Below are 115,343 nucleotides of genomic sequence, written 5' to 3'. Positions count from 1 at the left end.
GGGTGAATTGATTCGGTTCGTGGCTGCCCATGAGGTAGGTCACACACTTGGATTCCCCCACAATATGGGGTCATCTCCAGCTTATACCGTAGATCAGTTGAGAGACAAAGCATTTACCGACTCTCATGGTGTAGCGCCTTCCATTATGGATTATGCAAGGTTCAATTATGTGGCTCAACCGGAGGATGGCATCACCAACTTCTTCCCGCGTATTGGTGAGTACGATATGTGGGTGACACAATATGGTTACAAGCCAATAGCGAATGTAAGTTCACCGGATGATGAGGAAGACATTCTAAACGCATGGATTCTGGAGAAAGCAGACAACCCACTTTACAGATTCGGACAACTCAATGGAGTGGACCCAACTTCACAAACAGAAGATATTGGTCACGATGCAATGATTGCAAGCGAACTCGGCATTCGAAACCTAAAGCGAATTGTCGATAAATTGATGGAATGGACGAAAGAAGAAGGTAAAGACTATGAAGAACTGGAAGAGCTGTATGGTCAGGTAGTGAATCAATTTAATCGCTATACCGGTCATGTGGTAACTAATGTGGGTGGTGTTTACCAATACTATAAAACAGCAGATCAGGACGGTGCAGTATACACCCATGTTGAAAAAGACAAACAAGAACGAGCGGTGAAATTCCTGAATGAGCAATTGTTCTCAACGCCAAACTGGCTGGTAGATGCAGAGATTTTAAGCAGAATCCAGCAAGATGGACTTGTAGATCGAATGAGAGGTATTCAAACCCGAATTCTTGGTCGCCTTACCAGGGAAGAGATGCTCATGCGAATGATAGAGAATGAAGCATTAAATGGTAATGACGCTTATACAGTCACAGGCCTATTCACAGACATGAGACAAGGTATTTGGGGTGAATTGTACAATGGACGAACCATTGATACCTATCGAAGAAACCTACAAAAAGAACATGTTGCGCGGCTTGGTGAGCTGATGAATCTGGAAAAAGATGAATTTGCAAACTCCGATATTCCATCCATTGCTATGGCTACTTTGAATAGACTGGAAAGGGATGTGAGAAGCGGACTATCCAGACAAAATGATGCCACTTCTCGTTATCACTTACAAGATATTCAGAAACGCATTGATTCGATTTTGAATCCTAAGTAAATAAATTTTTTAACCGCAGAGAAAAACAGAGAACATCCTCTAAATGCTCTGCGGTTTTTTCTTTGAGCTTCTTGGGGGTAAATTTCACTGTATGAAATGAGCATGATTGCGATATACACTAAGAATATTGCCCATGTAATCCCCTGTCTGCCGACAAGCAGGCATGTATGCCATTGAAAATTAAAAACCAGACACATGAAAAAGCTACTCATTATTACCTTCCTTTTTGCTTTTGTGATTGTTTCTTACTCGCAAAACCAAACAATCTTTATTCTTGTCCGCCATGCAGAGAAGGCAATCGACGGAACAAACAATCCTCCACTTAGTGAAGCCGGCCTTCAGAGAGCCAATGATTTAGCCGCCCTTCTGGCTAACCAGAAAATCGATGCACTTTATAGCACTCCGTTTATAAGGACAGAAGCCACGCTCATACCAATAGGGAGAGATAAGGGCATGGAAGTAAAAAATTATGACCCCTATGCAGGAGCAAGTTGGCTTTCAGAAGCCCTGAAAAAACATAAAGGGGGAACCATTGTGATCTCTGGCCACTCTAATACCATTCCGGGTTTAGCGAATGCTCTTCTCGGAGAAGAAACATTTCAGCAGTTTGACGATAACGATTATTCAAACCTGATCATTATTGTGACAAATGAAGTGGGGAAAGGGAAGTTGGTGAGGTTGAAGTTTTGACACTCTCCTAATCTCCCTCAAGGGAGGAATTGTCCCCTTGAGGGGACCACCGGGGTGTTAATACAGCTCATACTTACAAAAATCACACTCCAACTTTCCGTTGTAAAGCGTGATGCGTTCTGAATCTTTCAGCCCGATTTGTTTTAGGGCCTTTTTGTTGGAGCTGATTAACCAGGCATCATAGCCGGCAAAATTTTGCTTAAAAGCATCTCCCATTGTTTTGTAGAATTCCAGAATATCATCTCCGATTCGTTCACCATAAGGTGGGTTGGTAATGATCATGCCGTGATCGTTGATGGGCTTGAAATCCCGAAAGTCCATGGTCTTGATCTTCACTTCCCTTCTCAAGCCAATCTTTCCTAAAGCTTTTCTCGCAAGGGTTACCGCACTATCATCAATGTCAATACCTGTGATATCCATACTTGGCTTTCGCATTTTATTCTGCTCTTCCGTCATCACATTGTTAAATAGGATTGGGCTGTATTCCGGCCAGGTGCGGAATCCGAAATCTTTCCTTTTCAGATTAGGAGCCATGTTCATGGCAATCATAGCTGCCTCTGTAAGGATCGTACCACTCCCACACATGGGGTCAACCAATGGTGTCTTCTTGTCCCAGCCAGACAGAATTACCATGCCAGCTGCCAGCACCTCATTCATCGGGGCTCTGTGTCCATCCTCCCGATATCCTCGTTGATTCAAGGCAGCTCCTGAGCTGTCCATAGAAACCGTAAAGAAATCATTCGCGCAATGAACATTGAAAAGCACGTCCGGTTTCTCCGTATCAATATTTGGTCTTCTTCTGTATTTATTTCGAAATTGATCAACGATGGCATCCTTGGATTTATAGCCCACATATTTCGAGTGGGTAAAAAGCTCTGAGAACACCACCGTGTCTATGGCAAATGTTTGATCCACATCCAGAAAGTTGGACCAGTCAAACCCCATCATCTTATCATAGAGCTGCTTTTCAGTTTTCGCCTGAAAAGAATGTATCGGCACCAGAATTTTCAGCGCCGTTCTCAGCGCAAGGTTCGCACGATATAAAAAAGCAGGATTGCCCTCACACTTTACCCCTCGGGTGATCTTCTCGATTTTCTCGCCTCCCAGTTCTCTGATTTCATTCGCGAGAATATCTTCAAATCCGAAAAGTGTCTTGATGGTTAGTTTCATGCCGCAAAGATGCAGCCATTTTCCTTTCTAGTTTGCCTCTTTGGTCGCCGTATAACTAAAGTAATTTTTCATCCAGGTTTGACCACCATCATAGGATCGATCCATTTTCCATTTGTACTGGTCTTCAGAAATATCATAGAAAGTAATTTTCTCCAGGTATTCCCCTCGTTGATCCCTTCCTTTTCCATCAAAATAAAAATTGCCATCCCGATATTCTCCGGTCATACTCGTGCTAATGGCCAGGTTGCTTTCCACCCACATCATACGCCATTGTTTTGTCTGTTCATCATACGTTCGAATAGTTGTTCCATAGCAAATCAGCTTGCCATTCGGATCCTTATAGTAGAAATCGTCCTTGTGAGCGGTTTCATTGAAGAGGTATGAACATTTTGTAAAAAACTCCTGCTCGACAAAAGAACCATCCGGAGTGAGTGATTTTGCCTCGTACGTCCAGTCTCCAATCAGAAAATCCATTTTACTGAATTCATCGGATTGTGCCTGTGTGGAAATACAAATAATAAAAAGGAGATAGGTGAGTGTTGGTTTCATAGGTTTTTGAGTGTAGAACAAGGCTGAATGCTCAAACTCTTATTTTAGATGTCATTCTAAACCATGAGCACTTATTTAAAAGACGATAGATCCTTCACTTCGCCTGCCTTGCTGACAGGCAGGTTCAGGATGACACGATGTTATAAACACACAAATCTAAAATTTATCTGTCATGCTGAATTTATTTCAGCATCTATATCAAATAGACCCTGAAACAAGTTCAGGGTGACTATTATAATAATATTCAGGCTGTCATTCTGGGGTACGAAGCATCTCTTGTATAAAACGGTTATTTTTGAATTTCTCTCAATATTTTTTTGATGAACTCGATTATTGAATTTATAAATGAGCTTTTTGGAATTCGTTCTGAAACCTCAGCTCCAATCTTGATTACAATTCTTGTATTCATCACAGGTCAAATATTTATCTGGCTCCAATCACTAATAAAAGGGCTCTACAAAAGATCAATAATTAGGAGGAGATTTGTTAACGTCATAGACTCATCAATTTCAGCCACTAAAAGCCAAGTAAAAGATTTTAAAAAATTGATGTCAAAAATGCAAATTGAGGATCTAAGTGCAATAACCCATAATAGACGTCAATTCTATCAAAATATCATATTATCAGAAATTGGTTTTGGTAACTCATATTCAGGTTTCTTTGATGGAATTGAAAACTTTTCTAAAATCTGCCGCAAAAAAGTTCGAATAAAAGCACTGGACAAATGCTGGGGAGTTATGAATTCAATTGACTACTGGATTAATGAAGATTTTAAACAGATAGATAAATTCAGCTCAGAATATAATTATGCAAATGATCTAAGAGTTGAATCATCAAATAAATTGAACCATTTGATTGATATTATTTTTCAAACCCAATCATTCAAGCCTAACACTCGCATTGCCTCCTACATGATTGAGTTAAAGGGCATTGATGATAAGTTTAGAGAAGAAAAAAATTGGAATCCTAAGGCAGAGAATGATAATTTTATTAGGCCGATTCAAAGGCTAAATGAAAAGTATCCTTCTGTTCATAAGAACCTTCCCGAAATGAATTCGCTAATTCATAAGACCATAACACATTATGATAGAATGGTATTCCTAGTTAATAACGTCCGAAAACAGTACGAAATAAATGCGAGAGACTTCAGGAAATTTTACCGAATATTAAAGAAGTGCCTTGAAATCCTATAAAAAAACCCTCCCCGCCCCGATAACTATCGGGACGAAGAGGGTCTATCACTGCCTAATTATTAGAAACAAATTACCTGGCCCTATTCAAGTTATTTAAAATCTTTTGTGAAAGTATTTGCTGGCTTGGGTGAAACGAGTACAAAACATCATCATACGAAAGTGCAAACTCACTGGATCGTCCGGTCACGTATCTTCTTTTCATTTCGTCGTACCATAGGTAAATTTTCATAGCGCAATTCTTTTTAAGTGATTACACTATTCAAACGGTAAGCTTGATTTTTACCCTACCTCAAATAGTTACAAGTTGTAAGTGATCAGCTGTTAGTAAAGAAATAAATTGCTAATCAGGTGGCAAATCTATTTTTGGAGGAATATGGTTTAAAGAAACAGTTGAGAACCCCTGCAATTTATTTATTGCTGATATCCTCTTTAAAAGGAACTTTCTAATTCCTATGTAATATTGATGTTTAGACTCATCAAGCTTGGCAGGCCCTACAATAGTTATTAGGCTGCTTAGATCCGAAAAGTATCCCGAAAATACCTTTGCCATCTTAAGTTGAATTCTCTCATTTTCGGTTTCCACAATCTCTTCTAAAATAAGCCTGAGAATCGGATCAATCTTTCTGTATTCTTCTGCAAAGATCTCATGAAATCGATCTTGTCCTTCCCTTAGTTTTCTTCGAAAGTACCCAAATGCTTCACGTCCTTTATATGAATTGCCTTTAACATTAAATACAATAGTATCAGATTGCCCATCCAGCATCTCGATTAATTTAAGATAGTTTGTAAAGTCAGAATCATCCTTTGCAATTTGATTGGCCTCTCTCTGAGCATCAAAGGCCATATATAAAAGCAGTGCGCTAATCAGTCCGATTACAGGAGCAGTAGCCCCACCAATAATATCACCTATTTCACCGTAACCCATTAGATTAAAAATCGGATGAATGGCACCTTGAACAACAAACACAGGAAAAACTATAGTTAGCAGTATCGCTACAATAAATATTAACCCTAGTCTCTTTTTAAAAAAATTATTTATCCGTTTCATGAAATAAAAATAAAAAACCCTTCCCGATTACTCGAGAAGGGCATAATCTATATCCAGGGTAAAATCAGTCTTGAAGTTAAAGCTCGAAGCTCATAACTCAGAGCTCGTAACTCTACTACTTCTTATCCTCTTCTACCTCTTCGAATTCTACGTCAGACACATCGTCAGCAGACTCGCCGCTATCAGAAGCTCCGGCATCTGTACCTGCTGCGCCAGCGTCAGCACCACCGGCTTCTTGCTGCGCCTGGTACATCTCCTGCGAAGCATTCTGCCAAGCGTTGTTCAACTCTTCCATCGCTGCATCAATCGCTGCAAGGTCTTGCTTACCGTGCGCTTCTTTCAGCTTGGTCAATCCTCCCTCGATAGCTGTCTTATTGCCTTCAGAAAGCTTATCACCAAACTCTTTCAACTGCTTCTCGGTCTGGAAGATCAGTGAGTCAGCCTGGTTGATTTTCTCAACTTTCTCTTTGGCTTGCTTATCCGCTTCAGCATTTGCCTCTGCTTCCTGCTTCATCTTGTTGATTTCCTCATCAGTCAATCCGGATGATGCCTCGATTCGGATGTTCTGCTCTTTACCAGTGCCTTTGTCTTTCGCACTCACATTCAAGATACCGTTCGCATCAATATCGAATGTTACCTCGATCTGAGGAACACCTCTTGGTGCCGGCGGAATGCCATCCAGGTGGAACTTACCAAGCGACTTGTTGTCTTTCGCCATTGGTCGCTCACCCTGAGTAATGTGAATCTCTACAGACGGCTGATTGTCAGCTGCAGTCGAGAATGTCTCAGACTTCTTCGTTGGGATCGTTGTGTTTGCTTCAATCAATTTCGTAGCTACTCCACCCATGGTTTCAATACCTAGTGACAATGGAGTCACGTCAAGAAGCAATACATCTTTCACTTCTCCAGTGAGTACACCACCTTGGATTGCAGCGCCAATCGCTACCACTTCATCCGGGTTCACACCTTTTGAAGGCTTCTTACCGAAGAATTTCTCAACTTCCTGCTGGATGATTGGAATTCGTGTAGAACCACCAACCAAAATCACTTCATCAATATCAGAAGTAGATAGTCCAGCATCTTTAAGTGCTGCCTCTACCGGCTTCATAGATCGTTTGATCAAGTCATCAGCAAGCTGCTCAAACTTAGATCGAGTTAATTTTCTAACAAGGTGCTTTGGCACACCATCCACTGGCATGATATACGGAAGGTTCACTTCAGTTTCAGAAGAACTTGAAAGCTCAATCTTGGCTTTCTCTGCCGCTTCTTTCAATCGCTGAAGTGCCATAGGATCTTTTCTCAGATCAATGCCTTCATCATTTTTAAATTCTTCTGCCAGCCAGTTGATGATTACTCCATCGAAATCATCACCTCCAAGGTGCACATCACCGTTGGTAGACTTCACTTCAAATACACCGTCACCAAGCTCAAGGATTGAAATATCGAATGTACCACCACCAAGGTCATACACCGCGATTTTCATGTCTTTGTCTTTCTTATCAAGACCGTAAGCTAAGGCTGCTGCAGTCGGCTCGTTGATGATTCGTTTCACCTCAAGACCCGCAATCTGTCCGGCTTCTTTAGTTGCCTGACGCTCTGCATCGTTGAAATACGCAGGAACAGTAATGACTGCCTCTTTCACTTCCTGTCCTAAGAAGTCTTCGGCAGTAGATTTCATTTTCTGCAAAATCATCGCAGAAATTTCCTGCGGTGTATACTTTCTGTCACCAATTTTCACTCGCACTGTGTCGTTACTTCCTGACTCCAGGCCGTAAGACACATTCTTCATTTCTTCTTTTACCTCAGAGTACTTCTTTCCCATGAATCGCTTCACGGAGCTCACCGTATTCTGTGGGTTGGTGATCGCCTGTCTTTTGGCCGCATCACCTACTTTTCTTTCTCCCTTTCCATCTTCGAGGAATGCCACGATCGATGGTGTCGTTCTTCTTCCTTCACTGTTCTGGATCACCACCGGCTCATTACCCTCCATCACAGAGACGCAAGAGTTGGTAGTTCCTAAGTCGATACCTATGATTTTTCCCATGTCTATGATTTATTTCTTATTCGTTAATTCTCGTTTCGTTTTCTATTAATCAATGGATGTGCCAAAGGAAAAATCGTGACACATTGACAGGCGGCACAGCCGCTTTTGATAAACAACCTGAAAAAATGATAGTGAAATTGAGTTTTTTTGGAGAGAACTGGCAGCTTTTCACATCTGCTGATATTCGGGCTGTCCGGCTTACGATGTGCCGCCTTCCATCCCGTCTAAGTGGACTGGCATGCACTTCGATTTGATGTTGTATCTTACTATAACGTCATTCCTGATGTAGCGTAGCGGAATTCAGAAATCTAAACATTCAAGAATCTTTATCGCTCCTATCATCATACCGCTGTTTGATCACCCGCACAATTAGCAGTAAAACAAACACCACAATCATCGCAATAATCAGGGTGTTTTTCACTTCTGTATGACTCAATGATGTCTCTCCGGAATCAATGACCTGGTAGATCAAAAATCCAACCATGAGGTAGAGGACATATCGAAAAGATTTTCTCATGATGTGAAAGTAAGAAACACTAACCACTTGTTTTCAGTTATCTCTTCATAACTCATATTTGAGTTGTCTCATCGACTAACATGAAATTGAAAAATCCATTTTTCAGACTCTCTCATAGAGAGCAAAAAATCCATGCGATAATATGGATTATAATTTTCATTGCCATTAATATTCCTGAGTGGGCTATTGTTCTAGGTCCATTCCACAGTGATGACTATTCACTTTTCATACCCAGTCTTTATGGAATAGTATTGAAGACTTACCTATTCTACGGAAGTGCTTTCAAATTCATAGATCAAAGAATCAAAAATTTTGAAAAACGTTTGGGAATGACCATTCAATTATTTGTAGGCATTACCCTGATTGAATTTCTGCTGGATACCGGATACTACACACTGCATTATTGGAAAATGGATTTGACAACCTTCACCGAAATATTAATGGGTCAGTCACTATTAAACTTTGTCTTCTTTTACCTACCATCCCTCATGTTTGGCTTTACCAGGGCGATTTACATTCAAGAGCCTAAAACAAGTGAGTCTGAATTGATGATTGAGGACAAAGGAAAAAAAGTAAATATTCCCATGAGCAAACTCACTCATGTTGAGAGTAAGCAAGACCACTGTATTCTTTATGCGGGAGATAGGTTCATGATTCATCAAAGTCTTGAAGAGATACAATCGGAGCTGCCGGATTCATTCAAAAGGTGCCATGAATCCTTCATCGTCAATACTCAACTCATCGATAAGCAATTAGGAAAAGAATTGGTAGTCGGTGGGTTTATTATTCCCATTGATTCCAGATATAGAGAAAATCTGAAATTAACAACAAAACAAGATATGCTCCATCCTATTGCCTAATTTTGCGCCTCAATTAGATCAATATGACGCTGGAGCAGGAAATAGGTAGACGCAGAACGTTTGGAATCATCGCCCACCCCGATGCAGGTAAAACAACACTGACAGAAAAATTGCTCCTTTTTGGAGGAGCCATTCAAACCGCAGGAGCAGTAAAATCCAATAAGATCGATATAGGTACGCGCTCAGACTGGATGGATATTGAAAAACAAAGAGGTATTTCAGTCGCTACCTCTGTAATGGGTTTTGAATACAAAGACCTGAAGATCAATATTCTGGATACTCCTGGTCACAAAGACTTTGCAGAAGATACCTATCGAACCCTAACCGCCGTGGACAGTGTAATCATGGTGATCGACTGTGTGAAAGGTGTGGAGGAGCAGACAGAAAAGCTCATGGAAGTGTGTCGTATGCGAAACACACCAGTGATCTGCTTCATCAATAAGCTGGATCGTGAAGGGCAAGACGCTTTCACCCTTTTGGACGAAATAGAGGAAAAACTTGACATCAAAGTTCGTCCGATGAGCTGGCCGATAGGGATGGGCAAAACCTTGCGTGGCGTTTACAATATCTACGAAAACAATGTGAATCTATACGAACCCAACAAGCAGAAACGTGTAGACGATGTGGTGAACATCAAAGGGGTAGATGATCCGGAACTTGACAAACGACTACCTGAATCACTAGTCAAAGAACTTCGAGAAGAGATTGAGCTGGTCAATGGTGTGTATGACGAGTTTGACGAGAAGACCTATCTAAGTGGAGAGGTAGCTCCGGTTTTTTTTGGCAGTGCAGTAAACAACTTCGGTGTTAGAGAATTGCTTGATTGCTTTACTCAAATTGCACCACCACCAAAACCACGAGAAACAGAAGAGCGTGAAATAACTCCTTCAGAAAAGAAATTCTCCGGATTCATTTTCAAGATTCACGCCAACATGGATCCAAAGCACCGAAACCGAATCGCATTTGTACGTGTGTGCTCCGGAAAATTCCAACGAGGAAGCAACTACTATCATGTACGTCAGGACAAGCAAATCCGCTTCTCAAATGCTACCGCCTTTATGGCACAGCAAAAAGAAACCGTGGAAGAAGCCTTTCCAGGAGATATTGTGGGGTTATACGACACAGGAAACCTAAAGATCGGCGATACGCTGAGTGAGGGGGAAAAAGGCCTGTACAAAGGCATTCCATCCTTCTCACCAGAGATGTTCCGAGAGGTTATCAATATGGATGCGATGAAATCCAAGCAGCTGGACAAGGGGTTAAATCAATTGATGGATGAGGGTCTTGCTCAGCTTTTTACTTTCGAATTGGGATCGAGAAAAGTGGTCGGCACAGTAGGTGCACTACAATTTGAAGTGCTGCAACATAGGCTACTTAATGAGTACAGCGCAAACGCAAAATTTGAACCGGTTAATATCTATAAAGCTTGCTGGATCAGCTCAAAGGATCCGGCCAAGTTGGATGCCTTCATCAAAGACAAGCAACGCCACATAGCCAAGGACAAGGAAGGTAAATTGGTCTTCATGGCAGAATCTAAAGCCTGGTTGCAAATGGTGCAGGAGAACTTTCCTGATATTGAGTTCCACTTTATTAGTGAATTCTAAAAAGTCAGCTTCTCCACCACCCACAAATTAGCTAGATTGCTAATTGAACCTAATCACTTGGATGCATGATCCGTCCCATTTTAGCAGGGCTTGTTCTTGCTCTAGGAACCCAAATTTCTAGTGCTCAGAACCAGGAGCTTGATAGCCTGTATCAATTATTAAACAAACCATTATCCGACTCCTTAAAAGGTTATGTGCTTGACGAGCTTTCTTATCAATGGTTTTATAACAACCTGGACAGCTCGCTTTTCTATGCCAATAAATCTGTTGACATCTTTAAAAAGATCAAGGATAATAAGGGACTCGCAAGAGCCTATACAGATGCAGCTGTGGCATACCATTATAAAAATGAATGGGAAAGTGCTGAGTCAAATTATTTAAAAGCAAAAGCTGCTCATGAAGCATCCGGGAATCAACTTGGAGTCGCCGGTAGCCTGAATAATCTGGGTGTGCTTTTTATGGATAGAGGGGACTTCAAAAGTGCGGCTGATCAATATTTAACTTCTCTAAAAATAAAGGAAGACCTGGGTGATTCAGTAGGTATGGCTTCAGGCAATGCGAACCTTGGATTGATATTTAGAAAGCAGGGAAATTACGATAATGCCATCAAGTACTACTCGATTGCATTAAACATCCTCCTAAGATTAGGAGCTGAAGGTAACCTTCCGACCATTTACATCAACATGGGGTCGCTTTTCAATTTTAAGGATGATTATGAGACAGGTTTGAAATACAATAAACTAGGACTAGCGGCATCTGAAAAATTGAAATCAAGTAGATACATTGGTGAAAGCTTTGTGAATATCAGTGATTCATTTCTTGGAATGAATGAATTGGACAGTAGCCTGTCCTACATCGGTAAAGCCATTAAAATTTTTAGATCCAATGACGATAAAGTGAACCTATCAAGAGCCTTAAATTCTGGTGCCAGCCTTCACTTGAAAAAGGGGGATTATCAGACAGCACTTAGTTTTTCAAAAGAAGTGCAGAAGTTAAATAGTGCCGGAAATCTGGACTTGAAGGTAAAAAACGCCCTCAACCTATCAAAAGGATACGCAGGAATAGGACAAATGACTGCCGCTTACAATTCCTTAATGGACGCATATACTGCAAAAGATTCTTTGCTAAATGAGTCTCTAAATGAAAAAATCATTGAACTCACCACTCAATATGAAAGCGAAAAGAACGAACGCAAAATTCTGGAATTAGAGCGCAATCAAATAGAAGCCGACTTAAACCTGTCACAATCAAGAAATCAACGGAATGTACTTATTCTAGCTGCTTCACTTATTCTCGGAATATCCGTTCTTCTATTTATTCTTTATCGAGTCAAATCCAGATCAGAAGCAACAATCTCCAAATCATTAGAAGAAAAGGAAACACTGCTGAAAGAAATCCATCACCGAGTGAAAAATAACCTACAAGTGGTCTCTAGCTTGTTGAGTATGCAATCAAGGTTTATCGAAGATGAGCACGCGCTGGGGGCAGTGAATGAAGGGCAATCCAGGGTAGAATCCATGGCACTCATTCATCAAAAGCTTTATCAGGAAAGCAACCTTTCCGGTGTTAAAGTTAGGGAATATATTGAAGACCTGGCAGAAGTACTAAAATCATCCTACAGTATCCATGACAATATAGAATTTGAGTATGATGTAGAGGACTTGACCATAGATGTGGACACCATTATCCCAATAGGACTGATTTTAAATGAATTAATCTGCAACTCACTAAAACACGCATTCCCAAACAATGCTAAGGGGATGATCTCGATAAAACTGAAAGAAGAAAATAATCAACTTCAGTTGGAGGTTCGAGACAATGGAATTGGATCAGCCGGAAAACGTTCAGAAAAAACCTTCGGGATGGTTTTAATAGACTCCCTGGCCATGAAATTGAAAGCCACCCTCGAAACCAACTCCAATCAAGGGACATCCACTATTTTAAATATCAATAAGTATAAATTAGTGTAATGTACAAGCGGATTTTGATAGTGGAGGACGAGCCTCTCATCGCCAAAGACCTTAGCTATATTCTTGAGGATATCGGCATACAAGATATTACACTGGCTCTCAGCTATGATGATGCAGTGAAAAGCTGTAAGGACGAATCCTATGATCTCATACTGTTGGACGTCAACCTCTCAGACGAAAAAGATGGAATTGACCTGGCCCATTTCATCAATACTGAAATCCATGTGCCTTTCTTTTTCATTACCTCATACTACAATTCCAGCACAGTTGCCCGGGCAAAAGTGACTCAACCACTAGCTTATTTATTGAAGCCGTTCAACAAACATGACATCCAAATCAATGTGGAAATGGCGCTCTACAAGTCTGAACACGCTAATGAAAATGAAACCATTTTTCTAAGAGAAAAAACCGGGACGATCCAGTTGGAGCTTACCAATATCAGATACCTCGAAGCTCAAAGTAACTATACAAAGATTGTCACGTCAGATACCGAGATTCTCGCCAGCCAAACACTCAAAGCTCTATTAGGTAAACTTCCGGATTCTGAATTTGTACGAACACATAAATCCTTTGCTGCACGCATAGATCATATAACTATGATTAAAGGGGGTTATGCTTATTTAAATGATATTAAAGTTCCAATTGGACGATCTTTTAAAGAGGAGTTTCAGCAAAGAATAAAGATCATCTAAATGCCGTTCACTCAAAATTCTGGTAGTTCACCATCATTATAATGAATCTAAGATCGAATGAGATAATTTGAAGAATAGTCTCAAAAAGTTCTTAGTAATGAAACACCTAATCATCTCGATTTTTACGGTCATTCTTATCACATTGACCCACACATCAATTGCTCAATCCGTCGGGATTGGAACCGAAAATCCCAACTCCAACGCCATCTTAGAACTGGTAGCTCCCACAAATGAGCAGGGATTACTGGTGCCGAGGATGACCACCGCACAACGGACATCTTCTACATTTACTAGCAACCTCTCATCCACCGAAAACGGATTATTGGTTTATGATTCGAATGAAAATAAATTCTTCTTCTGGATCAATAATCAATGGGTTGAGTTGGCTACTGGTAACCTAAACGGGCTACCGGATCAGGTAGGTCAAAATGGAAAATACCTAACCACAGATGGTTCTACCGCCTTATGGGGCGATATGGATTTCTCAACACTCACCAACGTTCCTACAGGGCTTTCCGATGGAGATGATGTGAACGACGCAGATGCAGATGCTACCAATGAATTCCAGGATTTAAGTCTGACAACAAATACACTAGAGCTAAGCAACAGTACTGCCACGGTTGATCTTTCGGGCTATTTAGACAATACAGATGCGCAAAATCTGGATTTCACTTCGGGCATTATCTCTTTGTCAGGTGATCCAGATGCAACATTGATAGATCTTAGTAGTTATGATACTGACTTCTCCGACGATTTTGATGGGATCTTTTCCAGCCTTTCAGGTATTCCCACAGGGCTTTCTGATGGGGATGATGTCGATGACGCAGATGCAGATGCTACCAATGAACTTCAAGACATCAGTACTACCGGTGCGGCTGGTAACATCTCCCTTTCTAGCGGGTCAACACTCAATTTAAACGTAGATGATGCAGATGCTGATCCTAACAATGAAGATCAGACAGTCTCCGCAGGAACCGGTATCTCTGTCAACCAGGTTGGTGATGATTTTGAAGTGACAAACACAGCTCCCGATCAAACTGTATCCATCACCGATGGGGGAAGTGGTAATATCACTGTGGGAGGTACTTACCCCAATCTGACCATCGATGTACCTAGTCTCGACGATGCGGATGCCGATGCTACCAATGAACTTCAAGACATCAGCACTACCGGAGCGGCTGGTAACATCTCCCTTTCTAGCGGATCAACACTCAATTTAAACGTCGATGATGCGGATGCTGATCCTAACAATGAAGATCAGACAGTCTCCGCAGGAACCGGTATCTCTGTCAACCAGGTTGGTGATGATTTTGAAGTGACAAACACAGCTCCCGATCAAACTGTATCTATCACCGACGGGGGAAGTGGCAACATCACTGTGGGAGGTACTTACCCCAGTTTGACTATCGATGTACCTAGTCTCGACGATGCGGATGCCGATGCTACCAATGAACTTCAAGACATCAGCACTACCGGAGCGGCTGGTAACATCTCCCTTTCTAGCGGATCAACACTCAATTTAAACGTCGATGATGCGGATGCTGATGCAACTAATGAAATTGAGCTGCCGGCTCAGACAGGTCAAAGTGGAAATTACCTTACTACTGATGGATCAAGTCCGAGTTGGTCATCAATCGCTGAAAGTCAATGGACCACAAACGGCACCAGCATTAACTATACAACTGGAAATGTGAATATCGGAGCGGGTACCATACCATCCTCCCGATTGCAGCTTTCTACCAACAATGCCAGTAGTACTACTCCACAGTTGACTATTCAGGAGTCGGATGCCTCATCAGATGCCTCACTCTATTTCAACCGATCGGGTACCAATTTGACAATGGGAATTGATGCAACAGACGGAAGTTTCAAAATGAGTGGAGCCAACGCACTTGGGAGCAACGACCGCTTCATCATGGATTCACAGGGAACTTTAGGTATCGGAGTAACTCCCAATGCCCAGTTTCATGTCCAAACCAATACGGTTGAAGGCACTACTGCACGGCTGACTAATACAGCCTCAAGTGCTACCTCTAAAATCGGTATCCTCAATGAGCTGGACAATCAGGGAACCGCCACTAAAACAGGAATATGGAATGACATTGACGGAACGACCGGTGAGACCGGAAACGTGAAAGGAATCTATAACATCATTAGCCCGACTGATGGCACCACTTATGGATCTCACACACAAATCAATGCTTTAGGGACTGGCATAAGGTATGGCTCATTTTCAGATGTAAGAGGTGCATCTGGAAACAGCTCTAGAATCTATGGATTCAGAGCTAATATGGATCATGATGGGACAGGTGATAGCTATGCTTTTTATGGCCAAAGTGCTGGAACTACATCCGGAAACAGATACGGAGTTTTTATTGACAGTGAGGACTTCAATTATTTCACCGGACACATTGGAATCGGTGATCAAAATCCAGATGTGGAGCTAACCATTAAATCTTTCGATATTAATTCCACTAATCCCCTTATCCGGATGACTTCAGGAGCTGCGTCAAGTGATGCTGCAATCAGTTTTGAAACTGGTGGTCTTGGGCAGGATTTTTTCGTGGGTGTGGATGCAACAGATAACGCATTCAAAATAAGTGATGCTGGAGGCTTTGGAGCGAATGATAGATTGACAATTTCTTCCTCCGGAGACATTGGAATTGGTCAACCATCCCCAAGTGCAAGATTAGATGTAGTGGGTACAACTGAACTAAACGGTGCGCTCACGGTCTCCACTGGAGGGGCCAACATCACAGGAAACACATTGGTAACAGGCACAACTACTTTGAATGGATTCCTCAACGTGACAGATGGTGTGCAAATCACAAACGAGTATTCTTATTTTTCAGCCAAAATACGGTTTGAATCTTATCATCCGTCAGAGTTTAAACAGATTCGTTTCAGCACCACTACCTCGCAACTCGTAGCTAATAATTTCACAAATCAGGAAGTTTATTTTGCCGGTGGAAGTAGCGCTTTGGGTTATGCCTCTACCCCTGTAAAATTGCCTGATGGAGCAATTGTTACTGATCTGGAAGCATATGTTTTAGACAATGATGCTACGGCTGGAAATTTTGTGCGCGTGAATCTGTACAGAAGTCAAATTGGTGTGGCGAATTCGAACCAAAATATGGCACAAATAGAAACAACGACTGAAAGCGCCAGTGTTCAAACATTGACCGATAGCACAATTTTCAACGGGACGATAGATAACAGTACATACTCCTATAGACTTTTATTTTCAGGACGAGAGGGCTCTCAGGAAATCCAGTTGCACGGAGTAAGGATTACTTATACAGTTAATCGGGTAGACTAAATCTAAAACAGATAATCAATGAAAAGATTTAGCATAATACTGCTACTCATTCTGATGGATTTGGCTGCACTAAATGCACAAAATCTGCTAACCAACGACAACAGCCTAGTAGCGATTGATGCCAATGTTCCTTTCACCATCCAGGGGAGCGTCATGAACAGTGGTACGATCCTCAATGAAGGTGCTTTGAGACTATTAGGAGACTGGGACAATAGCGGTGACTATAACTCAGTCTCCGGCACCTTCTCACTCCTTGGTGAAAATCAAATTTTTACACCGGGTGATTCAGAGTACGCTCACCTGGCGATAAACTCAACTGGTGTTGCAGTTACATCGGGTTTAGTGATCACGAAAAGTCTTGAGCTCATTAATGGAATTGTTTCATTAACCCCCGATGCTACTTTATTACTCAATAACGAAGCGTCCATTACTGGTGGAAATTCGTCTTCATACATTGATGGGGCATTATTTATTTCTCCACGCGAAAGCTTCGACTTTCCAGTAGGGAGTGAGACCGAATATCTGCCAGTAACTCTTTCTTCCATTGAATCTGAAGACTCCATTGGGGTGCAGGCCTTTAGTTCCGAAATCGAAAGTACAATTTCATCTGAGTTGGATTCATTTTCACCCAACAGGCATTGGGTATTGATGGGCAATGATGGTTTTTCAGTGGAAAGCATTTCGCTTCCCATTAAAAATGAAACATTCATAGAAACAGAAGACGAGGCGGTAGTTGCCTTTACTGCAGACTTAAACGATCCATTGAAAATCATGGGTGTGCCACTGGTCTCTGGCGACCTTAACGAAGGGATCATTACTTCTTCAGGGCGAATAATTGCAGGGTACTATGTGCTCGCTGATCAGAGTGTAGGAGGACCCCCTATCACAGTCATTAACGTGGTGACCTCTCTACAAGATGGAAAGCATGACTTCTTAAGAATCGAAAACATTGAATTCTATGAAAACAACTTGGTGGAGATATATGACCGACAAGGGGTAAAAGTCTTCAAAATGACTGGTTACAATAATCAGGATCGGGTATTTCGTGGAAAAGCAAATGTCGGATCAAGAGGAATGCTGGAAACGGGGAGTTACTATTTCACCATTCAGCTAACGGGAAGCAAAAGAGAAGCCGGTTTCGTCTACGTAAAAAATTGAGCCATGAAAAGAATATTTTACATACTATGCATGGGAGTGGCTCTGACCACCTTTTCACAACAAGACCCACTTTACAGCCAGTATCAATTTAATCAACTTATGATCAACCCTGCCTATGCAGGCATCTATGAACGATTCTCCGTTGGAGCAATCAGTCGGTTTCAATGGGCAGGTATTGATGGTGCTCCTCAAACGAACACGATTACCGCCAATTCCTCTCTGGCTGAGGGGAAAATTGGTCTTGGGGCAGTCGTCTTGAATGATCGTTTTGGAGTGAGTAGCAATTACGAGATCCAGTTGGCCACTTCATACAACATTCAGTTCAGCAAAGAAGCTAAACTGGCGATGGGTATTCAAGGTGGATGGATTCAATATACCTACGATTTTTCCAACGTCAACATGGACTTTATGGATGACCCTGAAATTGTCAATAACCATGACAACTTCTCAAAGCCTAATTTCGGGGTAGGTTTCATGCTGATGCACACCAACTATTTTGTGGGGGCATCCGTGCCCAGAATCCTCAATGTTTCAGTAACAGATGGGGCTAATCAATCAGACAGATATAAAAGACACTATTACCTAACAGGAGGGTTCGTTTTTGATGTGAACAGAATCCCGGTAAAAGGAACAGCGCTTATTCGGTCCATGGCCGGAGAAACATACTCTGTTGATCTAACTGCCAGTGCTTTCTTAGATGAAGTCATGTGGGCTGGTGTTTCTATCAGAGACCTTAAACATTTTGGAATTCTGGGTATCTTCCAACTCGGAGAAAACCTGAAATTAGGTTACTCATTTGAACTTCCCACAAACAATCTGATCTATGGAAACTATGGCACTCATGAGGTATCTGTATCTTATAATATCAGGTATGGTTATGGACGTCAGGAACCTATATTCTTTTGAATGTTAGCTGTACTTCATCCGATCTGCTAATTTTGCGGACCGAATGAGTAAGCCGACAGTAAAATACGAAGACAATCACCTCCTCATCGTGGAGAAGCCTGCCGGGTGGTTGGTGCAAGGGGATGAGACCGGAGATGAAACACTCACCGACTGGGCGACCGAATACATTAGAAAAAAATACGACAAGCCAGGAAACGTCTTTTGTCAGCCGTGCCATCGACTGGATCGCCCGGTGGGAGGATTGGTGGTATTTGCCCGTACCTCAAAGGGTCTGGAAAGAATGAATAAGCTTTTCCGAGATCAGGAAATTACTAAAACGTATTTAGCCGTTGTAGATGGTGCACCTAAAAATCCTGAACATGAGCTTGTCCACTGGCTGGACAAAGATGGAGGTAAAAACAAGGCGCATGTTAGAAAACCCGGAAAAGGAAATGCAAAAAAGGCAGTGTTAAGCTACTCGATGCTCGCGTCCCTGGGTAAGGTATCATTATTGGAAGTAAAACCTCAAACAGGACGTCCTCATCAGATCAGGATCCAAATGAGGGAGAATGGAACGTCTATCCGGGGAGATATTAAGTATGGATTTAATAAACCCAACCCTGACAAAAGCATTGATTTGCATGCGTACAAACTGGAGTTTGTCCATCCGGTAAAAAACGAACCAATTAAAGTGATCTCTAAACCTGTATGGTTGGATTTTGACGCCTTTATAAAAGAACTGAAATGAGTTGGATTCAAAAATTAAAAGATAAGTGGGGCTTGGAAAGCAACTGGCAATTTGTTGTGATCATGCTCGTATTCGCCTTTACAGGGACAACAGTTGTATTAATTAAAAAGCCATTAATCAATCTGCTATTCGAAGATGGGGTGCGACCACTTTGGTTCCAGATCGCCTACTGGGTGTTGATTCTTCCGGTCTACAACGTTATCCTTCTTTTCTACGGCTTCCTTTTTCGACAGTTCGACTTCTTCTGGAAGTATGAACAAAAAATGCTGAAGCGTTTCGGAATCAAAGTCAATGCTGACAAAGAATGAAGCTATATCGAAACTAAATGATCTAGGAGCAGCTGGTCAGCCGTTTTCTTTTTATTGTGATTTTTTGGGAGAGAAGTGGTGTATCGAAAGTGGTAATCAAGGAAGCCAATTTTACCTACACATTGAGAATAAAGATCAATGTACAACTCAGGCCACAGTCGACAGTCGACAGATTAGCTTTAAAAAATATCCCGTAAAATATTCAGTATTTAAATCGGCCTTCGATCAAGTCATCCACCAAATCAACATTGGTAATTCTTTTCTCACAAATCTCACTTTCGAAACTCATATTGAAACGAATCTAAATCTGGAAGAAATCTTTCGGCATTCACAGGCAAAATATAAACTTCTGGTTCCAGACCAATTTGTGGTTTTCTCACCTGAGACCTTTGTCAAAATCAAGGATGATCACATCTTCTCCTACCCAATGAAGGGCACCATTGATGCCTCCATTCCAAATGCAGAGCAAATCATTCTGACCGACACAAAAGAAACGGCCGAGCATGTGACCATTGTGGATTTGATTCGGAACGACCTGAGCCAGGTTGCGGAAAAAGTAGAAGTGACGAAGTTTCGCTACATCGATCTATTGGAAACAAACGATAAGAAGCTTTTGCAAGTCAGCTCAGAAATAAAGGGTCACTTAGGGTCCAGCTGGAAAAGTAATCTTGGCGAGATTCTTTCAAAGCTTTTGCCAGCAGGTTCTATCTCAGGTGCCCCCAAACAGGAAACGGTAAAAATCATTCAAGGGACCGAATCCTATAATCGCGGATTTTATACAGGCATCTGCGGCCATTTTGATGGGGAATCGCTGGAAACAGGTGTGATGATCCGATTCATCAAAAAAGAAAACAATCAACTTATTTTTTGCAGTGGTGGTGGTATCACCTCCTTCAGCGAAGCACAAAAAGAATATCAGGAAATGATGGATAAGGTGTATTTGGCTATTTAATAAAACGTCACTGCGAGTGAGGCTAAGCAGTCTCAATAATAAGATTGCTTCGCTCCTACGTCACTCGCAATGACGTTAAACTATATAATATACTATCTTCCTTCTACCCAAGAGCCACCAGCAGCTTCAACTTTGTCAGCAATACTCCGTGCCTTGATCTGTTGTGCTTCCAGTCTCGTCTTTAGATCTTCCCATTGTTCTTTGATGATTCGCATGGTTTCTTCATGGGTTTCTGTCGGGCCATAGGTAGAAGTGGAAATGCCTCGCCATAATGCAAAGACCCGATCACCAAGTGTTGGCCTATTACGTTCACCTATTTGATTCTTCGCAGGATTTCCATTCAATTCCGAATCCAGGACGTTCAGACTTTCCTGAAGGGAAGTGACTTCAGACATGATATCCGACGAAACATTGGCATGTGCTGCCGCACTAAACAATTTCTCGGCCATCTTCCTTGTCTGCGAAAGTTCGTATCCCAACACATTCACATCTCTATTTAGATCCTCATAGGATCTCCAAAAGGCAATGACTTCCGCCATCGGGCTTCCTTCCAGGGTTCCCTCATCATATAATGGTTCAACCTCAACATTCACCGGTCCTGCTATTTGGCTGAATTCACCTCGCTCAAACTTGTGTAATGTCGCGGTATATGTCCCTGGCGCGCACAGTAAACCATTCATATCACCAACTTCTGAATTGAGAGTTAATGCCTCAGTTGCACCCACTTTCAGATTCCATGTCACGCGATGAAAGCCCTTCGTGTTACCATCGGCTTTCTCACGATTAATCACATTTCCAGCTTGATCTTTGATTTCTATATAGACAAATGGGTCCGTTTCACGGGTCTCATCATTTAAGGCATCCCAACCCGGAAATGAAATATTTCCGGCATTTCCTTTCTCCTTATCCTGACGCTTCTGCTCAAGACTCTTCAAATCATTTTTTAAATAATAGGTAAAAGTTGCCCCGAATTCCGGATTAGGAGCTACATAAAGCTGAGAACCTTGTGACCCTCGCTTATCATCAAAACTCAGAATAGGACGCTCCATATACCACCATGATTTTCTTGGTTCAAAAAGAGTCGCATCTTCGCTCATCTGATTTTGATTCACATTTCGTAGTGCCGAGTAGTCATCTAGGATGTAAAATCCCCTTCCAAATGAAGCAGCAACCAAATCATTTTCTCTTCGCTGAATCGCTAAATCCCTGAAGGAAATGGTAGGAATACCTCCTTCGAATTCTGTCCAGCTTTGTCCACCATCAATGGTGAAATACACACCAAACTCTGTGGCCGCAAACATGAGGTCTTTATTTACATGATCCTGTACAATTCTCCATACCAGATTCTTGCTTCCTAGTCCATTTTCAATTCGTGACCAGGTTCTTCCTTTATCTGTACTTTTCACCAGATACGGGCTATAGTCCCCTTCTTTATGATTATCCAGGGCGACATACAGTGTGTTCTCATCAAAAAGATCAGCTTTGACATCATTTACATAACATCTGGATGGAACACCCATCACACTCACTTCTACTTTTCTCCAGGATTGGCCCTCGTTCTCTGTCACCTGAATCAATCCGTCATCTGTACCAATGAAAATGACTTGCTCATTCTGAGGGGAGACGGCAATCGAAGTGATGGTATTGAAATTAGACATGGCTCCCACATCCCATGGTGAATCCCAGCTTTGGGTTCTACCCATAATTGGGAGTGTCAATCGCTCCTGATCTCGGGTGAGATCCCCGGAAAGAGCTGTCCAGCTATCCCCACGATTCGTGGACTTCCATAAACGCTGAGATCCGTGATAAATAGTAGCCGGATCATGCGGCGATACCAAAATCGGGGCGTCCCAATTATACCGCTCAAAATCCTCATCCGGTCCAGGCTGAGGCATCACATCCGTTACTTCGCCGGTCTTCAGATCAATTCGTGAGAGTGTCCCCTGCTGACGTTGACCGTACACGATATTCGGGTTCCCCGGCTCAGTAGCTGGTTGATGTCCATCCCAGTTTAGAACGACCTTCCAATCTGCATTTCGAATGCCATGAAGGTTATCTGTGCGCGAAGGGCCACCTTGTGTACTATTATCCTGTGTGCCACCATAAACATTATAAAAAGGTTCAGCATCATCGACAGCTACCTTATAAAACTGCGTGATTGGCAGGTTTTCCATGTATCTCCAGGTTGCACCCAGATCAAAGCTTTCATACACCCCACCATCGGTTCCCACTATAAGGTAATTCGGATCAGACATCTTGAAAGCCACTGCGTGGTTATCACCATGCTTAGCCGTTTCATCCATGTTTTCGAAGGTCTTCCCACCATCCTCAGATTTCATCAGCGTATTGTTCATCATATACAGCCGATCGAACTTATGAGGTGAGGCATAAATTTCCTGATAGTAGTGCGGGCCTGTAGCACCGGCGACAGCATCTGACATTTTTGTCCAGCTACCACCTCGATTGTCAGAGCGCCATACTCCTCCTTTAGTACGATTCAGTTCTATTGCTGCGTAAAGTACGTCAGGGTTGAGAGGTGAAATAGCTAAGCCCGTTTTTCCCCACTTACCTTCTGGCAAGCCTGTTTTCAGCTGAGTCCAGGTTTCACCCGCATCTTCACTCAAATACAATCTTGATTTTTCACCTCCTCCCATCCAGGTTGCAATGGTTCTGTGGTGTTCCCATGTGACAGCATATACTCGGTTAGGATCGCGAGGATCAATCACCATATCCGTCACTCCGGTGTATTGATCATCTCCCAGTGTTTTCTTCCAGATTTTACCACCATCAGTAGATTTGAAAAATCCACGATCACCACCGGGACTCCAAAGCGGACCCTGTGACGCGACGTAAATCACATCCGAATCATCCGGATGTACAATGATTTTAGAAATGTGTTCAGAGTTTTTCAATCCCATGTTGGTCCAGGACTCACCTCCATCCATACTGCGATAAATACCATCACCAAATCCGGCATGTCTTCCCCCAACATTCTCTCCGGTACCTACCCAGACCGTATAAGGATTATTCGGATCTAAAGTCACGCAACCAATGGAATAGACTGGTTGATCATCGAAAAGTGGCTTAAATGTCGTTCCGGCATTAGTAGTCTTCCAGACTCCACCCGAACCAACAGCTACATACCACACATTTTCGTTTGTGGGGTCAATGGCCAGATCGGCGATACGACCGGACATAAAAGCCGGACCGATATTTCTGAATTTAAGGTTTGAAAAAAGTTCAGAATCGAGCGGTTTGGTATTTGAACTGTTTGACTTTCTTCGCTGAGCATCAGCGGTGAATAGAACTCCAGCCAAAAATGACAAGAGTATTAGTGAGGTTAAACGCTTCATGATTAAAGTAAAAGGTTAAGGTTTCCTTTAAAGATAGGCAAAATAGGAAGAGCTTCCTTTAGTGGATTTATTAACGGTTACAGGGTTTTTAGAATGGTTTGTGGCTAAAGAATCTCGTCCTATGGATACATTCCTCCGATGTATCCGATTGGGGCTCAGGGCTTTTGTTAGTAACTTTGCGCTTTCAAACAAAAACATTCTCTTGTTTAGGGGTGTTTGCTTGAAAAAGAAACATACACGCATGATTATCAGATACAAATTTGAGAACAAGTTAGATAGGGAGTTTGCAGCTGCACTAAGGACCAGGGTAAATGCATACTTTCAAGATAACCAAATCAAAAGAAATGCAAACAGTCAAATGATCATTAAGACCATTTCTGTTTTAGCCATGTACCTGGTGCCATATTTTCTTTTGATATTAAGTGGCTTTACAAACCTTTGGTTACTAATGGGGCTGTGGATGTTCATGGGAATAGGCAAAGCGTTCATCGGTACTACCATCATGCATGACTCCATCCATGGTTCTTATTTTAAGAATCAGACCATGAATAACCTGATGACTTTCTCAGCTACCATTGTGGGAGTAGATAAGCTCATCTGGCATATACAGCACAACGTACTGCACCACACCTATACAAATCTGGAACATGCTGATGAGGATATTTTACCTCGATTTGTGTTTAGATACAATACCAATCAGCCACATAAGTGGTTTCACAAGTTCCAACATATCTATGCGCCGATTTTTTACTGCGTCCCATTGTTAGAGTGGATCACTACCAAAGACTTTATTAAGGTGTTCGACTACAGACGAGATAGATTGATCAAGAAAAAGGATTTTCCGATGGAACTAACCAAAGTGATCCTGAGGAAAGTATTTTACTGGGTAGTATTTCTAGTGCTTCCGGTAATGCTTATTCCGGTTCCTGCATGGATCACCATCCTTATGATATTTGCCTCACACTGTATCACAGGGATCATGCTCGCTATGATTTTCCAGACTGCTCATGTGGTAGAGCCGGCGGAATTCTTTGATGAAGAAGATGAGCATGTAAAACACAGTTGGGTAGCTCATCAGTTGAAAACAACGTGTAACTATGGTATGGACGACAAAGTGCTTTCATGGTTTTTAGGAGGTCTGAACTTCCAGATCGAGCACCACTTATTCCCTGAAATTTGCCATGTGCACTACCCGGCGGTATCAAAGCTGGTGCAGAAGACGGTTAAAGAATTCAATTTGCCTTATTATGCTTTCCCTTCTTTTGGGGCCGCAGTGGCTAGCCACTTCAAGCACATGAAAGAAATGGGAAGTGCAAAAGATTTGAAGGTGCAGGTTGCATAGTTTAAACCACAGAGGTCACAGAGAATTCACAAAGAACACTAAGTGAAAATCGCTATTAAAAGGGATTCCACGAAAGGGATTTATCTCTTCTTCTAGCTCAATAGAATTTAAAACATAGACTCCCTACGGGAGTGACAGTGTGTTTTAATTATACTAATTAAGCATTACAAAGGCACCCCAATAATAGGGCTCAGGGAATGACTCTCTGAGCTTTTTTTGTGCTGCAAAAAAGGCATCCTCTTTCTTCTCTCCTCCCATCCAATTTTGGTAAAAGGAGGTCATCAATTGTTTGGTGGCTTCATCACTTACCTTCCACAAACTCATGATGACGGATTCTGCTCCGGCAACCTGGAAAGCACGCTGAAGGCCATAGACTCCCTCACCGGACTTCACCTCGCCAAGACCGGTTTCACAGGCACTCAGCACTACCAGGTCCGTATTCTTCAAATTAAGTGTGATTACTTCATAAGCTGTAAGCACGCCATTATTTGTGCTTTTAACCTCTACTGATTGATCGGATTCCTCCATGGTTTGTTCTGCATTGGCTAGCATCAAACCTGACCTTAAAAGAGGATTTTCCTTCGCCTGGCTCACATCCACACCAAATACCTTATCTCCTGAAGCCTGACTTTCAGGTAAGAAAAAACCATGAGTTGCAATATGAAGTAAAGAAGGTGAATTGATGGATTTGAAATTCTCCTCTGTCGCTTGTTTTTGCATAAAGGTTTTTGTGCTGAAGCCTTTGCCTTTAGTGATCCCGCTGATTACTTCCAGCTCAGCTTTTGTTCCGGGCAGTGGACTTAATAAACCCTTACTCCCAAAGTCAGGATAACCAATCAAAGACACATTTTTTGAAGAAAAACCAGCGCTCTTTTTCTTTACCAAATCACGCGTGCTTGTATATAGCTGAAGATTAAAATTATCAGAAACATAGCTGCCATCCGGACGTTTCAATGCTCCAATATTCATCTGAAAATAAATACCATCGAGAGAAAGGTGAATGTTATTAAATCCTGAAAGGGCCTCATCCACCGGCTTCCAGTATTTATCGTATGAAATCCAATCCTGCATTTTGGCCTTCACCATATTTAAATAGGCTTTTGCGTATTTTCCATCAAGGTCCTGACCACCCTCAATTTCAACCACTCTTGGATGTATCGATTTAAGATCTGCGATTAAAAAAGCATAGTTCTTTTCTTGCTTAAAACTTCGATCAAACACCGGGTAACCAACAATCTCTATCGCAGCATCCCCCGACCCGAGTTTTGACTTCACTTCCGCTACCGTAGTGTTTGGAAGTTTATTGGCTTGTGCGAAACTTGCGGATCTTCTGTTTAGCTCCTTCTCCAGTTGATTGGCCTCTTCTTCAGCTGCACTAAGATCTATTTTCAGATCACGAATCTGTTCCTTTGAATAAGAATAATAGAGAAGTAGTTTTTCCTTGGAATCCACCCAATCCGTGTAAAGCTGTTTAAGGCTTTCATCATTGCTGTTCAGAATTTCTTCACGGACTTTACTGGAAGCACTAAGCAAGATACCCTTCGTTTTCAGGTGCAGGTTATACATATCGGTGAGGAGGGATGGATCTTCTTTTCCCCGCTCCACAGCAAAAGCGTAAAACTTCAAAATGGATGGGCGAACCTTGGCCCAATATTGACTTTTCTCGTATTCGCTCATTGCCCCAAAGTACTTTTCAACCAAATCCAGGTTGGTGCTTAAGGACTTTTCAAAGTTTGTTTTGGCCTGAGCATAATCTCCTTTCTCCCAGGCTATCACCGCCAGGTCCTCTAAAGAGCTCAGGTAATCCGGATGAAACTCATTGAAAAGGTCTAAGTAAGAATTACTTACTTCTCCTATAATTCTTTCAGCCTCTATCAAGCTTCCGTTTGTGAGATGGTACCTTCCCAGATTATGCTTTGTTTTGATGTAAGCTGGGTGGGACTCAGAATATTTACTCCTGAATATATCAAGCGAATGATCCAGAAGGCCCGGCACTTCACTTGGTTTACCTTGTTCCATCAAAACCGCGGCGAGGTAATTCTTTACATTTCCGACATCCGTTTGGTTTTTGGCCATTCTTTTTTCCTTGAGCTCAATAATGTCTCTGAAAACCGTCTCTGCCTCAGCATAGGATCCCGCACTGTATTGAATAAGGCCCTTATTTATTTCAAAGCTCACATTATCCCGGCCTTTCTCCCGCAATGCACCATCTGCATATTGTGTCGCAAGGTCTATGGTTTCCAGTGCTTTATCATATTGCCCAATTTCATTGTAGAGCAGTGCTTTGTTATTAAGGATTATGGCATGTGAAAGCGAACCTGTCCGATCGTTTCTCCGGATCACTTCTTCTGCTTTATTGAAATAATCCTCAGCCTCAGTATATCGTCCCTGAGCCTGTGAAATCGTTGCATGATTGCAATACAGTGAAGCCAAAGCTGCTGTATTCACTCCAATTATTTCTTTGAAATACCGTGTGGTTTCTTCAATAAATTTTTCTGACAACTTGTAGTCACCTTCAGCATGTATTAGTATGGAAACATTAGCGATGGTCTTACCTAATGCATATTTATCTGCAATAGTCATCGTATCCATATTCACCAATTCCTCTATGGTGAAAACATTATCAAAAGAGGGTACATCATCCATCATCAACCTGAGTGCCTCATTGAAGTTTCTGGTAGCGATAAAGGGATCTACATAGATGGTGATCTCGGCTTTCCTGTTAAGGTCAAAAACCTGTTCATAAATTTCAAGCTGTAGGGCTCCCGTTTCCTCACTTTCATAATTCTTGGCCAATGTCACCAAAAGATTTTCCTTGCTATCTCTATTCGCGAAGAAGGAGGCCCTATTCCCCTGGGAAAAGATGTAATTGTAAAAGGAAGTATCTTTATCAAGTTGCTCCTGCCTGATCTTCTCAAACTGATCCTTCTTTAGTTCATCCGGATCAATTTTTTCTTCAACCGCTTTTTTCACCCGATCTTTGAGTTTACCGAAGTTGATCTGAGCAACAGATTGGAAAGAAAGAAGTAGTAGAAATAAGACTGGGATAACTCGACGCATAGCTAGGATTATTTTTAGATAAAGTTAGAGTTTTAAGCTAAGACGAAAAAGATGCAGCTGATTGAAAGCATTCAAATGAAAGATGGTCAATACGTGAATTTGCCTTTGCATCAGGCTAGAATGGATCGTGCATTCGAACGATTTGCTCCTTCCATTGAATCCCACGATTTAGGGCATATTCTCCCAAATATTCAGCTTGATGGAACCTACAAAGTGCGATTGGTTTATGATCTGGATACAGAAGACGCTGAATATGATATCGAGTATGCAGAATATCTTCCGCGCAACATAAAATCGCTGGAAGTAGTCCATTCCAAACCATTTGACTATTCCATGAAATATGCTGACCGCTCACATATCAATAAGCTAGTCAAGCAATCAAAGGCTGATGACATCATCATAGCCATTGATGGGAAAATCACAGATGGCTCCTATTTCAATGTGGTCTTTTGGAACGGCACTGATTGGCTTACTCCAAACAGCTATTTGTTAAACGGTGTGCAAAGACAACAACTTTTGAACGAGGGGAAAATAAAGGAAGCCTCCATCAGTGTTGAGGACTTGGTTTATTTTAAAAAAGTGAGTTTGATCAATGCTATGTTGAATTTGGGCGAATTAGAATTGGATGTCGCTACGATTTCGCTTCCCAAAACCTCCGGTTGATTTTAAAAACCTCTTTTCTTCTCTCCTTAGAAAAAAGATTCTTCACCACTCCATGATACACTTCCAGTGAATCTCCCGATAGTGCAATTACAATCATTGAGAGGGTAAAATCAGCTTTATAATTAAAAACCAATAGCAGATAGATCATGATAGTGGCAAGCCCGGCAACTTCTATTAATTGAAAAATTTTCGTGATTCCATCATACCATCTTGGCATAGCTCCATATATGATTTTGAATAGAAACACATTGAACAAACAAAAAAAGATCGCAAGAGCTATTTGAGCATTTTCTGACATTTGATCGATGTGATCATCATCGAGAATTTGAGAGGTTATGTTTGCATGAACTACTCCTCCAAACATGTCATTCTTTGCTTTTCCGACATAGTTCTCATTCATGGGGGTGAAATAGTAATCCTCCGTTGTTTCGGTATCTCCGATGTACTTACCCAGAAAACACATGATGACTATTTTGTCTTCAAATAGGTCCTCGGTAAAATTCTCATCAAAAACATCATATACATCCAGTGCGAAGTACTTCATTCCATATTGGGCCGAAGAAAAGCTGATGATATTTCCTTTATAATTGACCACCTCCACATCGTTTCCACGAGCTAAAAACTTCTCAGTCATTGATGAATCATATGCATATGCAAGCCGAACGGGGAAGGAGTATCGAATTTCACCATCCACTTTTTCATATGGCGTAAACTCACGACACATCTTCAAATCTTCCTGTGTTCGCGCACCGGTAATCATATTTACGTACCCCAATGCCGACTCCTGAACAATGTGATCTTCCGGCTTAATGGTGGTTTCAAATTCACCTCTTTCCTCATTGTAATTGATTAGCTTTTCCCCGATGATGATATTAGGCGTTTCAGATAAGACACGAGTAAGCGCGCTATCTTCGGCCCACTCCTTAGGTGCATCCAACATGACATCCAGCCCAATAACCTTTGGGTTGTACTTGTTGATAATCTCAATTTGACGTGCAATGCCTTCCCTGGGTATTTCGCCGATATTTACGATTACAATTCGCTCATCGGCAATGGGGTCATCCTGTAGTTGAGAGAACACAATATCTGTCAGTTCAAAATCGGAGAACATCTCACCTATTGGGTCAAAAGCATCAAAAACTTTGAGAAAAGTGAGGGATGCAAATGCACCCATTACCCCAAAGATGAAAAGTGAGCAGAGGATGGTGTCGAGAAGGAATCGTTTCATTTGCTAAAAATAACCGATTCGATTCTTCGACAACATCCCCTTTTTGGGGTATTCTCAAAAGGACAACCCAAACTTTATCGCCGGAAAAGCATCTTTAAAATCATTGGTAAAGATGATTTCAGGTGTGAAACTAATTTTTGATTCGTTCTTTTGGGTATAGATAGAGAATTTATAGGTACCTCCCCGATAAAACTCTCCATCTCGATGAATCAATGCCCCAAATGCTAATCCAAGTTCATACTTTGGTAAAAATTGATGCGAGACAAAACCGGATAAGAATCCATTCACATCAAGGTTAAAGTCGTCTTCAGCCTCTTCCCTGAAGAAATAGTGCTGCGTGTATAGTGCACCAAATTGCAACCGTGGATTTCCTAACCGATCCGGCATGTTAAACGCCATTTTAAAGCCTATATCAGGAACCCAACGATCACGATAGAAACCTAATCCAACCCCTGCACTAAGCTCAATATTGTCTAGTCCTTGGTTATTCCCTTCAATCTGACTGATGCTGGCTTTCCCATATTTTATTTCTCCCGTTCCATTATAGAGATTACGTCGACCTTTATCCTCGAACTTCATCTCAATTTGAGACCAGACTGACTCAATCTCTAACGCTTTTATTTCCTCCAATTCCGCCAGTTGATTCACCGAAAAACCTATCGTCAGTTGCTCATATTGCATTCGAAATTCAATTCGGTCAGCATTTTTCTGAACAACTTCATCTCCGCCGATGACATAAATATCGTTGGGTCTTTCCAGCTTGGATACCTCGACCTTAGCCACTTCTTCCTCACCTTCTTCAACCGTTCGATAGGTGACCACCAGTCCACCATCCAATTCTGTATTATTGACTGCTGTTTCCATAATGTTCACAGTCGACTTCCAGAGATCATCGGTGAGATACTCCTTCTTTCTACTCATTCTGTTGAATGAAAAAACGACTTCACTGTTTGTGTCTGTTTTAAGAACCAATGTATCTGGGTAATTGATACTAAGCGGCTCAATTGAACCTTGTGTATATCCTTCAACTATTCCAATACATAGAAAAATGAGGACGAGGTATTTATTGATTTTTATCTTTTTCATAGAGCTTAATCTTTAATGCTTGATAATTGACATTTAATTCATCGGGAGATTTCTGCCATTGAGCTCTTATGGTCATCGTTCTTCCATTTTCAACGTTGGACTGCTCGAGACTGGCCTGTATTGTTGAAATATCTTCTGCCGCAAACAGCGACCTGTTCTTTTCTTTTTTAAGCTGAATCGCAACTGGTTCCAACTCTAATTTTATCGCTGGTAAACTTGCCAGATGTAAAGGATCAATACCTTTCTTTTTTAGTGCTTTCGGTTCTTCATAATGAGACACTTTATCAACGGTAACTAGTCGATTTGCTTGTTCCTGTACGACAGCCGGAACTTGAACCTCTTCTTCTAAGGCCGTTGATTGCTCTGTGAGAGCTAGATTCTCTGATCGCTCGGTTGACTGATTAAGAATGAAAGTCAAACCTAAAACCAGACAGGCAGCAGCTACCCACCAAATGGCTAGTGGTTTACGATCATCCAATCGTCTATCCAGCTTTGACCAGGTCACCTCATCATCGAATTCAAAGCCTAGATCCAGGCTTGAAATCTGATCCAATTTCTTTGACAATTCTTTATGAGCCATAGCTTTCATTTTTTATTTCTAACATTTCACGAAGTAGTTTCTTCGCTTTAAACAATTGGGATTTAGAAGTGCCGATTGAAACCCCCAGCCTATCACTAATTTCCTGGTGAGAGTACCCTTCCACCTCATATAGGTTAAAAACCGTACGATAGCCAACTGGAATAGACCTTATCACTTTCAGAAGGTCTGCCGTTTGGAGCTGATCAAGTGGTGAAACATCAACCTCTTTATCTAAACCCTCATTAATGGCTAGTAGCTGAATTTCTTTGTTCTTCCTCAGCTTCATCAAAGCTTCATTCACCATGATTCTCTTCACCCAGCCAAAAAATGCACTTTCATTCTCGTAATTGAATTGTTTGAAATTCTTAAATACTTTGTAAAAACCTTCTAGCAATACGTCCTCAGCATCTTCGGTGCTTTTCATATAGCGAATGCAAACGCCCATCATGGGTGTACAGAGTCGCTTGTAAAGCTGCTTCTGAGCCTTTCGGTCTCCGGATTTGCTCTTTTCGATTAGGTCTTTGGTATTCAAGAGTAGCATTTGGTAGTAGAATGCGGAATGCGGCTGGTTGGTTGTCTGAGTACAAAAAAGAAACCAATTTTTATTGCAACCTGGAATTGGAAGGGAATCTATTACGATAAATGCTCATATGATTCCTATTTAGGGTTAAAGCTTGTTAAACAAAAAAGCCATCCAGAATAATCCGGATGGCTTTCAATTAAAATTTTCAGTATCTGTTATTCAGCAAATATTTTCTCTACTAAAACATTCACTTTATTGTTCATCACTTCTACAACCCCTCCTTCTACAAGGATATGAACTTCATCCTTTTTCTCAGGTTTGTAGCAAATATCTCCTTTACCTAGCGTAGAAACCATCGCTGCGTGGTTATTCAATATCTGGAATGAACCATCGCTTCCTGGGAAAGAGGCACTAACCACTTCTCCTTCGAATACTTTCTCGTCCGGTGTTACTATTTCTAAAAACATAGCTCTTTAAGCGTTAGCCTCAGCCATCAATTTCTCACCTTTCTCGATTGCCTGCTCGATGGTGCCTACAAGGTTGAATGCTGCTTCCGGTAGGTGATCAAGCTCACCATCCATGATCATGTTAAACCCTTTGATGGTATCCTTGATATCTACAAGCACTCCCTGAAGACCTGTAAACTGCTCTGCAACGTGGAATGGCTGAGATAGGAATCGTTGTACCCTTCTAGCTCTGTGCACCACTTCCTTATCTTCATCAGAAAGCTCGTCCATACCAAGGATGGCGATGATATCCTGAAGTTCTTTGTATCGCTGAAGGATCTCTTTCACTCGCTGCGCACAATCATAGTGCTCAGCACCCAAAATATCTGCACTCAAAATTCGAGAAGTTGAATCCAATGGATCCACTGCCGGATAGATACCTAGCTCAGCTATCTTTCTTGAAAGTACCGTTGTTGCATCCAGGTGAGAGAATGTTGTAGCCGGTGCAGGGTCAGTCAAGTCATCCGCAGGTACGTAAACAGCCTGTACAGATGTAATTGATCCTCGCTTGGTTGAAGTAATTCTCTCCTGCATCAGTCCCATCTCAGTTGCAAGCGTTGGCTGATAACCCACAGCTGACGGCATACGACCAAGAAGTGCGGAAACCTCAGAACCAGCCTGTGTAAATCGGAAAATATTATCTACGAAGAAAAGAATGTCTTTACCTTTTCCTTCACCGTCTCCATCTCTGAAGTGCTCAGCAACGGTCAAACCAGAAAGTGCTACACGTGCACGTGCACCTGGTGGCTCATTCATCTGTCCGAATACAAATGTCGCCTTTGAATCTTTTAGTTTGTTTTTATCAACTTTAGATAAATCCCATCCGCCTTCTTCCATTGATTTTCTGAATTCATCGCCGTAATCAATAATTCCAGCTTCAATCATCTCACGAAGAAGATCATTTCCTTCCCTTGTTCTTTCACCCACACCTGCAAATACAGACAAACCACCGTGTCCTTTTGCGATGTTGTTGATCAACTCCTGAATCAATACGGTTTTACCAACACCCGCACCACCAAACAAACCAATCTTACCTCCTTTGGCATACGGCTCGATGAGGTCGATTACTTTAATACCGGTGAAAAGTACTTCAGTTGAAGTAGATAGATCCTCAAATGGGGGAGCTGATCTGTGTATTGGAAGACCATTAGAATTATCAACCTCTTCCATTCCATCAATTGCGCCTCCAACTACATTAAAAAGTCGTCCCTTGATCGCCTCACCTGTAGGCATTTTAATCGGAGCTTTGAGGTCAATTACTTCAGTTCCTCTCTTCAAGCCATCAGTTCCTTCCATCGCGATGGTTCGCACTGATTCTTCTCCCAGGTGCTGCTGCACCTCCAAAATTACTTCTGTGCCGTCCGGACGAGTCACTTTTAGTGCGTCCATGATGTTTGGAAGTTTTGATCCTTCAGCACTGAAGCTAACGTCTACTACCGGACCAATAACCTGGGTAACCTTACCTGTATTTGCCATTATTCTTGTGGTTATATTAATGGGGTTGTTTGAAATTTGGTGCGAAATTAAGGGAAATTTCTAAGAAATTAAGACTATTACTCACGCAAATTATCAAGCAAGATAGACGACTTACTTTTATAGTTAGATGAGCCTCTATTAAGCTTCTCTAATCGGTTCCTAGCCTCATTTGCATTACCAATTCTTATAAGTGCAAGGCTTTGATACCATAGAAAGTCATCCTCAAACTGAGTATCTTCAAAGGGGACAGAATTCAGGATTTCAAGAGCCTGCTCGTTTTCATTAATCATCAGGTAAGAAACTCCCAAGTAAAGACTAACAACTAACTGATTATTATCTAGCGAATATTGTAGAACATCAATGGCTTCCTGATACTCACCCCTATTATAAGAGGTTAAATCAGGCTTCTGTTCGTCTGATCTATTAGTAACAACATCCGGATAAGGCTCAAGGTAATTTTCAACTAACTGATTTAATGTTGGGGTTGGCACAAATAGATAGTAGGAAGCAAAAGAAATGATCATCAAGATAGAAGCGGCTATCCAAATAGGTGACCAAGATTTGTTTTCTTTTTTGGTATTTATAACAGATCTCACCACTTGTCCAAATGCTTGTGTATCCGAATCAACAATTTGCATGATCCTTCGACTATGTTCCACAAATTCTTCCAATTCCTTATTATTGGACAATCGGCTTTCAAATTCCAATTGCTCTGATTCACTCATCAGTCCTCTGAGATACTTAAGTATTTTTTCTTCTTCTATCATACTTACTAATTACTCAATAGTTCTTGATATTGTGAGTCAGACTTTACCATCTTAACCAATTCATTCTTACATCTGAATTTTCTTTTTCTTGCGAGACCATCATTTTCATATCTCATTTTAATAACAATCTCTTTCATACTCATACCATTAAAAAAGTAGTTTAGAATCTCCTGACACTCTTTAGATAATCTACTAAAATGTTTTTTATAGATTACTTGTACTTCTGCATCTTCTATAATGGAGTTCGATTGTTTTTCATCACGTTCTGAGATTGTTCCTTCTATAGAAAAATCAGAATACACCAAACGTCCTTTTGTCCTTAATCTGTTCAGCCACAACTTTTTTGCTATAGAAAATATAAAAGTGGATAGTTTACAATCGAGACTAAATGATGTCTCTTTAAATTTTTGATAAACAACAACCAAAGTGTCCTGAAAAACATCCTCTGCATCTCGTTCACTTCCTGAATTTCTTCTTATCCAATTAGATATTACGGGGTAGCATTCATCATAAATTCTTTCAATATACTTTCGGTTCCAGTTCTGTTGATCAATCACGAATTAACATTTTCGAAATCGAAAATAACAAAGGGGCTCAATATTGAGCCCCTTTTATTCCCTTTCTGAAAGAAATATCCTTCATACTTTATAATTAAAACGTAATTATCCACCTATACCTGGGCCACTGTTTCCAGTCCCTGATGAACAGAACTCAGCTCCTGATATATTAAGATTTACTGTAGCTGCAGAAGTTAAATTCGATCTTACAGAAAGAGTTGTGTGATAGGTACCGGTAGGGTACTGTCCGGACCACCCACCTGGGTAATCAGGGTTGAATAGAGGATTGCTTGATGTCCAATTATCATTGTAATCATCGCATCCACCAGCTGGCAACCACAAAAGATCACCTCCATCCAAGGTAATACTTGGGCCATTAGAAGTGATGCTGGCATCATTACCAACCGTCCATGTATAGCTAGTTGCTCCACACACTTCATTGGTATTGAATGTTATATTGATATCTGTTACAGATATATTAATCTCATTTACCCATGGTGTTGTTGTCCATAACATATTGGTCACATTATAACAGTCAGATGGCCCTGGATTAACAGGAATAGGTCTTTGTGAATAACTAACAGTCATCATAAACATCAGCACAAAAAACAGTGAATTCGATTTTCTCATTTTCTTAATGTTTTGTTTAAAATTTATTTGAGTGTTTATTGCATTAGCAATCCATTTGTTCCAGCGTAATGAAAAAAAATATTTTAATCTTTTATTTTTTTATTGGATTAAACTCTCTCCTACAAAGTCAAAGCAATGAAAATTCTACGGAAACGGCATTGCAAAACAACAACCCTGACCGTGCTATCCAGTTAATCTCACTGCAGATAAAGGAAGGTGAGATTGATTCAGCAATTTTTAATTATTTAAAAGTTGCTAACCATTTTGTTAAAAGAAGGAATATCGAGGAGTCGCTGAAAGTTCTAACGGTTGTTGACAGCTTAATCACCTCATTTGGTATTAAATCAGACACCATAAGCTACTTATTGAATATGACTAAAGGAGCACGACTTGTAGCAGACTATAATCCTGAATCCATAGCCTTCTTAAAAGAAGCATTAAAAACCTACTTTAAAAATAATTATTCGGACAGTGTACAGTTGGCGAGAATATATGGGAATATTGGAAATAGCTACTTCATTACTTATCGGTATGATAGTAGCAAAAACTATTATGTAAAGTTAGCTCGACTAATGAATAATAAGAAGGTCGAAGAAAAATTGGGCATTCCGTGCTATTGGTCACTTGGTTTAAGCTACAATTCCATGGGTCTTGTAGACAGTTCAATATACAGCTATAATAAAGCCCTTACCCTAGTAGGAGAGGTAAATGCAAACAATGCATACACTCATATATCCATCAACACTAACAAATCTTCTGAGTTAAGAAAGATCTACAGAATAGAAGAGGCATTTGATGAAATATCTAAAAATGATTCCATTATCAAGTCATTTAACCTTGATCTTAATGACCAGCAAATCCTTAATTCGATGTTTGAGATGGCACTAGTAAAAAGAGATTTAGGAAAATTAAATGACGCCTTAATGCTTCTGAGGGAGATTAAGGCAATAGAATCTCAAAAATACGATAGGAACCATATAACGAGTGCATACAACCATTATTCAATATCAGAGACATTTTACCAGATAGGTCAGTATGATTCCGCATTATTCCACTTACTTTCTGCCTACCACATAACTGAAAATCAAGAAACCGACTTTTCAAATTACATGATTTTGCTTGATCGTAAGCTTGGAGACATAAAATCTGAACTATCGAACTTTTCTGAATCACTAAGAGCGTACAAAAAGGCATATTTAAGACTTAGAAACCATAAAAACGTAAATAGATTCAGTCAAGCAGCTGTCGAACTAGAAATAGCTAATGTTTTTTTTAGGATGAATAGTTATGACTCCTCAAAACTCTATATCCAGAAGTCTTTAGAAAATAATTGTATGGGAAGATGTGATTATGGTAAATACCCTCTGCCGAGTGAAAATGTCTACTCAATTCCTTTGATTCTAAAAACCCTTGTTTTGAGATTGCAACTGGAAATACAAAGAAATCCAGATAGTCAAGAAACACTCGAATTATGTGAGGTTTTTATGAAATGGCGAGACCGATTCGACCTAGAGGTTATAAATGATAATGATTTGCTTCAATTAATCAATCTGCAAGAAGAATTAATCAGCCTACTATTACATTCAAATTTGGACAATGAATCAATTTTCCCACTTGTCTTTAAACTCCAAGAAATCAATCAAAATAAAAAACTTATCAGAGAACTCGAATTCAGAAATACTAAAAAATCAATACTCAATGCAGACCTTAAACATCGGATTAATAGCTTGGACCAATCAATTGGTCACCTATCAAACTCCCTAAGAAATGATTCTAGTTCAGAAGACCAAATAACATCGGAATTAAATAAGCTAAAGAGAGACAAAATTACTTTCCTGGACCAGCTCAAAATACAGAATCCTAATTATTTCAATATTAGATATGGTCCAACAAATGAAATACTTTCAACAGCCAAATCCACTATCGGTGAAGATCAGATTTTAATCAGGTATATATGGGTGGGAGAAAAGATATGGATTACTTTTCTAACGCAAAATGATTACGGTATTATTCCTGTTGATTGGGAAAATGCTGAGTCTGATTTGAGCTCATTTCTTTCGATGATAAGTCAACCAGATCACACAACTGATGAGGTTCAGAAATATCAAGATTTGGCTTTTAAAATCCATCAGAAACTTCTACTCCCAATGTCACAGCATATCGAAAGTAAGAATCTCATAATTTATCCTGATAAAGCTTTACACTACCTACCATTTGAAGCACTTGTGATTGATAAGAATAACAGTGCATCAACCTATACAGATTTAAATTACTTAATAAAAAATCACTCTGTAATATATGAAAATGCGGTAACTAGAAAGTTTCTAACAAAAAAAAACAAACCTTCCAAGACTGATGTTTTGGTTTTTAGTCCGGAATACGAAAACTTTCCACTTCCTTGGGCTAGCGAAGAGATAAAACAGATCAATAAATCAATAGGAACTACATCATATGTTTCCAAGAAAGCCACTATTGTTAACTTCCTTGATAAAGCTCCAAAGCATTCTCAAGTTCACTTTTTGGGACACGGTTTCATGAACGCTCAAGATCCTCTTGAATCTTATCTTCTTTTTTCTAAATCCCCCAATGAAGATAGACTTAGTGTGAGAGATATCTACAAACTGAAAACATCCAATAGTCTACTCGTCCTAAGTGCTTGCGAAACCGGAGTGGGAGAATATATAAATGGAGAAGGTGTGGTCAGTTTAACGAGAGCATTTTTCTACGCTGGTGTTGAATGTATTGTGATGTCATTGTGGAAGATAAACGATATGAGTACAACTCTCCTCATGGGTGGTTTCTACAAGCAAATTAGTAATGGGAAAAGAATTGATGAATCATTAAGAATCTCAAAACTTGAGCTGATAAAACGTAACAATGGCCAATTTGCTCATCCATACTATTGGGCTGGATTCATAGTAAAAGGGAATTCTGAAAAATTATCAAAAAGAAATAATAAAGCATTGATAACGGCATCAATTATATCTTTTATTTTCATCTTCCTCTTGTACAGAAGGTATCATCCATTCAGGTAAATTCGGAAAGTTGTCCCCTTGTTCATTTCAGACTGTTTCACGAAAATCTTCCCTTGATGATATTGCTCGATTATCCGTTTTGCAAGTGTAAGGCCCAGTCCCCACCCACGCTTTTTTGATGTGTATCCTGGACGAAAAACACGATTGATTTTTGATTTGGGGATTCCTTTTCCTGTATCCTTCACATCTACGGCAATCCTTCCTTCATTCGCGCGTAAAATATTGATGTTAATAGATCCTTTTCCATCCATCGCATCTGCTGCATTCTTGCACAGGTTTTCAATCACCCAGGCAAAAAGAGATTGATGAATTCTGGCTTCAATTTCCCTATTCGGAAATGCTGTCACTGTCAGTTGAATTTTAGTCGATAGTCGCTTTTGTAAATAAATGACGATTTCGTCAATTGTATCCACAATATTCAGCCTCGTCAATTGTGGTTCACTTCCAATACTGGAAAACCGATCGGTTATGACCTGTAGCCGATCTACATCCTTATCAAACTCCAGTAAGGCCTCATTTTGATCCGGATAAAGGCCTTTGAAATACTCTGACCATGCCATCAACGAAGACAATGGCGTTCCAAGCTGGTGAGCGGTTTCCTTAGCAAGACCTACCCATACGTGATCCTGTTCCACTCGTCTTAAATAATTGAGGATCATAAAGGTGATTACACCAAATAGCGCAATCACTGAAAGCTGTATATATGGATAATATTTTAGCTGTCTTAGAAGAAAGGAATTTTCATAGTAAATAAACTTGGTTCCGTATTCATTTCCAGCATCATCTGTAAGCGTCACTTCGATGGGCTCACGCTCTTCCTTCATTCTTGTCATCTCATTCATGAGATAAGCTTTTTTCTCCTCGCCCTGCAACCTGTCAGCATCCGGAAGGTTTCTATGAAATTCAGGAGCCCCATTGATATCTGTAAGGATGACCGGTATCGTATGGTTTGCAGAAACCACCTCATCAAAGATCATGAGGAAGTTGTCACTGGCAGTAGCCAAAAATTCTAATGAGCTGGCATAGATTTCAATCTGCCGCTGCTCCCGCTCACGAATTTGCTCAACCAGGCTATTGGTATACCAAATGGAGCCTAAACTGATTACAACAGCAAACCCCACTACGATCCACTTAAGGTGGGGCCGTAGTGGGGCCAGTGTGTTGCCAGTAGCTTCTTGAAATTTTTTCTTCAATCCGGATTCCTTTGTTTAAAAATAACGAGGAATCTGCGATCTATTTTAATTCTTCTGCATGAGCCACTTGGCAAGGATCTTATAATTCACCTTCGCTCCATGCATGAGTATACCTATTCGGTAAATTCTCCCCGCCAACCAAAGAGTGAAAAGGAATCCACCGATCAGCAGTACCATACTCAATGCAATCTCCCAGGCAGGAACTCCAAAACCAATTCTACCCATCATGACAATAGGCGAAGTAAAAGGAATGATCGATAGCCAGAAACTAATTGTACCGTGAGGATCAGGGAATACAAACATCATTAATCCCATCAAAGCAACAATGATTGGCATCATGATCGGCATCATGAATTGCTGGGCATCTGCAGGGGTATCTACAGCAGAACCTACAGCAGCAAACAATGCTCCGTACAATAAATAGCCACCCAAGAAGAAAAAGACGAACAGCAACACAATCTTGGTGATTGGAATATCATTGATAATGCTCATCATTTCCTGAACCTTGGCATTGGCTTGAACGGACGAAGCACCACCGTTTGCTTCCTGCATCATTTGTGCCGTTTCCGCAGGATCTAAGCTCAATCCAAAGGCAGCCATTCCTGCAAATACAATCACACTTATCAAGACCATCCAAATAAGGAATTGAAAGATTCCAACAGAAGCAACGCCAACCACTTTTCCTATCATCATGTGAAATGGTCGAACAGTCGACACAATTACCTCAACGATTTTGCTATTCTTTTCTTCAATCACACCCTGCATCACCTGGGCACCATATGCAAAAAGGAAGATGTAAATCAAAAAGCCCATCACGTATCCAATTCCAAACGTCACTCCTGAATCACTCTTTTTTTCGTCTCCTGTCTCGCTCAAATTGAATGATTCTATTTGGACTGAGGTTTTTAATTCATCAAGCTGTTCTTCAGTAAGTCCTGACCTGGTTAGCTTGACATCTCTTATTTGTGCTTCAATTTTGTTTTCGAATCCATCCACCAGATTGACCCCCGGAGAAGTGTGAGCGTAGAACTTTACACCTTCAGGTTTATCAATATCAAATTTCGGAATATAAATAAGTGCAAAGTCATCAGATTTGCTAAATCTGGCTTTGGCTGAATCCAGAGGGCCATCAACCAGCTGGTAATCATAGCTCTCGGTATCCTCAAACTTCAAAAGTGAGCTTTCATCAAGCACGTGAATGACTTCAAGCTCTTTGTTTTTCTCATTTTGAATTGCCAAATAGATCATACCTCCTATAATGGCTGGAAATAGAATTGGTACTAATATCGTTGCGAGCAGGAAGGACTTCTTCTTTACCCTGCTCATAAACTCTCGCTGAATTACTAATAATATCTTATTCATTTCTCGTGATTTTAGGTGATTTAGGCTTCTACTAATTCAGGATTTCCCTTTACTAGGGAGATGAAAATGTCATTCATACTTGGAATGCGCTCAACAAATGAATGAATCTCAATCTGACTGATCAAAGCCTTCAGAAGTTCATTCGGGTTACCATCAGCGGAATATTGAATCAGGGAGCGCATGAGCCCACGACCGATTTCCTCTGTGTTTAACACCTTAAAGCCTTCTCCGTCTTTAATCTTACCTTCTTTATATTCAACATAATAGGTGCCATCTCTGAACTGCTCTTTGATCTCAACCTTAGAGCCGTCAAGAATTTTTTCTGATTTGTTGATCATAGCCACATGATCACATAGCTGCTCTACTGATTCCATTCGGTGAGTGGAGAATATGATTGTGGCTCCTTTCTCACGCAGCTCCAAAATTTCATCTTTAATCAGGTTGGCATTGACCGGATCGAATCCGGAAAATGGCTCATCAAGGATAATTAGCTTAGGTTCATGCATCACAGTAGCGATGAACTGGATTTTCTGAGCCATACCTTTCGAAAGATCCTCAACCTTTTTTCCCCACCAATCTAAAATATCAAGCTTCTGACACCAAGCCTTTCCTCTTTTGGAAGACTCTTTCATGGACAACCCACGAAGCTGACCAAGGTAAACAAGCTGTTCACCCACTTTCATCTTTTTATAGAGTCCACGCTCTTCCGGCAAATATCCGATTTCACGGATGTGCTCCAGATTTAGTGGCGCCCCATTGAATAAAATAGCCCCCTGATCGGCTTCAATGATTTGATTGATGATTCGGATGAGTGTGGTTTTACCTGCACCATTCGGACCCAGGAGGCCAAAGATGGTTTTTTCCGGGATTTCCATGGTCACACCAGACAAGGCCTGATGCGCGCTGTAGGATTTACTTACGTTTTCTACTTTTAATAAACTCACAGTGATTTCGGTTTTATGATCATTAGTGCACGAAAGTATCAAAAAATTACAGAGTGCTGCTTTTTTTTCTACCGACTGGAAATTGCGACTAATTTAGTGGCTCAAAAGGCACCTAACCGGCAGTAATGATTTTAAGACGTTTGTATTCCTTCTGGGCCATTTTTTCCATGGTCTTTTTCTTCGCCCTGCTTATCATTCCATTACTTATGATGGTGCCATTCAAGTCCATCCATAAAACCGCGCTAAAAATCAACTGTTTATGGGCGTGGTGTTTTTTGAAGATGGCATTTATTCCAGTAAGAAAAGACTGGAGGTTTGAGTTAGCAAAAGATCAGCAATACATTCTGTGTGCTAATCATTTCTCTTATTTAGACATTCCGATCCTGGGTCTCTTTCCACAGTCTTTCAAGTTTGTGGGGAAAAGTTCACTCGCTAGAATTCCCATTTTCGGATACATGTATCGTGCTCTTCATATAACCGTGAACAGATCCAGCTATAGAAGCCGGGCACAAAGTCTTGTGAAGGCGAGGGAAGCAATCAGTGACGGATTCAATTTAGGTTTCTTCCCCGAAGGAGGTATTCGATTAGAGCATTACCCGAACATGGTGGGTTTTAAAGATGGAGCGTTTAAGCTAGCGGCAGAAAATAACCTGCCAATAATACCCGTAACCTTACCAGACAATTACCTGATACTGCCGGATGATGACTTGCTAAACATTCGAAGAAGACAGTGTCGAATTATCTACCATGAACCCATATGGCCACAAGGACAATTAGACGAACATGTCAAGCAACTAAGGGAGGGTGTTTTTCGTGTGATTCAAACTGAACTGATCAGATACAAGGAATGAGGCCTAAATTTGACAACACATGAAAATAACGAATGAAATAGTAAGGAAGACCGCCAATCTGGCCAAACTTCAATTTGATGAAGTTCAGGAGCGTGCAATGGTGGCTGACTTGCAAAAAATGGTAGATTGGGTGGACAAACTGCAGGAGGTGGATACGGATGGGGTAGAGCCGCTGACCGGTATGACCTTCGAGACCGACCAGTTTAGAGATGACACAGTAAAAAATCACCTTCCTTCGGAAAAGACATTTAAAAACGCACCCAAGCATGACTCAAGCTATTTCAGGGTGCCTAAAGTGATCAATCAATAGTGAATCAATTGTCAAAAAAACTCATCACAGGAGTGTTTATCTCTTGCGTTATCACAATGCTTGTGTGCTATCAGGCCGGTTATAACCATTCAATCAACTGGGAAGTAACCACTATAGGTGAAGTGATCGAATTTCCGGCATGGGCACTGGAAACGGACCTAATAACCCATGAAATAACCGGAGAGAAATTCCTACTGAGTGAGACCTACTCCGGGAGTGAAATAGGAAGAAATATTGAAACTGACCAGGCCCTAATTGCTGCAATGTGGCTCGCCTTGTGCTTATTAATGGTCGCCTCAACATATTTAAAGCGATATGCTTTTTTTGTAGCAGCGGCACTTTTTGCTTTGTTTCTAAACAGACTTAATCTATTTGAGATCGGTCTCTTTGGAATCCAGCATCGGATGGTAATCCTGATTCCATTTGTTGCATTCCTTACTCCACTGGTCACTTTCCATGAATACAAAAAAAACACTCCTTTTCTCGTTCGGTTGGGATTAATGATTGCTTTGAGTGTTGGGCTACTTTTTGGAGTTGGAGAAACAGCACTCTTTACAGACCACATCATTACCCATTCTCTTTTTGGTTTTACTATTTGTGGGTTGATCTTTCTATTCATTATTTCGGAAGAAATCATCTTTAGCATTCTTTATGTGGTAACCTCCAGTAAAGGGGGGAAGAGTAACCACATCCATTTCACTATTCTCTCATTGGTTTATCTGGGTAACCTGATCCTTTACTATCTGAATAAATCAGGGCTTTTCGAAAACAGCTTTTTCCTTTTTGACCCATTCATACTGCTCGCAATATCCTGTCTTCTGATACTCTGGAGCATAAAATTTAAGGCCTCATTTCTGTCAAAAAGCCTGGATAGTCTAACGCTATTCCTGATCACCATGAGTTTAGGAATCATCACCCTTCTTTTTCTGACTCATCAGATGATCCGAGGCAATGATTCTGTGTATCAGGCCTTCCATTATTTCATATTATACTTCCATATCGGATTCGGTACTCTTTTCTTTCTCTACATCGTTGGAAATTTCATAGACCCTATGATCAAAGGCTTTGAGGTATATAAGATTGCCCATAGGGAACGGAATTTCCCATATGCAAGTGCACGATTGGGTGGTTTTTTTGCAGTATTGGCTTTCTATTTTCTGGCTAGCCAGGAGCCCTACAACCTGCTAAGGTCCGGATACTATAATTACCTGGCTCAAGAAGCAAAAACAGAAGGCAATGTACTTCTTTCCAAAGAATACACCTTGCAGGCCAGCTATCTTGGATATAACACCCACATGTCCAATTACAACCTTGGATGGTATGAGATGAACAAGGGAGCCGAGTTTGCGGCTAAAACCTACTTTCATAATGCAGCTCAGCGCTTTCCATCACCTTATGCGTGGGTCAACTATGGTAATCTGGACATTGAAGTAAACCCTAATAAAGTACAGGCAATATATGAGGAAGCTTTGAGGAATCGTTCCAGCGGAGAAATGGAAAACAATCTTGGGGTCTTGTATATGCAAAAAGATGATTTTGAAAAATCTCTTGAATACTTTCAAAATGCATCACCTTCAAATCAATGGAACAACGCACCCCTGGTAAACAAATGGAACGTTTTCAAAAGGCTTGAAATTGTAGACTCATCTTCCATATCTGATGACTACAAGCGTGGTAATTATGGAGTGAAAAGTAATATTCTTACTACACAGACAGACAATACTCTATTAAGTTTTCAATTCAGTGGAATTGCCAAGGCGGGTCACTTACATCGACAAGCTTATTTATTAAATGCTTTGCATCTTTTTGATCATGACTCACTTCAAGTACTGGTAAGAAGGGAGTTAGAAAGCTCTTCCGATGCGGCTTTCAATTCAAAACTTAGAAAGGCGCTGGCTCTTCACCTTTATAAAAAAGGTGAGGTAAATGAGGCCTTTCTGACACTTGATTACTTACAAGCCAATGCTCATCAGTACTTCAAGGGTGAATATTTAGATGCGATGGGAAAACTCGCCCTCGATCAGGGAGCATATAAATTATCGAAGGAATTCTTTGAAAAAGCGATAGAAGTGAAACACAACCGATCACTTTTTGGAAAAATGGAAGCGATGGCCAGAATGGGTATGAAGGATGATATTCCAAATACTTTACTGAAAAGCCTGAAAAAGAATCCGGAGCTAACATCACAAGCTAATCAGATTCTATCACGACTTGAAGATTACTCAGTTCCTGATAAAAAGCAAAGGGAAATTCCACAATTGAAGGCCATGAGCGATTCATCGCTTGTGAAGTTGGGGAGGCTCAATGCTTTTAATGAAGAGCAGGTACTGGCAGTAGTAAAAGAGTTGAAAAGCAGGGGAGCATCTGGTGCTTATGAATTATTGGTTGATGCTACCGAAATTAATCCATACAGCACTCGTCTACTTAAAGAATATGCCTTATTCGCACTCGACTGGAATCTGACAGATTATGCAGATCATACATTGAGCCAACTAGAGAATCTTCTTACTTCTGATGAATTAATTGAATTCAGGAGACTTTACGAAATAAAGAAGAAAGAAATGGAGAAAACTGAATGGTAATACGCTCACATTAGCAATAGAAAATACAAGTTCAGACATAAAAAAAGCCTCCAGAGATTTCAAGAGGCTTGATTTGATAACTTGCTTCTATTCTTAGTTCGCAAATTTGAACAGAATATTCTGGATCATCTTCTGACGTACTGGCTTACCACGTTGCTTACCAGGCTTCCATTTCGGAGAGTTTTTCAAAACTCTTACTGCTTCTTCATCACATCCAGCTCCAATTCCTTTCACCACATGAATATCAGTAAGTGAACCATCTTTCTCCACTACAAATTGAACGAATACTCGCCCTTCTATACCCATTCGCTGGGCTTGTCTTGGATACTTTAGTTCTTTACCGAGGTACTCGTAAAAAGCCTCAATTCCACCAGGAAATGTTGCGGATTCTTCCACAATAGTGAAAATCTCATCCACAGCTTCTTCCTCAGGAGCTTCTTCGAATACGATTTCTTCAACAACAGTTTCCTCTGTTACCTCAACGTCCAATTCAACTTCGATCTCTTCCTCAATTTCTTCCTCATCAGGAACCTCAATGATCTCAGGTATTTGAACTTTTGGTGGTGGTGGAGGTGGTTGCTCCGTTGGTGGAATATCGATGATATCTTCAAAATCATCATCTACATTGCCCAGGTCCATCAGACCTGAATCGTCATAGGTCTTCCATTCGAAAGCTACTATCACAATTAATAAACTTAAAGCCATTCCAATATTCAGGAACATTCCTGACTGTCTCGAAAGGTCTATTTTCGGATTCTTTTTAGGTTCCATATTCCTTCTTTTGTGAAGTTGAACATCAAATATATGTCCTTCAATTTTTATATACCAAAAGGACGAGGGTATTTACTAATATCAAACAAAAAACATTCCAAAATTTCTTAACCCCCTACTTCTGCCTTATAATCTTCGGCAGAAATCAGGTGATCTCCTTTGTCTGAAATCTTGATCTTTATCATCCAGCCATCTCCATAGGGATCAGAATTGACCACCTCAGGGTTGGACTCCAGGTCGCCATTGACTTCTATTACCTCACCGGAAACAGGCATAAATAGATCTGAAACTGTTTTAACTGCTTCTACCGTTCCGAAAACCTCTCCGGCATCAAGTGATTCGCCTTCGGTTTCTATTTCTACATAAACGATATCCCCCAATTCACCCTGGGCGAAATCGGTGACACCAACAGTAGCGATATCACCTTCTATTTTAACCCATTCGTGATCTTTGGTATAGTGTAAATCTGATGGAATGTTCATCTGCTTTTTTGAATTTTATATCGGGCGTCAAAAATAAGGTTTTGAAATGAACTGCGCTACTGTGCGAGCCCAAATCTTAGCTGAATTCCAAAGGCGGTTGTCGCACGCTTATAGGAGCTTAAAACTTTTGGGTCTGTCACATTACGTTCCATGTAGAAAGTAAAGTCTAGCTGATTGTTGATTTTATACGTGATTGTCGGTCGGATTTGCCAGGTAAGGTTTCCATTCGTGATGGTTGCCCGATCATCAATTTTTCGTTGTACAGTCTTGCTATCGCGCACCGAAGCAGCAACTCTCATGGTCAAATCATTTTCCAGGGTAAGTGTACGTCCCTGCCACCTCCATGGGAGTTTAAAACCTACCTTTGAATATCCAATGTCTAATGTAACATCATTATTGGTGGTTTCTGTCACCTGAGCGTTGGACATATTAAGGGACAGGTTTCTACTTTTTCTGAATTCCAGACGGGTAGAAATGTTATTCTTCGTTCGAATATTGAACCCAATCAGAGGAACAAACTGCTCGGATATCATCACTTGATTAATGATATAAACAGGCACAAGCCTTCCGGTACTGTCGTCTGCTTGAGCCAATGGATAATCCAAGATATCGTTTTGCAACCCTATAAAATCTTCTCCGTAGTTGAGCGAGTTCGTAAAGCTTGAGACACTGTAAGTTGAATTATAGCCATGAGAAATCGTAAATGATGAAAACAGTTCGGATAGTGCTGGAATATTTATCAAGCCTGTGTAGTCTACCCGCCAATTTGGAAGTGGTGTTTTGGGAAAAGGCGATAAACTATTGCTGTTTATATTCTTACCTGAATATGCCGCAATAAAGGATGGTATTAGCACATCTTGAGAAAATGGATTATAACGAATAGTATCATTTGGATCCGATAAATCAATATTTGGATTTTCTCTGTCTAATCTTTGTCTGACTATGTCTATGTTTCGTTCAAACTGAGCAAATGCTTCGGAAAAGTTATCATTTCCATCTTTTTGAAAGGCTGTTTTTATGGAAAGGAAAGAGACGGAATAGCTTCCGCTCCTTGATGGAGTCAATGTTTCAAAACCACCTTCACCATCAAACCTAAATATCTCCTGATATTGATTGTTTAGTCCTCTGTTCCAGGTTAGTTGAATTCTAAGATCCTTCAGGGGCTCAAGGTCAGCCTGAATATCTATATCTGTTCCATACGATTGTCTAAAAGGAGAGGTTAGCGATTCATTTTTTACCAGCCAATCATTGCGAACGGCTTTTTGTTTGATTCCTGAATCCTGGCTTCCAAGAATAAACGCTACCCCCGGAGCATGAAAGCTACTATCCATTCCAAGAAGAAAAGGAGATCGATTGAATCCAGACAATGAGGTACCCTCGTTAATGGTATAGCTTCCATTAATTGATTGTAGCATCATCAGGAACCTAAGCGCTTGATTACCTGGACTTATTGATTCTCCTTTAGGGGGTGGAGTGTTAGCATTTTTAAGAAAGGTAACCTTGTTGTAAACCTTATTCATATCAATCCTACTGGTCAATCCTATTGTCCTTTGATTATTAATGAAATTTCCAAAATATAAGTCTATCACTTCTCCATCAGAATTCTCCTGAAAGCGACCACCTCCCTGATCAATTGCTCCGGCTGTCCAACCATAGCCTACTGAATATCTTGCATCTGAAGTTAGCCAGTCGGTAAATGGAAACTTATCAAGTGGTAAGGAATAGTTCAACTGGATACTTTGATTAAAGTTCTTCATTCGCCCTAATGAAAAGATTTGATCCCAGATGTATTTTCTTTCAGACTTAGTATCAATATCGCCTTCTATGATTTCACTTGGTTCATCGATCACGGCATTTGCAGTAGCACTGTAAGTCAGACCAAGACCCTTTGTGATATCCCACCGCAATCCATAATTTCTTGCGAAAGAAAAAGTCCTCTCATAGAGTGGTTCAATACCATCAGTAGTTAAGTCATCACTATAAAACTGTGTAAGTGTAAAATCCCTTCTAAGCTGTGTGGAAAAAGAAAAATTGGACGGAATGGGAGAAAAGTTAAAATCCTTAATCAGTTGCAAATACGGTGAGGTTAACTTTTCCGACTTGCCAAAGGGCTCAATACTCCAGGAGGAGGGTGAAAAATTGTATGTTAACCCTCCACTTATGGTTTTATTGAGCAACGTCTTTGTGTTTACATTGGTGGTAAGCCTATCTGAATAAGCATAACTAAAAGTGAAATTTTCAATATCATAAATTCTACTAGGAGACTCAGGATTTACCTTTTCCTTTCTCACATTAGTAAAATTTATACTTCTCCGAGTTGTGCGATCCTGTACTATTCTTTTATAACGCTCACGTTCTGCAGCATTATCAAACGACTGCAATGAAGCCTCCAGTGGCACGTCCGGATCCAAGGGATCAAACTTTGGAGTAACTACTTCCTTATCATAACTAACAAGCATAGGTACAACCAGACCTGTTTTATCAGGTCGCATAAACTTTTCAAGATTGAGGTTAGCAGTAATATCATATTGCTTAATCTCTTCAGTTGATCTGGCTGATACTTTATCTTGAATACCACCAAAACCAATAGACCTGTATTGGGTTGAGGCATCTATTCGGCCCAGGTCCGCCAGTTTAGTGCTCAGACTTGCATTTGCTGCCCACCCATCGGATGATCCAAAATCTCCGATTGTAGCCCTTAATTCATTTGCCCAGATACATATCGATTTTGCTGAAGCAGTTTCGTCATCAGGATTTCTAACGCCAATCATGAGCATCTGGACGTCACTAATATCAGGCCTTCCCTTAATTCGGTAAGTATACTTTCCTGAAGCTGATTGTCCGGAATAAATACTGGACATTGCAACATTATTGATATTCCTTCTTGTTTTGAGGTCAATAAGTTCACTGATTGAAAAATCAATCTCATTTTCTAGTGGCCAAACTTGTCTTCGAATATCATCTAAGCTACCTGAAACATTATCCAGGGTGATCACCAAAGGAACTTCAATCTCATAATAATTCTGATCCCAATCAGTTCCTAACCTTAAAAAAGCTGTGACTTCCTCATCTAAAACCATATCATCATTTAGAGTTTCAGCATGTAGGAACATTTTGAGTCTATCGTAATTTATGAGGTTGTATGAAACTCTTTTATAGACTGCACGAGCGTCATTGTTTTCAAGATCTTCAACACATATTTGAAGAGACTGCTCATTAAAGCGTACGTTTTGTGAGGTTGTATTATCAATGTCACGATCAACTCCAGGAGGTAAAACATAGCGTACACCCCCGGTAGTGGATGTGCTGTTTTCTTCAATGTTTACTACAGACACTGTAAAGTCTGAATCTTGTGTGTCGGGTAATTCATTCAGGCCAGGTGTATTCAAAGTCCTATCAAATTTTCTCCACTGACTGCCAACTAACCTCATTTGAGCAAAACGCAAGACAACCGGCCTACTAAATCCAGTCATATACATACGTATATACTTAATGTTTCTGAATGTTGGGCTTTGTACCTGCCCGCTTGGGTTACGAACAGGAATTCTAAACAAATACCAGTTTGATTCACCGTTGCCACTGGCTATTTGATCAACCACATAATCACGGATATTCTGACCGCTAAGATCTAAATTACCATCACCAGATGTACCGTTTCTTGGGGCGAGATCAATTTGATATTCAAAATATTCTTCAACATCGGAAATGGTATTATCCTGATTTAAATCTTCGTTATCAGGTAAGGTAGTTGATGCTGGGATAAACTGGCCGCCACCTGACGCAATAGGTGAATTGTTCTCCATACCATTCCAACTTTTATAACGTTCCACAACCGTTGCATCCCGCTGATCATAAAAACCATCAAGGATATACCTAAAATCGTCAGCTGATATATCCTCTATGCCACCGGGAGGGTTAATGTTTGGAATAAGTGCTTCATCATCACCCGAAAGACCATCAAGACCAACATCCTGATTGTCTCTTGCACCGGGAGAGTTCTCGAAGAAATTTATCAAATATTGATCCTGTGTGATTTGACCCCAGGTGGTAATATCTCCAATTTCACCATCCACCGGAAGTCCATTTTCAAACGCATGCTTATCATCCGGAGCTATGTCTTCAGAAACGCTACCCAGATTAATGAAAAGCTGACCTCCATCATCATCAAGCAAAGCATTTCCATTAATAATTCCATCTTTAACCACACCATTTTCTCCAGAAATGAACGGATCCAATAGCCAAAACTCCAGATATTCAATATTTGTTTTGTCAAAATTCACTTCGTTTGTGATCGCTCGGGTGATACCGGCCCAATGACTCTCAACCTCTGCTCTCTGCGCTACGGGATCACTTGCGAAATTGAAATCATAATTGTATTGTCCCCGCTCGGTCGGGAAATATGCCAAATCAAATATGGGTTCATTGAAATTAACCAAGGTTTGATCCCTCTGTCTGAAAATCTCCTGAGGAAGGACCGCTCTTTCATAATGATTTTCTAAATCGGTATCAGAGATATTGGATGGCCGGGCATTTCCACCCGCACGGTAGAAAATACTATTATCAACAGAGTACCAGGCAATCTTGGCCTTCCGAAAATTATAATCAAGATTTCTGCTCGATGCTTCCGGAAAAGGTGCTGGTGTCGATGAGAGCTTCCAGGCTTGCCAGCCCATTATATTGATTGGGGTAATAGCGCTTTCAAAATCGTCTATGTATGAGGTACCGACACCTCCAACTATATTACTTGTACCTGGTATTAAATGGGCAAACTCAGCATTAATAGTTACAGTAGATGGTTCCTTTGTGCTAACGAGTGGAATCGCATCCACCATTTTGGTTAAAAACCGGGACTCATCCTGATAATTAATATCAAAACCATATTTTGTATTTTTAGATGGTTCGTTTCCAATTGCGAACCTGGAAATCCCGCCAGGTCTCTCATTTAGGTGCAGAATCGTCCCACCTAAATTGAGATTTTCATTAAAACGATAATCTAATCGTGCACCTGTCAGGGTTCTTGTTTGAAAATTGAAAAGATCAGCTTGCTCATAATCAACTTTTATCGTCTTGCCAGAACTACACCATGTATCTCTTACAGTAATTCTTCCAATTTGATAGTTTACATCGTAATCCTCACCCTCATTCAACAGGGTATTGCCTGCTCGCACAACCACAGATCCATCTGCAACATTTATTCCTCTTAATGAAAACTCACATGAAGACCCCCCAGTGACCTTCCCAGAAATTAAAAATTTATCCTTGGTTGCATTTAACTCAGCTTCTGCTTTTGGCTCCTCATATAGCTCATTGAAAACGTATTTTTCTTCCAGGCTCCCTTCGCTCCCAAGAAAATAAGACTCTAAGGTTGAACCGAAAGGTTCTAGGACAGGAAAAATAACACTACCAGTTTCTGTGTTGATTGTTTTTCCGGGGATAAAGTCAAAATTACCATCCGGTAATCTATCCCCGTTAAGGTTCAACTGATCCAGTTTTAACAGTTCGATCAATGGCTCATTCTTCAGGTTTTGGCCTTCATGCAAGGAAGGGTTATCCTGACCCGTATTATCGTCTCTGTAAATTACTCTTAACTGAAATCCTTCCTGACTAATTTGAGCTGCATTTAAATTGTATATGTTCTTCATCATCAAATCCCAGGTTGGGACATCTGTATTTATTTTGTTAGGACGCAACAATTTGAGATAGATAACTTCATTATCAGATCTGTTTTGATAATCCTCTGTTAGCTCTCCGACTTTGTAAGGTGAACCATCATACGTGTACTCATAAGAAACAGCCAGTATTTCATCACTCTGCAAGCTTCTATTCAATGTTATATATCCAAGCTCTCTATTTATCTCGAATTCAGAGTCTGCTAGTTTTCTCGCTGTTGTGGCTTTGACATAATCTGTCCCATTAACAAAACTTGGAAAATTTGAATTGATGAATTGATCAACACCGTCGGCTGATTGAACAACCAGCCTTTCATAAAGCTCATTGGCCCTATTTCGGGCGGGTCCACCTCGTCCGTTTCCAAGAACAGAAGGTCTATAAACAACCTCACCTTCTCCCAAATCCATAAAACCAACAATATTTCGTGTTGTCTCTGTATCATTATTTCGATTGAGAATGTAAACTTCAACCCGAGTAATATTCAGTCCTGAAACAATTTCAGGCAAAGTAGACATCCATTTTTCATAATTGTCCCTAAAGAAGTGACCTAGAAAAAAGTGTCGATTTTCCTCGTAATCTGAGGCCCAGACATCAAAAGGTCGACTCTCCGTTCCACCTTCGATCACCAGACTTTCTTGCCTACTACGCTGCTGAGATAAAATGGTAGTCACATATAGCTTACCAAATTGCAGCTCTGTCTTGATTCCGAAAAGAGATTGCGCCCCAGACATCAGGGAGTTGGTCACTGGCATACTTACATTACCAATTTCGATCTTCTTGATAATTTCTTCCTCATACCCCGTGTAAACAACCCTCAGGTTATTCTGAAAATCGAAGGTGTTGTTGTTGTCAAAGTTGGCCGTGATCTCCAATTTTTCACCGACCTTACCAACGACGTTCATACTGATCTGCTGATCGAAATTGAATGCGCCATTTCGCTGTTGACGCAAGGGGATGGCAGGGTTATCGATCCGCTGGAAGCGTGCCCCAAAATCCAGATTCACAAATCCATTTGGCTGGATATCTACGTAGCTGCCTCCAAAAATCCGGTCAAATATCGGGCTGATGTAAAGTCGTGGGATTAAGCTCCTACCGCTAACGGCACTTTCCCCGTCCAATCCTGCCGATCGCTCTTTGAAATATTCTCTGTTAAGCTGCGAATTATTGTACCGGTTAAACTCATTGAAGGTCATGAAGGAGGCCGGACGAAAATCCAGGGAGCCAATATTTTCATACACTGAGTAAGTAACACCGGCATCTTCAGCGGTGGTATCAGGATTGAATTGCACCTGCATATCCACCTGAGATGGGTCCCTTAAAAAAAGGGGCGATCTGGAGCTTCTGAACGAAAAGGGGTCTCCGAATCGATAACTTGGCTGATATGTGGGTTTTTGACTCGGCTCGTAAGGACCTACCGTATCACTTTTTACGGTATCCTGCTCCTGAAAGAAACCTGCATTCACTTGCGACCCACAGCCCAAAATCAGAAACGCAAAAAGGAATCGTATATGAAGATTTACTTTCAAAAAAAGGCGCTTAGGTAATTAGATTAGGTTATGACCGCTTCAGTGCTTGCTTGATCAATTCTTCAAGTTTAATCTCCTCTCCGTATTCTTTCAAAATCTTATCGACAGTTTTTTCGGCTGACGACTTATTTATTCCTAAAGTAGTCAAGGCTGATAACGCCTCAGAACGCAGTGTATTATCAAATCGAGGCTGAATTTCTACTGATTTATCCAGTAATCCCTCTTTTTTCATCTTATCCTTCAACTCAAGGATGATGCGTTGTGCTGTTTTTCCTCCGATTCCCTTTACCGACTGTATGGTTTTTACATCCTCCTGAACAATAGCAGCCTGCAGCTCCTTCGCATCAAGGGAAGAAAGAATCATTAGCGCAGTGCTAGGCCCAACACCATTAATAGACAATAAATCCAGAAAACGCTTCTTTTCCGAATTTTCATAGAATCCAAAAAGAGTGTGCGAATCCTCTTTGACATGCAAGTAGGTCTGGATCAGAATGTCTTCTTTATCCTTGACTTGTGAGTAGGTGATCAGGCTAATTTTTACTTCATAGCCCACACCACCAACGTCTACAACGAGATGGGTAGGATCTTTGAAGGCCAACCGGCCCTTTAAATAAGTAATCATAGGCCTTCTCTGTTTTCCACACCGGCATCTACTACGGCGATGGCCACCATATTGTAGATTTCCTTCACTGAACTACCGAGTTGCAATACCTGAACAGATTTTTTCATCCCCATTAGAATTGGACCAATCACTTCTGCTCCCCCCACTTCCATGAGCGTTTTATAAGCAATGTTACCAGATTGAAGATCTGGAAAGATTAACGTGTTTACGTTATGCCCCTTGAGGTCACTAAATGGATACATTTCGTCCCGCAGATTCCGATTCAATGCCACATTGGCTTGAAGCTCCCCATCGATGATCATGTCCGGCCACTTCTTTTTTGCCATTTTGATTGCTTTTGCCATTTTTTCAGGCACCTCTCCTTTTGCGGAACCAAAGTTTGAGAAGGAAAGCCCTGCAATCTTAGGCTCATAATCAAAGAAACGAACCGCACGATGCGTAAGACCAATGATTTCTACCAGCTCTTCTGCCGTCGGATTCATATTGACAGTGGTGTCAGCGAAGAAGTAATTTCCCCGAGAGGTATTCATAATGTACATACCAGCTACGCGATTGACGCCTTCTTCCATTCCTACGATCTGCAATGCAGGCAGTACCGTTTTGGGGTAGTCGTTTGATAAGCCCGAAATAAGGACATCTGCCTCACCCTTTTCTACCATCATCATCCCAAAATAGGTACGACTAAGCATCGCCTTTCGAGCCAGGTGCATGGTCATCCCTTTTCGCCGACGAATCAAGGTATATTCCTCAGCAAACTCCTCCACACGATCCATGTGTTCATATGGATCAATGATATCACAGTCTTTGATCGCCTCCAGCTCATGCTCCTCTATCAACTCCTTGATGATATTTTGCTTACCCATTAATATCGGAGTACCAATTCCTGAATCCAGAGTCATTTGAGCTGCTTTCAGGATATTGACATGATCTGCTTCCGCAAATACCACTTTTTTCGGATTTTGTCTGGCACGATAAACAAACCTGGATATCAATCGCTGATCCAAGCCCACTCTTTCAAGTAATTCTTCTTCATACTTTGCCCAATCTTTGATTTGAATTCGGGCTACTCCTGTATCCATTGCTGCTTTAGCAACCGCCGGAGAAATGGTAGTAATCAACCGGGGATCCATCGGTTTTGGAATAAGGTATTCGCTTCCAAACTTGATGCTCGCTTTACCATAGGCTTTCAAGACAATGTCAGGGACTTGATCTTTGGCTAGTTCAGCAATGGCTTTTACAGCGGCCAATTTCATTTCTTCATTGATGGCAGTAGACCTTACATCCAATGCGCCACGGAAGATATATGGAAATCCAAGTACATTGTTCACCTGGTTTGGATGATCAGAACGCCCAGTGGCCATCACTACATCCTTTCGTGTCTTCATCGCCAGATCATAGGCAATCTCCGGGTTGGGATTTGCCAAAGCAAAAACGATTGGATTATCTGCCATTGACTTTAGCATCCTGGGAGTCACTACATCGGCGATTGAGAGTCCCAAAAACATGTCTGCTCCTTTCATGGCTTCATCCAAGGTGCTGACTTTTCGTTTCGTAACGTATTGTGATTTTATCTCATCCAACCCTTTTCTGCTCTCATTCAGAATCCCTTTGCTATCAGCCATCAGGATATTTTCTTTTTTGGCGCCAAGGGCTACATATAGGTCCGTACACGCAATAGCCGCTGCACCTGCTCCACTGACCACAATCTTTAGATCTTCAATTTTCTTGCCTACCACCTCCAATGCATTGAGGAGTGCTGCGCTGGAAATTATAGCTGTCCCATGCTGATCATCATGCATGATCGGGATATTCATCTGCTCACGAAGCGTCTGCTCAATCTTGAAGCTTTCAGGAGCTTTTATATCCTCCAGGTTGATTCCACCGAAGGTCGGCTCCAGAGACCTGACGATTTCAATGAATTTATCAGGGTCCTCTTCATTGATCTCAATGTCAAAAACATCTATACCAGCAAATTTTTTGAATAGAACGCCTTTCCCTTCCATCACTGGCTTGGAAGCTGCAGGCCCGATATTTCCCAGCCCAAGAACAGCTGTTCCATTGGAAATCACACCGACCAAATTGCCTTTGGCTGTGTATTTATAGACATCTTCCGGATTTTCAGCAATTTTTTTACAGGGCTCTGCTACACCCGGTGAGTATGCTAACGCCAGGTCATGTTGCGAACTCACCGACTTGGTAGAATTCACTTCAATTTTTCCGGCAGGTTTATTTGAATGATATTCTAATGCCTCCTTAGGCCTAATCTTCGTTGTACTCATCCTTTGTTGGTTAAAGTTGGATCGAATTTAATCCGATCTTCAAAGGTCACCAACTATAGATGAATAAGCAATTATTCGAAAAGATTAAGAAGCATCTTCCTGATTCGGAGTAATATCTCCCTTCGTTTTGAATGTGGACAATATCGCTTCTAACTCACGAACCAGGTTCTTCTTCCTGGTGCCGGGGGAGTCTACATAACCCTCCACGTAATAAACCAGTCCTACTTCTTCATCCACTATGGTATAACTGACAAATGGTCCTCCTCGCGAATTATCGCTTATCTTCCAAAGCCCGCGAGCTTCCACGGCAAAGTGGCCGTTGAAATTCACACGCTCAGTAAATACCGGAATGATGTCCTGGCGTTTGATGTGAACTTCAGGATTTTCTCCATCATAAAGGTTTCTTTGAGTGATTTTATCTCTGAATTCACCAATTTCGTTGAAAATACCACGGTCGGTATAGGGTTCGTAATAGATGAAGATGCTCTGCTCTGTCTCCGCATCCATTTTTCTCAGCCAAACGAAGTTTTTCAGGTCTCGTGCTTTCTCCCATCCATAAGGAATGGTTAATTCCACATTGTGAGTATCCTTGATTCGTTGAGTCAACTGCTTTTTGGGACTATTAAAGAGCTTGTCTTTTATCGTTTCCCTGGCTGAAGCTTCAAAAAACTCGCGGATTTGTGATCGATTGTAACTGATTTTTTTCTCTAACTGATCTTCCGTAGCAGAGAACAGGAACATGACTGTTTGACCTTTTGCAAATACATCTCTCTGTGTACGCATAAATATAGATGTATCACGCTTAATCTGATTCAGAGACTGATCTGTAAAAAATCTTTGTAATACTCGACTATCTGCAGTCTTGCTATCCAATGTCATCACAAACACCATATTCTTAGCTGACTTAAGGACAGAGTTTAGTCTTCGTGGATTGACCTTACTTACATTAAACAATGACTCATCCTGCGGTAAGCCCAACATTGGAGCCATGAATGTTTTTCTGAGCTCCTCACCGAGCCCTAATGAGTCGGCCCACTGAGTCGAATCTGCGACAAGGATAATTTCATCAGCTTCTCCCCTCGCAGTTGGAAGCATGTCTTTTCGATTTTTTTCTCTTGCGCTTTCACTACACCCAAATGCAATAGCTAGTAAAATAAGTATGTATTTATGCATAGAATTTACGTTTCCAATTAGTCGAACTTATAAGCAAAAACTATTCCGACTAACCCAAACTTAGAGCTTTCACATAAAAGATGGTAGATTAATTTGGAATCACTAATGATTGACCCGGCTTAATTGTATTTGAACTCAACTTATTAGCCAGCTTCAGTTTCTCAATGCTGGTGTTGTTACTTCTGCTGATACTCCACAAAGAATCTCCATACTTTACCGTGTACATCTTACCTGAGGAGGTGATGGAGGAAGCCTGACTAGTTGTGGGTTTAGGTTGGGGATTTGAAGCTGTATACAGGTTTTTTGTATCAGAATTATACGTCGGTAATACCCAAATACTGAGTCGCTGACCGACTCTGATTAGATTGCCCCGAATACCATTCCACGATCTGATATCCGAAACCCTTACCCCATATTGTTGCGCAATTGTCCCGAGTACATCACCACTTCTTACACGATAATACAAGCGCTCCCTTCCGTATGTGCTTCCAGGCGTGTTTCTAGCTAAATAATCCAGATGCTCTTTCCCTACTTTGGATGCAGTATCATATAGGTGGTTTCTATTGGCTACAATTTCTTCTTTCCATTCTACAGGAACTCTTAACGCAAAGTTTTTAGTGCCCTCAGGCAATGCTCCTCTTTTAATCTGAGGGTTCCACATCAACATATCATCTAAACATAAGTCCAGCTGATTGCAAAAAGTCTCGACATGGAAATACTGAGAAATCATGATCGTATCCATTTCAGGATGGAATAATTCCGGCTGTGGATCAAAACCATGTTCTTCCAAGTGGTTGAATAGATATGTTATCGCCACAAACTGTGGTACATATGATCGTGTTTCCCGTGGAAGATAGCGGTAGATGTCCCAAAATTCCCGCTTATAACCACTTCTTCGAATCGCTTTTCTCACATTACCCGGACCGCAATTGTATGCGGCAAGGGCAAGCTCCCAGCTGTCGAACATTCTGTATAAATCCTTTAAGTGGCGAGCCGCAGCATCGGTTGCCTCTTCTGGGTCCATTCGATCATCTACATACCAATCGCTATGCAATCCATACATTTTCCCTGTAGACGAAATGAATTGCCATAAGCCTACCGCATTTGCCCTTGAAATGGCATTTGGACGGAGGCCTGACTCCACGATAGCTAAATACTTCAACTCATCCGGCATATTATGCCTGGCTAAAGTTTCCGAAAAGAGCGGAAAATAAAGCTCCTTTTTTCTGATAATATCTTTGGTGTATTCCCTGTCCTTAATCGCGAAATAGTCTATAAAAGCCATTACACGTTCATTGAAGGCCAGTGGCACCTCATTTTCGATGCATGACATTCGGTCTGCAATCTCATCGTATGTATTGTCCGGGATTACCTCGGTAAGCTGAAATTCTTGTCCTTCCCCTACCAATGAAATGAATAAAAGTCCCAGGAGGAACCATTTTCGTGTCATATCCTATCTATTTTGATCTTTGAAAGTAATGATTTGATTTGAAATATCAAGCAAATTTTTCTCATTAAAGCATTTTGTCATTAATTGAACACCGATTGGTAACCCCTGATTGTCAACGCCAAAAGGGATAGATATTGCAGGTATTCCAGCAACATTTGCCTGTACCGTAAATAAATCTTCCAGATACATTTCCAACGGATCGTCTTTCAATTCTCCAAGTTTAAATGCCGTGGTGGGAGTGGTAGGCGAAAGCACAAAGTCATACTCATCCAATAGTTGATTTGTCTCTTTTTGAATCAGCCGACGCACTTTCTGAGCCTTGGTGTAATAGGCATCATAGTAGCTTGCACTTAGTGCAAAAGTTCCTGTCATTATCCTTCGTTTCACTTCTTCTCCAAAACCCTCTGATCTGGATAATTTATACATCTCCTCCAAATTCTCACTTTTCGCCCTTTTCCCGTATCGGGCACCATCATACCTGGAAAGATTGGAGCTCGCTTCAGCAGCTGTCAGCACATAATAGGTTGGTAAAATGTAATCAAGCATAGAAAAATGAGCCTCTTCAACCTGATGTTCACTGGTTCTCAGTGTCTCAACTAATTCTAATATTGACGCCTTGATTTCGCTATTTAACCCCTCATGATCCAGGGTCTCGCTTAAGTAAGCGATTTTATATTTTCTTTCAGTTTTGAAATTGGCGAAATCAGGAACGACTTGCTGAGATACGGTACTATCAAACTCGTCAGCACCAGACATGACCTCCAAAATCAAAGCTGCATCCTCCACACTTTTCGAGATGATCCCAACCGTATCAAAAGAGCTGGCATATGCTGCCAGTCCATACCTCGAGATGCGAGAGTAGGTGGGTTTCAGTCCTACTACCCCACAAAATGCCGCCGGCTGGCGTACTGAGCCTCCCGTATCTGATCCGATAGAACCCTGACACATATCCGCTGCTACTGCCGCAGCTGAACCTCCTGAAGAACCTCCGGGCACTCTGGTCTCATCTATTGGGTTTTTAGCTGGTCCAAAAGCAGAATTTTCATTGGATGAACCCATCGCAAACTCATCACAGTTTTGGTGACCTATGATGATCGCATCTTCGTCAAGCAATCGCTGGATGCAGGTAGCGGTGTATTGTGATTCAAAACCATTTAAGATCTGACTCGCGCATTGTAATGGATGATCTTTGTATGCATAAACATCCTTGATGCCTACGATCATGCCTGCTAGCTTTCCGGCTGAATTGTTCTTGAGTTTTTGATCAATAATTTCAGCCTGCTGTTGTGCTTCGTCACTATAAACAGAAAGGAAGGCATTGAGCCTTCCATTGTTGTTCTTAATTTGAGTCAGATGATAATCTACCAGTTGGGACACAGTGAGTTTCCCAGCTTTAATCTCTGCTTGAATTTCAGAGAGGGATTGAAAAGTCTTCAAGGTTTAAGCCTTTTTATCTTCGCTAGAACCTTCGTTTATTTCGTTCTTGATTTCTTTAGTAGCATCCTTAAATTCTCTGATTCCTTTTCCCATGCCACGTGCTATCTCAGGTATTTTCTTAGCCCCGAAAAAAATGATAATGAACAGAGCGATAATGATCATTTCTGTCCATCCTGGCATTGCAAATAATAATGATGTATGCATTGCTTTTAAATTTTAGATTACAAAGATAAGTATTTAACGAAGGAGCATTCAGAAATATTCGTACAATTATTTTATTTCATCGCCAGCCAGTTTTCCGGATTTAGCTTGGTAAACCCTTTATATATCTGAAACTCAAGCTCTGATTTACCATCCCGATCGGTATACACCTCCCCAATTACATCATTCTCCTTCACCCTTTGTCCGCTTTTCACATTTACTGTTTTCAATCTGGCATAGATTGTAATGTAATCCCCGTGGCGAATCATGACAATGTTATTTTTTCCTGCCACAGGCGCCACCATGGTCACTTCCCCATCAAAAACAGCTTTTACTTTACTCCCCTTCTCTGTTTGAATATCTACACCATCATTGATGATTGTCACCCTTTTCAAAACCGGATGTTGCTGCTTTCCAAATGGAGTTGTTATGAAACCCGGCACAGGCCATTCGAGCCGATTCTTTTTTGATTCGAATAATCGTGTTACCTCCGCAGCACTGGCAGCCTCAGCGGTTGAAACAGTTGAGGATTTTCTTGCTTCATCTTCAATGATCTTGGCAATCAAAGTATTCAATCGCTTATTTGCTTCTTTTCTGTCCTCTACTTCCTTTCTAAGCTCACGTTCCTTCTTGGTAAGTTGAGCCACCAATTCTGATTGCTTTTGCTTTGATCTTGCCAGCTTTCTGCTTTCCCTAACCTGCTGATTTAGTAAAGTTTGCTGTTCAGCACGCTTCGCTTCTACCTTACTTCGCTGCTCGTTTAATTCTTTCGTCACTACTTCTATTTGTTCGGCTTGCAAACGACGCGCGTCAGCATACTGCTCCAGATACTTTAGGCGTTGAAGGAGTTGGTTGAAATCGCTTGCAGAAAAAAGAAACATCAAGCGGCTGTTGCCCCGATTGGCTTTATAGGATGAATAAATCTGTGCTGCATACTCCTCCTTTAGATGCTTTAAATCATCCTGAAGAGAGGAAACAACGATTCGAAGAACATTGATTTCACCATCAAGTATGCGGATTTCCGATCCAATGGATCTTATCAAAGACTCTCGTGCGTTGATTTGTTGGTTTAGTGCTTGTAGTTGACCTAATGTAGCTTTCTTCTCACTTGCTGTTTCATTAATAATCCGCTCTGCTTCAGCAATTTTTCTGAGGTTCTCCTTTTTCTCCTGTTCAAGCTGACTTTTAGTCTGTGCAGCAGCATCAAAGGCCAATAGGCTGATAAGAAGCAAAAAAAATACGGGAAGAAAGCTATTTCTTTTCATACTTGCTTGGAACAGCATATGGAAAGCTGAGTGGTGCGTCTTCGATGACCATTTTATTATAAGAAATACTGATCTCCGTATTGGGTTTTTTGTCAGCCACATAGTCAATTACTGCTGAGATTTCGTTTGGAAAGACCTGATCGTCTACCAATATAAAATCGCTGTAATTTACTGAAATCGTATTTTTTGTACCTTCATCATAGACCTGAACTTTCTCAAGCTTCATACTTTTTGCCCCGATAAAGTTTTGAAAGGAATAAACCCCTTTGGAGGCGGTGTAAAAAAAGTAGTTATCCGTTTTTTCCACTCGCTGCTTTTTATACGGTTCTATGAGGTTGCCCAAAATAACAGACTGGATCATCTGAAAATTGAAATCAAAATCATATTCCTCTGAAAGCTCCTCGAATGTATATTCGTAATAGTGCTTTTTAAGCTTATCTAATACAAAAATGTTTTCGGTATTGATCAAGACACGAGCTCCTTCAACACCAAACTTGGATAGCGAAATCCATATGATTGAATCCTTTTTAATTTGAAAATTAGCCGTTGCTGCCACTTGATTATCCCCATCATCGAACTTGAATTTTGCCCTGGCAGAGAAATAGTCAAACCTAGGATCAACAACCTCAAGCTTATCTTTTTTCTTGCCAAAGATGGCTCCCATCTTTCTGTTGCAGGAGGTAAGCACCACTATGCTAATCAAACACATTAAAAATAGCTTATTCATAAAGCTTTCGGTCTGCAATTTTCTTCTCAATTAAATCTGACGCATTTCCCAGCTCCCGAGCCCTTTCCCATTGTTTAAGGGCTTCATCTACCTCTCCTAACTGGAATAGCACATCTCCATAATGTTCAATCACTGTGCCATCTTCATCCAATGAGGCAGCTTTTTCGAGAAATTTCCGAGACTCTTTAAAATTCCCAATGGTATAAAGTACCCAACCATGAGTATCCAAATAAGTTGGGTTATTTGGATGCATCTCAACCAGCTGCGTAGACATTTTCAGCGCCTTATCCAGATTCTTGTTTTCAAGTGATAGAAAATAGCTGTAATTATTTAGGACGTGATCATTATTCGGGCTGTTCTCTAATGCCTTATCATACGCACGAAAAGATTTTTCCAGCTCTTTCAAGCCATTGTAGGCATCTCCGAGCTGACCATAAAAAACAGTCAGTAAGTTAGGGTCCACTGTATATTTTCTTCCTTGTTCTAACATTCTGACTGACTTTTTGTAATCATTGGTAACTAAATAGCCAGTACCTGCGAAATAATACAATAAGGCCTGATTTGGAAAGTATTCAAGTGCTCGTTCTGCATGTTTTGTCACACTATCATATTGACTCAGATCAGCTTCAATATTCAATATATTTTGCCATACGGAATAATTTGCCGGGCTCAAGTTTACCGCTTGCAAATAGTATCTGACGGCCTTCTCACTCTGTCCATCCTGATAAAGTAAGTCTCCAACAAAAGCCTGGGCCTTAAATTCATCCTCATGCTTACCTGCAAGCATAACCGCAATCTCGGTCAGTTTACTTTTCTCCTCCGGCGAGGGATCCATAACCAGATAATTGGAGAGTATTTGAAATTTGGATTGGAAATCAATGGAGCTGGTCTCAAAGGCCATGGCTAATAGTTCCAGTGATCTCTCTCGTTTTCCTTTCATCCATGCCAGCTCACTTTTCATCAGTGTAATCCTGGATGAAGAAGTCTCGGTTGCTTCGTAATTGGCAATCGCTTTTTCAGCCTGATCCAGCTTTCGGTTCTGAATCAGGAAATTGATCAACTCCGCTTTGTAGGAAGACTCATGAGGGTATGCATCGATGAGTTTTTCATATTCTTCAATCACCTCATCCACTTTTCCCTCTTTCATGTAGATGCGCTGCTTCTCACGAGTGATTTCCTCCTTCACTCCCAATTGCTTCTCAATCTGATCGAAGACCTTAAACATATCATCTCGACGGCCAGTTAATTGGTATAACTCTGCTAATTCATATAACGCATTTTCCTCTGACGGAAATCGCTCAACTAGCTCCTCATAGGTTTTTGCCGCATCGATGTAGAAACCAATTGACTGATAAATACGAGCAAGACCAAGACGGTAATATTTGTTTTCCGGAGCAAGCTCAATAGCCTTCAAGCCGAAAGGAAGTGCTTTTTGACCTTCATCGCTTTTTGCAAGGACCTCAGCAATTTTAAAGTGTATGGCGGCACTTTCGGTATTCATTTCCAGGGCAACATGGAAATTTTCCAATGCTTTGGCGTAATTCTCAAGGATCAACTGCTTTTCAGCTTCCACAATGACACCTTCCAGTTTCAATGAATCCTCCTGCGTCTGAGGAGTCACCACATCCTTCTTTCCTTTTTGAGAAAAGGAGGCAATAGATACCAATAAGGTTACTGAAAATAAGAGTATCCGCATCTGCTTTACCATTCGCTGTAATCACCCAAACTCACTGATTTTGGTTGACCTTTCAAGTTAACGAAGTTTCCAATCATTGAGTTGGTTAAATCAACGTCCACCAGGGTCGTGTTATTTTGAATGAGTGATTCACTCAACCTGGAGTTACTGATTTTGCAATTATTTCCAATAGAAACATTAGGCCCGATGGTGGAGTTCGAAATCTCTGTCCCATCTCCAACATAAACGGGTTCTATCACTTCACAATTCTGAAGAATAGCCTTTGAAGAGATGAGGTTTTCACCTTTTAAAAATCCAAGATATTCAGCGTTAGACTGCACCGTTATTTCTTTGTTTCCACAATCGAGCCAGTCATTTACTGTGCCAATTGTGAAGTTGGTTCCTTTATTCTTTAGGTTTTCTAGCGCCATAGTTAGCTGAAATTCTCCACCTCCACGGATATTGTTCGTGATCAGATAATCAATTTCATCCCTCAAATCTTCGCCTCGTTTGAAGTAGTAAATTCCAATGATCGCCTGATCTGAAACGAAATCCTTTGGTTTTTCAATGAAATCGGTGATGATTCCGTTTTCGTTTGTTTTTACAACACCAAAAGCGCTCGGATCCTCTATTTGTTTTGTCCATATAATACCATCATCCTCCGGATTCAGTTGAAAATCCGCCCTAAACAACGTATCAGAAAATGCTACAGTTACTTTTCCCTCGAGGATATCATTAGCGCAAGCAATCGCATGAGCCGTTCCTTCAGCCGTTTCCTGCACATAAAAAAAGGCCTCTGCTCCTACATTTTTAGTGATTTCTACCAGTTTATCCTTGATCTCCTCATCAAAATCTCCAATCACAAAACCTATCTTCTCGATCTTCTCAGGTGTCACCTTTGCAATATCCTCCACCAATCGCTGGACAATCGGCTTGCCCGCAATTGGAATTAAAGGTTTAGGTGTTGTTAACGTGTGAGGCCTCAGGCGCTTTCCCTTCCCGGCCATCGGGATAATTAAGTTCATAAAAGCGTATTGATATTTAGCTAGTTAGCTCTAAGTCGCTGAAATGCTTTTCGTTCTAAAATGATCGGCAAAGTTAGAAAGATTAATACGATCAGTACGGACTTTAAAAATGATTGTTCGGTTAACCCATCGACAGCAATTCCCACTCCCGCTAAAACAACATAACTGATGACCTTAATCACCTGATATGGCACAGGGTAATGCTTCATTCCCCACAAATAAGAAATCACAACCATTAAAAAATAGGAGCCAAAAGTAGCTACTGCACTCCCCATGTAACCAAACACCGGAATGAGCGACCAATTGAGTACGAACGTAGCAAATGCCCCAATTAAGCTGATGTAAGCTCCATAAAGGGTTTTATCCGTCAGCTTGTACCAAAGTGAAAGGTTGTAAAATACACCCAGAAACAGTCCTCCTCCCAACAGCCAGGGTACCGCATCAAGTGCCATCAGGTAGCTGTCTTGTCTTAGAAAAATTGTAGCATAATAGGGCATAAACACACAAAGTACGAGCCAGCTAAAAGAGGTGAATAACACGAACCAGGTCATAACTTGGCTAAATACCTGAGGAGAATTCTTCTCTTTAGCCTGAGCAAAAAAGAAAGGCTCAAAAGCATACCTGAAGGCCTGAACAGCCAGTGTCATAAATACTGCAAGCTTGTAGCAAGCTCCAAAAATCCCCAAGATTTCCAGATTAGTGTATCCTTCATAAAAACCTTCCGGCAGTCTGTATTTCAAGATCGCTCTACTCAGCATTTCATTCGTTACACCTGCAAACCCTATAATCAACACCGGCCAGGCATATTTCATCATCCGCTTCCATTCAACCGGATTGAATGTGATTTGTACCTTGAGCCAGTCTGGTATAAAGAACAGCAGGTAAAGCCCGTTGGCAATTAGGTTAGATAAAAACACATAACCCACACCCAAACCCGGATTGTAAACATTTCGGATGAAACTATTTGGATTGCTCTCCAAAATCATTGGGCATAGGAGAATGAAAAATAAATTAAGCAGGATGTTAACTCCAATATTTGAAAGCTTGAAAACCGCAAACCTTGTTGCTTTTCCATTTTGTCTCAGCCGAGCAAAAGGAATTGCCACCATAGCATCTATCGCTAAAATAGCTGCCAGCCATTGAATGAAATGGGCTTTATCAGGATATTGTAGTGTCTGAGCAATCGCGTCTGAAAAGATCCAGATCAACCCTGAAAACAATAATGATGAAATCAGGATGCTGGTAAATGCCAGGTTGAAATAGTTGTAGCCTTTTTCTTGAGAAGAGAAGCGAAAATAGGCCGTTTCAAGTCCATAAATGAAAAGAATATTGAGGAACGCCACATAAGCATAAAGCTCGGTAACTATACCGTATTCTGCCGGTATGAATACTGAAGTGTAAAGCGGAACCAGCAAATAGTTCAGCATCCTGCCGAGCACACTGCTCAGCCCATAAATAGCTGTCTGACTGGCTAGCTTCCTAAGTATTGACAAGGATTATTCGCCTTTAAAGTCGGCTTTTCGTTTTTCAAGGAATGCAGCAACCCCTTCTTTAAAATCCTCGGTACCAAAGCAACCTGCAAAGGCATTGGCCTCTGTCTGATATCCTTCCACTCCCGTTTCAAAATATGCATTCACCGAGTCAATCACCAATCCAATAGCAAGTGGTGCCTTTAAGGCAATTTTGGACAGAATGTCAACTGCTTTTGCATGGGCGGCATCTTTATCGATCTCCACATAATTGGCCAGCCCCATTTGCTCAGCTCTCTCTGCCGAGATCATATCTGCGCTCATCAAAAATTCAAACGCTCTTCCTTTTCCAATCAGTTGAGTCAATCGCTGGGTACCTCCATATCCCGGAATCAGGCCTAAATTCACTTCAGGCTGACCAAACTTAGCAGATGAAGTAGCTACACGCATATGGGCGGCCATTGCCAATTCACAACCTCCTCCGAGTGCAAAACCATTCACGACAGCTACAACTGGCGTATGACAGTTTTCGATTTCCTGGAAAATCTCCTGACCCTCTTCAGCAAACTTGCGGGCATGCATCTCGCTTAGCCCTGTAAACTCACTGATATCAGCTCCAGCTACAAAGGCCTTTTCTCCAGCACCAGTGAGAATGACCCCTCTAATCTCTTTTGGATTGTCCTGCACATATTGAAATACATCTTTCAATTCGAGCATCGTGGCTCGATTGAGTGCATTCATTTTACTCTCTCTATTGATGGTAATGGTGAGAATACCATCAACTAAGTCTAATGCTAGATTTTCGTATGATTCCATTTGGTTGATCGGTTTTTCGAGACGGAAAGAAAAAGGAAAAATGCCTTAATCAAAAACAATTGTGTCTTTCAAATTAGTAATCATGGTATCCACTAATTCCTTCAATCCAAAGTTATGTTGCCACCCCCAGTTGTTTCTTGCTACACTATCATCAATGCTCCCCGGCCAGCTATCAGCTATTTTTTGCCGGAAATCCGGTTTATATGAAATATCAAAATTCGGGTAATGTTGCTTAATTGCATTCGCTATCTCTTGGGGGGTAAAGCTCATTGCAGCCACATTATACGAACTTCTTATTTTCACATCTTTTGCGTCTGCTTCCATCAGGTCAATAGTGGCTTTTACTGCATCATCCATATACATCATAGGCAGCATGGTGTTTTCAGATAAAAAGCACTCATATTCTTCCCCAGCTATCGCCTTATGAAAAATATCAACAGCATAATCCGTAGTGCCTCCACCTGGCATAGCCTTATATCCTATTAGCCCTGGATATCTGAGACTCCTCACATCTACGTCATACTTTTCAAAATAATACTCACACCATCTCTCCCCGGCCAATTTTGAAATACCATAAACGGTATTTGGGTTCATCACGGTATTCTGAGGAGTGTTTTCCTTTGGCGTATCAGGACCAAAGACCGCAATTGAACTTGGCCAATAAATTTTGTTTAGACGATCACGGCCTGCCTCGAGTACCAGCAAAAGACTCTCCATATTTAGCTTCCATGCAAAATGCGGATTTTGCTCTCCCTTTGCTGAAAGAACGGCTGCCAAATGATACGCCTCTTTAATGTTGTATCTTCCAAGAATGGCGTGAAAAGCATCCTTATCCATGATATCGAGCTTTTCATAGGGGCCATCAGCGATCAAATCAACAGGCTCATCTCTTATATCAGAGGCTATTACATTTTCCGTTCCTTTTAACTCTCTCAGTCTTTGCGTGAGCTCTGTTCCAAGTTGTCCACACGCACCAATAATTAGGATCTTGTCCATTAGGCAAATAGTTGTTTACATTTTCAGGGAATGCAAATTTACACGCCATCAGAAAACTGGCTTCCATTAAATTTGCCACAATGAAGTTTGAGGAATACCTGAGGGGAAAAAAAATTGATCCGGACAAGTTCAAAGCCGGTGAGCAGGAGCAATATGTTAAGTTAAAACGAATTTTTGATCAGGTACATCCAAACAGCTTCACGCAACAAAAACTTTTTTTAATAAATAAAATTCGCAGAACCTATCAACTGAAAGAAAAGCTGGAAGTGAAAAAGCCAGATGCTGCTAAGGTGATGCGACCGAAAATAAAACCATTAAAACCCAAAACAAGCTGACATGTACAAATCACTGAAGCCGCGACTAGAGAAAGAAATCGAAGAGATCAAAGATGCCGGACTATATAAAAGAGAGCGAATCATTGCTTCTCCTCAAGCAGCAGATATCGTGTTGGAGGATGGATCGAAAGTAATCAACTTTTGTGCAAATAATTACCTCGGACTCTCCTCTCACCCAAAGGTTGTTGAGGCAGCAAAAGCCACCATCGATACACATGGTTTTGGCATGTCCTCAGTTCGATTTATCTGCGGAACACAAGACATTCACAAGGAACTTGAGCGAAAAATCTCCGAGTTTTTGGGTATGGAAGACACCATCCTTTATGCAGCTGCATTTGATGCGAATGGCGGTGTGTTCGAACCTCTATTGGGACCAGAAGATGCGATCATCTCAGATTCCCTTAATCATGCATCGATCATTGATGGAGTCAGGCTATGTAAAGCTCAGCGTTACCGATACAAAAACAACGACATGGCTGATCTGGAAGAGCAGCTGAAAGCGGCCTCCGGTGCTAAAGTGAAAATCATTGTCACTGATGGAGTCTTCTCTATGGACGGTACCATAGCGCAGCTTGATAAAATCTGTGACCTGGCCGATAAATATGACGCGCTTGTAATGACTGACGAGTGCCACTCGACCGGATTTATTGGTAAAACCGGACGAGGTGTACACGAATACAGAAATTGCATGGACCGAGTAGATATTATCACAGGAACACTGGGTAAAGCACTCGGAGGTGCGTCCGGCGGATTTACTGCAGCCAAAAAAGAGATTGTAGACATTTTACGTCAGCGATCACGGCCCTATTTATTTTCAAACACCTTGGCACCATCGATTGTGGGTGCATCGATCGCAGTAATCGATATGCTGAGCGAGACAACAGAGCTTCGAGATAAACTGGAGGACAATACCAAATATTTTAGAGAGCAGATGACACAGGCAGGTTTTGACATTAAGCCGGGTGAACATCCAATTGTACCTGTCATGCTTTACGATGCGAAGCTTTCACAACAAATGGCAGATAAGCTGTTGGAAAGAGGGATTTATGTGATTGGATTCTACTATCCGGTGGTACCAAAGGAGCAAGCACGAATCCGGGTACAAGTTTCAGCTGTACATGATCGTGAACACCTGGATAAGGCGATACAAGCATTTACTGAGGTAGGTAAGGAATTGGGGGTCATATGAGAAAACTATTCTTCCTAGCTGGCCTTTTGTTTTTATGTGTCCAGTTAAATGGACAAACATTTGATTATGGTGTTAAAGCCGGAATCAATTATTCAAAACATCTATCAGAAGAGAAAATTGAAATTTCAACAAGTAGGCGACCATTATTCACTTTTGGATTCCAATCGAGATTGAATTTCAACTCGAACATCGGATCAAAACTGGAGTTTGTTTTTTCGCAAGCAGGGACAAACTATAAAGGAATTGGAGGGTATGTAACCTTAAATAGGGTTGCAGTTCCTCTCCTTGTTCAGCTAAAAATTCACGAAAAACTATTTATTGGAGTAGGTGGTGAGTTTAGTGAAATTCATTGGGTTAACTCAAACCTAGGGTTTGATAAAAGTCTTTATGAGAAAAACGACTATGGATTGCTATTTGGTTTGGAATATGAATTAGAAAACAATCTCAGCATTGATTTGCGATACTACCACGGATTACTATATCACAATGAAATTGTGCTTTATGATGAAAATGCCAACGAAATTGGAAGCGTCAATAATGACAAAGTGAGTTTGTTTTCTCTTACAATCAATTATTACTTAAAAAGAAATTAAGCCACCTCTTCTTTTACCTCCACACGAGGCTCTTCTTTCTTCACTTTTTCTTTCTCCTTCTCTTTCTTCAGCTCTTTCGGTTCGTTGAGGTATTTATTGATTTGTCTTCTAAGTTCCTGGGCAGAGATATTATGGAAGACTTCACCGTTTTGCATGGCTGAAATTTGCCCTGTTTCCTCAGAAACTACGATGATAAAGGTTTCAGTATTTTCTGACATCCCAAGTCCTGCTCTGTGTCTAAGTCCATACTGTGCAGGCACATCACGTTCAGTGACAGGCAAAATACAACGAGCTGCTACAATCCGATCTTTGTGGATTATCACCGCACCATCATGCAATGGGCTGTATTTATTAAAAATGGCTAGTAAGAGTCTTTTGGAAAGCAGGCTATCCATTTCATCACCTGATTCGGCGTAGAATTTGAGCGGAGAGTCCTCGGAAAGCACAATAAGCGCTCCAGTATTGGATCCGGCAAGAGATTTTACTGCTTCAACGATTGGTGTAATATTAGCTCTCCGGGCCTTTCCATTTTGGGTCCAGAAGCGAAGGGTTTTTAGCAAATTTCGCTCTTCGAAAATATTTGTACGCCCAACAAGCAATAGAAATTTTCTTATTTCCTGCTGAAAGAGAATGATTACTGCCAACACTCCAACGCCCATAAACTGCCCGAGAATGGTACTCAACAATTCCATCTGAAGGGCATTGACCACCAGGTAAATCAGATAGATGGAGAGGAAGCCAACGAACACTTTAATCGCTACACTGCCCTTCATCAACTTGTACACCTGAGCCAATAGAAATGTAACCAGAAGTATATCCAGGATATCTTTCCAGCCTATATCTAAAAACCCTATTTGAAATGCTAAAATCAACTCAGTTCATTTACAAGTTTTATCGCCTCTACAGCTTCTTTTACATCATGTACGCGCAAAATTTGTGCGCCTTTTAACAAAGCTACGGTATTTAACACCGTTGTGCCATTCAAAGCTTCCTCAGCGGTCGAATTAAGTGTTCGGTAGATCATGGACTTGCGTGAAATGCCAACCAGCACTGGCCGATCAAGGTGGTGAAAATGATCCAGTTTGTTTAACAGATCAAAACTTTGTTCGGCGGTTTTTGCAAATCCAAACCCCGGGTCTATTATGACATCCCTTATGCCTAACCGGTTGCAATCATGAAGCACCGATGAAAAATATTTCACCACCTCATGAAGCAGGTCGTCATACTTAGTCAACTCCTTCATGTTCTGTGGAGTTCCACGCATGTGCATCGCAATGTATGGAACACCCATATCAGCCACTGTAGAAAGCATAGATTCATCAAGGTGACCGGCTGAAATATCATTGACCATTGATGCTCCGGTCTCCACCGCTTTCCTTGCTACCTCTGATCGAAACGTATCGATGGAGATATTGGCTTCAGGAAATCGATCGATGATGGTTTTGATCGGATCAATGACTCTGCTTATCTCTTCCTCTACTGAAATATCAGTAGCTCCCGGTCTTGAAGAATACCCACCAATATCCAAAAAAGTAGCTCCTTCTTCCAGCATTTTTTCGGTAGTCTGAAGGATTGCATCCATGTCAATTTTTCTACTTCCACTAAAAAATGAATCAGGGGTGACATTGATAATTCCCATCACTTTGGGTGATGAAAGATCAATCATTTCTCCTCGAATATTGATGCTATGTTTGGGGCTCAATGGATTAGTTTTGTTGTTTTAAGTCTACAGACGACAGTCGATAGCCGACAGTCACTACAAATCTAATCTGTGGACTAAGTACTGACGACTGTTGACTATGAAAATTGAAACTGAACAGCAATACAAGGAAATCATTTCGGCGTGCAAGGAGATTTTTGAAAAGAAAACCAAGGATTACGGTACAGCATGGCGAATACTAAGACTTCCATCCATTACGGATCAAATTTTTATTAAAGCACAACGCATCCGTTCTATCCAGGAAAAGGGAGAGAACAAAGTAGGTGAGGATATTAGCAATGAGTTTATTGGGATCATCAACTATTGTATTATTGCTATCATCCAAATGAAACTGAATGGAACCGAAGGCATGGAAATCCCATTCGAAAAGCTGGAGCCTATGTATGATAAGGTTGCTGACGACACGAGAAATTTACTTTCAGCTAAAAATCACGACTATGGGGAGGCCTGGCGTGACATGCGGGTGAGCTCCATGACAGATATTATCCTGATGAAACTGATGCGTGTGAAACAAATCGAAGATAATGCAGGTAAAACATTGATCTCAGAAGGCATTGATGCCAATTATCAGGACATGATCAATTATTCGGTTTTTTGTTTGATCAAATTGAAAGAAGAGCAATCATGAAAATCATCAAAGAATTTGCACGATATGCCGTTGGGGCATTGTTCATTTTTTCCGGAATCATCAAAGTAAATGACCCTGTAGGAACGGCTATCAAGCTGGAAGAATATTTTCAGGTCTTTGCAGCTGATATCGCACCGTTCTTTGAGTGGTTTGTTCCGGCAGCCTTATTTCTAAGTGTGGTTCTGAGTGTACTTGAGGTAGTTCTAGGTGTGGCGCTGATCATTGGCTACCGCATACGAATCACCGCATGGGTTCTACTGGCCATGATTGTATTTTTTACATTCCTCACATTCTATTCCGCCTATTTCAACAAAGTGACTGATTGTGGATGCTTTGGGGATGCAATAAAGTTGACACCATGGCAATCGTTCTATAAAGACATCATTCTTTTAGTCTTAATCGGAGTGATCTTCTGGAAGAGGGATGATTACCAACCATGGCTTAGCCCTCAATTCGGAGCGATAAAGGTTATAGGTGTTACTGTCTTCATGACCATCATTGCCATTTATGCAATTCAGCATTTGCCATTCATTGATTTCAGAGCCTATAAAGTAGGCAATCACCTCCCATCGCTAATGAAAAACTCTGAGCCATTGAAATACCTATACATCATGGAAAAAGATGGTGAAACGTATGAATTTGAAACGTATCCTTCTGAGGGAGGCTATGAATATATTGATGCTAAACTGATGAATCCAGAAGCTGCCGCCAAAATCACTGACCTGAATGTGTGGCAGGGGGACGATGACTATACCAGTGAATTGATGAATGGAACCAAACTCGTGATCATCATTCATCAGGTTGAAAAAACTTCGCTAGATGAGATTGATCGGTTAAGGAATCTCACCATTCAAAATCCACGTTTTCAAACATGGGTACTGACTTCTTCAGGTTACGAGAAGTTTGAAGCTTTCCGACATCAGCATCAACTGGCAGCACCCTATTTCTTTGCTGATGCAACCGTACTTAAAACGATGGTTCGTTCTAATCCCGGTGTATTGCTTTTGAAAGAAGGAACGGTGCTCGCCAAGTGGCATTACAATGACACGCCACTTGCTGATGATGTTATTGAAGTATTGAATCATTAGATCAAACTTTTGAGGTCTGATCATCAAATCCGTCCAATGAAAAACCTCAAAGGCCTAAATAAGATTTTTCTGATTGGCTTACCGGGTGCCGGCAAAACCACGATGGGATTGGATCTGGCTGTTGATTTGGGGTTACAGTTCGTTGACTTGGATCAGGATATTGAGAAAGCCAATAAACAATCAGTGAGAGAAATTTTTGAAGAAAAAGGAGAAGCCCATTTTCGTCAATTGGAAAAACTTCATCTGGACAAAGTTTTGGATGAATTAGATGAATTTGTGATGGCGACCGGAGGAGGAACGCCTTGCTTTTTCAACAACCTGGAAACGATGAAAAGGGCTGGAGTTACCATATTCATCAATACTCCGATACAGCAAATCAACGAGCGATTAGAAAAAGACACCTCTCGTCCGTTGATGAAAACAGCTACACTCGAGGAGCTATTGGCCAAAAGAAAAGAATGGTACAGTCAAGCCGACCATACCATTCAGGAATACAAAGAACTGATTAAGCTTTTCTAGAAGTTCAGTCCGAATGTGACTGAAACAGTAGTATTTTGAACATCAGATGTCGCAACCGGCTGATCACTCGCAATGAAATACGGAACTGCCTGCTTTTGGTACATGCTGGAAACCACAGCAAAATCCACGAAGTAATCGACGGTGCGATAACCAAAACCAAAGGTCACGTTAGTTCGATCCTGCAGGGAAGAATCCTGAACCGGGTCGGGGAAGAATGCATATCCGGCACGTAATCGGAAACTATCAAAGCGATATTCACCACCAACACGTACATTCATCACTGGTTCATAAATGTTTTCAATATCATCATTATCCTGAGCCGTAGAAAAATCATTGGAATTGAGGCTTGCTCTGCTATAATCAATGAACTCGAGATCGCCGGATAAAAAGCCGTTTTTACCGACAAATAGAGCGGCCCCTACACCAACTTTTGAAGGTGTTCTTAATCGGTATTTGTTTACAAAAAGTGCACTTTGGTAGGGATCGATTGTGCCCAAATCATAGGTAGTTGTCTCCCCATCGACAGTTTCTGTATAAGAAGTTCCTGCCTCCCACTCCGCATCCAAATCCAGGTAGCTTTCTTCATCAATAGTCATGAAAGATGGCGAAGTGTAGCTCGCTCCCACAGTCAAGAAAGGCACAGGTCTGAAAATAGCGCCAACATTGAAGTTTATTCCTCTACCTCGTGCAGTAAGTTCATCATCTATAAAAATGGCATTTAATGAGTCCATTCCATCAATGAAATCAAACTCCTCATACGCCCGTTCACGCTTATAATTCAGAAGCTGCACACCCATGCCTCCTCCGAAATAGAAAATATCATCATAGTTTCCACCCCACGCAATATTCATCTGATAATGAGAGCCACGTTCAGCAATATTTTCCCGCTGTATTGGATATCCACCCACGAAAGAACCATAACCGTCGGTAATTGGCGTAATCAAAAACTGATCATAGGCGGCATATCCGAGTTCACTCAGCTCGTCAAGACTTGAGTTTCCAGCCTCTTGAAGAATATTGTCAATAATCGAATTGTAATCATTCGCTCCTTCATATGTCCGATTCAAGTGATAAGAGTTATTTCGACTCAAAGAGATCGCAAGAGATCCTCCTTTGAACTTATCATCAGTAAACCGACCTTTTCCAAAATTGATCACTGTCCCGATATTGGCAAAGTTGAAATTATTCCTAAATGTCTCCTCAGATCCTTGAGATTCAAAACCACTCCCTCTTACAATCCCAAACTCAGTGTCTGCATTGATGAAATCCAGAGAAGGAGTCACCACAAAAACACTTTTGTTAAAGAAGCCCAACCCTGCAGGGTTAGAAACCGCAGAGCTGATGTCTCCTCCCAGCGCAATCTGTGCTCCTGCAATCGACTGCATTCTGGCCGTACTTCCCAGGCTATAGTTTGTATTGCTAAAGCGATAGGCATCCTCGAAATACTGCGCATTGGATATAACTGAATATCCCAAAAAAGAAAATACGAGTAAGATTAAATGCTTTTTCATTTACGTCAATCCATTAATTAATTTCCGCCTCTTCTACCAGAGCTAGATCTTCCGGAAGAAGATCTTGACCCGGAGGATCTACTGGAAGAAGACCCTCTTGATCTACTTACTGAACCAGAGCTTCTGGAGGGACTGGAAGACCTGACAGAAGAACTTCTACTCCTACTTGATGCCGGTGGAGAATACGAACGGGTATTCGTTCTGCCACTAGGTCGCGCATAATTTGAATTCGTATTTGAACGACCAGAGTTATCAAACACGCTAGAACGTGAATTCGTTGTTCTGGAATTTACTGAACTGGATCCACGAGAAACTCCGGGATTGTATCGGCTGCTTCTAGATCTATTTAAATAATCAGCTTGCTGTCTGCTATAGCTTCTACTGTCATCCGATGCAATGGCTGATCCACGTCCTGAAGAAGATCGACTTTCTCGTGAGGATACAGACCCTCTGGATGGACGAGCGCCTCTTACCACATCTCTTCCTCTGCGACTGCCATTATCCACTATGTAAACAGGCCTTCTGTAATATGGAGGACACCATGCAGAACCATAGAATCCACCTCCCCAGCCCCAGCCATTCCAGGCCCAACTGTTCCAGCCCCAGCCGGCGTTCCAACCCCAGGCCGGTCCCCACATGTTGTAGTACCATGGATCCCAGAATGGATCATACCACGGATTTCCCCAGGCATTGCCATATGAAACAGACCAAAAACTTCCTCCCCAGCTATTTAAACCAAAACCAAATCTCCACCCGGGATTATTCCATCTGTTCCAGTTATTCCAATTGTCATTATAGTAGTTATTAATAATAACAGGCTGATTGTTAGGATTGTCATAATCCTCATAACTAGTCACTTGAGGATCACTATAATTAGGGTTTCGGTCAGTCCCATGTACATAGGCACTTTGTGAATTCTGAGATATGTAGTCTTCCTGCTTTTTCTCTGGCTCATAGTAATCAAGTGATTCCTGACTCACATCCATAGTAGGATTGGCTTCCTGGAATTGACGACCTAAAAAGCTGCTCGCCTCCACTTCTTCAGCAGGTGGCTCATAAAACAGCGACTCGTCAGACTCAGTTTGAGTTTCATAAGAAGGATAAGACATATCCACCTTCTTTTTCTTCTGCTTCTTGCGATCTTCTTTGGTATAGTATAGATCGTCGTATTCCTGACCGAAAGCCCCGATCAATAAAATACTGAAGATGGTGGCTAAAAAGATTTTTACATACTGTCTCATAACTCCTCCTTTTTTTATTTAACGATCTCCAGGGCTTCTCTGTTCTACTCCTCCGCTATATTTGCGTCCCCTAGAAAATCTTGTTTACTAAAGGAGCAAACTCCATACCAAAAGAAATAAAAGTACATGGCAAAAGCGATCCCTTCACGTTCTGAAGACTACTCACTCTGGTATAATGAATTGGTAAAAAAGGCCGGATTAGCAGAAAATTCTCCGGTTAGAGGCTGTATGGTCATCAAACCTTATGGTTTTGCCATCTGGGAAAAAATGCAGCAAACGCTGGATCGGATGTTTAAGGATACCGGACACGAAAATGCTTATTTCCCGCTTTTGATCCCCAAATCATTTTTAAGCAAAGAGGCTGACCATGTGGAAGGTTTTGCTAAGGAGTGTGCTGTCGTAACTCATTATCGACTTAAAAATGACGAGGATGGCAGAGGAGTCGTGGTGGATCCTGAAGCACGGCTGGAAGAAGAGCTTATCATCCGTCCTACTTCCGAAACAGTGATTTGGGACTCGTACAAAAACTGGATCCAATCTTACAGAGACCTTCCAATTCTTGTAAATCAATGGGCCAATGTGATGCGCTGGGAAATGCGTACTCGTTTATTCCTGAGAACTGCAGAATTCCTTTGGCAGGAAGGACATACTGCTCACGCAACTAAACAGGAGGCCATTGACGAAACCCACCAGATGCTGAATGTATATGCCACATTTGCCGAGGAATTTATGGCCATGCCGGTAATCAAAGGCGTGAAAACAGAAAGCGAGCGATTCGCCGGAGCAGTGGATACCTATTGTATCGAAGCAATGATGCAGGACGGTAAAGCACTACAGGCCGGAACTTCACACTTCCTGGGTCAAAATTTCGCTAAGGCCTTTGACGTGAAGTTTGCTACGAAGGAAGGGAAAGAAGAATTGGTTTGGGGAACTTCATGGGGAGTAAGTACTCGATTGATGGGCGCCTTGATCATGGCACACTCAGATGATGACGGCTTAGTCCTTCCACCAAAGCTTGCTCCAATTCAGGTGGTCATTGTTCCCATTTATTTCAAGGATGAAGATCTAGAAAAAATCAAGGAAGTTGTAGAGCCAATCCTTGCTGACCTGAAAGCAAAAGGCATTTCTGTCAAATTTGATACAAGAGATACGCACAAGCCGGGATGGAAATTCGCTGAATATGAATTGAAAGGGGTGCCAGTCCGAATGGCCATAGGACCGAAAGATCTGGAAAAAGGAACAGTGGAGATTGCCCGGAGGGACACCAAAGAAAAATCTTTCCATCCGATTGATGGAGCTGTGGACCATGTGGCTCAGCTACTTGAGGATATCCAGGAAAATATTTACACCAAAGCAAAGAATTTCCGTGAGGAAAATACCAGAGAAGCAGATACTTACGATGAATTTAAGAAGTTAGTAGAGGAAGGATTTGTCTACGCCCATTGGGATGGCACTGCTGAAACGGAGGAGAAGATTAAAGAGGAGACCAAAGCAACGATTCGCTGTATTCCCCTGGATCAGAAAAAGGAAGATGGAAAGTGTATCTTTACCGGAAAGCCTTCAAAGGGCAAGGTGTTATTTGCTAAAGCATATTGATGGAGTGGTTGATCATTATCGGATTAATGTTATTAGGCACGTTTTTAATCGTTGCTGAAATCATTTTTGTTCCAGGCACCACCGTGGTGGGAATTCTAGGTTTCATATTTTCAGCCTATTGTATCTATCTGGGGTATGATTACTTCGGTCCTACAACCGGAACATTGATATTGATAGGAGGTTTAATCCTAAATGTCGTTGCATTGGTTATCGCTTTTAAGGGTCGCTCATGGGAGCGATTCTCACTGAAAGGCACGATGACCGGAAAATATAATGACGACTATAAATTTGATATTAAAGTAGGTGATAAAGGAACCACGATCTCATCACTAAAGCCCATCGGAAAAGCCATCTTCAAGGATCACGAAATAGAAGTGAGATCCAATGGTGGTTATGTCGATGAAAATATAGAAATTGAGGTCTTGAGAATTGAGTCATCAAGAATTTTTGTACAACCTGTAAAAAACTAAAATCATGGGTAGCAGTGTAATGCTCATTTTACTTGTAGTAGGTGGGATTATTCTCTTTTTTATATTCCTCTACTTTGTTCCGGTCAACCTCTGGATCACAGCTATTTTCTCCGGGGTTCGCGTAGGTCTTTTGGAGTTGGTATTTATGCGAATCAGAAAGGTGCCACCGTCGATTGTGGTAAATTCTCTGATCACCGCAACAAAGGCGGGACTTACTATTCAGGAAACTGCCGATAGCCCTCCAAGACCGCTGAAAACACAAGAACTGGAAACACACTACCTGGCAGGTGGTAACGTACCGCAAGTAATCAAAGCATTGATCTCTGCTGACAAAGCAAACATTAGCCTGACATTTAAACAGGCTACTGCCATTGACCTGGCAGGACGAGATGTATTTGAAGCGGTTCAAATATCAGTAAATCCCAAAGTAATCAATACTCCTTCGGTTGCGGCGGTTGCAGCTGATGGTATTCAGCTTGTGGCAAAAGCACGAGTGACCGTTCGGGCCAACATCCAGCAGCTTGTTGGAGGTGCCGGAGAGGACACCATCCTTGCACGTGTAGGGGAAGGTATCGTTACTTCCATTGGTTCTGCTGCCACTCACAAAGAAGTGTTGGAGAATCCTGACAAGATATCGAAGCTCGTTCTCCAGAGAGGTTTGGATGCAGGTACTGCATTTGAAATCCTTTCCATTGATATAGCAGACGTGGATGTAGGAGCAAACATTGGTGCGAAACTACAAACAGATCAGGCATCTGCAGACCTGAAAGTGGCAGAGGCTAAGGCAGAGGAAAGAAGAGCTATGGCAGTTGCCGAAGAGCAGGAGATGGTAGCTAAAGCACAAGAGGCAAGAGCGAAAGTGATCCTTGCTGAAGCTGAGGTTCCTAAAGCATTGGCTGAAGCTTTCAGAAGCGGAAATCTTGGTGTGATGGACTATTACAAGTTCCAGAATATTGAAGCCGATACTGATATGAGAAGTTCGATCGCAGGCTCAGGAAAGAAAAAAGGAGGGGGTTCCAAAGGATCTTCCAGCAAGAAAGATTAAATCATAACTAACCTAAAAAGAGAGCCCTTCGGAGAAATCTGAGGGGCTTTTTTATTTCCTTATTGTTGAAAATCCTCCGCTAGTAGTGGTCGGAGAACCTTTTACTCGCTCACCTTTTCAGGTGTGAACTCCCCTTCAAGTTCGATGGCTTGCCTGATATGAGCTAAGTGATGCTTGCAGTGCCAATCGTATAGGCCAAGCATCCATTCCAGCGTGAATTGTTTGTCATGTTCCGGATGGAAATACGTCCGCTTTTTATGCTCATCTTTCAGCGACTTTAGTAAAATCACCCAACGCTTATGAAGACCTTCCAGAATCTCAATCGAATCCATAATCTCCTCATTATCCGCATCAGCAGTTTTAGCCCAGGCTGCTTCATCGTAAGGTTTAATCGTTGGATTGTCCTCTGTGAGTACCAGTTTAAAGCGAATTAAACTGTTCATGTGGCTATCAGCTAGATGATGTACCACTTGTTTGATGTTCCAGCTTCCGGGGCGATATTGAAGCTCAAGCTCATCGTATGAGAGATTCCCTACAAGCTTTTTCAACTTCTCCGGCATTGCTTCAATGGTAGCAATCCACTGATTGAATATATCTTCGGTGATTTCCGCTGGCGATTCATACTTACCAACAGGATATTTTAATACATCTAAATCCACAGTCAGGTTATTTTTTGCGTTTAAAGATAGGCACTGTGCTGCAAGGTTCACCATACATGAGGCTAGTAACCACAGGAAACAGCTTTTCGGTGATTTTGGTGTAAGCGTATTCAATATTCCTTACATCTCCACAGCCCTTTACTACCACCTTTTTTTCTTTTAGATCGAGATGAGCCATGCACTTTTCAATGGCCTGATCTATTAAAGCTTTTTCGATGGCCTCTTCATTTCCAAATGTCACCACATTAGCAAATTCTTTCACCTTGGTAACCAAAAGCATGTACGCCCAGGTAGGAACAATAGCATCGGCGGTGCAAATCAGTCCTACATTCTTATCTTGATAGACAGACCAGTCGTTTTCTTTGATGAAATCTCTAAAATCCTTTTCTCGTAAAATCAATCCTTCAAAAAGGGTATCCTTCACATCAAAAATGGCATACTCACCTTTATGAAGGTACTCTTCAAGATCGACTGAAACGAGTGGACTTTTAGCGACTCTGTTTACAATTTCTTCCATCGGTTACAACAACTGTTTTTTAGGCTTAGTAGTTCGCCATTCCTTTAGGTAATTGGGTTCAAAGTATGCGACATCCTCAAAATCCTGGGCATCAAACCTCTCCCGCGCTAACCTTCCCATATTTTTAGCTTCCGGGAAAATATCATCGATGAAAATCAAATTATCCTGATTGGATATCTCCCGAAATTTGGGCATTCCATCACCAAATAAGTAAAGCGGTTTGTCAAACTCTCCAAACGTGTTTTCATCCAAAATTTTTGGTTGAAGCTCCCAAATTATTTTCCCAGTCTGATCCTCTATCTGCGTATAAACTTCCATTCGTCTTGCATCCATCATGGGGCAAAGCAAATGATCGCCTAAAAATTTGCCGCGAACAGCTTCCGCTATTACATCTAATGAGGGAATGGCAATGAGGGGTTTATTTAATGTGTAGCAAATTCCTTTTGCATTGGTAACGCCAATTCTCAGACCTGTGTAAGAACCCGGACCAGAGGAAACCGCCACCGCATCCAAATCACTAAAAGTCATGTTTGCTTCCTTACATACCTCAAGACCAATCTCCGGCAAGAGGGAGGAGTGTGATTTTTCAACCTGATGATTTTGACTAGCCAGCAGCTCTCCATTCTTGTGGAGTGCTACTGAGCAAACCATTGTGGAGGTTTCTATGCTGAGAATTAATGCCAACTAGTTTGGGTTTAAAATAGACTTGTATTTCGCAGGATCATTTAAAACGGCAATGGCTGCCTGAACATCAGGGTCCTTTCCAAAGGTTGATTCTATTATGCCTCGTTCATAAAAATACCGCCCGGCAATTTCTTGTTCCAAAAGCATGACGATCTCCTCTTTGAACGTTTCAAGATCTCTTTCCTTGTTATGCTTAGTGGCTTGCTCCAGATTATCAAAATAGCTTTTTAGCTGTTTGTATTTCTTTTCTTCTTTCGCAATGTTTATGAGATTTTTAGTCTCCTTTTCAACCCGTGTGACATAGTCAAAATCGCGCCCTGAAAGCCACTTTTTGAAGTCCTCATATTCAGCATCTGTCAATCGGATTTCATCAGGTGAAGAAGGATTCATGCCTTCATTTTTATAAAAATATTCTGTCGCATAATAGAAGATGTGATCATCATTCATTAGGCGCTTCGTGATTGGAGCAAACTCTAACTTCTCAACTTCTACATCCGGATCAATACCACCACCATCGAATACTTTTCTTCCATTCAATGTGTAAAACTCATTTTTTAAGGAATCTGGGATTTTACCCACACTTCCATCCTCATTTCGATTGCTGTAATCAATAGCTTGAATGCATCGACCTGTTGGTGTGTAATACTTTGCTGTGGTTATTTTCACCACCGCATCATAGGATAATGGGCGTTCAATCTGAACAAGACCCTTGCCAAAAGTCTTCCGCCCGATTAAAACACCTCGATCGTAATCCTGCATCACACCGGAAACAATCTCAGATGCTGAAGCACTGCCATTATCTGTTAGCACCACTACAGGTATCTCTGGATCAACAGGATCATTTAGTGTTTTATACGTCCAGTCATTGGCTCTAACTTTCCCTTTTTGTGTTACAATTTTTTTTCCTTTTTCAACAAACACATTCGAGACATTCACCGCTTCATGTAGCAATCCGCCCGGGTTTCCACGAAGGTCAAGAATGATTTTTTCAGCTCCCTGCTCCATCAAATCCAGCAATTTAATTCCCACTGACCTTCCTACATTTTGTGTGAAACTCGTAAGCCTCACATATCCAATATCATCGCTAACCATGCCTGCATACGGCACACTATCAACAGCAATTTTCTCACGCTTCACATCCACATCAAACATCTCTTTTTGTCCAAATCGCTTAACCGTTAAAGTGATAGCTGAATTTGATTGTCCTTTCATCAGATATCTAACCTCTTCCTGCGTTTTACCTTCAAGTGGAATTCCATTAATCGCATGAATTTCATCACCGGCACGAAGACCTGCTTCGTGAGCAGCAAATCCTTCGTATGGCATCACGATGGTGCTAATTCCATCCTTTCGCTCGACAACAGCTCCAATGCCGGAATACTCACCTGTTGTCATCATACGATAGCTTTCGATATCATCAGCAGCTATGTAATTGGTGTATGGGTCCAGAGTCTCCAACATCTCATCAATTCCAGACTGCATGAGAGTTGTTGGGTTGACTTCATCCACGTAGTGCGTATTCACCTCTTTAAAAAGAGTTGCGAAAATATCAAGGTTCTTGAGTATTTCGAAGTACCGATCGGTCGGTGGCTTTACTGCGGCCACCAATAAAATCATGGCCAGAATCGAAGGCAGGATAATCTTAACTTTTCTACTCATGTGATTTATTCGTATTGCTAGTACCCAAACGTTCCAAACCCTTAATTAGTTGAGACTGGATGTTATCAAAGGTTAAAATCTCTTTTGAAAGATAAATGAAAGCAATGTAAAGAGCGGACTCGTTCTCTCCTTTATGGAGCAAATGCTTATTCAAGCGGTAAGCTTCCCGTATCCTTCGTTTAAGAAGATTTCGATCAACCGCTCTCTTGAAGTTCCGCTTAGGGACGGAAATGAGAATTTCATTGGGGCCGACAAGTTCAGATTGCAAGTGCCTGATTTGGAAACTGTCCAAATAAAAAGAGGAACCCTTTTTGAACAGTCCCTCAATTTTTTTCTTACCGGTAAGTCTTTCCTTTTTGGAAAAACTGTATTTAGAAAGGCCCATAGGCCATGGGTTTACTTCTTGTGGATTTCGTCAGAAACCGTAAGTCTCTTACGACCTTTAGCTCTTCTTCGTGAGATCACAGATTGCCCATTTACACTCTCCATTCTCTTTCTGAATCCGTGCTTGTTTTTCTTCTTTCTTACTGAAGGTTGAAATGTTCTTTTCATTGTCTTTTTCTTTCTCCCTTAAAAACGGAGGGCAAAGATAGATAAATCCTTGCCCTCTGTGCAAATTTTAAGAAAAATTAAATAGAAACTATTCCACTTTGAAAGTATCCTCCGCAATATCTTGGTTTACCAACACCTCAGATGCTTTCATCTCGATCTTCTGTGGACCCATTGTCTGTTTCAATGTATGTGGAAACATAACACCATTCACTTCTTTATAATCCAGATAGTCAACGGTTTGAGTAAACGCGCCTTGTGGTGTTTCTGTCGTTTTACTATATCTGGTTTTTAATCCAGTATTTGTGTTGAAATAAACTGTATAGTTGTTTCCTTTAGACAATTTAACATCTACGGCGTATGCATCGCTACCATTTACTTCCTCTATGGCAGACAGCTTCAATTCTGCGCCAAGTTCTTTTAAAGCTAGCTCACTAAAAAGGGCATTTGAAATCACTTGTTCTTCAATGGTTGCTTCATCTAGAGTAGGCTTATTCCCCATCTGAGCGATTGAAGCAGTCTGTCCATCAGAAACGCTGGACATCACAGTCATTCCTCCCATTCCTACACTAGTATTTGCTTTCATACCCTTTGCCATTATTTGGGTCATTTCAAGCTGCCTACCCATCATTTCTCCAGACATTTTAATAGTCACATTTTCAATTTTGCTGATTGCGTTCTCACCACCTAATGCTTCTTTATAATCAGCAATGACTTTATCTGCAGTCAGTCCATCTGGCAACTTAGCCAATGATGGATCCACCTCATTTCCATACGTATCGTAGTATGTCAGCGTGCCAAATTCTTTTAGCTTCTCTGAAACCTCACTGGCTTTACCCACCACATTGATGTAGGCCTTTTCAGGGCTGAGATATTTCTGCGCAGTAGCTTTTACATCTTCGATGGTAACCGCCTGTACTTTCTGAAGATACGTATTATAATAATCCTCAGGAAGGTCATAGATGGCAGTATTTAAGGCAAAATTTGCTACGGTTTGAGGTCTTTCCAGTGACTGGGAGAAACTACCTGAGATAGAATTCTTTGCTAGTTCAAGCTCCTCCTCAGTGATCTCACCATTTCTCATCTGCTCCATTTCATAGATCATCTGGACAATTGCACTATCAGTAACTTCATTTCGGACCTCAGCATTTGCGGTAAATCGAGAAACCAACTCATCAGAAGAAAGTGAAGAGCGACTTCCATAGGTGTATCCTTTGTCCTCTCTCAGATTCATATTTAGCTTACCTGAGAATCCACCACCCAGGATTTGATTCATTACCCTCACCTTTATTTCATCCTCAGAACCTACCTCCAGTTTTACCGGGTAAGTAATGTTAATCACTGATTGCACTGAAGCCGACCGATTCACTAAACTAACCTCGGTTTTTTCCGGTGCCTGAGGCATCTCAAAGGTTGGCGTTGGCACTTCGCCTTGCTCCCAACTTCCGAAGTATGTTTTCACCATTTTCTTCATTTGCTTCGAATCCACATCACCCACAATCGCCAAATAAGAAATATTCGGTTTAAAGAAAGTCGAATGATAATTTTTCAAATCTTCAACTGAGATATTGTTTGTTGTCTCCTCAGTCTGGATCTCACCATAGGGGTGATCTTTTCCATAAACAATGGCCTGATTTAGATTTCCTGCAATAGCATTCGGATCATCCTTGGCTGAAGCCAGTCCTGAAAGAGTCTGCTTTCTGATTTTCTCCAGTTCTTCTTCAGGAAAGGTTGGATTGAAAGCCACATCAGTCATCAGTTCCATAATTTTTTCCTGATATTTCGAAAGACCCGATGCAAACACATTCGTTGACCCAGCGAAAACTGAAGCACCAATAAAATCAATCTCCTCATCCAACTGCTCTTTGTTTCGGGTCTCCGTTCCACGCATCATCATCTGACCAACCATGCTTAGGTATCCAACTTTTTCTTCTTCCAAAAGTGGTTCACGATCTACCAAAAGATTGAAACTCACTCTTGGAAGTTTGTGGTTCTCGATGATAAAAACTTTCAGTCCATTCTTCAATTCGAATGTTTCATATTCCCCAATGTTGATGGGTCTTGGGGTTGCCGGTTCTGGCAATTTGCTCCGATCCACCTGTGCAAAAGCACCTACTATTCCGATGGTCAGAACGAGGGTAAGTATATTTCTTAAGTTCATAATTTCTTTGCTTTTAAAATAGGTTTATTGATCGTCTAGTTTTTCATCCTCCGGCTTCTGCTGAGCAGATTTAGGCAGGTAGTACAGCGTTACCCGATTATCCGGAGTGAGGTATTTCTTTGCCACTCGCTTGATGTCCTCTTTCGTCACCGCCATGTAGCGGTCGATTTCACTATTGATCAAATTGGCATCACCATAATAAACATGGTAGTCTGCCAGGCTTTCAGCAATTCCTCTAACTGTGCTATTTGAGCTCACAAAATTGTTCTCAATTTGATTTTGTAGTTTTTGGAATTCTCTATCACTGATATCCTCGTTCTTAACCCGCTCAATCTCAGCCATCATCGCCTCCTCGAGTTCTTCTGGAGTATTCCCTACGTTAACAAGACCAAGAGAAACAAAAAGACCTCCATCTTCCAAGGCAAAAGGAAATGAGCCTACAAAAGCTGCAATCTGCTTCTCATCAACAATCTCTTTTTGGAATCTCGAACTTTGCCCACCTGAAAGGAGTGTTGTTAGCATTTGCATTGCATAGTAATCATCCGATCCCTGCTCTGCCATTCGATACGCCTGGAATACGCCAGGAAGCTGCACATTGTCAAATACTTCTTCTCTTACTTCACCTCCTAAATCAGGTGCTTCAATTTCCGGACGAGGAATTTCTTTCGTCCCTTTAGGGATTTCAGAAAAATATTTCTCAACCAGCTTTTTTGTTTCTTCGATCTGGATATCTCCAGCGATCGATAGAGTAGCATTATTTGGCACATAGAAGGTCTCGAAAAAATCTTTGAAGTCTTCTTCTGTGGCATTATCGATATCTTCAAAAGAGCCAATTGGCGTCCATGAATAAGGGGTGCCTTCATATGCTTTTCCAAAAATTTTCTCCTGGAAAGACATATAAGGTTGGTTATCAATTCGAGTTCTTTTTTCCTCTTTTACTACTTCCTTCTGCGTAGCTACGCCAGTACTATCGATCTTGGCATGAAGCATCCTCTCTGATTCCATGTAAAGACCTAGCTCCAGCTGATGTGAAGGAAGTGTTTCATAATAAAAGGTTCTATCGAAAGAAGTATTTGCATTCAACTGACCACCTGCATTTTGAATGATTTTGAAGAATTCTCCTCTTGGAATATTGGGAGATCCCTCAAACATGAGGTGCTCAAAGAAGTGAGCAAAGCCCGTTCTACCGTCCGGTTCATTTTTTGAACCAACATGGTATAGAACAGCTACATTAACAATAGGAGTGGAATTGTCCTGATGCAGGATCACATGTAATCCATTGTCCAGGTCATACTCCACAAAATCAATTCGCCGCTCCTGAGCCAATGCTCCGAAAACTGCGAACAACAGGATTAAGATTAGGGTATTTCGCATATTTAGTTTGGTTTTACAATTAGTACAAATACAATATTAATTAGATAAAATCATTATCTGCCAATCTGGTTTAGAACATCCTTCACATGATTTTCGCTCAACCTTGGTCCAAACTTGCTTACGACCGCTGAGCTGGCGGCACTTGCCAGCTTACCCGCCTCCTCATGCGACTGTCCATTGGTAATTCCATACAGAAAAGCACCGGCAAACATGTCACCAGCTCCGGTTGCATCTACAGCTTTTGTAGGGAACGGCGCAATTTCATGGTAAGTAGTACCGTCAAAGACAACAGCTCCATCTTTTCCTTTCGTAATCACAAATTCCTTAGCAACTTTCCTGATCGCTTCTTTGGCCGCTTCCATCCCTTCTACTCCGGCGAAAAGTTCGGCTTCATGAATATTACAGAAAAGCAGATCCACACCATCTCCCACAATTTCTTTCATTTGATCACCAAAGTATTTCACCATGGATGGATCTGAAAAAGTAAGACTGACTTTGACATTATTTTCCTGTGCAATCCTTTTAGCTTCTTTCATAGCTTCAAGCCCTGTCGGAGATGAAACCAAAAAACCTTCCATAAATAGGTAGCTAGCGTTTTTTATCGCTTCCACACTAAGTTCCTTTTTAGAGAAATCAGTAGTGATACCAAGATAGCTATTCATCGTACGCTCGGCATCCGGGGTGATCATCACCAGGCATTTCCCTGTCGTCCCTTTATACAAATTGTTAGGATCCAAATTCGTATCTATTCCTGCCTTAATGAGGTCATTCGCATACAATTCACCATCAGAATCATCAGCTACTTTGCACGTGTAGTACCCTTTACCACCAAACTCTGCGAGACCAAAAATGGTGTTCGCAGCTGATCCACCTCCTTGCTTCTTTTTGATTTTTCCCTGAACACCTTCCAGTAATACTCCTTGTCGTTCCTCATCCACCAGGGTCATCAAGCCTTTCTCTACTCCATTATCCTTAAAGAATTGATCTTCTACTTCAATTTCATAATCAACCAGCGCGTTACCAATGGCACATACATCGTACTTCTTATTCATTTTTTCTTTGTTAAAGTCAATGCCCGATCGGGATAATCAGTAATTATCCCATCAACCTCCCAGGCTAATACTTTGTTTAATTCATCGAAATCGTTGACGGTCCAGGGAATTACCTTCATCCCGGCACTTTGGATTTCTTGCACAATTTCCTGCGAAAGTAATTGATAATAGGGGGAATAGATTTCCGGTTTGAAACCAAGTGAGTCAATGTTCGCTTTCCATGACTGCTCATTTTCAATCAATACAGCCAGTTGAATATGCGGGTATTCCTTTTTGAAATATTGCAATGTTCGAAAATCAAAGGACTGAATGGTGATTCGATTCAATATTCCTTTCTTCTTTACCAAATCAAAAACCAGACCTGAAAATACCTCTGGTGAAGGGTGAAAAATAGCATCTGTCTCCTTCTTGGTTTTCAGTTCAATGTTATATCGAGGAGGTGAAAGATTTTTGCTTTTAGAGAAGGACTCGACACTGTCAATAACATCAGAAAGAAGTGGTTTGATCGTATTTATTTGCTTTTGCTCTGGGAAACGGGGGTTTTGAGTAGACCCGCAATCAAATTGTTTGATCTCTTCATAGGTCAGCTCATACATATTAATAACCGAATCCTCCGGTATTGGATTACCATGAGTATCTAAACAAAAGTCTGGCGAAAAAAAAGGCTCATGACTAACCACTAGCTGGTTGTCTTTTGAAACAACAAGATCTAATTCAAGCGTAGTGACGCCCAATTCAGCCGCCATGATAAAAGCCGCAAGACTATTTTCGGGAGCGAGCCCCCTTGCACCTCTATGACCTTGTATATCCATGCCAATGCGTATCTCTTTTTTAGGAGAGCAGCTCAGCAAAATAATTGATAACACAATGAAATTCCTCATGCTAAAAATTTGATCCTGGTGAAGATGTAATCCAGAGATTCTTCATTGATGACCAGACGATAATAATCCGAATCGCCTAGCTGCTCCGGTTCGTACCCACTACTTTTTAAGTATTTTTTACTGATCTTTTTATCAAACCAGTGTACAAGTCGAATCTTATCATCTTCAATTTCGAGGCAGGTCATCCCCCTCTTGCCAACAACACATCCGGAATTAAAGAGGCATGGAATGTGAAATAGCGTATTGTATACGTAGTTCTGGAAACTGTGATCCTTGTTCTCCTTGTAGTATTTCTTCAGCTCTTTTTTATGGGACTTAATCTCTGCCTTTATTTCGTCATGATCCTCATCATCCGCATAGGAATAATCCCTGCAGAGCTGCTCGATTTTGTACTTAAGCCTGTCCACTTTGTGTAGTGACTCAAAAAGTGGTCGATGGGTATGACCAATGATAGAAACCACCTTATTGAATGATGAAAAACCATACACCCTTTTCTCAATTTTATATTGCTTCTGACTACTATGAGAAACCGAATAGCTTTTAATGCCCAGCGGGTTAGCGAAATATTTTAGCGTAAACCCAATGAGCTCATTATGCTCCTGGTATTTTTTGCTGGCCTGGTGGCCATGAAAGATGAATAAATTATGCTTTCCAAATCTCAATCGAAGTGACTCATAGTTCTTATAATCAAAAGGGAGCTCTTTCATTAGCTGAAGCTCCAGATCATGATTGCCTATTGTTTTGAAAAGTGATTTTTTTGCATTGAAGCGATCAAAAAGGTCATAAATCTCTTTCCACTTATTTACGATCTTCTTTAGTTGAAACCGTTGCAATTCTTCTATATCACCATTCAAGATTAACGCATGATCCTTTTCCAGATAGTATTCCTTTAATGCAGTGCTAAAAAGATTCGCATTTTGCTTGAAATCGTCGGTGGATCCTCCATCACCCATGTGCAAATCAGAAAATATCACCCATCGCTTTTTTGATTTCACATCAAAAGACGGACTCTCATCATAGAGCTTATCCAATTTTCTGTAAAGTGCCTTTGTGCTTATCTGATTCTTCTTGGCCATTTGTGGATTTCAAAGGAAATCAAGTTGCCAAGTTAGAAATTCTACTATCAAATAAGCGTTGTATTTTAACGCTTAGAGTAAAAAGATAACATTTAGATAACCATCGTACTGATTCATCTTCTCCCAGTTTGAGTCTGCTTTCACTTTATAGCTTTTCGGGTCAGTATTCCATTCCTCCTTTAAGCTTCCAGTCAGTGAAGTCATCCAATCATCATAAAACAGCTGAAGTTTCCCATCCTGGATTTGCCACATTGTAGGGTCGGGCTCCATTTTACCAGAAGTTTCTGCTACTGCATAAGCGCACCAACCTCCATATGCAGGTAGATACTTAGTTGGGTTTTCCTGAAAAAGCAACCGATTTTTGGTGTTGGAGAAATAGTATTTCAATCCTTCATAGGTGACGACTTCATCCTCCATCCCCACTTTAGGTTCTCCTTGCTCAAAATAGGCTACAGGATCATAACCTGCTAATGCAACACCGTTCAGGTTGTATACCGGGCCTTTTGGTTCTTCTGGGTTGCTGGCGCATGAAAACAAGATTAAAGCAGGCAATAAATAAACAATTCTCTTCATGACTAAATTTTTGATTTTGGTCTGAATACGAAGCGGATTAGAAGTTGGCTAAAGAAAAAAGCGCTAAGGTTTATTGAGGTCTTGGAGCAGACATTCGGATTTTTTCATAAACTGATTATTTTCGTGATTCACACATACCTAACCAAATGCCAGAAATAAAAAAGATTACTCACAAAGGAAAAGAGATTATTTATGTCGATTATCGGGGACAGTCTGAGGATGAGATGTTAGAAACTGCATCATCCTTGAGAGATTTTTTACTGTCTGACCCTGGTGAACACCTCCGGCTTGTAAATATCACCGAGACTCCAGCTACGAGAAAGTTCACTGCTTTTATACGTGAAATGGGTAAAGAGACGAAACATGTCCCGGTCAAAGGAGCAGTCGTTGGAATTACTGGGGCTAAGAAAGTGCTTCTCTCAGGGTACAATCGATTGCTTGGTGGGGCTATGCGTCCTTTTGATGATGAGGAAACGGCGAAGGAGTATTTGGTAAGTTGAAACAAAAAAAGCCCGATGATCACTCACCGAGCTCTTACAAATAATTAATGCTTAATCCTATCTCTTTATCTTGAATGCTATAACTTCTTTTGAGATATTGTAAAACTCATCGTACGCTGTTACCTCAATCCTAATTGTATCGTCTGCTATTGCTGAAAGCTCTTCAGCAAGATCGATAGTGTGTAAATCATCGCTCTCTACTTTCTGCCCATTGTTGATTTGATAAGTCACCTTCTGCACGTTTACTTTCTCATCGGCGATTTCCAATAGAACATGAACACCGTGTGGCAAAACCGGCATTCCATCTTTGAAAGAAACCGGAGTGGCATTGAAGGAGGATTTCACCCTCGGTCCTTCTTTATCAATGTATACCATATCCATTCGGACCTGTTCCTGGTTCCCTTCTTTATCAACACTGTAATACAACATCTTGTACGCTCCATCGGCCAGGTCATGCGGCATCATTTGTCTACCATCTGACTGCATGAAGGGAGAATCACCCACCTTAAAGAAGGTAGTCTCAATACCTGAGCCTTCTTCTATTATTTTGAATTTGATTCGTGTAGCAGGGCCATACACAAAATCTCCGGTATGTGTTCGCAGCAAGTCAGTACGTGGAGCTTCCAAATCTCCTTTTACTGCATTGCTGGTATTTGAATTGGATGGTCCTAAAGCCATCTGCGCATTTGAGCCAAGGCTCAATACGATAAACAAAAATGTCCCAAGGATTTTAAGTGAGTTATCCATCTAGCTATGATCAATTGAATTTGATGCAAAGATGATGGATAGCTAAGTGGATGAATATGCGTGAAAAAAAGGGATTTGAAATAGGTTATATGATTAGTTGCTCATCCGTAAGTTTTTGTCAAGTCAATTAATAAGTAGCTGATACCATGCTCTTTTACTAAGAATAACTCAAGCATTAGTACCAGCTACAACTCTAAACTAACCGATGACCTCCCATTCAAGATTGCCAATATACTTGTAGGCGACCTTGCCATTATCATTCATGGCGAAGAGATAAATCCATTGATTATCACATAGCTGACGGATCGAGTCATGTTTTTCTAGAATTTTACTCATTTCGTCCACAGGTGCCTCGATGATTACATTCAGTCGCTGAGGTTCGTGCTGATAGTTTTCACCATCGTGGACCGACTGCCAGGGTAATCCCACCCGCAAGTCTCCTGCAAACCCTTCCAGTACACCAACTCCACCCACTACATTGTGTAAGGTCTTATTGCCAGAGCCAAATTTTTTATTGTCAACCGTAGAAGCAAAGTATTGCAGATTGATCCAGCTGGTTACCACCATAGGGGCCGTCATGATCAATTCCAAAACACTAAAATCCTTATCTTTTTTCCAGGAATAGTTATGCATGAATGCTTTTGCACCAAAGTTTAATTGGGAGGTGCGCTCCCGCGGTGCAACAATGAACGAAGAGCATCCGGCCAGTCCCCACTCAGGCCTTACCTGCGACCAGTCCTTACTTCTCTTCAATATCTGCTTTTCGATATCCCCATTTGATATCCCCATCCTTGAAGCACGCTCTTTTCTTGAGGCTTCCCCTGCAAGTTTCAGGGCATATTTCAGTTCATCCATTATATGACCATTCTGTGATAGGAAATCATCGGTTTTAAAAAGCGTAACATTGTCGGTGGTGGTATCGTGCAACGCCGGTATGAAATTCGTTCTGCCAGGGATTTCTATATCCATTTTTCGGAGCGCAATTCGTACTTCCGGATCATTAAGCACTGCTGCCGCCACTTTAGCATTGGCTTCACCCGAATGTCCTCCACAAGCTCCACAATCTAATCCAGTGGCATGTGGGTTGTTCACCGTCGAAGAACCATGTCCCACAATGAGTACGATTGGTGCAAAATTCTCAGTTAGGGACATAGCCTTAAGCGTCGATGCTGCCATTTTTATTCGATCATTGAGGGAGATTCCCGCTACCTGATCTTTCCAGTTTTCCTGAGTTAGCCGTATGGTCTTATCTTCCACTTCACTCTTTGACAACCCGTGATTATCCGGATGAGCCACCGGACGTGAAAGTCCAAGAGCATCAGAAAGAAGTTTGGGCAGGAAGAAAAGCCCGAGAGGACTCACGAAACTAAAGCAGCTTATTGCGCCTTTCTTGATGGATTTCCAGGCGACCCCAACCTGAGCCTGGAGCGATCGCTTATTTATGACTTTTTGCTCCTCAGCTGCTGACTCTTTTATGGTATGAGAAGGTGAAAGCAATACCGGGCATTGATTCATCCCTTCATCATACGCCAGCGGTACATATTTAATTGGGAAAGCAAAAAATCCGGCAAAACCCAGCGTCTCGATTCGCTCGTTGGCGGCCTCCAGATTTCTTCTGAAAAGTTCTGATCGCACATCTATACAGAACACCGCCTGAACATCTGTTTTTTCTTTGGTGCCGGGAAGAGCTCTCTGGCTGTTAATCTTTTCGATAATCGCCCGTTGGTTCGCAATGTCAAAAGCTTCCTGTAAAATAAGTCTGGTCGCAAAGGCTTCACTAAATTCTGGTTTTGTAATATTTTTCTCTGTCTCTAATCTGGCCTGCAACCAGGCGTAATCCATCTGTGGATACACAAGCAGCTCCTTAAGGCACACTTCCCAAACCAACATCACGGCAAGAAACTCTTCTAGAGATTGTCCTTCCTTACCATTCAATTTGGTCTCCCAGTCTATCCTCGCAGCAAAGCCAGCCCACCCATTCATTTTGAGGAGGAGACTACTCAGATAATACTCGAGCGACTCATCATTTATTTCCAGTATCTCTAAAGCCCGTCCAGCCGCCTCCAGGTGATTGTTAGAGAAACTACGTACGAGACCCCTGAAACCCTTCAGTCCCATTGCCTCTGGTGCAAAGTCAACCTCTGCCTCTTTTTTCCAAGCCTCAAATAAGGAGGTGTTGGTACCAGCAGTATCCCAGATTGCCTGCTTATTATCAAAATAGGCTGTTGCCCAGAATGAGATGCGATCAATCATGAATCTGTGCCACTTTTTGCCGTTCAGCTCACTTGCGACATCCGCCACTGTTTTGACATGAAATTCGTCAGATGATGTCTCAATTGTGTGTAAATGATGGATGAATTTATTTGCATCCTTCTTTATGCCATAGTTATCGTACTCCAGTGCCTTGGCGATATCCTCTCTTATAATTCTCCCTTTCCTAATAGCATCCAGATAAAAACCGACAGGAAGCGTCGACTGAATTTTACCACTTCGTTGTAAAAACCCCATGGCTTTACCAAACTTCATATCAGACATTCCTAGATACGGATTTACTGCCACGAAATTTTCCAGGGACCAGAGAGGAGCTACTTTACTCGTACCTTTTTTTAAGGCCTCTCTAATTTCAATTTGATTAGTAGCTACTTGAGCATTGATCATGATATGTAGTTTAGTTACTTAGAAGTATTTCTTTTTCAGGAAGGGTCAATCTTTCACCCGGATTCATCTCAATGAATTCCTTCTCTTCTTTCACCGCAAGATTTACCCACTTAAATTTTTCGTTTTTCAATGAGCCAATGATTCGATCAAAAATGACATTTGCATATAGTCCGTTTCTAAGATGAACCCCGAGCCTGTATCCCAGAGCACTCTCTTTAATTTTGAAACCACTAACTTGAGCCAAAACGATCAGGGTGTAGACAGCAACCAAAGCAATCGAAACCCATTGAATTGCTAATGCTGGCGTACTTAGTTCTGGTATTTGCGTGCTGAGGAGAACTCTTGCTCCGTGCTCGAAAGTGAAAAAAGATCCCAGTACGAGCAAGGCTATTCCTCCTGTCCACAACATCGCTTTCCAATTGCTCCTTGCATCTACAGTCGTGGCAATAATTTGACTTAGCCCTAGTACAATCATCACACCGACGATCATAAGGCTGAAAGATTCATCTAGTCGGATATTCCAGAGATAGTAAACGGCTCCATACATGGCAAGTGCTAATAATACGCTTAGTGTTATTCGCCATACGCTCCCCATACGTTCAGGAGCAAGAACTTTTTTGGCGCGCATCACTTCAACGATGCTACCAGAAGAAAGAAAAGCATGCGCTTTGTAAAATGAATGCGCCACCACATGAAGTATTGCTGCGGAGTAAACACCCAAACCACATAGGAGTAGTGAAAAACCCATATGTGCCACGCTGGAGTAGCCAAGTGATATTTTAATCGATGGCTGTGTAAGAAAAACCACTGAGGCAAACATGGCAGTGAAGCCTCCAATTATAATCAGCATAATGGAAGCTGGAGTAGATTCTATCATTAGAAACCCCAGCCTGGCCATGAGGAAGGGTCCGGCATTCAAAAGCCCGGCATGCAATAGTGCCGATACAGGTGTTGGCGTTTCAACCACCTCGATCAACCATCCATGGGTAGGAAACTGGGCAGATTTTAAAATCGCGGTAATCACGAGAAAGATGCTTGCCCAGATCAGAAATCCATCAAGTACGCCGGCACTTTCAATGTGAGCGAAAATTTGGGAAAGTTCTCCTGTGCCCGAAGAAAGGTAGATAAACCAAATTGCTACCCCTAAGCTCAAGTCACCTGCTCTAGCCACAATGAACTTTTTGCGCGCTGCTGCAATGGCCTGTGGACGATTACGATAAAACACCAACAAGTAGTGCAGGCACACACTGGTGATGATCCAAAAGACCAATATTTGAAAGAGATTTCCGGAAAGTATAAGTAATTCAACAGAGGCAATGGTTGTTGAAAGCCGGTTAAAAAAGACCATCTTTCTTGAATCCCCATCTAAATAGTTGCCACTGAACTTTAGAATTACAAAACCCAGAATGGATATCATCACAAACATGGTCACGCTGAGCGGGTCCAGACGCGTTGAAAACCCCAGTCCTTCATATCCTAAAAGTGTTGACTGAATGGTTCCATACTTAAATACCACTGCAGCGGAGACAAGCGAAACAGCGATCCCTACAACAGCGAGGTAGATTGAACTTGTTTTTATGTAATCCGAACTTCTGAACAAACCAGACCAAGACACTAAAGCATATAAAAGCAATGTGAATGGAGCTATCAGAGGGAGAATGATTAGTATTTGTTCCTGCATTTAATTTGTTTTTTGATGTGCTCTAAATATTATTCGATCGATTACGTGCTACTCATCATCCTGTTTGCTGAAAAACTATTTGCATCCCTCTGAAGAGAGGCAAGTGCAAAAGCCGCCAGGAAAATCACAGCAGAAAATGACCCGGCTAACGATCCATATATGAATCCTGCCTCGATGTAATCATACGTTAATGACTGATTCCAAAGGTTGGAAAGGTAGGCGCCAATCTTGGCGCCTGAAGCCCCTCCTAGGACTAACCCTACTACTATGTATCTGAAAGTCTTCATGTTATTTTTATTTGGTTCAAATTTTAGTTAGTCAGTAATCTCAACTTTTAATGAGCGGGTGTAGGTGATTTTTTTTCCTAATTCTTCCGCCTTGAGTAAAAAACTGTGAAGTGTCATCTGGGAAATCCCTTCGATCTCCAATTCAGAATCAGACAATCGATTTACTTGCAATTTTTTTCCCTCTCCTTTTCTCTCCACTGTTGCAATAAAAAGCTCCTTTAATCCCAAAGACCTATCTCGTATCTTTCGCTTTAAATCCTCAGGCATAGAACTGGTCCTTTCATTGACTGTGCTCATAATCAGTGTTAATTCATCACCTCTCTTTTTTGATCGTAACAACTGACCGATTTCCGTATTTTGTGTTGACTCAGTTTCTGTCATAATTTTCATCAGGAAAGACATATCATTTTTTACTTGACAATGCGAAAGTACGAGGGGTAATTCATTTAATTTTATTTAATTTTATTATGTATTACATAAATGATAATATATGAATTACACTTTACATCAACTCCGGATATTTCTTAAAGTCGCTGAATTACAGAGCATTACAAAAGCTTCTGAAGAATTACATTTAACACAGCCAGCTGTATCAATTCAGCTTAAAAATTTGCAAGATCAATTTGAATTGCCCTTAACAGAAGTAGTAGGGAGACAGCTTTTCATCACGGATTTCGGAAAGCACATGGCTGAAGCGAGCAAAAGAATTCTTTTCGAGGCAGACAATATGCGATACACAATCGATCAGTTCAAAGGCATTATGACCGGTGAAATAAAAGTGTCGGTTGTGTCTACAGGGAAGTATGTGATCCCATACTTTTTGAAGTCCTTTATGGAAAAATACCCGGGTGTTGAAATCAATATTGATGTTTCCAATAAAAATCAGGTTGTTGAAAAATTGATTAAAAATGAGAGTGATTTTTCACTCGTCTCAGTGTTACCCGAAGGCATTGATTTGAAAACCGTAGAGTTGATGGAAAATCGGCTGTTCCTGGTCGGAAGCAGCAAAGATCCTAACCCACCGAAAAAACTAAGTGACCTCAAAAAAGCCACACTTGTCTTTCGTGAAGAAGGCTCTGCAACCAGAAAAGCAATGGAAGAATATCTTCAGGCCAACAATATTACTCCGCATAAAAGTATGAAGCTGGTCTCTAATGAAGCAGTGAAACAGGCTATTAACGCCGGGATTGGTTATTCCGTCATGCCATTAATCGGATTAAGAAATGAACTGGCAAACAAGAGCTTAAATATTTATCGACTGAAGGGGTTGCCTATTGTAACGAACTGGAACCTTGTTTACAATAAATCAAAAAGGCTCACTCCCGCACAGCAGGAACTGATTAGGTTTATTACTGACAATAAAAAAGACTTAATAAAGGAGCATTTTGACTGGGCTGTTGAGAAAATCAGTTAAACCATTTATCCCACCATTGAGATTGGAGGATTACTCATACGCACTTCCATGCCACAAAGCCCCTCGTGAATGCTTCGCATTTACCTCATACGCACTTCCATGCCACAAAGCCCCTCGTGAATTCCGCTGTGCTACATTTCGAACCTAAGGTTCTCCCTCAAAAAAATGCATAAAAAAACCTCAATCGAGTAGATTGAGGTTAGAAGATGTGGGCGCTGAGGGATTCGAACCCCCGACCCCCTCGGTGTAAACGAGGTGCTCTGAACCAACTGAGCTAAGCGCCCTTCCTTAAAAGGACTGCAAATTTAGTACGCTTTATTTTCCGTGCAAGGCCTGACTTAAAAATAATTTTAATCCAATGCTCGAGACAGGAATTGATTAAATGGATAGAGGACTTTAAAGTCTGCAGCAATGTGATCAGCAAAGTTTTGTGCGATCACCTCCTTGTCTGTGGCCTTCCTCATAAACACGTAGTGTTTTAGCTGCAAAAGCTCAATATGCTCATGGTCTTTCGGATAACCTTTTGGTGCTGTTTTCAAACTATCAGCCGTATGTGGTTCTGGGTAAACTTCTCGAAACCCATCGTCATTAATGATCGCCTTTAGTTCTTTCCCATTGTAGTCAATTTCTTGCCTGACCTTCTGCAGCGTCTCAGCCGGTGGCTGATAAATACCACCACCAAGAAAATTATTCCCGGGTTGGATATGAATGTAATATCCCGGATTTCCGGATTTCTTTCCTCCTTCTACAAGGAAGGCCCCAAAGTTCGTTTTATATGGATCTTTATTATTACTGAAACGGATGTCCCGATTGATTCTAAATAGGCACTTCTTCGGTTCCAATGTGCTAATAGAAGGATCGAAAGAAGCTGTTTTAGTAATCACATCATTGACTAGTTCAATTACATTCTCTTTTGCCCGCAGGTACCTTTTCTTGTTGGCATCCATCCACTCCTTGTGGTTGTTTTTAGCCAGGTCGTTAAGAAAGTCGAGGGTGAATTGTAAATCCATTATCCTATGCTTTTAAGTACTGTTTCTAGTTTGACCGAACGAGATGCCTTCAAAAGGACAGTTGTGTTTCTTAAATCCAATTTTTTCACATGCTGCTCCAACTCTTCTTTGGTCTTGAAATGAAACTGCGGATCAGCTACCCACCCAAACTTTTGCCCTACAGTTAAAACGTTATTAACTCCGACCTTCCGTGCATAGGTAAGTACTTCCATGTGCTGTGAGTTGCTGTCTTCTAACTCATTCATATCACCCAAAATAGCTACCACATTCTTCCCTTGCTCAGCAAGGTTTTCAAGAGCCACTTTCATTGAATCTGGATTGGCATTGTATGCATCCAGAATTATTGTTGTCGTTCCCTTTTTTATGATTTGAGATCGTGCGTTATCAGGCTCATAGCTAGCAATTGCATCAAGGATATTCTCATCAGGCACCTCAAAAAAACGTCCGATGGCCACTGCAGCGGCCATATTGGAGAAGTTATATCTGCCAACCACATTGGTTTCTTTTTCCTTTTCTCCAAGCTGAACGTTCAGAAATGGAGATGAGGATAATAGTTTAAAATCAGGTTGAGGGAAAATAATAGGAGAATCAAATCGCTTGGCCATATTCGAAAGCACCGAGTCACTTTTATTGATAAATGCCGTTCCTTCATTCTTCCTGATAAAATCAAACAGTTCGCTTTTTCCTCTGATCACTCCCTCAATTCCACCAAAAGTTTCCGTATGTGCTCGTCCAATGTTGGTGATCAAACCATGAGTAGGTCTCGCAACTTCACAATAACTCGCGATCTCACCCACGTGATTCGCGCCCATTTCAATAATCGCAATTTCCACTTGTGGATGGATATGCAAAAGCGTGAGAGGTACGCCTATATGATTGTTATAGTTACCCTTCGTAGCATGAATGATGTACTTTTCAGAAAGCACCCGAGTGATCAACTCCTTCGTCGTTGTTTTTCCATTGGATCCGGTGATACCCAAAACAGGTCGTTTGAATCTTGACCGATGGAACTTCGCCAGTTCCTGCAGCGCCTCCAATCCATCTTCTGCCAGAATGATCCGGTCATCCGTTACATAATGCTCATCATCAACCACGGCATATGCGGCTCCTTTCTCTAGTGCCTCCTTGGCAAACTGATTGGCATTAAAATTTGGTCCGCTGATGGCAAAAAAGAGGTTGCCTTTTTCGATCGTACGGGTATCGATGGAAACTCCATCACTCAGCAAAAACCTGGAATAAAGAAATTCAATAAAATCGCCCATTCCAGCAAAAATATCCTGAATGGAGCTAACAGACCTTTATATTTACTTTATGAATTTGAATAACATGCGAATGTTGGCCTTCGCAGGAATTTTACTCGCACTCTTCCTGAGTGTATGGTATCTGGTAAAAACATATAACGAAGGAAATCCAAGGTGGATCTATTTGATTTTGACTTTTGGTATCGCTGTATTGTTATCTCAAAATTTGAGGTCGGGAGGAAGACGGAAGGACTGACTAATCCTGACTAAACAATGTTCGAGTGGCAATACTTCTGCCCAGCGTCACCTCATCCGCAAATTCCAACTCACTACCCACCGGAATACCTCGTGCAATCGTGGTGACTTTGATACCGAATTCCTTTAGAAGCTTGGTAATATAAAAGGAGGTGGTATCCCCTTCCATCGTAGCGCTTAAAGCAAGAATCACCTCATTAACCTGATCGTCATTCTTGATCCGATTGATCAATGAATCGATGTTGACATTTTCCGGACCGATTCCATCCATTGGGAGATTCGCCCCCCAAGCACATGAAAAAGTCCATTGTATTGTCCCGTATTTCTGATAGCCAAAACATCGGGAGTATCTTCTACTACACAGATGACTGAAGTGTCACGATAGGCATTTTGGCACGTGCATTCCTCCGTATCAGCAATGATGTGACAGGTATTGCAATATTTGATGTTTTCCCGCAGCTCCTTTAAAGCACTGGAGAGATCAGTGGTCGCATTTTCAGGCTGCTTGAGTAAATGAAGTGCTAGGCGGAGAGCTGTCTTTTTTCCAATTCCCGGGAGTCGGGAAATCTCCTCGACTGCACGTTCGACCAACTGAGATGGGTATTCCATGTATTAAACTTAAACGATAGAAGCTTTAATTCCAGCGTCTGATATACCCTCTCTCATCGGCTTTAATTCCTCGTACATACCTTTTTTAACGGAACATTTACCCTTGTAGTGGATCAGAAATGTGCACTGCTCTGCCTGGTGAACATCATGCTTACACACTTTTACCAATGTATTGATCACATGATCGAACGTGTTAAAATCATCATTGTAAACCATGAGATCACGCACGCTTTCACTCCCAATATCTTCACTGGTCTTAATTTCCTCTTCAATGTCAAAACCAATACTCATACTCTCTTGATTTTACTGCAAACTTAATAATTGCGCCACAACCAAACTTGATGTGTAATTTGCAATCGCAATTTTTAATAGTACTAACACCATGAATCCAATTTTCGTTGGCTCCATCGTCCTGGGATATTTCCTTTTGCTTATTGGCATCTCGTGGCTCACCTCCAAAAACGGCAAACCGACTGATTTTTATACCGCCAGTCGGGAATCAAAATGGTACCTGGTGGCCTTTGGGATGATTGGCGCCTCGCTTTCCGGCGTAACGTTTATTTCGGTTCCAGGAGAAGTGTCTAATTCGAACTTCTACTATTTCCAGGTGGTGCTGGGCTACTTAGTTGGGTACCTTGTAATTGCCAAAGTATTGTTACCTCTCTATTACCGCCTGAATCTTGTTTCCATCTACACGTACCTGGAACAACGATTTGGTTTTTGGTCATATAAATCTGGCGCCTTTTTCTTTCTAATCAGCCGGATCATAGGGGCAAGTTTCAGGCTATTTCTGGTGGCTGGCGTTTTACAAATTGCCTTCTTCGATGCGTATGACTTGCCGTTTTGGGTGTCGGTATTGACCACTATCCTCCTGATCTGGCTCTACACATTTAAGGGTGGAATTAAAACCATCGTTTGGACCGACACCTTACAAACCACTTTCATGCTAGTGGCCGTGGTGGTGAGTATTCTTTTCATTAAAAACGAACTTTCCTGGACCTGGACAGAGCTTACCTCTAACCTTTTCCAGGATGAACGATCCACCATCTTCAATTGGGACTGGCAAAGTGGACGCAATTTCTTTAAACAATTTTTCAGTGGGGCGTTTATCGCCATTGTAATGACTGGCTTAGATCAAGACATGATGCAAAAAAACCTGACGTGCAAAAACATTGGTGAAGCACAGAAAAATGTATTCTGGTTCTGCGTCATCCTTGTGATTGTCAACTTCCTCTTTTTAAGCCTGGGGGTGCTTCTTTATCAGTACGCAGAGATTGGAGGAATCACACTGCCGGAACGGTCAGACAACCTCTTCCCTATGCTGGCTGTCAATGAATTCTCTACCATAGGAACGATCACTTTTCTGCTGGGGATCACTGCGGCTGCATATTCCAGCGCAGATTCCGCACTGACCGCATTAACAACTTCTTTCTGCGTGGACTTCCTGGGATTCAGGAAAGAAAATTATGAAGCAAAGAAAACCCTGAGAAAAGTCGTTCACCTGGGTTTTTCATTTATTCTTTTTATCGTCATCCTTATCTTCCAGGCCATCAATGATGAAAGTGTCATTAATTCCATTTTCATAGCCGCAGGTTATACCTATGGTCCTCTCCTGGGACTTTTTACTTTCGGGATTTTTTCTAAATGGGATGTGGAAGACCAGTACGTGCCGATTGTAAGTATCGCATCTCCGTTGTTGAGCTACATTATTAATCTCAACTCAGAGGCACTCCTGGGAGGATACAGATTCGGGTTTGAAATTTTGATTTTGAATGGACTGATTATGTTTTTAGGACTATTACTTATTCGGAAATCAAAGGCCTAACTCTGTCATGGGGTCCCAAAAGTGCTTTTCAAAATCAATGATCTGATCATTTTTCACTTTTATCCCCTCAGCCTCCAACAGATCTTTCATTTTTGTTGGAGTTTGAAAATGATTTTTGCCTGTCAGCAAACCAACCCGGTTCACCACTCGATGAGCTGGCACGTCATGCTCAGTTACAGCGCCATTCATCGCCCAGCCCACCACACGAGCGGAGCGAGCCACTCCAAGGTATTTTGCAATAGCTCCATAGCTGGTGACACGTCCTTTGGGAATCAGTTTGGCAACCTCATAAACATCCCGAAAGAAACTTTCTTTATCCATTAAAATTTTCTTTCTCTTATAGAATTACCATCTATAACCACCAACCTCGCACTAAAGGAGCTATAAGACTCTAATATTTCCAGAAAAATCTTACCTGGATCAGAGGGTTTAAAGTTAGACAAACGAAAGTAGATAACACCCGATTTTGGCTTGTGTCCAGCCCTATAAATTAACTCACCGTAATCACTATCATGAGTTAAAATGGTTCTTTCTTCACTATTGGAAAGGTTTATTACCTCTTCATCAGAAATTCCCGGAGAAATTTCAGAGATCCATTTTACATCGAGTTCGTTCTCACGTAGAATTGAAACACTTGGACCAGGAAAGTTTTCATCCGCAAGAAACTTCATTAACACACTATGATCTTAGCTCCGCAATAAGCCCATCTTTGGCAAACTCATTTAAATAAGCAAATACGGCTTGGATATCTTCTTTTTTTAGTTGTGGGTAGCTTTCCATAAGCATTGCTTCTGACCATCCATCAGCCAGACGTTCCAGAATAAACGCCACAGATAAGCGCGTACCTTTTATCACTGGTTTACCTGATAGGATATCCTTTTTTGACTCTATTCTTTCTTGCCAGTTCATTCTATAAAAATAATCAATCCAATTTCGTAACCTCACAGTTTTCGAGAATATAAAAAAGGTGGAGTGGATTATCATCATTGAGTCGAAGGGTTCCCGTTACCCGCACACGTTCATCCGTATACCTGAATTGACGGTCGGAATAGACCTCAACAACCGTCTCTGGGCCTGCAGCACCACAGAAAAAACAATTTTGATAAGGGAAACGCGAAAGCACAAAATAGTCCTGATCGCTCTCCTGCTGAAGGGGGATTATAAACCCTTCAAGGGTCAGCTCCTTCCCTTCCCGTAATTTTAGTTGCTCAGAAAATTTAGGTTGTTCAATTTCGGCCCCCATAAAGTCATCGTACCCCATCTCTATCTCGACGGACGATAACAATTCCCAGCCAGAAAGTTGTGGGGAAAACAAAAGACTTAAAAATATTGTCAACATAGTGTGTAACATTATTCGAACCAAAGCTATCTAAAAAACGTGTAGTGTCTAGTTAAGGCCAATGCATAATTTTTTACTTTAGCCGAACATAAAGAAAAGTATGAGCAGTATCATTTCCACTTCAGAGATTTCCAAAAAATATGTCATGGGCAGTGAGATCATCATGGCCCTGAAATCCATCACCATCAATATCGATAAGGGAGAATATGTTTCCTTCATGGGTCCTTCCGGATCAGGGAAATCCACGTTAATGAATATCATTGGATGTCTGGATACACCTACAGATGGCACCTACATTTTGAATAATCATGATGTAAGTGACTTGACGGAAAATGAGCTTGCTGAAATCAGAAACAAAGAAATTGGATTCGTATTCCAAACATTTAATTTATTGCCTCGGGCATCAGCATTGGAGAATGTAGCACTTCCATTGGTTTATGCTGGATATAACGCTTCAGAAAGAGAAGAAAAAGCACTCGCCTCTCTTGCAGGTGTTGGGCTTGAAGACCGAGCATACCATAAACCAAACGAACTTTCCGGAGGTCAGCGCCAAAGGGTGGCGATCGCTCGAGCCCTGGTAAATGACCCATCCATCATCCTGGCAGATGAACCAACGGGTAACCTTGATTCTAAAACTTCCTATGACATCATGGATCTCTTCCAAGAGTTGCATGACAAAGGCAACACCATTATCATGGTAACGCACGAAGAAGACATTGCCGAATATTCGCACCGAATTGTACGATTGCGCGATGGGCTGATTGAATCCGATGAGTTAAACAAAAATGTGAGAACTTCAAGAGTGCCCGCATGAGTGCCAAACTCTACACGAAAACCGGTGACAAAGGACAAACTTCATTATTAGGAGGAAAAAAAGTTTCCAAAGCGGATCTTCGCATCGAAGCGTATGGAAATGTAGATGAACTGAATGCTTTCATTGGACACCTGAAAGATCATGATGGGGTTGAGAATCGATTGAAACAACAACTTTATTGGATCCAGGAGCATCTTTTTTCAATTGGTAGCCTTTTGGCGACTGAAGCTGGATTTAAAGGATTTGAGCTACCCAAGATTACACAAACCGAGGTACAGCAACTGGAAGTTTGGATCGACAAGTTTGATGGTGAAGTACCGCCGTTGAAGAACTTTATTTTACCCGGTGGACACCCCGCTGTTTCCCTGGCTCACATCTGCAGAACGGTGTGCCGCAGAACCGAACGAAGCATCATTTCGTTAGCTAATCACGAGCCAGTTGATGAGCCAATATTACAGTTCATGAATAGATTGTCTGATTATTTGTTCATCTTTGCGCGCGCAATCGGCCACATATTGGGTGTGAAGGAAGTACCCTGGGCACCCGGGGCGGATTGAAATAAACCCCATTTCAACCCAAAGACGCAAGAAAATGACTGATACGTTGGACATTCAAATCACCGAAACTACTCATTCCAAACTATCCGAAATCGATTTCGACAACCTGGCATTCGGCAAGACCTTTTCCGACCACATGTTTGTGGCTGATTATAAAAATGGTCAGTGGACAGACCTTAGAATTACTCCTTATCAAAACCTTTCTATCAGCCCGGCGAACGCCACCCTTCATTATGCGCAGAGCATTTTCGAGGGACTAAAAGCTCATAAAAGTGAAAATGGAGATATCCTGATTTTCCGTCCGGAAGCCAATGCCCGACGGATGATCAAAAGTGCCGAGCGCATGTGTATGCCTCCGGTACCCGAAGAACTTTTCATGGAATCCATTGAAGCATTGGTTTCATTGGATAAAAAATGGGTGCCTGGCAAACCAGGAACTTCACTTTATATCCGTCCTTTCCAGTTCGCAGATGATCCATTCATCGGGGTGCGTCCATCCGAAACATACAAATTCATCGTATTGACCGGACCTGTAGGCGGCTATTACTCTGAGCCTGTGAAAGTAAAAATCGAAAAACATTTTACCCGTGCATCCAAAGGAGGTGTAGGATCTGCAAAAACAGCAGGCAACTACGCTGCATCTCTTTACCCTGCCAAGCAAGCACAAGCACAGGGGTACCACCAGCTGGTATGGACCGACGGAAAAAACCACGAATTCATTGAGGAGTCAGGTACCATGAACATCATGTTTGTGATCAACGACACCCTGATCACTCCTCCAACTTCTGATTCTATCCTACCGGGTATCACACGAGAAAGTGCTTTGATACTGGCCAGAGACTGGGGACTGAATGTGGAAGAGCGACCAATCACCGTGACTGAGGTGGTGGAAGCAATTGAGAAGGGAACACTGACTGAAGCATTCGGTATCGGAACAGCCGCTACCGTTTCCCACATTGCCGTGATCGGCTATGAAGGTACAGACTATACACTTCCTCCAATCGAAACCAGAAAAATCTCCAACCGACTCCTGGATGCTCTGACCGGCATCAAAATGGGTACGGAAGAAGATAAGTACGGCTGGATCAAGAAGATTGGGTGATTCGTCTTTCCTTCATTTTTTCTTGATGAAAAACGAAGCAAAAAATCAAGGCTATAAATCCTTCGCTAAAAAATTGAATTGATTTTGCACTCAAAACCAAACTCGTCCCGATGGTATTCGGGACTCAAACAGTGGTTTTGAATTCTATTCTTTACTTGATTCAATTTTTTTACACTCATGATTTAAGGCCATACAACAGACGAAACTTCGATTAGAGAGGTTGACTAGCATGATCTAACCAATCGCCGAAACGGCGAAATGTCAAAATCACGTGTAGGGATGTGGGTAAGCTGGATTGATTTTGACAAGGACTTTTTGGTTCGTTTTTGGTCCATCAAAAATGAACAAAAAAATAGCTCATGGTTCTAGTTAATGTCTTATTATCTTCGCCACTTCAATTTTAACATTCCATGACAAACGAAGAATTGAAAGATTTAAAGGCTCGTGTTAATGCCTTGAGGGGGTACCTTTGACTATGATGGTCGAAAGAAAAACCTCGAAGAACTAGAGCTTGTTACCGCCCAACCCGACTTCTGGAATAATCCTGACGAAGCGGAAAAAACCATGAAAAAAATCCAGCTGTTGAAAGGCTGGACCGAAAGCTACGAAGAAGTAGAAACCGCACTTGGGGATGTGGAAACCCTCCATGAATTTAACCAGGAAGGTGAAGCATCGGATGAAGAAGTGGCTGAAGCCTATGAATCAGCCATGAAAATGCTGGAAGACCTGGAGCTGAAAAAAATGCTCAGTGAAGAAGAAGACCAGCTTTCAGCGATGCTGCAGATCACGCCGGGTGCAGGAGGCACGGAAAGCAACGACTGGGCCGGCATTCTCATGCGGATGTACATCATGTGGGGTGAGGCAAACGGATACAAAGTAAAAGAAGTGGACTACCAGGCCGGTGATGTGGCCGGCGTAAAATCCGTCACACTCGAGTTTGATGGGCCGATGGCCTATGGCTACCTCAAATCTGAAAACGGCGTGCATCGATTGGTGCGGATCTCACCTTTCGATAGTGGCGGAAGAAGACATACCTCCTTTGCGTCCGTGTATGTGTACCCGGTAGCAGATGACTCGATTGAGATTGACATCAACCCCTCAGATGTAGAATTGCATACCTCCAGATCCGGTGGTGCCGGAGGGCAGAACGTCAATAAGGTGGAAACCAAAGTACAGCTGACACATAAGCCTACCGGAATTGTGGTAGTTTGCCAGGTGGAGCGTTCTCAGCTTGCCAACCGGGAGCGCGCCATGCAGATGCTGAAGTCACAGCTCTACCAGATGGAGATTGAAAAGCGCAACAAAGCAAGAGATCAGATAGAAGCAGGAAAAAAAGCCATCGATTTTGGATCACAAATTCGAAATTATGTGTTGCACCCCTACAAACTCATTAAAGACGCCAGAACCGGCTATGAGCGAACGGATGTGCAAAACGTGCTTGATGGGGATTTGAATGATTATATCAAGGCTTATTTGCTTCATGAGGAGTAGGTTCCTTAGTGAGATGTATTCAATTTTTTAAAAAGGCTTCTCAAGGATTGATTTGTCATCCTGAACTTGTTTCAGGATCTATTTGAGGGTAAGAAAATCCAACTCAATAGATTCTGAAATAAATTCAGAATGACTTTTTAAAAAAAATGAGATTGCTGCACAACTAACAAATGAAAAAATACTCGCTGAACTTTTGGCTACTGTCCTTAAGTTCTTTCCTGTTTTTTGGCTCATTCAACATGGTGCTCCCCGAGCTTCCGGATTTTATGCGGACGTTTGGCGGGGAGGATTACATTGGGCTGCACATCACCTTTTTCACGCTAACAGCACTTATTTCGAGACCATTCAGTGGAAAGCTCACGGACACATGGGGCCGGATCCCGGTGATGGTGTTTGGAGCGGCAGTCACAGCAGTGGTATCACTATTTTATCCATTCTTCCTGAACATTTATGCTTTCTTGTTCATCCGGTTTTTACATGGTTTTTCTACGGGGTTTAAGCCCACAGGTACAGCAGCGTACGTGGCGGATATCGTCCCGATAAACAGGCGAGGTGAAGGAATGGGCATTCTGAGCTTCTTTGGTATGACCGGAATGGGGATTGGCAATTACGTGGGTGGAGTGATCGCCATTCATTATGATATCAATGTGCTGTTTTACAGCAGTGCAGCTGTCGCTTTATTGTCGGTAATCGTGATTGCCGGCATGAAAGAGACCGTGGAAAATAAGCACCGCTTTTCGAGGCAATTGCTCATGATCAAACGATCGGATATCTACGAACCGACTGTAATCGTGCCATCAGTCGTGATGATGCTGGTGACATTCTCGTTTGGCGCAGCACTCACACTAGCACCTGACTTAAGTGTCTCGCTTGGGATTGAAAACAAAGGGCTCTTTTTCTCCTACTTTACCGTTACATCTCTCATTTCCCGTGTAGTGGGGGGGCGACTTTCCGATGAGTTCGGACGAAGAAAAGTGCTAATAGCCGCCATGCTGATAGTGGGTAGCGGATCTGTTTACATCGGATTCTCAGCATCAGCATTTCATCTGTTTACCGGAGCACTCATTTTCGGTGCAGGCTATGGACTGTCTTCTCCTGCATTGTTTGCATGGGCTGCCGACCTTGCGCCTGACAAATTTCGTGGACGGGGATTCTCCACCCTTTTCATGGCTCTGGAAATAGGCATAGGAATGGGAGCTATGCTGGCCGGACAGATCTACAACGGAAATCCAGACAACTTCCCTGTGGTGTTTGCAGGCTGTGGTAGTTTGGCTTTTCTGGCGTTTGTGTATCTGCTTTTTAAGGGGAAATGATTCACCCCAACTGTAATAGATATTAAATTTGAAGACAGCAATCACCGATATGCATTTTCAATACCATAAAAAACGATTAAAATTTTACTTGATCATCGCTTCAGTATGGATTGTATTGACTGTTTTCCAAGTCCTTAATTCTAATCCAGGAGATTGGACTTTCTACGGATGGCTGATGATCGGCACCATGAATGTCACACTATTTGGATATCGTTTTTTTAAACCATACGTCACCATAAAAGATGACTATTTGTGCGTTCACGACTTCCTCAACTCCTCATCCATCCTACTATCCGAAGAGACCCAAATTAGGCGATTTGCAGGTGAGTATATCATTCAGACAGCTGGTAAAAAGCTCAAATTTGATACGCAGCTAATAGATAAGATTTCCTTACAAACATTGGATTCAGAACTCAAGAAATACAATATCAAGTGGGTTTAGAACCCTCTAAGGTTCCGCTTCTCCTCGTTGAAAACTCAGTGATTTAGGAATCCTCGTCACAGACGAGGACTAGACAGTGGGACTAGACAGGCATCTATTCAAAAGCCTTACGAAAACCCCGAACCAGTAGCTAGTATAAAAATGGATATATTTGATTAAATCAATTTTGATACTATTCATCTGCATGCTTACGCTCAGTTAAGATCTATAATAACAATATCATCACCATGAAAACTAGATACATCTTTGAAATACTCTGTTTAGACTCTTCAGAAGGATCAGTCATTAAAAATGAACGAAATCTTGTTTACTCCTTGATGGCAAACGGTGAGTTATGGATTGAGCCAAAAAGGAGAGAAAACAGTATTGTTGATGACTCGCAGAATATTACTCTTGCTATTAGTCAACTTAGTAGAGAGGAAGAAAATGATTTAAGTGTAAAAAATACTTTTCTACTCAAATTAAAAGGTGATTTTGAACCGCTTGAAATATTTCGACTGAAACTGATTTCACACCTTAAAAGACAGAACTACGACCATATCTATATATTATCGGACGAAATATCATCTAAGATTTCCTGCGAAATTTACCCGAAAGTAAATAGAGTAGAGAATCTTCTAAGAAAGTATTTAATAAAGTTCTTTGTAACAAAATTAGGTGTGAGCTGGTGGAATGTAACTGCAGATTCCGAAATGAAAAAAAAAGTTGTTCAGAGGAAAAACAACGAAACTGTCTTCTCAGAATATATAGACAATAAAGCATACCTTATAGATTTTAATGAATTAGGAAAAATTGCACATTCACAGTCCTCAGGATTTATTAGTCGTGATGATATTGTGACTAGAGTCCTAGAATTAGATGAAACTTCAGAAGCAATAACCAATCTCAAAAAAGAACTCGAGAGTAATTACACTAAGTTCTTTAAAGACACTTTTAAGGATAAGTCCTTTCAACAAAAATGGGAAGAACTTGAAAAAATACGACATAAGGTTGCTCACAATAATTTGTTCACAGCACTCGATTTGGATAGGGCTGAAAAGCTTACTAGTGAATTAGTTGATATTATTGAAGAAGCTAATGACAAAGTAGATAATGTGTCCTTTAGTTTGGATGAAAAAGATTTAATCAAAGAAAGTATTACCCACACTTATGCAATTTATGATGTAATAACTGAAGATGAATTACTTAAAAAACTAGAAGAATCCGAAAAATGGGCAGCTCGGAATAGAGATAACTTTGTTAGCCTCAAACATTTCGTCACTAGCTACCTAGGCTCTCAAGGATATGATTATAGATCTAGTTATGACCTAATTAATTCACTTGAGGAACGAGGCTTGGTTGAATTGTGGGATTTTAAAGGCCCAAACAATATTTACCCCGTCACTGCAATAAGGCGAATTACTGGAAGTTTGGCAGGTCAAGAGGGGCTCGCAAAACTTAAGTCTCAAATGAAGCAAACCGAATGAAATTAAGATTAATACCATGAACCATATAGAACCCCAAGTATATTCTAAGTCTTTTACATGCCCTAACTGTGGTGCAATTGCCAAACAAGATTGGTGGAGCATAAGCTGGGACAAAGGAAATCGAGGTAATAATCCAATAAGAGTAGGCACTTGTCAACATTGTGGCGATCACACTTTATGGGTAGATAAGGTTATGATTTTTCCTGAAATTGGTTCGGCACCATTTCCTAATACAGAAATGCCACAAGCAGTTCTCAAGCTTTATAGAGAGGCGACAGCAATACACCATAAATCCCCAAGGGGAGCGGCAGCATTACTTCGTTTGGGAATTCAAGTCTTATGTAAAGAGCTCGGAGAATCAGGGAAAAATATTAATAATGATATCTCTAATCTAGTCAAGAAAGGTCTTCCTGAAATAGTCCAACAATCATTAGATATTGTGAGAGTCACTGGAAATGATGCAGTACATCCTGGTCAAATCGACACAGATAATCCAGAGACAGTTGGGAAACTTTTTGAACTAACCAATATTATAGTTGAATATATGATTGCCCTCCCCAAGAAAGTTAGTGGCATATACGCACAGCTTCCAAAAGATAAACAGGAAGCAATAACAAAAAGAGATAAATAAAATTCACTCCCTCAGCTGACGCGCGTTTGAAATGCGTGTCTCACATTCCCACTCCACCCCTTGCACATTCCTACCGTTTTCCATAGTTTAGGCGCTTTGTTTTATTTCACTTAATGCAATCACCTAACTACTAATCACCCATGACCACAGGAAAATCGTATCCTACCGGCAGGAAAACACTCACAACCACAAGAAAATCATATCCGACCATCGGGGAACCATCCCCTACCATAAGAAAATCACATTCCACCTCAGGGGAAACACATTCGACCGCAGGGTAACCATATCCGACCATAAGAAAATGACATTCTACCGGGGGAAAATCGTATCCGACCGTCCGGCAAAGACATTCGACCAGCTT

104 protein-coding genes, 1 tRNA gene and 1 pseudogene (1 of these 106 cut by a window edge) are annotated in these 115,343 nt (G+C 41.3%); 40 read left to right on the top strand and 66 right to left on the bottom strand.

Translation table 11 applies throughout. The features are described 5' to 3' along the window. Both ACOQON_RS01380 and ACOQON_RS01375 read left to right on the top strand, forming a co-directional pair. Positions 1-1,141 carry the final stretch of a zinc-dependent metalloprotease gene (locus ACOQON_RS01380; protein ID WP_420577141.1) on the top strand. Its footprint begins 1,295 nt before the window's first position, so only the last 1,141 of its 2,436 coding nucleotides appear in the window; its start codon lies beyond the left edge, outside the window; the stop codon is at positions 1,139-1,141. Between the two features lie 195 nt (positions 1,142-1,336). Then, positions 1,337-1,831 (top strand): SixA phosphatase family protein, encoded by a 495-nt coding sequence (locus ACOQON_RS01375; protein WP_420577140.1) that lies wholly within the window; start codon positions 1,337-1,339, stop codon positions 1,829-1,831. Positions 1,832-1,888: 57 nt separating this feature from the next. Here the strand turns inward: ACOQON_RS01375 and ACOQON_RS01370 are convergent, their stop codons facing one another. Further along, on the bottom strand, positions 1,889-3,001 hold the full coding sequence (locus tag ACOQON_RS01370) for a THUMP domain-containing class I SAM-dependent RNA methyltransferase (protein WP_420577139.1): 1,113 nt from the start codon (positions 2,999-3,001) through the stop codon (positions 1,889-1,891). Positions 3,002-3,028: 27 nt separating this feature from the next. Beyond that, positions 3,029-3,550, bottom strand: a complete 522-nt coding sequence (locus ACOQON_RS01365) for a hypothetical protein (RefSeq protein WP_420577138.1) — start codon at positions 3,548-3,550, stop codon at positions 3,029-3,031. 320 nt (positions 3,551-3,870) lie between these two features. Between ACOQON_RS01365 and ACOQON_RS01360 the strand changes: the two genes are divergently transcribed. After that, positions 3,871-4,743 (top strand): hypothetical protein, encoded by an 873-nt coding sequence (locus ACOQON_RS01360; protein ID WP_420577137.1) that lies wholly within the window; start codon positions 3,871-3,873, stop codon positions 4,741-4,743. Between the two features lie 70 nt (positions 4,744-4,813). Here the strand turns inward: ACOQON_RS01360 and ACOQON_RS01355 are convergent, their stop codons facing one another. The 4 genes from ACOQON_RS01355 to ACOQON_RS01340 form a co-directional block, all read right to left on the bottom strand. Next, complete coding sequence (locus ACOQON_RS01355; protein ID WP_420577136.1) at positions 4,814-4,972, bottom strand: hypothetical protein; 159 nt, start codon at positions 4,970-4,972, stop codon at positions 4,814-4,816. A 111-nt stretch (positions 4,973-5,083) separates the two neighbouring features. Beyond that, positions 5,084-5,791 (bottom strand): hypothetical protein, encoded by a 708-nt coding sequence (locus ACOQON_RS01350; protein ID WP_420577135.1) that lies wholly within the window; start codon positions 5,789-5,791, stop codon positions 5,084-5,086. A 115-nt stretch (positions 5,792-5,906) separates the two neighbouring features. Beyond that, positions 5,907-7,835, bottom strand: a complete 1,929-nt coding sequence (dnaK, locus tag ACOQON_RS01345; RefSeq protein WP_420577134.1) for a molecular chaperone DnaK — start codon at positions 7,833-7,835, stop codon at positions 5,907-5,909. A 316-nt stretch (positions 7,836-8,151) separates the two neighbouring features. Next, entirely contained in the window at positions 8,152-8,352 is a 201-nt protein-coding gene (locus ACOQON_RS01340) for a hypothetical protein (RefSeq protein ID WP_420577133.1), read from the bottom strand. A gap of 80 nt (positions 8,353-8,432) precedes the next feature. On the opposite strand from ACOQON_RS01340, the gene ACOQON_RS01335 reads away from it, so the two are divergent. From ACOQON_RS01335 to ACOQON_RS01290, 10 genes are all read left to right on the top strand, one after another. Then, on the top strand, positions 8,433-9,212 hold the full coding sequence (locus tag ACOQON_RS01335) for a LytTR family transcriptional regulator DNA-binding domain-containing protein (protein ID WP_420577132.1): 780 nt from the start codon (positions 8,433-8,435) through the stop codon (positions 9,210-9,212). A gap of 23 nt (positions 9,213-9,235) precedes the next feature. Next, on the top strand, positions 9,236-10,816 hold the full coding sequence (locus tag ACOQON_RS01330; protein ID WP_420577131.1) for a peptide chain release factor 3: 1,581 nt from the start codon (positions 9,236-9,238) through the stop codon (positions 10,814-10,816). Positions 10,817-10,881: 65 nt separating this feature from the next. After that, positions 10,882-12,786 carry a histidine kinase dimerization/phosphoacceptor domain -containing protein gene (locus tag ACOQON_RS01325; RefSeq protein WP_420577130.1) on the top strand — a complete coding sequence of 635 codons (1,905 nt, stop codon included), beginning with the start codon at positions 10,882-10,884 and terminating at the stop codon, positions 12,784-12,786. Further along, a complete protein-coding gene (locus tag ACOQON_RS01320; RefSeq protein ID WP_420577129.1) occupies positions 12,786-13,478 on the top strand; it encodes a LytR/AlgR family response regulator transcription factor in 693 nt (230 codons plus the stop codon). Before ACOQON_RS01325 ends, ACOQON_RS01320 begins: the two co-directional genes overlap by 1 nt. 97 nt (positions 13,479-13,575) lie before the next feature. Next, positions 13,576-16,797 (top strand): beta strand repeat-containing protein, encoded by a 3,222-nt coding sequence (locus ACOQON_RS01315; protein ID WP_420577128.1) that lies wholly within the window; start codon positions 13,576-13,578, stop codon positions 16,795-16,797. A gap of 18 nt (positions 16,798-16,815) precedes the next feature. Further along, positions 16,816-17,955, top strand: coding sequence for a gliding motility-associated C-terminal domain-containing protein (locus ACOQON_RS01310; RefSeq protein ID WP_420577127.1), 1,140 nt, complete (start codon positions 16,816-16,818; stop codon positions 17,953-17,955). A gap of 3 nt (positions 17,956-17,958) precedes the next feature. Beyond that, positions 17,959-18,861 carry a type IX secretion system membrane protein PorP/SprF gene (locus ACOQON_RS01305; RefSeq protein ID WP_420577126.1) on the top strand — a complete coding sequence of 301 codons (903 nt, stop codon included), beginning with the start codon at positions 17,959-17,961 and terminating at the stop codon, positions 18,859-18,861. Positions 18,862-18,904: 43 nt separating this feature from the next. After that, the gene (locus ACOQON_RS01300; protein WP_420577125.1) at positions 18,905-19,588 is read left to right on the top strand and encodes an RluA family pseudouridine synthase; all 684 of its coding nucleotides are present in this window, start codon (positions 18,905-18,907) and stop codon (positions 19,586-19,588) included. Next, positions 19,585-19,896 (top strand): DUF6787 family protein, encoded by a 312-nt coding sequence (locus tag ACOQON_RS01295; RefSeq protein WP_420577124.1) that lies wholly within the window; start codon positions 19,585-19,587, stop codon positions 19,894-19,896. Before ACOQON_RS01300 ends, ACOQON_RS01295 begins: the two co-directional genes overlap by 4 nt. Continuing rightward, on the top strand, positions 19,880-20,848 hold the full coding sequence (locus tag ACOQON_RS01290) for an aminodeoxychorismate synthase component I (RefSeq protein WP_420577123.1): 969 nt from the start codon (positions 19,880-19,882) through the stop codon (positions 20,846-20,848). The genes ACOQON_RS01295 and ACOQON_RS01290 overlap by 17 nt, the downstream gene beginning before the upstream one ends. Positions 20,849-20,940: 92 nt before the next feature. On the opposite strand, the gene ACOQON_RS01285 is transcribed toward ACOQON_RS01290, so the two are convergent. After that, the gene (locus ACOQON_RS01285; RefSeq protein WP_420577122.1) at positions 20,941-24,201 is read right to left on the bottom strand and encodes a VPS10 domain-containing protein; all 3,261 of its coding nucleotides are present in this window, start codon (positions 24,199-24,201) and stop codon (positions 20,941-20,943) included. 241 nt (positions 24,202-24,442) lie between these two features. On the opposite strand from ACOQON_RS01285, the gene ACOQON_RS01280 reads away from it, so the two are divergent. Beyond that, complete coding sequence (locus ACOQON_RS01280; protein WP_420577121.1) at positions 24,443-25,543, top strand: fatty acid desaturase family protein; 1,101 nt, start codon at positions 24,443-24,445, stop codon at positions 25,541-25,543. 153 nt (positions 25,544-25,696) lie between these two features. Here the strand turns inward: ACOQON_RS01280 and ACOQON_RS01275 are convergent, their stop codons facing one another. Continuing rightward, positions 25,697-28,603 carry a CHAT domain-containing protein gene (locus ACOQON_RS01275; protein ID WP_420577120.1) on the bottom strand — a complete coding sequence of 969 codons (2,907 nt, stop codon included), beginning with the start codon at positions 28,601-28,603 and terminating at the stop codon, positions 25,697-25,699. 51 nt (positions 28,604-28,654) lie between these two features. On the opposite strand from ACOQON_RS01275, the gene ACOQON_RS01270 reads away from it, so the two are divergent. Beyond that, positions 28,655-29,266 (top strand): aminotransferase class IV, encoded by a 612-nt coding sequence (locus ACOQON_RS01270; RefSeq protein WP_420577119.1) that lies wholly within the window; start codon positions 28,655-28,657, stop codon positions 29,264-29,266. Here ACOQON_RS01270 and ACOQON_RS01265 read toward each other — a convergent pair. The 9 genes from ACOQON_RS01265 to ACOQON_RS01225 form a co-directional block, all read right to left on the bottom strand. Beyond that, positions 29,235-30,494, bottom strand: coding sequence for a CHASE2 domain-containing protein (locus tag ACOQON_RS01265; RefSeq protein WP_420577118.1), 1,260 nt, complete (start codon positions 30,492-30,494; stop codon positions 29,235-29,237). The two genes, ACOQON_RS01270 and ACOQON_RS01265, sit on opposite strands and share 32 nt — an antisense overlap. A 54-nt stretch (positions 30,495-30,548) precedes the next feature. Further along, on the bottom strand, positions 30,549-31,580 hold the full coding sequence (locus ACOQON_RS01260; protein WP_420577117.1) for a hypothetical protein: 1,032 nt from the start codon (positions 31,578-31,580) through the stop codon (positions 30,549-30,551). Beyond that, on the bottom strand, positions 31,558-32,160 hold the full coding sequence (locus ACOQON_RS01255) for a hypothetical protein (RefSeq protein WP_420577116.1): 603 nt from the start codon (positions 32,158-32,160) through the stop codon (positions 31,558-31,560). The genes ACOQON_RS01260 and ACOQON_RS01255 overlap by 23 nt, the downstream gene beginning before the upstream one ends. Beyond that, on the bottom strand, positions 32,150-32,692 hold the full coding sequence (locus ACOQON_RS01250; RefSeq protein WP_420577115.1) for an RNA polymerase sigma factor: 543 nt from the start codon (positions 32,690-32,692) through the stop codon (positions 32,150-32,152). Before ACOQON_RS01250 ends, ACOQON_RS01255 begins: the two co-directional genes overlap by 11 nt. Before the next feature lie 206 nt (positions 32,693-32,898). Further along, on the bottom strand, positions 32,899-33,150 hold the full coding sequence (gene atpC, locus ACOQON_RS01245) for an ATP synthase F1 subunit epsilon (protein ID WP_420577114.1): 252 nt from the start codon (positions 33,148-33,150) through the stop codon (positions 32,899-32,901). A gap of 6 nt (positions 33,151-33,156) precedes the next feature. Then, complete coding sequence (gene atpD / locus ACOQON_RS01240; protein ID WP_420577113.1) at positions 33,157-34,665, bottom strand: F0F1 ATP synthase subunit beta; 1,509 nt, start codon at positions 34,663-34,665, stop codon at positions 33,157-33,159. Positions 34,666-34,742: 77 nt separating this feature from the next. Next, on the bottom strand, positions 34,743-35,432 hold the full coding sequence (locus ACOQON_RS01235; RefSeq protein ID WP_420577112.1) for a tetratricopeptide repeat protein: 690 nt from the start codon (positions 35,430-35,432) through the stop codon (positions 34,743-34,745). Positions 35,433-35,437: 5 nt separating this feature from the next. Further along, the gene (locus ACOQON_RS01230) at positions 35,438-35,989 is read right to left on the bottom strand and encodes an RNA polymerase sigma factor (protein WP_420577111.1); all 552 of its coding nucleotides are present in this window, start codon (positions 35,987-35,989) and stop codon (positions 35,438-35,440) included. 105 nt (positions 35,990-36,094) lie between these two features. Further along, positions 36,095-36,505, bottom strand: a complete 411-nt coding sequence (locus tag ACOQON_RS01225) for a hypothetical protein (RefSeq protein ID WP_420577110.1) — start codon at positions 36,503-36,505, stop codon at positions 36,095-36,097. Positions 36,506-36,687: 182 nt separating this feature from the next. On the opposite strand from ACOQON_RS01225, the gene ACOQON_RS01220 reads away from it, so the two are divergent. Next, positions 36,688-39,654 (top strand): CHAT domain-containing protein, encoded by a 2,967-nt coding sequence (locus ACOQON_RS01220; protein WP_420577109.1) that lies wholly within the window; start codon positions 36,688-36,690, stop codon positions 39,652-39,654. On the opposite strand, the gene ACOQON_RS01215 is transcribed toward ACOQON_RS01220, so the two are convergent. From ACOQON_RS01215 to ACOQON_RS01205, 3 genes are read right to left on the bottom strand one after another with little or no spacing between them, the layout of a single operon-like run. Continuing rightward, positions 39,639-40,847: a sensor histidine kinase gene (locus ACOQON_RS01215; RefSeq protein WP_420577108.1), complete on the bottom strand. Its 1,209-nt coding sequence runs from the start codon at positions 40,845-40,847 to the stop codon at positions 39,639-39,641. The two genes, ACOQON_RS01220 and ACOQON_RS01215, sit on opposite strands and share 16 nt — an antisense overlap. Before the next feature lie 45 nt (positions 40,848-40,892). Beyond that, positions 40,893-42,209 (bottom strand): ABC transporter permease, encoded by a 1,317-nt coding sequence (locus ACOQON_RS01210; protein WP_420577107.1) that lies wholly within the window; start codon positions 42,207-42,209, stop codon positions 40,893-40,895. Positions 42,210-42,229: 20 nt separating this feature from the next. Further along, positions 42,230-43,153, bottom strand: coding sequence for an ABC transporter ATP-binding protein (locus ACOQON_RS01205; RefSeq protein WP_420577106.1), 924 nt, complete (start codon positions 43,151-43,153; stop codon positions 42,230-42,232). A gap of 125 nt (positions 43,154-43,278) precedes the next feature. Here ACOQON_RS01205 and ACOQON_RS01200 point away from each other — a divergent pair, with 125 nt between their 5' ends. The 3 genes from ACOQON_RS01200 to ACOQON_RS01190 are packed head-to-tail and all read left to right on the top strand — an operon-like array spanning position 43,279 to position 46,896. Continuing rightward, positions 43,279-44,004 (top strand): lysophospholipid acyltransferase family protein, encoded by a 726-nt coding sequence (locus ACOQON_RS01200; protein ID WP_420577105.1) that lies wholly within the window; start codon positions 43,279-43,281, stop codon positions 44,002-44,004. 19 nt (positions 44,005-44,023) lie between these two features. Beyond that, the gene (gene gatC / locus ACOQON_RS01195) at positions 44,024-44,314 is read left to right on the top strand and encodes an Asp-tRNA(Asn)/Glu-tRNA(Gln) amidotransferase subunit GatC (protein ID WP_420577104.1); all 291 of its coding nucleotides are present in this window, start codon (positions 44,024-44,026) and stop codon (positions 44,312-44,314) included. A gap of 8 nt (positions 44,315-44,322) precedes the next feature. Beyond that, positions 44,323-46,896: a hypothetical protein gene (locus tag ACOQON_RS01190; protein ID WP_420577103.1), complete on the top strand. Its 2,574-nt coding sequence runs from the start codon at positions 44,323-44,325 to the stop codon at positions 46,894-46,896. Positions 46,897-46,989: 93 nt separating this feature from the next. On the opposite strand, the gene ACOQON_RS01185 is transcribed toward ACOQON_RS01190, so the two are convergent. The 16 genes from ACOQON_RS01185 to ACOQON_RS01110 all read right to left on the bottom strand — a co-directional run bounded on the left by ACOQON_RS01185 (position 46,990) and on the right by ACOQON_RS01110 (position 70,480). Next, the gene (locus ACOQON_RS01185) at positions 46,990-47,667 is read right to left on the bottom strand and encodes an energy transducer TonB (RefSeq protein ID WP_420577102.1); all 678 of its coding nucleotides are present in this window, start codon (positions 47,665-47,667) and stop codon (positions 46,990-46,992) included. Positions 47,668-47,774: 107 nt separating this feature from the next. Then, positions 47,775-48,149 (bottom strand): glycine cleavage system protein GcvH, encoded by a 375-nt coding sequence (gene gcvH / locus ACOQON_RS01180; RefSeq protein WP_420577101.1) that lies wholly within the window; start codon positions 48,147-48,149, stop codon positions 47,775-47,777. Positions 48,150-48,205: 56 nt separating this feature from the next. Further along, the gene (sprA, locus tag ACOQON_RS01175; RefSeq protein WP_420577100.1) at positions 48,206-55,345 is read right to left on the bottom strand and encodes a cell surface protein SprA; all 7,140 of its coding nucleotides are present in this window, start codon (positions 55,343-55,345) and stop codon (positions 48,206-48,208) included. Positions 55,346-55,373: 28 nt separating this feature from the next. Further along, positions 55,374-55,967 (bottom strand): Holliday junction branch migration protein RuvA, encoded by a 594-nt coding sequence (gene ruvA / locus ACOQON_RS01170; RefSeq protein WP_420577099.1) that lies wholly within the window; start codon positions 55,965-55,967, stop codon positions 55,374-55,376. After that, positions 55,964-58,246, bottom strand: coding sequence for an NADP-dependent malic enzyme (locus ACOQON_RS01165; RefSeq protein WP_420577098.1), 2,283 nt, complete (start codon positions 58,244-58,246; stop codon positions 55,964-55,966). Before ACOQON_RS01165 ends, ruvA begins: the two co-directional genes overlap by 4 nt. 84 nt (positions 58,247-58,330) lie before the next feature. Further along, a complete protein-coding gene (locus tag ACOQON_RS01160; RefSeq protein WP_420577097.1) occupies positions 58,331-59,419 on the bottom strand; it encodes a DUF4837 family protein in 1,089 nt (362 codons plus the stop codon). Positions 59,420-59,507: 88 nt separating this feature from the next. Next, positions 59,508-60,869, bottom strand: a complete 1,362-nt coding sequence (locus ACOQON_RS01155) for a LysM peptidoglycan-binding domain-containing protein (RefSeq protein ID WP_420577096.1) — start codon at positions 60,867-60,869, stop codon at positions 59,508-59,510. A gap of 3 nt (positions 60,870-60,872) precedes the next feature. Beyond that, positions 60,873-62,306 (bottom strand): Asp-tRNA(Asn)/Glu-tRNA(Gln) amidotransferase subunit GatA, encoded by a 1,434-nt coding sequence (gatA, locus tag ACOQON_RS01150; protein WP_420577095.1) that lies wholly within the window; start codon positions 62,304-62,306, stop codon positions 60,873-60,875. 3 nt (positions 62,307-62,309) lie between these two features. Then, positions 62,310-62,510, bottom strand: a complete 201-nt coding sequence (locus tag ACOQON_RS01145) for a twin-arginine translocase TatA/TatE family subunit (RefSeq protein ID WP_349565161.1) — start codon at positions 62,508-62,510, stop codon at positions 62,310-62,312. Positions 62,511-62,581: 71 nt separating this feature from the next. After that, positions 62,582-63,772: a murein hydrolase activator EnvC family protein gene (locus tag ACOQON_RS01140; RefSeq protein WP_420577094.1), complete on the bottom strand. Its 1,191-nt coding sequence runs from the start codon at positions 63,770-63,772 to the stop codon at positions 62,582-62,584. Further along, positions 63,759-64,499, bottom strand: coding sequence for a DUF4292 domain-containing protein (locus tag ACOQON_RS01135; protein ID WP_420577093.1), 741 nt, complete (start codon positions 64,497-64,499; stop codon positions 63,759-63,761). The genes ACOQON_RS01140 and ACOQON_RS01135 overlap by 14 nt, the downstream gene beginning before the upstream one ends. Further along, positions 64,492-66,195 (bottom strand): tetratricopeptide repeat protein, encoded by a 1,704-nt coding sequence (locus tag ACOQON_RS01130; protein ID WP_420577092.1) that lies wholly within the window; start codon positions 66,193-66,195, stop codon positions 64,492-64,494. The genes ACOQON_RS01135 and ACOQON_RS01130 overlap by 8 nt, the downstream gene beginning before the upstream one ends. 5 nt (positions 66,196-66,200) lie before the next feature. After that, on the bottom strand, positions 66,201-67,199 hold the full coding sequence (locus ACOQON_RS01125; protein WP_420577091.1) for a sugar phosphate nucleotidyltransferase: 999 nt from the start codon (positions 67,197-67,199) through the stop codon (positions 66,201-66,203). Between the two features lie 20 nt (positions 67,200-67,219). Then, positions 67,220-68,692 carry a lipopolysaccharide biosynthesis protein gene (locus ACOQON_RS01120; RefSeq protein WP_420577090.1) on the bottom strand — a complete coding sequence of 491 codons (1,473 nt, stop codon included), beginning with the start codon at positions 68,690-68,692 and terminating at the stop codon, positions 67,220-67,222. Between the two features lie 3 nt (positions 68,693-68,695). Continuing rightward, positions 68,696-69,484, bottom strand: coding sequence for an enoyl-CoA hydratase/isomerase family protein (locus ACOQON_RS01115; protein ID WP_420577089.1), 789 nt, complete (start codon positions 69,482-69,484; stop codon positions 68,696-68,698). A gap of 45 nt (positions 69,485-69,529) precedes the next feature. Further along, positions 69,530-70,480, bottom strand: a complete 951-nt coding sequence (locus ACOQON_RS01110; RefSeq protein WP_420577088.1) for an NAD-dependent epimerase/dehydratase family protein — start codon at positions 70,478-70,480, stop codon at positions 69,530-69,532. 80 nt (positions 70,481-70,560) lie between these two features. Between ACOQON_RS01110 and ACOQON_RS01105 the strand changes: the two genes are divergently transcribed. Genes ACOQON_RS01105 through ACOQON_RS01095 form a run of 3 tightly spaced genes read left to right on the top strand, consistent with a single transcriptional unit; the run spans position 70,561 to position 72,597 of the window. Further along, positions 70,561-70,815 (top strand): hypothetical protein, encoded by a 255-nt coding sequence (locus tag ACOQON_RS01105; RefSeq protein ID WP_420577087.1) that lies wholly within the window; start codon positions 70,561-70,563, stop codon positions 70,813-70,815. Between the two features lies 1 nt (position 70,816). Then, the gene (gene kbl, locus ACOQON_RS01100; RefSeq protein WP_420577086.1) at positions 70,817-72,004 is read left to right on the top strand and encodes a glycine C-acetyltransferase; all 1,188 of its coding nucleotides are present in this window, start codon (positions 70,817-70,819) and stop codon (positions 72,002-72,004) included. Beyond that, positions 72,001-72,597 carry a porin family protein gene (locus tag ACOQON_RS01095; RefSeq protein WP_420577085.1) on the top strand — a complete coding sequence of 199 codons (597 nt, stop codon included), beginning with the start codon at positions 72,001-72,003 and terminating at the stop codon, positions 72,595-72,597. Before kbl ends, ACOQON_RS01095 begins: the two co-directional genes overlap by 4 nt. Here the strand turns inward: ACOQON_RS01095 and cdaA are convergent. Next, complete coding sequence (gene cdaA, locus ACOQON_RS01090; RefSeq protein WP_420577084.1) at positions 72,594-73,469, bottom strand: diadenylate cyclase CdaA; 876 nt, start codon at positions 73,467-73,469, stop codon at positions 72,594-72,596. The genes ACOQON_RS01095 and cdaA overlap by 4 nt on opposite strands. Further along, complete coding sequence (gene folP, locus ACOQON_RS01085; protein WP_420577083.1) at positions 73,466-74,263, bottom strand: dihydropteroate synthase; 798 nt, start codon at positions 74,261-74,263, stop codon at positions 73,466-73,468. The genes cdaA and folP overlap by 4 nt, the downstream gene beginning before the upstream one ends. 133 nt (positions 74,264-74,396) lie before the next feature. Here folP and ACOQON_RS01080 point away from each other — a divergent pair, with 133 nt between their 5' ends. From ACOQON_RS01080 to ACOQON_RS01070, 3 genes are read left to right on the top strand one after another with little or no spacing between them, the layout of a single operon-like run. Beyond that, positions 74,397-74,945: a DUF1599 domain-containing protein gene (locus tag ACOQON_RS01080; RefSeq protein ID WP_420577082.1), complete on the top strand. Its 549-nt coding sequence runs from the start codon at positions 74,397-74,399 to the stop codon at positions 74,943-74,945. After that, positions 74,942-76,033, top strand: a complete 1,092-nt coding sequence (locus ACOQON_RS01075) for a BT_3928 family protein (protein ID WP_420577081.1) — start codon at positions 74,942-74,944, stop codon at positions 76,031-76,033. Before ACOQON_RS01080 ends, ACOQON_RS01075 begins: the two co-directional genes overlap by 4 nt. A 36-nt stretch (positions 76,034-76,069) precedes the next feature. After that, positions 76,070-76,552, top strand: coding sequence for a shikimate kinase (locus ACOQON_RS01070; RefSeq protein WP_420577080.1), 483 nt, complete (start codon positions 76,070-76,072; stop codon positions 76,550-76,552). Here the strand turns inward: ACOQON_RS01070 and ACOQON_RS01065 are convergent. Next, entirely contained in the window at positions 76,549-78,063 is a 1,515-nt protein-coding gene (locus ACOQON_RS01065; RefSeq protein ID WP_420577079.1) for an OmpP1/FadL family transporter, read from the bottom strand. The two genes, ACOQON_RS01070 and ACOQON_RS01065, sit on opposite strands and share 4 nt — an antisense overlap. Positions 78,064-78,080: 17 nt before the next feature. After that, positions 78,081-79,304, bottom strand: coding sequence for a hypothetical protein (locus tag ACOQON_RS01060; protein WP_420577078.1), 1,224 nt, complete (start codon positions 79,302-79,304; stop codon positions 78,081-78,083). Between the two features lie 126 nt (positions 79,305-79,430). Between ACOQON_RS01060 and proS the strand changes: the two genes are divergently transcribed. The 3 genes from proS to floA are packed head-to-tail and all read left to right on the top strand — an operon-like array spanning position 79,431 to position 82,415. Further along, on the top strand, positions 79,431-80,900 hold the full coding sequence (gene proS / locus ACOQON_RS01055; RefSeq protein ID WP_420577077.1) for a proline--tRNA ligase: 1,470 nt from the start codon (positions 79,431-79,433) through the stop codon (positions 80,898-80,900). After that, entirely contained in the window at positions 80,900-81,370 is a 471-nt protein-coding gene (locus ACOQON_RS01050) for an NfeD family protein (RefSeq protein WP_420577076.1), read from the top strand. Before proS ends, ACOQON_RS01050 begins: the two co-directional genes overlap by 1 nt. A 4-nt stretch (positions 81,371-81,374) precedes the next feature. After that, positions 81,375-82,415 (top strand): flotillin-like protein FloA, encoded by a 1,041-nt coding sequence (gene floA, locus ACOQON_RS01045; RefSeq protein ID WP_420577075.1) that lies wholly within the window; start codon positions 81,375-81,377, stop codon positions 82,413-82,415. 101 nt (positions 82,416-82,516) lie between these two features. Here floA and ACOQON_RS01040 read toward each other — a convergent pair whose 3' ends face one another. The 12 genes from ACOQON_RS01040 to ACOQON_RS00985 form a co-directional block, all read right to left on the bottom strand. Further along, the gene (locus ACOQON_RS01040; RefSeq protein WP_420577074.1) at positions 82,517-83,074 is read right to left on the bottom strand and encodes a YfiT family bacillithiol transferase; all 558 of its coding nucleotides are present in this window, start codon (positions 83,072-83,074) and stop codon (positions 82,517-82,519) included. A gap of 7 nt (positions 83,075-83,081) precedes the next feature. After that, positions 83,082-83,591, bottom strand: a complete 510-nt coding sequence (locus tag ACOQON_RS01035; protein ID WP_420577073.1) for a DUF2480 family protein — start codon at positions 83,589-83,591, stop codon at positions 83,082-83,084. A 3-nt stretch (positions 83,592-83,594) separates the two neighbouring features. After that, the gene (gene tsaB, locus ACOQON_RS01030; RefSeq protein WP_420577072.1) at positions 83,595-84,275 is read right to left on the bottom strand and encodes a tRNA (adenosine(37)-N6)-threonylcarbamoyltransferase complex dimerization subunit type 1 TsaB; all 681 of its coding nucleotides are present in this window, start codon (positions 84,273-84,275) and stop codon (positions 83,595-83,597) included. Further along, on the bottom strand, positions 84,276-85,934 hold the full coding sequence (locus ACOQON_RS01025) for a S41 family peptidase (RefSeq protein WP_420577071.1): 1,659 nt from the start codon (positions 85,932-85,934) through the stop codon (positions 84,276-84,278). Beyond that, the gene (gene rnpA, locus ACOQON_RS01020; protein WP_420577070.1) at positions 85,927-86,319 is read right to left on the bottom strand and encodes a ribonuclease P protein component; all 393 of its coding nucleotides are present in this window, start codon (positions 86,317-86,319) and stop codon (positions 85,927-85,929) included. The genes ACOQON_RS01025 and rnpA overlap by 8 nt, the downstream gene beginning before the upstream one ends. Positions 86,320-86,330: 11 nt before the next feature. Beyond that, positions 86,331-86,486, bottom strand: a complete 156-nt coding sequence (gene rpmH, locus ACOQON_RS01015; protein ID WP_420577069.1) for a 50S ribosomal protein L34 — start codon at positions 86,484-86,486, stop codon at positions 86,331-86,333. A gap of 88 nt (positions 86,487-86,574) precedes the next feature. Further along, positions 86,575-88,644, bottom strand: coding sequence for a M16 family metallopeptidase (locus tag ACOQON_RS01010; RefSeq protein ID WP_420577068.1), 2,070 nt, complete (start codon positions 88,642-88,644; stop codon positions 86,575-86,577). A 24-nt stretch (positions 88,645-88,668) separates the two neighbouring features. Next, positions 88,669-90,018, bottom strand: a complete 1,350-nt coding sequence (locus tag ACOQON_RS01005; RefSeq protein WP_420577067.1) for a M16 family metallopeptidase — start codon at positions 90,016-90,018, stop codon at positions 88,669-88,671. A gap of 53 nt (positions 90,019-90,071) precedes the next feature. Then, complete coding sequence (locus ACOQON_RS01000; RefSeq protein ID WP_420577066.1) at positions 90,072-91,070, bottom strand: adenosine kinase; 999 nt, start codon at positions 91,068-91,070, stop codon at positions 90,072-90,074. After that, positions 91,067-91,951, bottom strand: a complete 885-nt coding sequence (locus tag ACOQON_RS00995; protein ID WP_420577065.1) for a glycerophosphodiester phosphodiesterase — start codon at positions 91,949-91,951, stop codon at positions 91,067-91,069. The genes ACOQON_RS01000 and ACOQON_RS00995 overlap by 4 nt, the downstream gene beginning before the upstream one ends. Further along, positions 91,948-93,027 carry a metallophosphoesterase gene (locus tag ACOQON_RS00990; RefSeq protein ID WP_420577064.1) on the bottom strand — a complete coding sequence of 360 codons (1,080 nt, stop codon included), beginning with the start codon at positions 93,025-93,027 and terminating at the stop codon, positions 91,948-91,950. The genes ACOQON_RS00995 and ACOQON_RS00990 overlap by 4 nt, the downstream gene beginning before the upstream one ends. A gap of 72 nt (positions 93,028-93,099) precedes the next feature. After that, positions 93,100-93,600 carry a YHS domain-containing (seleno)protein gene (locus ACOQON_RS00985; protein WP_420577063.1) on the bottom strand — a complete coding sequence of 167 codons (501 nt, stop codon included), beginning with the start codon at positions 93,598-93,600 and terminating at the stop codon, positions 93,100-93,102. 146 nt (positions 93,601-93,746) lie between these two features. Between ACOQON_RS00985 and ACOQON_RS00980 the strand changes: the two genes are divergently transcribed. Next, complete coding sequence (locus ACOQON_RS00980) at positions 93,747-94,100, top strand: hypothetical protein (protein WP_420577062.1); 354 nt, start codon at positions 93,747-93,749, stop codon at positions 94,098-94,100. Positions 94,101-94,157: 57 nt separating this feature from the next. Here the strand turns inward: ACOQON_RS00980 and ACOQON_RS00975 are convergent, their stop codons facing one another. From ACOQON_RS00975 to ACOQON_RS00955, 5 genes are all read right to left on the bottom strand, one after another. Next, complete coding sequence (locus ACOQON_RS00975) at positions 94,158-94,847, bottom strand: hypothetical protein (protein ID WP_420577061.1); 690 nt, start codon at positions 94,845-94,847, stop codon at positions 94,158-94,160. Positions 94,848-95,045: 198 nt separating this feature from the next. Next, on the bottom strand, positions 95,046-97,505 hold the full coding sequence (locus tag ACOQON_RS00970; protein ID WP_420577060.1) for a YbcC family protein: 2,460 nt from the start codon (positions 97,503-97,505) through the stop codon (positions 95,046-95,048). A gap of 10 nt (positions 97,506-97,515) precedes the next feature. Continuing rightward, entirely contained in the window at positions 97,516-99,186 is a 1,671-nt protein-coding gene (locus ACOQON_RS00965) for a proton-conducting transporter membrane subunit (protein ID WP_420577059.1), read from the bottom strand. Positions 99,187-99,227: 41 nt separating this feature from the next. Beyond that, positions 99,228-99,473 (bottom strand): hypothetical protein, encoded by a 246-nt coding sequence (locus ACOQON_RS00960; protein ID WP_420577058.1) that lies wholly within the window; start codon positions 99,471-99,473, stop codon positions 99,228-99,230. 27 nt (positions 99,474-99,500) lie between these two features. After that, the gene (locus ACOQON_RS00955) at positions 99,501-99,854 is read right to left on the bottom strand and encodes a hypothetical protein (RefSeq protein ID WP_420577057.1); all 354 of its coding nucleotides are present in this window, start codon (positions 99,852-99,854) and stop codon (positions 99,501-99,503) included. 109 nt (positions 99,855-99,963) lie between these two features. On the opposite strand from ACOQON_RS00955, the gene ACOQON_RS00950 reads away from it, so the two are divergent. Further along, positions 99,964-100,887 carry a LysR substrate-binding domain-containing protein gene (locus ACOQON_RS00950; protein WP_420577056.1) on the top strand — a complete coding sequence of 308 codons (924 nt, stop codon included), beginning with the start codon at positions 99,964-99,966 and terminating at the stop codon, positions 100,885-100,887. 209 nt (positions 100,888-101,096) lie between these two features. On the opposite strand, the gene ACOQON_RS00945 is transcribed toward ACOQON_RS00950, so the two are convergent. From ACOQON_RS00945 to ACOQON_RS00935, 3 genes are all read right to left on the bottom strand, one after another. Next, positions 101,097-101,171 (bottom strand) — tRNA-Val (locus ACOQON_RS00945). Positions 101,172-101,237: 66 nt separating this feature from the next. Beyond that, positions 101,238-101,897 carry a DUF2461 domain-containing protein gene (locus ACOQON_RS00940; protein WP_420577055.1) on the bottom strand — a complete coding sequence of 220 codons (660 nt, stop codon included), beginning with the start codon at positions 101,895-101,897 and terminating at the stop codon, positions 101,238-101,240. Beyond that, positions 101,897-103,159 (bottom strand): UDP-N-acetylmuramoyl-tripeptide--D-alanyl-D-alanine ligase, encoded by a 1,263-nt coding sequence (locus tag ACOQON_RS00935; RefSeq protein WP_420577054.1) that lies wholly within the window; start codon positions 103,157-103,159, stop codon positions 101,897-101,899. Before ACOQON_RS00935 ends, ACOQON_RS00940 begins: the two co-directional genes overlap by 1 nt. Before the next feature lie 19 nt (positions 103,160-103,178). Between ACOQON_RS00935 and ACOQON_RS00930 the strand changes: the two genes are divergently transcribed. Beyond that, positions 103,179-103,394, top strand: a complete 216-nt coding sequence (locus ACOQON_RS00930; protein WP_420577053.1) for a hypothetical protein — start codon at positions 103,179-103,181, stop codon at positions 103,392-103,394. On the opposite strand, the pseudogene recR reads toward ACOQON_RS00930, so the two are convergent. Beyond that, positions 103,395-104,002 (bottom strand): annotated as a pseudogene (recR, locus tag ACOQON_RS00925) (recombination mediator RecR). It lies immediately after the preceding gene. Between the two features lie 9 nt (positions 104,003-104,011). Continuing rightward, positions 104,012-104,293, bottom strand: a complete 282-nt coding sequence (locus ACOQON_RS00920) for an ATP-dependent Clp protease adaptor ClpS (protein ID WP_420577052.1) — start codon at positions 104,291-104,293, stop codon at positions 104,012-104,014. Positions 104,294-104,384: 91 nt separating this feature from the next. On the opposite strand from ACOQON_RS00920, the gene ACOQON_RS00915 reads away from it, so the two are divergent. Next, positions 104,385-105,827 (top strand): sodium:solute symporter, encoded by a 1,443-nt coding sequence (locus tag ACOQON_RS00915; protein WP_420577051.1) that lies wholly within the window; start codon positions 104,385-104,387, stop codon positions 105,825-105,827. Here ACOQON_RS00915 and ACOQON_RS00910 read toward each other — a convergent pair. The 4 genes from ACOQON_RS00910 to ACOQON_RS00895 are packed head-to-tail and all read right to left on the bottom strand — an operon-like array spanning position 105,816 to position 107,166. Continuing rightward, the gene (locus ACOQON_RS00910; protein ID WP_420577050.1) at positions 105,816-106,148 is read right to left on the bottom strand and encodes an MGMT family protein; all 333 of its coding nucleotides are present in this window, start codon (positions 106,146-106,148) and stop codon (positions 105,816-105,818) included. The genes ACOQON_RS00915 and ACOQON_RS00910 overlap by 12 nt on opposite strands. Continuing rightward, entirely contained in the window at positions 106,148-106,498 is a 351-nt protein-coding gene (locus ACOQON_RS00905; RefSeq protein WP_420577049.1) for a DUF5615 family PIN-like protein, read from the bottom strand. The genes ACOQON_RS00910 and ACOQON_RS00905 overlap by 1 nt, the downstream gene beginning before the upstream one ends. Positions 106,499-106,505: 7 nt before the next feature. Then, positions 106,506-106,736 (bottom strand): DUF433 domain-containing protein, encoded by a 231-nt coding sequence (locus ACOQON_RS00900; RefSeq protein ID WP_420577048.1) that lies wholly within the window; start codon positions 106,734-106,736, stop codon positions 106,506-106,508. Positions 106,737-106,749: 13 nt separating this feature from the next. Then, a complete protein-coding gene (locus ACOQON_RS00895) occupies positions 106,750-107,166 on the bottom strand; it encodes a hypothetical protein (protein WP_420577047.1) in 417 nt (138 codons plus the stop codon). A 100-nt stretch (positions 107,167-107,266) separates the two neighbouring features. On the opposite strand from ACOQON_RS00895, the gene ACOQON_RS00890 reads away from it, so the two are divergent. The 8 genes from ACOQON_RS00890 to ACOQON_RS00855 all read left to right on the top strand — a co-directional run bounded on the left by ACOQON_RS00890 (position 107,267) and on the right by ACOQON_RS00855 (position 114,982). Further along, positions 107,267-107,980: an ABC transporter ATP-binding protein gene (locus ACOQON_RS00890; protein WP_420577046.1), complete on the top strand. Its 714-nt coding sequence runs from the start codon at positions 107,267-107,269 to the stop codon at positions 107,978-107,980. Next, a complete protein-coding gene (locus ACOQON_RS00885; protein ID WP_420577045.1) occupies positions 107,977-108,537 on the top strand; it encodes a cob(I)yrinic acid a,c-diamide adenosyltransferase in 561 nt (186 codons plus the stop codon). The genes ACOQON_RS00890 and ACOQON_RS00885 overlap by 4 nt, the downstream gene beginning before the upstream one ends. A gap of 34 nt (positions 108,538-108,571) precedes the next feature. After that, positions 108,572-109,639 carry a branched-chain amino acid aminotransferase gene (locus ACOQON_RS00880; protein ID WP_420577044.1) on the top strand — a complete coding sequence of 356 codons (1,068 nt, stop codon included), beginning with the start codon at positions 108,572-108,574 and terminating at the stop codon, positions 109,637-109,639. Between the two features lie 410 nt (positions 109,640-110,049). Next, positions 110,050-111,130 (top strand): peptide chain release factor 2 gene (gene prfB, locus ACOQON_RS00875; protein ID WP_420577043.1). Its coding sequence is split into 2 segments (ribosomal slippage): positions 110,050-110,109 and positions 110,111-111,130, totalling 1,080 coding nucleotides; the frame shifts between segments, so codons are not numbered across the junction. 170 nt (positions 111,131-111,300) lie between these two features. Further along, entirely contained in the window at positions 111,301-112,443 is a 1,143-nt protein-coding gene (locus ACOQON_RS00870) for an MFS transporter (protein WP_420577042.1), read from the top strand. A 28-nt stretch (positions 112,444-112,471) separates the two neighbouring features. Then, the gene (locus ACOQON_RS00865; RefSeq protein ID WP_420577041.1) at positions 112,472-112,885 is read left to right on the top strand and encodes a hypothetical protein; all 414 of its coding nucleotides are present in this window, start codon (positions 112,472-112,474) and stop codon (positions 112,883-112,885) included. A gap of 227 nt (positions 112,886-113,112) precedes the next feature. After that, positions 113,113-114,351 (top strand): hypothetical protein, encoded by a 1,239-nt coding sequence (locus ACOQON_RS00860; protein ID WP_420577040.1) that lies wholly within the window; start codon positions 113,113-113,115, stop codon positions 114,349-114,351. 16 nt (positions 114,352-114,367) lie between these two features. Next, a complete protein-coding gene (locus tag ACOQON_RS00855; RefSeq protein ID WP_420577039.1) occupies positions 114,368-114,982 on the top strand; it encodes a DUF4145 domain-containing protein in 615 nt (204 codons plus the stop codon). Positions 114,983-115,343 lie beyond the last annotated feature (361 nt).

The sequence above is a fragment of the Ekhidna sp. genome, assembly GCF_965221965.1.
GTDB lineage: Bacteria > Bacteroidota > Bacteroidia > Cytophagales > Cyclobacteriaceae > Ekhidna.
The sequence above is the reverse complement of the archived record's forward strand: the minus strand, read 5'-3'. Positions and strand labels throughout refer to the sequence as shown.

Coding starts and splice junctions, on each gene's coding strand:
- ACOQON_RS01275 (WP_420577120.1), bottom strand. CDS start 28,603: ATGCGTCGAGTTATCCCAGTCTTATTTCTACTACTTCTTTCTTTCCAA.
- ACOQON_RS01370 (WP_420577139.1), bottom strand. CDS start 3,001: ATGAAACTAACCATCAAGACACTTTTCGGATTTGAAGATATTCTCGCG.
- ACOQON_RS01200 (WP_420577105.1), top strand. CDS start 43,279: ATGATTTTAAGACGTTTGTATTCCTTCTGGGCCATTTTTTCCATGGTC.
- ACOQON_RS01320 (WP_420577129.1), top strand. CDS start 12,786: ATGTACAAGCGGATTTTGATAGTGGAGGACGAGCCTCTCATCGCCAAA.
- atpD (WP_420577113.1), bottom strand. CDS start 34,665: ATGGCAAATACAGGTAAGGTTACCCAGGTTATTGGTCCGGTAGTAGAC.
- ACOQON_RS00995 (WP_420577065.1), bottom strand. CDS start 91,951: ATGAGGAATTTCATTGTGTTATCAATTATTTTGCTGAGCTGCTCTCCT.
- ACOQON_RS01280 (WP_420577121.1), top strand. CDS start 24,443: ATGATTATCAGATACAAATTTGAGAACAAGTTAGATAGGGAGTTTGCA.
- ACOQON_RS01340 (WP_420577133.1), bottom strand. CDS start 8,352: ATGAGAAAATCTTTTCGATATGTCCTCTACCTCATGGTTGGATTTTTG.
- ACOQON_RS01335 (WP_420577132.1), top strand. CDS start 8,433: ATGAAATTGAAAAATCCATTTTTCAGACTCTCTCATAGAGAGCAAAAA.
- ACOQON_RS00915 (WP_420577051.1), top strand. CDS start 104,385: ATGAATCCAATTTTCGTTGGCTCCATCGTCCTGGGATATTTCCTTTTG.
- ACOQON_RS00855 (WP_420577039.1), top strand. CDS start 114,368: ATGAACCATATAGAACCCCAAGTATATTCTAAGTCTTTTACATGCCCT.
- ACOQON_RS00940 (WP_420577055.1), bottom strand. CDS start 101,897: ATGGATTTACAATTCACCCTCGACTTTCTTAACGACCTGGCTAAAAAC.
- ACOQON_RS00965 (WP_420577059.1), bottom strand. CDS start 99,186: ATGCAGGAACAAATACTAATCATTCTCCCTCTGATAGCTCCATTCACA.
- ACOQON_RS01255 (WP_420577116.1), bottom strand. CDS start 32,160: ATGGCTCATAAAGAATTGTCAAAGAAATTGGATCAGATTTCAAGCCTG.
- ACOQON_RS00985 (WP_420577063.1), bottom strand. CDS start 93,600: ATGAAGAGAATTGTTTATTTATTGCCTGCTTTAATCTTGTTTTCATGC.
- ACOQON_RS01035 (WP_420577073.1), bottom strand. CDS start 83,591: ATGGAAGAAATTGTAAACAGAGTCGCTAAAAGTCCACTCGTTTCAGTC.
- ACOQON_RS01070 (WP_420577080.1), top strand. CDS start 76,070: ATGAAAAACCTCAAAGGCCTAAATAAGATTTTTCTGATTGGCTTACCG.
- ruvA (WP_420577099.1), bottom strand. CDS start 55,967: ATGATTACTTATTTAAAGGGCCGGTTGGCCTTCAAAGATCCTACCCAT.
- ACOQON_RS01080 (WP_420577082.1), top strand. CDS start 74,397: ATGAAAATTGAAACTGAACAGCAATACAAGGAAATCATTTCGGCGTGC.
- ACOQON_RS01310 (WP_420577127.1), top strand. CDS start 16,816: ATGAAAAGATTTAGCATAATACTGCTACTCATTCTGATGGATTTGGCT.
- ACOQON_RS00905 (WP_420577049.1), bottom strand. CDS start 106,498: ATGAAGTTTCTTGCGGATGAAAACTTTCCTGGTCCAAGTGTTTCAATT.
- ACOQON_RS01285 (WP_420577122.1), bottom strand. CDS start 24,201: ATGAAGCGTTTAACCTCACTAATACTCTTGTCATTTTTGGCTGGAGTT.
- ACOQON_RS00880 (WP_420577044.1), top strand. CDS start 108,572: ATGACTGATACGTTGGACATTCAAATCACCGAAACTACTCATTCCAAA.
- ACOQON_RS01325 (WP_420577130.1), top strand. CDS start 10,882: ATGATCCGTCCCATTTTAGCAGGGCTTGTTCTTGCTCTAGGAACCCAA.
- ACOQON_RS00955 (WP_420577057.1), bottom strand. CDS start 99,854: ATGACAGAAACTGAGTCAACACAAAATACGGAAATCGGTCAGTTGTTA.
- ACOQON_RS00890 (WP_420577046.1), top strand. CDS start 107,267: ATGAGCAGTATCATTTCCACTTCAGAGATTTCCAAAAAATATGTCATG.
- gatC (WP_420577104.1), top strand. CDS start 44,024: ATGAAAATAACGAATGAAATAGTAAGGAAGACCGCCAATCTGGCCAAA.
- rnpA (WP_420577070.1), bottom strand. CDS start 86,319: ATGGGCCTTTCTAAATACAGTTTTTCCAAAAAGGAAAGACTTACCGGT.
- ACOQON_RS01135 (WP_420577093.1), bottom strand. CDS start 64,499: ATGAATAAGCTATTTTTAATGTGTTTGATTAGCATAGTGGTGCTTACC.
- ACOQON_RS00970 (WP_420577060.1), bottom strand. CDS start 97,505: ATGATCAATGCTCAAGTAGCTACTAATCAAATTGAAATTAGAGAGGCC.
- ACOQON_RS01290 (WP_420577123.1), top strand. CDS start 19,880: ATGCTGACAAAGAATGAAGCTATATCGAAACTAAATGATCTAGGAGCA.
- ACOQON_RS01300 (WP_420577125.1), top strand. CDS start 18,905: ATGAGTAAGCCGACAGTAAAATACGAAGACAATCACCTCCTCATCGTG.
- ACOQON_RS00895 (WP_420577047.1), bottom strand. CDS start 107,166: ATGTTGACAATATTTTTAAGTCTTTTGTTTTCCCCACAACTTTCTGGC.
- ACOQON_RS00975 (WP_420577061.1), bottom strand. CDS start 94,847: ATGGATAACTCACTTAAAATCCTTGGGACATTTTTGTTTATCGTATTG.
- ACOQON_RS00950 (WP_420577056.1), top strand. CDS start 99,964: ATGAATTACACTTTACATCAACTCCGGATATTTCTTAAAGTCGCTGAA.
- ACOQON_RS01220 (WP_420577109.1), top strand. CDS start 36,688: ATGAAAAAAAATATTTTAATCTTTTATTTTTTTATTGGATTAAACTCT.
- ACOQON_RS01160 (WP_420577097.1), bottom strand. CDS start 59,419: ATGCATAAATACATACTTATTTTACTAGCTATTGCATTTGGGTGTAGT.
- ACOQON_RS01060 (WP_420577078.1), bottom strand. CDS start 79,304: ATGAGACAGTATGTAAAAATCTTTTTAGCCACCATCTTCAGTATTTTA.
- ACOQON_RS01185 (WP_420577102.1), bottom strand. CDS start 47,667: ATGGAACCTAAAAAGAATCCGAAAATAGACCTTTCGAGACAGTCAGGA.
- ACOQON_RS01210 (WP_420577107.1), bottom strand. CDS start 42,209: ATGAATAAGATATTATTAGTAATTCAGCGAGAGTTTATGAGCAGGGTA.
- ACOQON_RS01050 (WP_420577076.1), top strand. CDS start 80,900: ATGGAGTGGTTGATCATTATCGGATTAATGTTATTAGGCACGTTTTTA.
- ACOQON_RS01305 (WP_420577126.1), top strand. CDS start 17,959: ATGAAAAGAATATTTTACATACTATGCATGGGAGTGGCTCTGACCACC.
- ACOQON_RS01095 (WP_420577085.1), top strand. CDS start 72,001: ATGAGAAAACTATTCTTCCTAGCTGGCCTTTTGTTTTTATGTGTCCAG.
- ACOQON_RS01270 (WP_420577119.1), top strand. CDS start 28,655: ATGCAGCTGATTGAAAGCATTCAAATGAAAGATGGTCAATACGTGAAT.
- ACOQON_RS01140 (WP_420577094.1), bottom strand. CDS start 63,772: ATGAAAAGAAATAGCTTTCTTCCCGTATTTTTTTTGCTTCTTATCAGC.
- ACOQON_RS01265 (WP_420577118.1), bottom strand. CDS start 30,494: ATGAAACGATTCCTTCTCGACACCATCCTCTGCTCACTTTTCATCTTT.
- ACOQON_RS00930 (WP_420577053.1), top strand. CDS start 103,179: ATGGAGCTAACAGACCTTTATATTTACTTTATGAATTTGAATAACATG.
- ACOQON_RS00870 (WP_420577042.1), top strand. CDS start 111,301: ATGAAAAAATACTCGCTGAACTTTTGGCTACTGTCCTTAAGTTCTTTC.
- folP (WP_420577083.1), bottom strand. CDS start 74,263: ATGATTGATCTTTCATCACCCAAAGTGATGGGAATTATCAATGTCACC.
- ACOQON_RS00900 (WP_420577048.1), bottom strand. CDS start 106,736: ATGAACTGGCAAGAAAGAATAGAGTCAAAAAAGGATATCCTATCAGGT.
- gcvH (WP_420577101.1), bottom strand. CDS start 48,149: ATGAACATTCCATCAGATTTACACTATACCAAAGATCACGAATGGGTT.
- dnaK (WP_420577134.1), bottom strand. CDS start 7,835: ATGGGAAAAATCATAGGTATCGACTTAGGAACTACCAACTCTTGCGTC.
- ACOQON_RS01225 (WP_420577110.1), bottom strand. CDS start 36,505: ATGTTATGGACAACAACACCATGGGTAAATGAGATTAATATATCTGTA.
- ACOQON_RS00910 (WP_420577050.1), bottom strand. CDS start 106,148: ATGGATAAAGAAAGTTTCTTTCGGGATGTTTATGAGGTTGCCAAACTG.
- floA (WP_420577075.1), top strand. CDS start 81,375: ATGGGTAGCAGTGTAATGCTCATTTTACTTGTAGTAGGTGGGATTATT.
- kbl (WP_420577086.1), top strand. CDS start 70,817: ATGTACAAATCACTGAAGCCGCGACTAGAGAAAGAAATCGAAGAGATC.
- ACOQON_RS01115 (WP_420577089.1), bottom strand. CDS start 69,484: ATGGAATCATACGAAAATCTAGCATTAGACTTAGTTGATGGTATTCTC.
- ACOQON_RS01075 (WP_420577081.1), top strand. CDS start 74,942: ATGAAAATCATCAAAGAATTTGCACGATATGCCGTTGGGGCATTGTTC.
- atpC (WP_420577114.1), bottom strand. CDS start 33,150: ATGTTTTTAGAAATAGTAACACCGGACGAGAAAGTATTCGAAGGAGAA.
- ACOQON_RS01355 (WP_420577136.1), bottom strand. CDS start 4,972: ATGAAAATTTACCTATGGTACGACGAAATGAAAAGAAGATACGTGACC.
- ACOQON_RS01000 (WP_420577066.1), bottom strand. CDS start 91,070: ATGAATAAGAAGTACGATGTATGTGCCATTGGTAACGCGCTGGTTGAT.
- ACOQON_RS00885 (WP_420577045.1), top strand. CDS start 107,977: ATGAGTGCCAAACTCTACACGAAAACCGGTGACAAAGGACAAACTTCA.
- ACOQON_RS01295 (WP_420577124.1), top strand. CDS start 19,585: ATGAGTTGGATTCAAAAATTAAAAGATAAGTGGGGCTTGGAAAGCAAC.
- ACOQON_RS01005 (WP_420577067.1), bottom strand. CDS start 90,018: ATGCGAAATACCCTAATCTTAATCCTGTTGTTCGCAGTTTTCGGAGCA.
- proS (WP_420577077.1), top strand. CDS start 79,431: ATGGCAAAAGCGATCCCTTCACGTTCTGAAGACTACTCACTCTGGTAT.
- ACOQON_RS00920 (WP_420577052.1), bottom strand. CDS start 104,293: ATGAGTATTGGTTTTGACATTGAAGAGGAAATTAAGACCAGTGAAGAT.
- ACOQON_RS01365 (WP_420577138.1), bottom strand. CDS start 3,550: ATGAAACCAACACTCACCTATCTCCTTTTTATTATTTGTATTTCCACA.
- ACOQON_RS01315 (WP_420577128.1), top strand. CDS start 13,576: ATGAAACACCTAATCATCTCGATTTTTACGGTCATTCTTATCACATTG.
- ACOQON_RS01110 (WP_420577088.1), bottom strand. CDS start 70,480: ATGGACAAGATCCTAATTATTGGTGCGTGTGGACAACTTGGAACAGAG.
- ACOQON_RS01125 (WP_420577091.1), bottom strand. CDS start 67,199: ATGAACTTAATTATCCCGATGGCCGGGAAGGGAAAGCGCCTGAGGCCT.
- rpmH (WP_420577069.1), bottom strand. CDS start 86,486: ATGAAAAGAACATTTCAACCTTCAGTAAGAAAGAAGAAAAACAAGCAC.
- ACOQON_RS01350 (WP_420577135.1), bottom strand. CDS start 5,791: ATGAAACGGATAAATAATTTTTTTAAAAAGAGACTAGGGTTAATATTT.
- ACOQON_RS00935 (WP_420577054.1), bottom strand. CDS start 103,159: ATGGGCGATTTTATTGAATTTCTTTATTCCAGGTTTTTGCTGAGTGAT.
- ACOQON_RS01145 (WP_349565161.1), bottom strand. CDS start 62,510: ATGCATACATCATTATTATTTGCAATGCCAGGATGGACAGAAATGATC.
- ACOQON_RS00860 (WP_420577040.1), top strand. CDS start 113,113: ATGAAAACTAGATACATCTTTGAAATACTCTGTTTAGACTCTTCAGAA.
- ACOQON_RS01165 (WP_420577098.1), bottom strand. CDS start 58,246: ATGAGTACAACGAAGATTAGGCCTAAGGAGGCATTAGAATATCATTCA.
- ACOQON_RS01330 (WP_420577131.1), top strand. CDS start 9,236: ATGACGCTGGAGCAGGAAATAGGTAGACGCAGAACGTTTGGAATCATC.
- ACOQON_RS01360 (WP_420577137.1), top strand. CDS start 3,871: ATGAACTCGATTATTGAATTTATAAATGAGCTTTTTGGAATTCGTTCT.
- ACOQON_RS01025 (WP_420577071.1), bottom strand. CDS start 85,934: ATGAGTAGAAAAGTTAAGATTATCCTGCCTTCGATTCTGGCCATGATT.
- ACOQON_RS00990 (WP_420577064.1), bottom strand. CDS start 93,027: ATGGCCAAGAAGAATCAGATAAGCACAAAGGCACTTTACAGAAAATTG.
- ACOQON_RS01235 (WP_420577112.1), bottom strand. CDS start 35,432: ATGATAGAAGAAGAAAAAATACTTAAGTATCTCAGAGGACTGATGAGT.
- ACOQON_RS01105 (WP_420577087.1), top strand. CDS start 70,561: ATGAAGTTTGAGGAATACCTGAGGGGAAAAAAAATTGATCCGGACAAG.
- ACOQON_RS01155 (WP_420577096.1), bottom strand. CDS start 60,869: ATGACACGAAAATGGTTCCTCCTGGGACTTTTATTCATTTCATTGGTA.
- ACOQON_RS00980 (WP_420577062.1), top strand. CDS start 93,747: ATGCCAGAAATAAAAAAGATTACTCACAAAGGAAAAGAGATTATTTAT.
- ACOQON_RS00960 (WP_420577058.1), bottom strand. CDS start 99,473: ATGAAGACTTTCAGATACATAGTAGTAGGGTTAGTCCTAGGAGGGGCT.
- ACOQON_RS01375 (WP_420577140.1), top strand. CDS start 1,337: ATGAAAAAGCTACTCATTATTACCTTCCTTTTTGCTTTTGTGATTGTT.
- ACOQON_RS01130 (WP_420577092.1), bottom strand. CDS start 66,195: ATGCGGATACTCTTATTTTCAGTAACCTTATTGGTATCTATTGCCTCC.
- ACOQON_RS01065 (WP_420577079.1), bottom strand. CDS start 78,063: ATGAAAAAGCATTTAATCTTACTCGTATTTTCTTTTTTGGGATATTCA.
- ACOQON_RS01260 (WP_420577117.1), bottom strand. CDS start 31,580: ATGAAAAAGATAAAAATCAATAAATACCTCGTCCTCATTTTTCTATGT.
- ACOQON_RS01010 (WP_420577068.1), bottom strand. CDS start 88,644: ATGAACTTAAGAAATATACTTACCCTCGTTCTGACCATCGGAATAGTA.